The sequence below is a fragment of the Microvirga alba genome (assembly GCF_015694465.1).
In the GTDB taxonomy this organism is placed as follows: Bacteria; Pseudomonadota; Alphaproteobacteria; order Rhizobiales; family Beijerinckiaceae; genus Microvirga; species Microvirga alba.
Genome location: NZ_JADQDO010000011.1, coordinates 1 through 102213, shown reverse-complemented (window position 1 = coordinate 102213; position 102213 = coordinate 1). Strand labels below are relative to the sequence as shown.

The 102213-nt window shown below is 60.2% G+C and carries 82 protein-coding genes and 4 pseudogenes; 42 read left to right on the top strand and 44 right to left on the bottom strand.

What is annotated here, in order from left to right; genetic code table 11:
- Positions 1–142: 142 nt before the first annotated feature.
- The 6 genes from hutG to I2H38_RS18220 all read right to left on the bottom strand — a co-directional run bounded on the left by hutG (position 143) and on the right by I2H38_RS18220 (position 6623).
- Positions 143–976, bottom strand: a complete 834-nt coding sequence (hutG, locus tag I2H38_RS18245; protein ID WP_196273305.1) for an N-formylglutamate deformylase — start codon at positions 974–976, stop codon at positions 143–145.
- A gap of 47 nt (positions 977–1023) precedes the next feature.
- The gene (locus I2H38_RS18240; RefSeq protein WP_196273304.1) at positions 1024–2466 is read right to left on the bottom strand and encodes an aldehyde dehydrogenase family protein; all 1443 of its coding nucleotides are present in this window, start codon (positions 2464–2466) and stop codon (positions 1024–1026) included.
- Between the two features lie 58 nt (positions 2467–2524).
- Entirely contained in the window at positions 2525–3307 is a 783-nt protein-coding gene (locus I2H38_RS18235; protein ID WP_324617433.1) for an amino acid ABC transporter ATP-binding protein, read from the bottom strand.
- Complete coding sequence (locus I2H38_RS18230) at positions 3292–3960, bottom strand: amino acid ABC transporter permease (RefSeq protein ID WP_196273303.1); 669 nt, start codon at positions 3958–3960, stop codon at positions 3292–3294. Before I2H38_RS18230 ends, I2H38_RS18235 begins: the two co-directional genes overlap by 16 nt.
- A gap of 91 nt (positions 3961–4051) precedes the next feature.
- The gene (locus tag I2H38_RS18225) at positions 4052–4861 is read right to left on the bottom strand and encodes a transporter substrate-binding domain-containing protein (RefSeq protein WP_196273302.1); all 810 of its coding nucleotides are present in this window, start codon (positions 4859–4861) and stop codon (positions 4052–4054) included.
- Between the two features lie 61 nt (positions 4862–4922).
- Positions 4923–6623, bottom strand: a complete 1701-nt coding sequence (locus I2H38_RS18220) for a thiamine pyrophosphate-binding protein (protein ID WP_196273301.1) — start codon at positions 6621–6623, stop codon at positions 4923–4925.
- A 110-nt stretch (positions 6624–6733) separates the two neighbouring features.
- Between I2H38_RS18220 and I2H38_RS18215 the strand changes: the two genes are divergently transcribed.
- Together I2H38_RS18215 and I2H38_RS18210 are read left to right on the top strand one after the other, a co-directional pair.
- The gene (locus I2H38_RS18215; RefSeq protein ID WP_196273300.1) at positions 6734–7486 is read left to right on the top strand and encodes an IclR family transcriptional regulator; all 753 of its coding nucleotides are present in this window, start codon (positions 6734–6736) and stop codon (positions 7484–7486) included.
- Between the two features lie 388 nt (positions 7487–7874).
- Complete coding sequence (locus I2H38_RS18210; RefSeq protein ID WP_196273299.1) at positions 7875–8699, top strand: MipA/OmpV family protein; 825 nt, start codon at positions 7875–7877, stop codon at positions 8697–8699.
- Between the two features lie 23 nt (positions 8700–8722).
- On the opposite strand, the gene I2H38_RS18205 is transcribed toward I2H38_RS18210, so the two are convergent.
- Complete coding sequence (locus I2H38_RS18205) at positions 8723–9751, bottom strand: lysylphosphatidylglycerol synthase domain-containing protein (protein WP_196273298.1); 1029 nt, start codon at positions 9749–9751, stop codon at positions 8723–8725.
- Positions 9748–10644 (bottom strand): hopanoid biosynthesis-associated protein HpnK, encoded by an 897-nt coding sequence (hpnK, locus tag I2H38_RS18200; RefSeq protein ID WP_196273297.1) that lies wholly within the window; start codon positions 10642–10644, stop codon positions 9748–9750. The genes I2H38_RS18205 and hpnK overlap by 4 nt, the downstream gene beginning before the upstream one ends.
- Before the next feature lie 578 nt (positions 10645–11222).
- Here hpnK and I2H38_RS18195 point away from each other — a divergent pair.
- The 8 genes and pseudogenes from I2H38_RS18195 to I2H38_RS18160 form a co-directional block, all read left to right on the top strand.
- Positions 11223–11638 (top strand): annotated as a pseudogene (locus I2H38_RS18195) (1-deoxy-D-xylulose-5-phosphate synthase N-terminal domain-containing protein); the annotation flags it as partial.
- Between the two features lie 304 nt (positions 11639–11942).
- Positions 11943–12968 (top strand): hopanoid-associated sugar epimerase, encoded by a 1026-nt coding sequence (hpnA, locus tag I2H38_RS18190; protein ID WP_196273296.1) that lies wholly within the window; start codon positions 11943–11945, stop codon positions 12966–12968.
- On the top strand, positions 12965–14155 hold the full coding sequence (locus tag I2H38_RS18185; RefSeq protein WP_196273295.1) for a glycosyltransferase: 1191 nt from the start codon (positions 12965–12967) through the stop codon (positions 14153–14155). The genes hpnA and I2H38_RS18185 overlap by 4 nt, the downstream gene beginning before the upstream one ends.
- Positions 14152–15045: a squalene synthase HpnC gene (gene hpnC / locus I2H38_RS18180; RefSeq protein ID WP_196273294.1), complete on the top strand. Its 894-nt coding sequence runs from the start codon at positions 14152–14154 to the stop codon at positions 15043–15045. Before I2H38_RS18185 ends, hpnC begins: the two co-directional genes overlap by 4 nt.
- 8 nt (positions 15046–15053) lie before the next feature.
- Positions 15054–15875 carry a presqualene diphosphate synthase HpnD gene (gene hpnD / locus I2H38_RS18175; RefSeq protein ID WP_229426784.1) on the top strand — a complete coding sequence of 274 codons (822 nt, stop codon included), beginning with the start codon at positions 15054–15056 and terminating at the stop codon, positions 15873–15875.
- On the top strand, positions 15872–17170 hold the full coding sequence (hpnE, locus tag I2H38_RS18170) for a hydroxysqualene dehydroxylase HpnE (RefSeq protein WP_196273292.1): 1299 nt from the start codon (positions 15872–15874) through the stop codon (positions 17168–17170). The genes hpnD and hpnE overlap by 4 nt, the downstream gene beginning before the upstream one ends.
- Positions 17167–19119: a squalene--hopene cyclase gene (gene shc / locus I2H38_RS18165; RefSeq protein WP_196273291.1), complete on the top strand. Its 1953-nt coding sequence runs from the start codon at positions 17167–17169 to the stop codon at positions 19117–19119. Before hpnE ends, shc begins: the two co-directional genes overlap by 4 nt.
- Entirely contained in the window at positions 19116–19832 is a 717-nt protein-coding gene (locus I2H38_RS18160) for a phosphorylase family protein (protein ID WP_324617432.1), read from the top strand. The genes shc and I2H38_RS18160 overlap by 4 nt, the downstream gene beginning before the upstream one ends.
- On the opposite strand, the gene hpnH is transcribed toward I2H38_RS18160, so the two are convergent.
- A complete protein-coding gene (gene hpnH, locus I2H38_RS18155; protein ID WP_196273289.1) occupies positions 19767–20903 on the bottom strand; it encodes an adenosyl-hopene transferase HpnH in 1137 nt (378 codons plus the stop codon). The genes I2H38_RS18160 and hpnH overlap by 66 nt on opposite strands.
- A 42-nt stretch (positions 20904–20945) precedes the next feature.
- Positions 20946–21875 carry a 4-hydroxy-3-methylbut-2-enyl diphosphate reductase gene (gene ispH, locus I2H38_RS18150; RefSeq protein WP_196273288.1) on the bottom strand — a complete coding sequence of 310 codons (930 nt, stop codon included), beginning with the start codon at positions 21873–21875 and terminating at the stop codon, positions 20946–20948.
- Between the two features lie 287 nt (positions 21876–22162).
- Here ispH and hpnN point away from each other — a divergent pair, with 287 nt between their 5' ends.
- Complete coding sequence (gene hpnN, locus I2H38_RS18145; RefSeq protein WP_196273287.1) at positions 22163–24763, top strand: hopanoid transporter HpnN; 2601 nt, start codon at positions 22163–22165, stop codon at positions 24761–24763.
- A gap of 15 nt (positions 24764–24778) precedes the next feature.
- Here hpnN and hpnJ read toward each other — a convergent pair whose 3' ends face one another.
- The 3 genes from hpnJ to I2H38_RS18125 all read right to left on the bottom strand — a co-directional run bounded on the left by hpnJ (position 24779) and on the right by I2H38_RS18125 (position 28081).
- Positions 24779–26206, bottom strand: coding sequence for a hopanoid biosynthesis associated radical SAM protein HpnJ (hpnJ, locus tag I2H38_RS18140; protein ID WP_196273310.1), 1428 nt, complete (start codon positions 26204–26206; stop codon positions 24779–24781).
- The gene (gene hpnI, locus I2H38_RS18135) at positions 26206–27354 is read right to left on the bottom strand and encodes a bacteriohopanetetrol glucosamine biosynthesis glycosyltransferase HpnI (RefSeq protein WP_196273286.1); all 1149 of its coding nucleotides are present in this window, start codon (positions 27352–27354) and stop codon (positions 26206–26208) included. The genes hpnJ and hpnI overlap by 1 nt, the downstream gene beginning before the upstream one ends.
- Before the next feature lie 481 nt (positions 27355–27835).
- Positions 27836–28081, bottom strand: coding sequence for a hypothetical protein (locus I2H38_RS18125; RefSeq protein ID WP_196273285.1), 246 nt, complete (start codon positions 28079–28081; stop codon positions 27836–27838).
- A gap of 302 nt (positions 28082–28383) precedes the next feature.
- Between I2H38_RS18125 and I2H38_RS21095 the strand changes: the two genes are divergently transcribed.
- Positions 28384–31026: a DNA translocase FtsK gene (locus I2H38_RS21095; protein WP_229426782.1), complete on the top strand. Its 2643-nt coding sequence runs from the start codon at positions 28384–28386 to the stop codon at positions 31024–31026.
- Here I2H38_RS21095 and I2H38_RS18115 read toward each other — a convergent pair.
- Together I2H38_RS18115 and I2H38_RS18110 are read right to left on the bottom strand one after the other, a co-directional pair.
- A complete protein-coding gene (locus I2H38_RS18115; RefSeq protein ID WP_196273284.1) occupies positions 31023–31217 on the bottom strand; it encodes a hypothetical protein in 195 nt (64 codons plus the stop codon). The two genes, I2H38_RS21095 and I2H38_RS18115, sit on opposite strands and share 4 nt — an antisense overlap.
- A gap of 170 nt (positions 31218–31387) precedes the next feature.
- On the bottom strand, positions 31388–31825 hold the full coding sequence (locus tag I2H38_RS18110) for an RrF2 family transcriptional regulator (RefSeq protein WP_196273283.1): 438 nt from the start codon (positions 31823–31825) through the stop codon (positions 31388–31390).
- A gap of 149 nt (positions 31826–31974) precedes the next feature.
- On the opposite strand from I2H38_RS18110, the gene I2H38_RS18105 reads away from it, so the two are divergent.
- Complete coding sequence (locus tag I2H38_RS18105) at positions 31975–32358, top strand: group III truncated hemoglobin (protein ID WP_407664106.1); 384 nt, start codon at positions 31975–31977, stop codon at positions 32356–32358.
- A gap of 165 nt (positions 32359–32523) precedes the next feature.
- A complete protein-coding gene (locus I2H38_RS18100) occupies positions 32524–33969 on the top strand; it encodes a sensor histidine kinase (protein ID WP_267875975.1) in 1446 nt (481 codons plus the stop codon).
- Positions 33970–34176: 207 nt separating this feature from the next.
- On the opposite strand, the gene I2H38_RS18095 is transcribed toward I2H38_RS18100, so the two are convergent.
- The 3 genes from I2H38_RS18095 to I2H38_RS18085 all read right to left on the bottom strand — a co-directional run bounded on the left by I2H38_RS18095 (position 34177) and on the right by I2H38_RS18085 (position 37465).
- A complete protein-coding gene (locus I2H38_RS18095) occupies positions 34177–35238 on the bottom strand; it encodes an amino acid ABC transporter permease (protein WP_196273280.1) in 1062 nt (353 codons plus the stop codon).
- A gap of 2 nt (positions 35239–35240) precedes the next feature.
- Entirely contained in the window at positions 35241–36371 is a 1131-nt protein-coding gene (locus tag I2H38_RS18090) for an amino acid ABC transporter permease (protein WP_324617431.1), read from the bottom strand.
- 95 nt (positions 36372–36466) lie between these two features.
- Positions 36467–37465, bottom strand: a complete 999-nt coding sequence (locus tag I2H38_RS18085; protein ID WP_196273309.1) for an amino acid ABC transporter substrate-binding protein — start codon at positions 37463–37465, stop codon at positions 36467–36469.
- Positions 37466–38174: 709 nt separating this feature from the next.
- Between I2H38_RS18085 and I2H38_RS18080 the strand changes: the two genes are divergently transcribed.
- On the top strand, positions 38175–39215 hold the full coding sequence (locus tag I2H38_RS18080) for an amidohydrolase family protein (protein WP_196273278.1): 1041 nt from the start codon (positions 38175–38177) through the stop codon (positions 39213–39215).
- A gap of 56 nt (positions 39216–39271) precedes the next feature.
- Here I2H38_RS18080 and I2H38_RS18075 read toward each other — a convergent pair whose 3' ends face one another.
- The 5 genes from I2H38_RS18075 to I2H38_RS18055 are packed head-to-tail and all read right to left on the bottom strand — an operon-like array spanning position 39272 to position 46761.
- Positions 39272–40588 carry an MmgE/PrpD family protein gene (locus I2H38_RS18075; protein WP_196273277.1) on the bottom strand — a complete coding sequence of 439 codons (1317 nt, stop codon included), beginning with the start codon at positions 40586–40588 and terminating at the stop codon, positions 39272–39274.
- A 26-nt stretch (positions 40589–40614) separates the two neighbouring features.
- Positions 40615–41724 carry an aminopeptidase P family N-terminal domain-containing protein gene (locus tag I2H38_RS18070; protein ID WP_196273276.1) on the bottom strand — a complete coding sequence of 370 codons (1110 nt, stop codon included), beginning with the start codon at positions 41722–41724 and terminating at the stop codon, positions 40615–40617.
- A 14-nt stretch (positions 41725–41738) separates the two neighbouring features.
- Positions 41739–42905, bottom strand: a complete 1167-nt coding sequence (locus tag I2H38_RS18065; RefSeq protein ID WP_196273275.1) for a M24 family metallopeptidase — start codon at positions 42903–42905, stop codon at positions 41739–41741.
- Positions 42905–44686, bottom strand: coding sequence for a hydantoinase B/oxoprolinase family protein (locus I2H38_RS18060; protein WP_196273274.1), 1782 nt, complete (start codon positions 44684–44686; stop codon positions 42905–42907). The genes I2H38_RS18065 and I2H38_RS18060 overlap by 1 nt, the downstream gene beginning before the upstream one ends.
- Positions 44683–46761 (bottom strand): hydantoinase/oxoprolinase family protein, encoded by a 2079-nt coding sequence (locus I2H38_RS18055; protein ID WP_196273273.1) that lies wholly within the window; start codon positions 46759–46761, stop codon positions 44683–44685. The genes I2H38_RS18060 and I2H38_RS18055 overlap by 4 nt, the downstream gene beginning before the upstream one ends.
- A gap of 551 nt (positions 46762–47312) precedes the next feature.
- Between I2H38_RS18055 and I2H38_RS18050 the strand changes: the two genes are divergently transcribed.
- Positions 47313–48272: a LysR family transcriptional regulator gene (locus tag I2H38_RS18050; RefSeq protein ID WP_210324861.1), complete on the top strand. Its 960-nt coding sequence runs from the start codon at positions 47313–47315 to the stop codon at positions 48270–48272.
- A gap of 503 nt (positions 48273–48775) precedes the next feature.
- The gene (locus tag I2H38_RS18045) at positions 48776–49360 is read left to right on the top strand and encodes an acyloxyacyl hydrolase (protein WP_196273271.1); all 585 of its coding nucleotides are present in this window, start codon (positions 48776–48778) and stop codon (positions 49358–49360) included.
- Between the two features lie 715 nt (positions 49361–50075).
- Here the strand turns inward: I2H38_RS18045 and I2H38_RS18040 are convergent.
- Complete coding sequence (locus I2H38_RS18040; RefSeq protein ID WP_407664105.1) at positions 50076–51401, bottom strand: class I SAM-dependent methyltransferase; 1326 nt, start codon at positions 51399–51401, stop codon at positions 50076–50078.
- Positions 51402–51724: 323 nt separating this feature from the next.
- On the opposite strand from I2H38_RS18040, the gene I2H38_RS18035 reads away from it, so the two are divergent.
- The 15 genes and pseudogenes from I2H38_RS18035 to I2H38_RS17965 all read left to right on the top strand — a co-directional run.
- Entirely contained in the window at positions 51725–52438 is a 714-nt protein-coding gene (locus tag I2H38_RS18035; protein ID WP_196273269.1) for an MtnX-like HAD-IB family phosphatase, read from the top strand.
- Complete coding sequence (locus I2H38_RS18030; protein ID WP_196273268.1) at positions 52428–53855, top strand: aspartate aminotransferase family protein; 1428 nt, start codon at positions 52428–52430, stop codon at positions 53853–53855. Before I2H38_RS18035 ends, I2H38_RS18030 begins: the two co-directional genes overlap by 11 nt.
- A 5-nt stretch (positions 53856–53860) precedes the next feature.
- Positions 53861–54778, top strand: coding sequence for an arginase family protein (locus tag I2H38_RS18025; RefSeq protein WP_196273267.1), 918 nt, complete (start codon positions 53861–53863; stop codon positions 54776–54778).
- Positions 54779–54831: 53 nt separating this feature from the next.
- Entirely contained in the window at positions 54832–55722 is an 891-nt protein-coding gene (locus I2H38_RS18020) for an alpha/beta hydrolase (RefSeq protein ID WP_324617430.1), read from the top strand.
- A gap of 19 nt (positions 55723–55741) precedes the next feature.
- Entirely contained in the window at positions 55742–56875 is a 1134-nt protein-coding gene (locus I2H38_RS18015) for a GNAT family N-acetyltransferase (RefSeq protein ID WP_210324860.1), read from the top strand.
- Complete coding sequence (locus tag I2H38_RS18010; protein ID WP_196273265.1) at positions 56875–57408, top strand: DUF2147 domain-containing protein; 534 nt, start codon at positions 56875–56877, stop codon at positions 57406–57408. The genes I2H38_RS18015 and I2H38_RS18010 overlap by 1 nt, the downstream gene beginning before the upstream one ends.
- Positions 57409–57418: 10 nt before the next feature.
- Positions 57419–59179: a sensor histidine kinase gene (locus tag I2H38_RS18005; protein ID WP_196273264.1), complete on the top strand. Its 1761-nt coding sequence runs from the start codon at positions 57419–57421 to the stop codon at positions 59177–59179.
- Positions 59154–60530 carry a sigma-54-dependent transcriptional regulator gene (locus I2H38_RS18000; protein ID WP_196273263.1) on the top strand — a complete coding sequence of 459 codons (1377 nt, stop codon included), beginning with the start codon at positions 59154–59156 and terminating at the stop codon, positions 60528–60530. Before I2H38_RS18005 ends, I2H38_RS18000 begins: the two co-directional genes overlap by 26 nt.
- Positions 60531–60539: 9 nt before the next feature.
- Positions 60540–61412, top strand: coding sequence for a MipA/OmpV family protein (locus I2H38_RS17995; RefSeq protein ID WP_196273262.1), 873 nt, complete (start codon positions 60540–60542; stop codon positions 61410–61412).
- 106 nt (positions 61413–61518) lie between these two features.
- Positions 61519–61881 carry a hypothetical protein gene (locus I2H38_RS17990; protein WP_196273261.1) on the top strand — a complete coding sequence of 121 codons (363 nt, stop codon included), beginning with the start codon at positions 61519–61521 and terminating at the stop codon, positions 61879–61881.
- On the top strand, positions 61878–62261 hold the full coding sequence (locus tag I2H38_RS17985; RefSeq protein WP_196273260.1) for an EamA family transporter: 384 nt from the start codon (positions 61878–61880) through the stop codon (positions 62259–62261). The genes I2H38_RS17990 and I2H38_RS17985 overlap by 4 nt, the downstream gene beginning before the upstream one ends.
- Positions 62195–63463 (top strand): DegT/DnrJ/EryC1/StrS family aminotransferase, encoded by a 1269-nt coding sequence (locus I2H38_RS17980; RefSeq protein WP_324617429.1) that lies wholly within the window; start codon positions 62195–62197, stop codon positions 63461–63463. Before I2H38_RS17985 ends, I2H38_RS17980 begins: the two co-directional genes overlap by 67 nt.
- Before the next feature lie 1054 nt (positions 63464–64517).
- Positions 64518–64973, top strand: a complete 456-nt coding sequence (locus I2H38_RS17975) for a (2Fe-2S)-binding protein (RefSeq protein ID WP_324617428.1) — start codon at positions 64518–64520, stop codon at positions 64971–64973.
- A gap of 3 nt (positions 64974–64976) precedes the next feature.
- On the top strand, positions 64977–67196 hold the full coding sequence (locus tag I2H38_RS17970; protein ID WP_196273257.1) for a xanthine dehydrogenase family protein molybdopterin-binding subunit: 2220 nt from the start codon (positions 64977–64979) through the stop codon (positions 67194–67196).
- A gap of 195 nt (positions 67197–67391) precedes the next feature.
- A pseudogene (locus I2H38_RS17965) lies at positions 67392–67759 on the top strand (IS6 family transposase); the annotation flags it as partial.
- Positions 67760–67862: 103 nt separating this feature from the next.
- Here I2H38_RS17965 and I2H38_RS17960 read toward each other — a convergent pair.
- The 7 genes from I2H38_RS17960 to I2H38_RS17930 all read right to left on the bottom strand — a co-directional run bounded on the left by I2H38_RS17960 (position 67863) and on the right by I2H38_RS17930 (position 74549).
- On the bottom strand, positions 67863–68624 hold the full coding sequence (locus I2H38_RS17960; RefSeq protein WP_196273256.1) for a tyrosine-protein phosphatase: 762 nt from the start codon (positions 68622–68624) through the stop codon (positions 67863–67865).
- Complete coding sequence (locus I2H38_RS17955; RefSeq protein WP_229426780.1) at positions 68624–69496, bottom strand: carbohydrate ABC transporter permease; 873 nt, start codon at positions 69494–69496, stop codon at positions 68624–68626. Before I2H38_RS17955 ends, I2H38_RS17960 begins: the two co-directional genes overlap by 1 nt.
- Before the next feature lies 1 nt (position 69497).
- A complete protein-coding gene (locus I2H38_RS17950; protein ID WP_196273254.1) occupies positions 69498–70436 on the bottom strand; it encodes a carbohydrate ABC transporter permease in 939 nt (312 codons plus the stop codon).
- 59 nt (positions 70437–70495) lie between these two features.
- A complete protein-coding gene (locus I2H38_RS17945) occupies positions 70496–71794 on the bottom strand; it encodes an ABC transporter substrate-binding protein (protein ID WP_196273253.1) in 1299 nt (432 codons plus the stop codon).
- Between the two features lie 36 nt (positions 71795–71830).
- Positions 71831–72685 (bottom strand): metallophosphoesterase, encoded by an 855-nt coding sequence (locus tag I2H38_RS17940; protein WP_196273252.1) that lies wholly within the window; start codon positions 72683–72685, stop codon positions 71831–71833.
- Positions 72686–72707: 22 nt separating this feature from the next.
- Positions 72708–73799: an ABC transporter ATP-binding protein gene (locus I2H38_RS17935; RefSeq protein WP_196273251.1), complete on the bottom strand. Its 1092-nt coding sequence runs from the start codon at positions 73797–73799 to the stop codon at positions 72708–72710.
- Positions 73800–73877: 78 nt separating this feature from the next.
- A complete protein-coding gene (locus tag I2H38_RS17930) occupies positions 73878–74549 on the bottom strand; it encodes a TetR/AcrR family transcriptional regulator (RefSeq protein ID WP_196273250.1) in 672 nt (223 codons plus the stop codon).
- A gap of 264 nt (positions 74550–74813) precedes the next feature.
- Between I2H38_RS17930 and I2H38_RS21535 the strand changes: the two are divergent.
- From I2H38_RS21535 to I2H38_RS17890, 8 genes and pseudogenes are all read left to right on the top strand, one after another.
- Positions 74814–74920: pseudogene (locus I2H38_RS21535) on the top strand (transposase); the annotation flags it as partial.
- Between the two features lie 588 nt (positions 74921–75508).
- Entirely contained in the window at positions 75509–76513 is a 1005-nt protein-coding gene (locus tag I2H38_RS17920) for a LacI family DNA-binding transcriptional regulator (RefSeq protein WP_196273248.1), read from the top strand.
- Between the two features lie 235 nt (positions 76514–76748).
- Positions 76749–78581 carry an ABC transporter permease gene (locus tag I2H38_RS17915; protein ID WP_196273247.1) on the top strand — a complete coding sequence of 611 codons (1833 nt, stop codon included), beginning with the start codon at positions 76749–76751 and terminating at the stop codon, positions 78579–78581.
- A gap of 49 nt (positions 78582–78630) precedes the next feature.
- The gene (locus I2H38_RS17910) at positions 78631–79869 is read left to right on the top strand and encodes an ABC transporter substrate-binding protein (protein WP_196273246.1); all 1239 of its coding nucleotides are present in this window, start codon (positions 78631–78633) and stop codon (positions 79867–79869) included.
- A gap of 36 nt (positions 79870–79905) precedes the next feature.
- A complete protein-coding gene (locus tag I2H38_RS17905; RefSeq protein ID WP_196273245.1) occupies positions 79906–81030 on the top strand; it encodes an ABC transporter ATP-binding protein in 1125 nt (374 codons plus the stop codon).
- 50 nt (positions 81031–81080) lie between these two features.
- Positions 81081–81701 (top strand): dual specificity protein phosphatase family protein, encoded by a 621-nt coding sequence (locus tag I2H38_RS17900; RefSeq protein WP_196273244.1) that lies wholly within the window; start codon positions 81081–81083, stop codon positions 81699–81701.
- 10 nt (positions 81702–81711) lie between these two features.
- Positions 81712–82542, top strand: a complete 831-nt coding sequence (locus I2H38_RS17895) for an inositol monophosphatase family protein (RefSeq protein WP_196273243.1) — start codon at positions 81712–81714, stop codon at positions 82540–82542.
- A gap of 63 nt (positions 82543–82605) precedes the next feature.
- Positions 82606–83433: an inositol monophosphatase family protein gene (locus I2H38_RS17890; RefSeq protein ID WP_196273242.1), complete on the top strand. Its 828-nt coding sequence runs from the start codon at positions 82606–82608 to the stop codon at positions 83431–83433.
- Between the two features lie 13 nt (positions 83434–83446).
- Here the strand turns inward: I2H38_RS17890 and I2H38_RS17885 are convergent, their stop codons facing one another.
- From I2H38_RS17885 to I2H38_RS17835, 11 genes and pseudogenes are all read right to left on the bottom strand, one after another.
- Positions 83447–85150, bottom strand: a complete 1704-nt coding sequence (locus I2H38_RS17885) for a metallophosphoesterase (RefSeq protein WP_196273241.1) — start codon at positions 85148–85150, stop codon at positions 83447–83449.
- A 454-nt stretch (positions 85151–85604) separates the two neighbouring features.
- Positions 85605–85885: pseudogene (locus I2H38_RS17880) on the bottom strand (methyl-accepting chemotaxis protein); the annotation flags it as partial.
- Between the two features lie 73 nt (positions 85886–85958).
- Positions 85959–87518 (bottom strand): hydantoinase/oxoprolinase N-terminal domain-containing protein, encoded by a 1560-nt coding sequence (locus I2H38_RS17875; protein WP_196273240.1) that lies wholly within the window; start codon positions 87516–87518, stop codon positions 85959–85961.
- Entirely contained in the window at positions 87518–88600 is a 1083-nt protein-coding gene (locus tag I2H38_RS17870; RefSeq protein WP_196273239.1) for a DUF917 domain-containing protein, read from the bottom strand. Before I2H38_RS17870 ends, I2H38_RS17875 begins: the two co-directional genes overlap by 1 nt.
- Before the next feature lie 77 nt (positions 88601–88677).
- Positions 88678–89508, bottom strand: a complete 831-nt coding sequence (locus I2H38_RS17865; RefSeq protein WP_196273238.1) for an ATP-binding cassette domain-containing protein — start codon at positions 89506–89508, stop codon at positions 88678–88680.
- Positions 89505–90533 carry an ABC transporter ATP-binding protein gene (locus I2H38_RS17860; RefSeq protein ID WP_196273237.1) on the bottom strand — a complete coding sequence of 343 codons (1029 nt, stop codon included), beginning with the start codon at positions 90531–90533 and terminating at the stop codon, positions 89505–89507. The genes I2H38_RS17865 and I2H38_RS17860 overlap by 4 nt, the downstream gene beginning before the upstream one ends.
- A 10-nt stretch (positions 90534–90543) precedes the next feature.
- Positions 90544–91440, bottom strand: coding sequence for an ABC transporter permease (locus I2H38_RS17855; protein ID WP_196273236.1), 897 nt, complete (start codon positions 91438–91440; stop codon positions 90544–90546).
- Positions 91437–92444, bottom strand: a complete 1008-nt coding sequence (locus I2H38_RS17850; RefSeq protein WP_196273235.1) for an ABC transporter permease — start codon at positions 92442–92444, stop codon at positions 91437–91439. The genes I2H38_RS17855 and I2H38_RS17850 overlap by 4 nt, the downstream gene beginning before the upstream one ends.
- 65 nt (positions 92445–92509) lie before the next feature.
- On the bottom strand, positions 92510–94069 hold the full coding sequence (locus tag I2H38_RS17845) for an ABC transporter substrate-binding protein (RefSeq protein ID WP_196273234.1): 1560 nt from the start codon (positions 94067–94069) through the stop codon (positions 92510–92512).
- Between the two features lie 52 nt (positions 94070–94121).
- Positions 94122–97985, bottom strand: coding sequence for a hydantoinase B/oxoprolinase family protein (locus tag I2H38_RS17840; protein ID WP_210324858.1), 3864 nt, complete (start codon positions 97983–97985; stop codon positions 94122–94124).
- Positions 97986–97996: 11 nt separating this feature from the next.
- A complete protein-coding gene (locus I2H38_RS17835; RefSeq protein WP_196273233.1) occupies positions 97997–98764 on the bottom strand; it encodes an IclR family transcriptional regulator in 768 nt (255 codons plus the stop codon).
- A 133-nt stretch (positions 98765–98897) separates the two neighbouring features.
- On the opposite strand from I2H38_RS17835, the gene I2H38_RS17830 reads away from it, so the two are divergent.
- Positions 98898–100058, top strand: a complete 1161-nt coding sequence (locus I2H38_RS17830; RefSeq protein ID WP_196273306.1) for a M20 family metallopeptidase — start codon at positions 98898–98900, stop codon at positions 100056–100058.
- 82 nt (positions 100059–100140) lie between these two features.
- Here the strand turns inward: I2H38_RS17830 and I2H38_RS21085 are convergent, their stop codons facing one another.
- Together I2H38_RS21085 and I2H38_RS17825 are read right to left on the bottom strand one after the other, a co-directional pair.
- Positions 100141–100407, bottom strand: a complete 267-nt coding sequence (locus I2H38_RS21085; RefSeq protein WP_229426785.1) for a hypothetical protein — start codon at positions 100405–100407, stop codon at positions 100141–100143.
- On the bottom strand, positions 100301–100648 hold the full coding sequence (locus tag I2H38_RS17825) for a hypothetical protein (protein WP_229426793.1): 348 nt from the start codon (positions 100646–100648) through the stop codon (positions 100301–100303). The genes I2H38_RS21085 and I2H38_RS17825 overlap by 107 nt, the downstream gene beginning before the upstream one ends.
- Positions 100649–101290: 642 nt before the next feature.
- Between I2H38_RS17825 and I2H38_RS17820 the strand changes: the two genes are divergently transcribed.
- The gene (locus tag I2H38_RS17820; protein WP_196273232.1) at positions 101291–101995 is read left to right on the top strand and encodes a CYTH domain-containing protein; all 705 of its coding nucleotides are present in this window, start codon (positions 101291–101293) and stop codon (positions 101993–101995) included.
- Positions 101996–102213: the final 218 nt, after the last annotated feature.

Genomic DNA, 102213 nt, shown 5'->3' with positions numbered 1-102213 from the left:
CCGGAGCAAACGCGCTGTCCGGAACGCCAAGGCGCTTGAGGAGGGCGCGCGCCTCGTCGGCAACGGAGGCGGCGGCGACGGATTTCAGGGCGGCTTGATCGCGTGCGGACAATGAAAGTCTCCTTTTGAGGAACGTTGGAAATCACGAGCGCTGGTTTCGGGCGAAGCTCAAACAGGTTTCGAGGATCCGCCGGAGCGTTTCCCGAATGGGAGCGGAAATCTGGTCGTCATATGCAGGCGGCCAATTGTCTTCCGAAACCTTCTCCGATGGTTCGGTTAGATAGCCGCGACAAGCGAGCTCCATCTGGACGGCGTTGATGCCACTTTTCGGGTCTCCGAAATGGCGGGTGATGTAGCCGCCCTTGAAGCGCCCGTTCACGACAAAGCTGAAACCAGATGCGGAGCAAACGTCCGCCACGGCGGTCGATAAAGCGGGATCGCAAGTTGTGCCGTTGTTGGTGCCGATGTTGAAATTCGGCAGCAATCCCTCGAACAGGCGCGGAATTCTGGAACGAATCGAATGGCAATCGTAGACGACGATTTTGGGATGCATTGCTCGTAGACGACGGGACTCATGAGCGATGGCCTCGTGATAAGGCTCCAGGAATCTGGCGCGCCGCTCGCCGATGCTCTCAGCTGTTGGCTCTGCGCCCGAGTGATATAATGGCTCGCCGTCGAAGGTTGTCGTCGGACAGAGATCCGTCGTCGGTTGGCCGGGATAGAGCGAGGCACCTGAGGGATCGCGGTTCACATCGATGACTGTGCGCGAGATCGCCGTATGAATGATCGTGGCGTCCAGCTCCGTCGCGAAGTCGTAGAGCAGATCGATCCACCAATCCGTGTCTCGGCGCGCCCGCCACGGCGAGACAAGCCCGCGCTCATAAGGAACCGGGATCTCAACACCGGTATGGGGGAGACTGATGATCAGGGGGGCATCGCCGCGTTTCACGGTGAGCCAGGATGAGTCGAGGGTCACGGGTGGTTCCTTGATTGGGCGGCGCGTCGTGTCAGCGTCCCTTCCCGCTATCCTGGGTAGGTGTAGGCTGTCTTGACCGTCGTGTAGAATTCCTGCGCGTATCGTCCTTGCTCGCGCGACCCATAGGACGAGCCTTTCCGCCCACCGAAGGGTGCGTGATAGTCGGTTCCGGCCGTCGGGAGGTTGACCATTACTGTGCCGGCTTCGGCGTTACGTTTGAAGTGACTCGCATATTTCAGGCTGGTGGTGCAGATGCCGGATGACAGGCCGAATTCGGTATCGTTGGCGGCCTCCAGAGCAGCCTCATAGTCTCGAACCCGAGTAACGGTCGCGACCGGGCCGAAGATCTCCTCTCGCGCAATCCGCATGGTGCTGTCGACCTCCGTGAAGAGAGTCGGCAGGAGATAAAATCCCGGTGTCTCGCGCGTGACACGTTCGCCGCCGGTGATGAGCTTGCCGCCTTCCTCCCGGCCGAGGCGGATGTATTTCAGATCTTGCTCGAGCTGGTTCTGATCCACGACGGGGCCGATATGAGTTCCAGCTTTGAGAGCGTTGTCGACCACAAGCCCCTTCATGCGCTCCGTCAGAGCCGTTACGAAGCGGTCATGGATCTGATCGGTGGCGATGAGGCGCGAGGAGGCCGTGCAGCGCTGTCCGGTTGCAAAGAACGCGCCGTTGACCGCGCATTCCACAGCGACGTTGAGGTCGGCATCGTCGAGGATCACGAGCGGATTCTTCCCGCCCATCTCCAGCTGCATCTTTTTCATGGGATCGGATTGGATACAAGCCTGCGCGACCTTGCGGCCTGTTGCGACCGACCCGGTAAACGAGATGGCTGATACCTTCCGGCTTCGCAACATCGCCTCGCCGACAATTGAGCCCGGTCCCATCACCAGGTTGAAAACGCCGGAAGGGATACCGGCCCGCACGATGATTTCCGCGAGCGCATGAGCGGATGCCGGAACCAGATCGGCCGGCTTGAAGACCACGCAGTTGCCGTAGGCGAGTGCTGGGGCGATCTTCCATGCTGGGATCGCAATCGGAAAATTCCAGGGCGTAATCAAGCCCACGACGCCGACCGGCTCGCGGGTGATGTCCACTTCGACACCCGGCCGCGCAGAATCCAGCCTGTCACCCGTGATCCGCAAACATTCGCCGGCGAAAAACTGAAAGATCTGGCCAGCGCGGGACACTTCGCCGATACCCTCCGACAAGGTCTTGCCCTCTTCGCGGGAAAGCAGGGTTCCGAGTTCCTCTTTCCGGGCGAGGATCTCATCGCCTATCGCCTTGAGAATGTCGTGGCGCAGCTGAATCGAAGAGCGCGACCATGCGGGGAAGGCATCATGGGCGGCAGCGATCGCACGTTCCGCCTCCGCAACGCCCGCGCGGGCGAAAATGCCGATAACGTCGCCAGTATCCGATGGGTTGATATTGGCGAGGACATCGCTCGCGACAAGCCACTCCCCTGCAATGTAGTTGGGGAAAATCATAGGGTCTACCTTCGGGGAGTATGTCGAGAACTATCGATGCTTGACGGCGGAGCGCGCCTCAATCGTTCATGATCGCGCGCAGGAATTTACGCGTCCGCTCTTCCACGGGGTGCTCGAAGAATTCGCGGGCTGGCGCTTCTTCAACGATCTGCCCCTTATCGAGGAGCATGGCGCGGCTTGCTACGCTTTTTGCGAAGCCGATCTCGTGGGTGACGACGATCATCGTCATATTATGCTCCTGATGGACGCGCCTTATTACGTGCAACACCTCTTCGCGCATCTCGGGATCCAGCGCCGAAGTCGGTTCGTCGAAGAGCATCAACGAAGGCTTCATGGCCAAAGCGCGCGCGATCGCCACGCGCTGCCGCTGTCCGCCGGAGAGCTCAAAGGGATAACTTTGCGCCTTGTCAGCCATGCCGACCTGCTCGAGCAGCCTGCGCGCCTCCTCATTTGCCTCCCGCTTTGACAAGCCCTTGATCTTCGTCGGAGCGATCGTGATGTTCTCGATCGTCGTCATGTGTGGGAACAGGTTGAAGTTCTGAAAGACGAAACCGGTCGAGAGACGGATCTGCTGCAACAGATCGGGCGTCGCGCCTTCCACCTGGCGGCCATCCACCGCAATGGAGCCACTGCGAATTGTCTCGAGCCCGTTGATGCATCGCAGCAGGGTGCTCTTGCCGCAACCGCTGGGACCGCACAGAACCAGCACTTCGCCTTTTGCGACGTCGATGCTGATCCCGTTCAACACATTGACGGCACCATAGGATTTGTGGACGTCCCGGATGCGAATGAGCACCGGGTCCGCATCGGCCTTTGCTACGGGCATCAGATTGGTTGCCATTTTTGAAGCCTTTCCAGCGTCCGCATGATCAAAGCGTAGCCCCAGATGAGGCCGACATAGAGGAAGGCCGCGCCCGTGTAGAACTCCAGAGGCCGGAAGAATTGAACGGTCAGCTCTTGCGCCCTGAACATTACCTCCGGAACGGCGATCAGAACTGTTACCGTCACGTTCTTGATGACGGTGATATGGACATTGGTGAGAGAGGGGAGGGTGGCGAAGAACGCTTGCGGCAGAGTGATATAGCGCATGACCTGCCAGCGAGAGAACCCAAGCGATTGGGCAGCCTGAGCCTGCGTCGATGGAATAGCTTCAAGGCCGCCGCGGAACGCCTCGCAGGCAAGCGCCGCGCCATTCAGCGACAGAGCGATCACTGAACTCACGGTGGGCGAAAAGGAAAAGCCGGTGAGAATCGGCATGACGTAGTGGATCCAAATCAGGAGGACCACAACGGGCAAGGTTCGGAACAGGTCCACGAAAACAACGGAGACGCCACGTAGCAGCCACCGCTGCGACATGCTCATGGCGGCGAGCAGAACGCCGAGGATCGTGGTGAAAATGATGCTGGGAAAGCTTGTCCACCATGCGTACCACAGGCCGCCTGCAAGGTACGGGCCGTAGTCAGCGAGAACGCCGAACTGGAACGTATAGTTCATGAATTCACTCGAAGAATATATCCGGAGCAGGTCTCGATAAGCCGATAAGGGTTGCGGATCGAATCTCACGATCCGCAACCATTCTAATCAATTAATGCGGACCGGTGGCGAGTTCAGGCGGCAGGTTCCATTTGTCCGCGAGTGTCCGGTACCATCCTCGGAGCTTCATCGAACGGATATACGTGTCGAGGAATGTCAGGAGGTCGAGATCGCTGTAGCGGACAGCATGGTTCATGCTGGTCCACTCGGTTTCGTTGCTTGCGAACTTGACGTTGCGCAGCTCGGTGGGTCTCTCCTGGGCGCGAAGCTCATTGGAAACCGAGTCGCCTACGTAGGCCGTTGCGCGACCCTGCATGACTTCAAGTACCGCGGCGCCCGTGTCGGAGAGCGAGCTCACCTTCGCTTTCTTGAATGTGCGCTGGGCAAACTGGTGAGCTGCCGTCCCGGAGACCACGGAGACAGTATTACCGTCTTTGTCCAGGTCGGCGAGCGAGCGCACCGGGCTATCGGCGCGGACCATGGCCGTCGACGAGAGATATCCGAAGGCTTCACCGAATGCCACGGCGGTTGCGCGCTCCGGTGTTGCTCCCAGACCGCTCATGATAACGTCCCACTTCCCGGCCTGAAGCCCGGCCACAAGACCACTCCATGTGGTGTTGACGAGCTCAACCTTGATCCCGGTCATAGCCTCAAGATTCCGGATGTCGTCGACGATGAGACCTTCGTACTGATTCGTCTTCGGGTTCAGAAGAACGAACTTGTTCCAGGGCGCGACGCCGACGACCAGTTTCTTCTCCGACATAATGCGGTCGAGTGTGGGCCCCGCCCACGCGCTCGTCGAGAGAGCCACCACCGCGATGCTTGCGGTTGCGACCAATGCCTTCTTGAAGATTCCTAGCATGATAATCCCCTCTGCTTTTTGTGTCATAGTCACGGCTAGTTCAGGCAATCGGCTCAACTGTTCAGTGCACCATGTCACTTTCCAGTATGCGCTCGAAACCGACGATCGGCGCGGTCGCGTCCGGATCGATGACCACATCGATCACGTAAGGTCCGCCCGCTGACAAGCCGCGCTTGAGCGCAGCTCCGATGGCCTCTGGATCCGCAACGCGTTCGCCGCGGCATTTCAGAGCGCGGCCAACTTCCGCGTAATCGATGTCCAGGAAATCGCATTCCAGATAGCGACCCATAACTTTCTGCTCCCAGTGTCGTTGGAAGCCGAGCGTGCCATTGTTGAAGACGACAACGAGCACCTCGACGCCATAGCGAGCCGCGGTTTCCAGTTCGTTGAAGACGTAGCCGAACGCGCCATCACCGGTGAGGCAGATCACTTTGCGTGACGGGTCCGCCATCTTGGCACCGATGGCGGCTGGAAGACTCCAACCAATGCCGCCAGTTCCCCGAGGTGAGAGAATAAACCGTCCCGTCCCCGGCACGTCGATGTGACTCATCGCCCAGCCGGTGATGTAGCTCGCATCGGTCACGATTAGGGTCGAGTCATCTACCAAAGCTGAGATTTCAGAGAGCAGGCGTTCAGGTCGAATCGGGGTTTGCGCCGATTGCGCCATGGGCTCAAATTCGGCCTGCCAACGATCCTTCAATTCTGCCACGCGGGCTCGCGCCGCCGGATTCTTACTTGCGAGTCCTGAATCGATGCAGACGGCGATGAGGTCCCGCAATGTGTCCCGTACGTCGCCGACCATCGGCACTTCGGTTGCAAAGTTACGACCGATTTCGGTCGGATCGATGTCCAGATGAATGAGCGTTGTTTCGCGTTTAGGCAACGACCAGTCGCTGTAGCAAATCTGACCGGTGCGCGACCCGAGCACGAACACCACATCCGCTTCGCTGAAGAGGGCGTTTGAGATCTGCCCTCGGCCATAGCGCCCGCCTGTGGTCGACCCGAGTGGCCCGACTGCGAGTTCGTGATCATCCGGAATTGCTCCGCGCCCGGTCATCGTGGTTGCGACGGGAATGTCGAGCAATTCCGCGAGCGTTCTGAGCTCCCGCTCCGCTCCCGAGATGATGCAGCCACCGCCCGCAATGATCAGCGGCCGCTCGGCTGCTGTGAGATGATCGACCGCCGCTGCGATCGACTCCCGGCTGGCGCGCATGCGGTTGGCAGGAAAATGCACATAGGCCGGATCCGCCCACGGCTCCCCATCCGTTTCCGCTGCCATGACATCGCTGGGGCACAAGAGCACGACGGGACCAGGACGCCCCGTGGTGGCGATCCTGAACGCTTTGCGGACAGCGTCGGCCGCCTGCTCGGGCGCATCGATTCGAGTGACGTCTTTAACGTAAGGAGCAAGAGCGACCGCGTGGTCCAATTCGCTGCTCGCGTTCTTGTTCTTGAGGCGCAGCGGGTGGTCCTGAACGAGCGCGATAACCGGAACGGAGGAACGCTGTGCCTCCAGAAGTCCGGTAATCAGGTTGGTGGCGCCAGGGCCGAATGTCGAGGCGCAAACGCCGGGACGGCCGGTGGCCTGCGCGTAACCGTGCGCCATGATCGCAGCATGTTTCTCGTCGCGCGCCGTGACGATGCGGGTGAAACCGCGATCGACCGCATGAAACACGTGAATGGGGTCTTCCATCCCGAAGAGGCAGGTCACGCCGTAGCTTTTGAGAGTTTCGTACAGAATTTTACCAGCGGTCCCGCGCATCGTCTCTTTTTCCTCATTGTGTTGCATTAAAGTGTTGCTTATTATGCAACATGTTGTTTATTAGAGTAAGCTGCTAATTTCCCGTCCGTCAAGCGGGATCGAGAGGGTTTATGAAATCGATCGATAAGGCCGTAGAGGCACTGAAACTCATGGTGAGTTCCGGCGGGGAGATCCGGGTGGGAGATACGAGTCGCCACCTGAAGGTGACCCGCAGCAGCGCATCGCGACTGCTTGCGTCCCTGGCACGAGGCGGCCTCCTGGAGCAGGACCCAGTGACCCAACGCTATCGGGCGGGCATTCTTGCCGTGCAGCTGGCGGGCGGCTTCCACCGACATTTCGATATTGTCGAGCAGGCACAAAAAGATATCGAAGACCTCGCGAGGCAAACCGAACATACGGCCTGGCTGGGCGTGCTTTCTGGAAATGAGGTCGTGGTGCTAAAGACGGCGCGCGGCTCGCAGCCCATCCAGTTTTCGGTCGAGCCGGGCCACCGGCTGCCTGCGCATGCTGCGGCCATGGGGAAGGCGCTTCTCGCGTTGAAATCCGACGGTGAGGTGCGCGAGGCATTCGCGCCATCGCTCAATCCGGTGACGAAGCAGACAGTCGGCTCCATCGATGATTTGCTATCGGAGCTCTCCATCACGCGCCTTCGTCGCTACGCGGTCTCGAGTCAGGAGCTCTTCGAAGGCGTCAAGTCCGTGTCCGTCGCGTTCGAGGATGCGCAAGGAATGGCGGTCGCAATCAGCGTTTCGTATCCGCTGTTTGCGGTAAAGAGCACGAGCGACCAGCCAATCATCGACGCACTCCTGCTGTTCGCGCACGGTTTTGGGTCGCGTGTGGGGGATCGCCGCTGGATGAGCTGATGGCGGTTCGAGAACGTCCGGCCTCTCCCGCAGCCAGTTGCGATGCGGCGAGAGGCGGGGTACGCCCCTCGCTCGCGCGGCCGGACGAGATAGTAATTCCCAGCGCTATCCATGAAGAGATCCGGCGCTGGGACCAGCTCTCTGCGCCGAGCCTCCTCGATGATCGAGACGGTTCATATGATGCGCAGACGCCAGGCGAAATTTGCCTTTGATCCCAATTGGCAGAGCAATTCGAAATCCTCGCCGAATGAGCCCACGATACCAGGGGCCCGTTTGACCCAACGGAATTTTCCAACAGATCAGATATAATTCCTTATAGCCTGATACAATTCCGTAAAATGTGTTATCATTCTTGGCCCAATTCGTGGGCTGGCTAAGGGGGCCAATTATGCACTCTAAGGTGCGCCTGATCATTTGTTCTCTTGCAGCGGGCGTAGCTTCGCCGGCTTTCGCTGCGGACATCAAGACGGTCCCCGCTCAGAGCACCCCGGTCAACCCAACCGGCTGGATCATCACGCTCACAGGCTACGGCGAAGTCGGACCGAGATACCCTGGCTCAGATAAGTTCTCCGTGTTCGGATACCCGTCGATCGACTACCGTCGTGTCGGCGAGCCTGCCCGCTGGAGCGCCCCTGACGATGGCATCGATTTCGCTGTTCTGGACTGGCCTAATTTCCGCGCTGGCCCCGTGGTCAGGTTCGAAGGCGGCCGGTACTATGGGTCGGAGCGGCAGCTTTTCGGCCTGCGGAAAGTCAATTGGTCTATTGAACCGGGCCTGTTCGCTGAATATTGGCCCGCAAACTGGCTGCGGGCCCGTGCTGAGGTTCGCTACGGCGTCAATGGATACGATGGGTTCGTCGGAGATTTAGAAGTCGACCTCGTGCGGCGAGAGGGCCTTTATACCTTCTCTATTGGACCGCGCGTGTCGTTTGGAGATTCCAATTTCGCGCGGGCTTACTTCTCTGTAACCCCGTTTGAGGCGTCGCTGAACGGTCTCGTCACGCCTTTCAAGGCAAAAGGCGGTGTCACGTCCGCTGGCGTCCTTGCTTCGGCATCATATGCGTGGTCGGAGCAATGGACGACGACTGTCTATGCCGGCTATCGGCGTCTCATCGGTGATGCTGCCGACAGTCCTATCACCCGGCGTCTCGGTTCTGCCGATCAATTTCTCGTCGGTGCAAGCCTCTCATACTCGTTCGTGTTCGCCCCGTAGGAATTCAGGCAGATCACTCCGCTTCAGCGTCGCGATCGTTCTCCCCCCTGGTTGGCCAAACCCGGTTCACCAGCCTCAGTGGCAGGGACATGGAGGCGTGCACGCCTCCATTCCAATAGCCCCCATAGCAGGGCCGCCGGTCCGCCGAGAACCAAGTCCCGGACCCTGAAGATCAACGACATGGCAAGCGCGCTTGGGGCATCGAGGCCGACGGCCGCGCCAACCAGAATGAAGGCTCCCTCTTGGATACCTGTGCCCCATGGCACAAGGTAAAAAGCTCCCCGCGCCGCATGAACGAGGCTGTCGATCAGCAGCGCAGCTCCAAGACCTAGCGGCCGATCGAGTTCGTGCGCGATGACCCAGATCTGAAAAGCACTTGCAACCCATGCCATGAGATGGACGGCAACGGAGGCGCACATCGCCCAGCGCCGGCCATGAAGCTCCCGAAGCGCCGCCGCGAGACCCGCCGGAACAGCCACGCCACCAAGGCCAAGCAAGATCGCGAAACGGTCTCCAACCCAATAGACAAGTCGACGCGCACTGCGGTGGCGGACAGCCCAATATAGGATCAGAATCGGAACGATGCCCACGGCTGCCATGCCAGCCCAACGCACCATTTCGCCCCAACCGACATAGTATGACAGCAGAACCAGGCCGATGCTGATGTAAAGCGCCAAGGCCAGCGTCTCCGCCGCGATATCCAGAAGTATACTTGCTCCTGCCGCAAAGCCGTTCATGCCGAAGAGAATGAGAATGCGCGTGCCGACGGCCTCACCGAGGCCTGGCACGATACTGGCGAGGCTCGTGGTGCCGTCCCGCACGATCCGTGCGGCGAAACACGCGCCATAGCTCATTCGAACGGTCAACAACCACCATGCGGTGGCACAAAGGCCCATCGCAAGAGTCTGGAGCAGGCAAATCAAGGCGAAGCCGGGCCACCCGACTTGATCGAGCGCTCTCCAGATCTGACCCAGCCCTGCCCAAGCGATCAGGCACAGAAAAGCGATCGCGCCGAGGAGGGGGAATAGGATCGAGAGCCGGGACTTCCTCATGAGCCGGCTCCTTCGGACAAATCCTGGAAGCGAATGAGGTACGTGTCCATCCTGTCCCTAAAGGCCGCGACCACTTCGGAATCAGTCAAGGCCGCAAGTTCATCGCCAGGGCGCCAGAATGCAGGCGGGGCAAACGGAGACACCGGCGATCCGCTGACCGCTGGATGCATTCCAATCTCGGTCACCCCAGACGGAAGATTGGTCGCGATGCCCAAAAGGCACGACCGGTCCATCGCGCCTGCGTCATAGAGGCCAAAGAACCAGTCATTGAATGCGAGATTGGATTGTCGCAGGTGCCGCTTCATGTGCTTGGTGAGCCCGCGATGGGCGGCAGCTCTCAGCAGTCTCTCCCCGAAACGGCGCCGCCCGGCCGCGCGCCACGATGACAAAACCGGTTCATGAGGGACCCGGATGGGGACCCGCGCCGACGCTACCGCCATTTCTTGGGTGAGGATGTGGAGAATCGAAGGGTGCTGATGGAAGTGCCAGTGCCCATCAACGTGGTCGAGGACGAGCCCCGATTTCCGGAACAGATCAAGTTGCGCACTGATCTCAGCACGCACTTGCCCTTGAACACGACGCGAAAAAGCGATCCGGGTGCCAACCCGCCAGGGGGCACTATGCAGGACCTGTCGCGCACGCGGGGCTAGCAGATCGGGGATATCGGAGCGACCAAGCGCGGACGGGCCACCAATCAATGTCAGATGCAAACCCACTCCGAGCCCCGGCATCCGCCGAGCCCTTCTGACCGCATCGTCGGCCGCGTCCCCCGTCACCATGAGACTTGCGCATGTGAGAATACCGTTTCGATGCGCCAACTCGACGGCCTCGTTGACCGCGAGCGACATTCCGAAATCGTCCGCGGTGACGATAACTCTGCTCGCACCGGACATCAGTGCGCACCCGCCGTGCGCAGGGAGACGACCGCCGCAACAGAGACCAAGATACCAACGACAAAGCTGATCCCGGTTGATCTTTCGTACAAGGCCTTTGCCTTCCCATCGGTGGGCTTGCTGCCGTGCTTGACCGGCCTTGACAGGCTAAGGCTGCCAATCCCCAAATCTGTCGTATGTTTGAGTCTAGGTCGGATCGATCAGCTGTCCATGCGAAGCGAGAAATCGCCGCTCATCTGAACCGAAAGCGATCCATCGCGCTGATGGGGCAGCATCAGCGCCGAGCCTCTCTTCATCGCGGGACCTTCAAGCTAGACAGTCAGCGGTGTTCCCGCTGAGCCTGTGGTCGTCCCACCCCATTCACGCGACCCACATTTCCTTCTGCAAGCTATGGCGGAAGGCAAAGCCCTGACTGGCATTCTCCACCGAAACCAACGGGCGGGCATCAATGCCGCCTCCCAAAGCTAAAGTGACCTCTCCATAAGAACCACACCTCGTAATGGGCAGGTGCCGTATCGTTTTAGAGCGATGAGGTATAATATCATCCTTTGTGTCGGTTGTGAGTGGAAGCCGAATGCATGGCGAAATCCCTCCTCAAAATTCTGCACACGACAGCGGATCTTCACCAGCTTCCCGAAACCCAGCTGCGGCAGGTGGCGGATGAGTTGCGGACCGAGATCATCAGCGCCGTTTCCGTGACCGGCGGGCATCTCCGTGCGGGATTTGGGGTCGTGGAGCTGACGGTCGCCCTGCATTATGTGTTCGACACGCCGCGCGACCGGTTGATCTGGGATGTCGGGCATCAGGCCTATCCGCACAAGATCCTCACCGGCCGCCGCGACCGCATCCGCACTTTGCGGCAGGCGGGCGGGCTGTCCGGCTTCTCAACGACAACGACATGTCGATTGCGCCGCCGACCGGTGCCATGTCGTCCTACCTCGCCCGGCTCGTCTCCGGCGGCACCGATCGGGGCTTCCGTGCTGCAGCTTCTCGCGGACAAGGGCGCGCTCGATCGCGGCACGGTGAAGGTCCGCGCCATGGTCCTGCCGGACACGTTCCTCGACCACGACAAGCCGGAACGCATGTACGCAACCGCCGGTCTCGACGCAGCCGGGATTATCGCCAAGGTGTTCGAGGCGCTCGGCCGGGAAGGCAGATTGCATAAACGGTTGAAGGCTTGAGCCGGAGCGGAGGAGCCCACGTGCTGCTCAGAATGGGAAATCACCCCCGATCTTCACCTGGAGACACACTCGCCAGAGTTTTTCCTGTTTCCTATCTGCTTGTTCGTGCCGGACGTCATGGGTGACGATTTCGGCCCCCCTCCATCCGTCGTCGGCCCGATCCTGATCACGGGTGCGAGCGGCTTCCTTGGCTCGGCGCTGGTCGAAGCCTTCTATATGGCGGGCTATCCGGTTCGCGCGCTTGTACGCGCTTCAAGCCCACGCGCGAACTTGCCGAAGGACGGAATCGCCATAGTACAAGGGGATATTTGCGATCGCGCCTCTATCGCAGCGGTCATGCACGGCGTGAGCTACGTCGTTCATGCGGCGGCGGACTACCGACTCTGGGCCCGTCGCCCGGACGACATCATCCGCACCAATGTGGAGGGCACGAGGATCGTCATGGAGGAAGCGATGCGCGCCGGGGTGGAGCGTGTCGTGTACACCAGCAGTGTCGCCACCCTCGCGATCAACCGAGACGGCACACCCGCCGACGAAAGCCGGCCCTTGTCGGAATCGGCCGCTGTTGGCGCCTATAAGCGGAGCAAGGTGATGGCCGAGCGCCTTGTTCAGGACATGATCGATCGCGACGGATTGCCTGCGGTCATTGTCAATCCATCGACTCCCATCGGGCCCCGGGACGTGAAACCCACCCCAACCGGTCGGATCATTGTCGAAGCAGCCTCGGGGCGGATGCCGGGCTTCGTCGATACGGGCCTCAACCTCGTTCACGTGGATGACGTCGCAGCAGGCCACCTCGCCGCCATGCACAACGGGCAGATCGGCCAGCGCTATATCCTCGGCGGCGAAAATGTCCTCCTCTCGGCGATGCTGGCGGATATTGCCGCCCTGGTCGACCGCTCTCCGCCCGTCCTCAAGCTGCCCCGCGGCTTGATCTACCCTTTAGCCCTGGGTGCGGAAGCCATGGCGCACCTCACAGGCCGCACTCCCTTTGTCACCCTTGATGGCCTCCGCATGGCGCGCCATCGCATGTTCTTCACGGACACGAAGGCGCGAAACGAACTCGGATACACGACAAGGCCCTATCGGGAAGGTCTCGCCGATGCCATCGCGTGGTTCCGTAGCTCCGGTTACCTGCGATGAACGCCGCCGCAATCCTGGTGAGTGCCGCGTCGCTTGCAGCGTGGCTCTACCTTCTGTGTGGTCGGGGTCATTTCTGGCGTTCGGTCGACCGAGACGACGCTTTGATCCCATCCCAGGGGAGGGTGCTCATGGATGGGTGGCCCAGCGTGGTTGCGGTGGTCCCGGCCCGCGACGAGGCCGGTCTCATCGCCACCAGTGTTGGCTCCCTGTTGCAACAGGACTATCCGGCTCGCTTCGATGTCGTTCTCGTGGATGACCGGAGCACCGACGGCACGGCTGCCGTCGCCAGTGAGACAGCCGTGCGGATGGGTGCAGCAGAACGCCTGACCATCATTCAGGGCGCCGATCCGCCACCTTCCTGGACAGGCAAGCTCTGGGCAATGGAGCAAGGGTTCGCGTATCTTGAAGCGCAGTCCGAGCCACCCGACTTCGTGCTCTTCAGCGATGCCGACATCGCCTATGATGCGAGCGTAGTCAGGCAGTTGGTCGAGGGGGCCTGCGCACGTCAGACCGTCCTGACCTCGCTGATGGTGAAACTGCGCTGTGAGAGCTTCGCCGAGCGCATGATCATTCCGGCCTTCATTTTTTTCTTCCAGAAACTCTATCCCTTTGCCTGGGTTAACAACCCAACTTACCGAACGGCCGCAGCGGCGGGGGGCTGCATGCTTGTGCATTGCGATGCGCTGCGACGCGCCGGGGGATTTCGGGCGATCCGAGGCGCGCTGATCGACGACTGCGCGCTCGGCGCCTTGCTGAAGGGGCAGGGGCCGATCTGGCTCAGCCTGACGGAGAACGCCGATAGCCTCCGGGCGGCGCCAACCTTAGGCGATATGCGCCGCATGGTGGCCCGTTCGGCCTACGCCCAGCTTCGCTACTCACCGTTGGCGCTCTTCGGCGCAGTGCTTGCGATGGCGGTGGTCTATATAGCACCACCATTGCTCGCGGTCCTCGCAGGAGGAATGGCCCGTGGATTCGGCCTCGCCGCGTGGGGGCTGATGACCTGGGCGTTTGTACCGACACTCCGATTTTACAAGGTAAATCCAGTGCGGGCTCTGGCCCTCCCTGTGATCGCCTCCATGTATATTTTGTTCACCCTGGACTCGGCACTCCAGCACTGGCGGGGAAGGGGTGGCGCATGGAAGGGGCGCTTTCAGGCGGCCGCATCGAGAGGCATGACCGAACGATGATCAGGGTATCGGGAGTTTGCTCGGGCAAGTCGCATCCGGGAAAATTGCATCGCGAAGAGAATTTTCCTGTCGCATCGCGCCTCATTCATCCGAGAAATCGTGGTCCCATCCTGGCCTTCTATCGCTTCGTTCGTGCGGCGGACGACATCGCGGACGATCCTAACCTCGCAAGGGACAAGAAGCTTAGGCTCCTGGACTCGCTGGAGCGAGGGCTGACCGGATCCCGGCCCGCCAGTCCCGAGGCGGAGCCTTTGCGAATTTCGCTCGCGGAGCGCGGCCTTTCGCCTCGTCACGCCCTGGACTTGATCGAGGCGTTTCGCATCGACGTTTGTAAGACCAGGTACAGAGATTGGTCCGAACTCATGGGCTATTGCACGCTTTCCGCAATGCCCGTCGGCCGTTTCGTCCTCGACGTGCACGGTGAGGCGCGAGACACGTGGCCGGCATCCGACGCGCTCTGCGCGGCGCTGCAGATCATCGATCACCTTCAGGATTGCGCAAAGGACTACCGAACTCTCGATCGCGTCTACTTGCCGGTCAACGCGCTTAGCGCTTTCGGCGTTGGCGTGGAGGCGCTCGGCGCCCCACGCGCTAGCCCGGAACTACGCGCTTGCTTGACCGATCTCGGGCATCGTACCGCACTGCTTGTGCAGGACAGTGCAAACCTGACGACTCTTGTTGCGGATGCGCGTCTTAGCCTTGAGGTAGCCGCAATACGAAGACTTGCCCTAACCCTTCTGGATAGGTTGAAGCGACGCGACCCCTTGAGCGAGTCTGTGCATCTCGGCAAGGCTGGTTTCGCGCTTACAGCCGCGGCCGGGGTGGCGCAGGGCCTCTTTGCCCGTGCGGTCGCCGGAAATCCGGCGCGGCTCTTGAGGGACGGACGATGATAACCGTGATGGCAAACGGTAATGGGACCGGTCCAGCCGCTGGCAGCTCGTTTTGCACGGCCATGAGAATTCTGCCGCGGATCCGTCGTGAGGCAATGTATGCGGTGTACGCGTTCTGTCGCGCCGTCGACGACGTCGCGGACAGCGACGAGCCCTTCGTCGACCGCATTCGTGAACTCGAGAGCTGGCAAGCAGGGGTCGATGCTCTATTCAATGGCAACGCGCCGGAGCGGCTCTCGGCTCTCGTCGCGCCTGTTCGCACCTTCGAACTTCAGCGCCGCGATTTTGATGCCATCATCGACGGAATGATGATGGATGCGAGCGGCAATCTCAGGGCGCCGGACTGGGCGCTCCTCGATCTCTACTGTGATCGCGTGGCGAGTGCGGTCGGGCGGCTTTCGGTGAGGATATTCGGGCTCGACAACACTCATGGTGATGCACTCGCACACCATCTTGGACGAGCGTTGCAGCTGACCAACATTCTGCGAGATCTTGACGAAGACGCAGCCCTCAGCCGCCTGTACCTGCCAAAGGAAGCCCTCGTCGAAGCGGGCATCGGCCATTTCGAACCGAAATCCGTTTTGAGCAACCCAAAGCTCGGAGAAGCGTGCGCCCGTGTAGCCGAACGCGCGACCATCTATTTCTCCGAAGCAGATCGGATCATGGCCGATTGCCCTCGTGCTTTGGTACGCGCGCCCCGCATGATGGCGGCAGCGTATTTGTCCATTCTCGACAAACTCCTCGCGCGCGGATGGAGCCCGCCGCGTGAGCCTGTCCACGCGGATCGCGTGCGCCTGGTTGGAGCGCTCCTACGCTACGGCCTCATATGACGGACGGGGTCGTCCACATTATCGGGGCAGGTCTTGCGGGTCTGAGCGCAGCAATACGTTTGGTCGAAGCTGGATACCCGGTCGCGGTCTACGAGGCGGCCAAGATCGCGGGTGGCCGATGTCGTTCCTACTTCGATCCGGCTCTCGGGTGCACGATCGACAACGGAAACCACCTTGTCCTATCCGGCAACTGGGCAGCGCTTGATTTTCTGGCCCGCATTGGCGCGCATCCCGGACTCAGTGGGCCGCCGGAAGCCGCTTTCGCGTTCGTCGATCTCGCGAATAATGAACGCTGGACACTGCGGCCGAACAACGGCCGGCTACCCTGGTGGATTTTCGATGCGAAGCGCCGGGTGCCGGCCAGCCGGGCCTGGGATTATCTGACCTCCGTAAAGCTCCTATATGCGCCACCGTCGGCGTTCGTCAGCGAGGCCGCGGCGTGCTCCGGATTATTATTTGAGCGTCTGTGGCGACCGGTGCTTTTAGCGGCCCTCAACACCGAGCCGAGCGAAGCCGACGCGGGGCTCGCAGCGCAGATCCTGCGCGAAACGCTGGCAGCGGGCGGGCAGGCTTGCCGGCCGCTGATCGCTACGGCTGGTCTTTCTGCGACCTTCATCGACCCGACACTTCGATGTTTAGCCAGAAAGCAGGTGTCTGTATTTTTCGGACAGCGTCTGCGCCAAATCGACCTGACAGGAGGACGTCCCCGGCGGCTTGTTTTCGGAGAGGTAGAAATTGAGCTCGGATCTCGCGATACCGTTATCCTCGCAGTCCCGTCTTGGGCGGCAGCAGGGCTTATTCCCGAACTGCACGTGCCCAGCGGCTCCCGTGCAATCGTCAATGCTCATTTCCGGATAGAGCCACCTCCGACTCTTCCGCCGATCCACGGCATCATCAATGGGTTGGCGGAATGGCTCTTTGCTTATCCTGGCCGCCTCTCTGTCACGATCAGCAGCGCGGATGGCCTGTTGAATCATCCCCGAGAGGATCTCGCGGAAGCGATCTGGCGTGATGTCTCGACTCTGACCGGGCTTCCTCCCGATCTTCCGCCCTGGCAAATCGTGAAGGAGCGCCGCGCGACCTTCGCGGCAACTCCAGCCGAGGTCGCTCGCCGTCCATCCGCGCGAACGCGCATTCCTGGCCTTGTCCTTGCCGGCGATTGGACCGCGACGGGGCTGCCGGCGACCATCGAAGGCGCCATCCGGTCAGGCTATATGGCCGCCTCGGTCGTCGCGGGCACATCTGCGGTGAAAAATCTTCATGCCGCCACATCAACACGCCAGCATCACGCATGACCGAAACCTCGCTCCTCCCCCTCGAATGGTCGGCGGATGAGATCGAACTGCAGATTGCGGTGGCGACCCAGGCACTCGTCGCCTGTGCCCGGGCCGACGGCCACTGGTGTTTCGAACTTGAGGCGGATGCGACCATTCCGGCCGAGTACATTCTTCTGAAGCATTACCTCGGCGAAACGATGGATTCCGCGCTGGAAGCCAAGATGGCTTCCTATCTCCGCGGCACTCAGACTCGCGAGGGAGGCTGGCCTCTATTCCACGGCGGCCCATTCGACATGAGCGCCAGCGTGAAGGCATATTTCGCACTCAAAATGGTTGGGGATGCGCCAAACAGTGCGCATATGCTTCGGGCGCGCGAGACGATTCTCGCTCATGGGGGAGCCGCGAAGAGCAATGTCTTCACGCGGGCTTTTCTGGCGCTCTACGGCGAGATCCCTTGGCGGGCCGTTCCGGTCATGCCCATCGAAATCATGCTTCTGCCGAGCTGGTTTCCTTTCCATCTTTCAAAGATCTCATACTGGGCTCGCACCGTTCTCGTCCCCCTCATGGTTTTGCAGGCGTTGAAGCCGAGGGCGCGCAATCCGCGCGGTATCGGCATAGGCGAACTTTTTATCGTGCCACCAAGCAAGGTGCGTGACTGGCCAAAGGGAGCGCATCAGACATCACCCTGGACCCGGTTTTTCCAAGGGATCGATGCCACTCTCCGCCGCGCCGAGCGCTTCTTTCCGAAAGGCCTTCGCCAGCGAGCCATTCAATCCGCCGTCGTTTTTGTCGAGCAGCGGCTGAATGGCAGCAATGGGCTCGGCGCCATTTTTCCGGCCATGGCCAATGCCGCGATGATGTTCGATGCCCTCGGCTATCCGGCCGACCAGCCGCATGTCGTGACTGCGCGCAAAGCGCTCGAAGGTTTGGTCGTCGTGAGGGAACAGGAAGCCTTTTGTCAACCATGCCTGTCACCGGTTTGGGACACGGCGCTTGCATGCCACGCCCTGCTTGAGGTCGGGGGCAAGGAAGCGGAAGCGAAAGCGCTTCAAGGTCTAGGCTGGTTGAAAGAAAGACAAATTCTCGACGTGGCGGGAGATTGGGCTGTGACTCGTCCTCAGGTACGGCCAGGTGGTTGGGCCTTTCAATACGCCAACCCTCACTATCCCGATGTCGATGACACGGCGGTGGTTGTGATGGCAATGCACCGCGGAGACCCAGCTGCCTTCGAGGAGTCGATCACCCATGGTCGCGAGTGGGTCTCGGGCCTGCAGAGCCGCAACGGCGGCTGGGGTGCCTTCGATGTCGATAACACCTACGAGTACCTCAACCACATCCCCTTTGCCGATCATGGAGCGCTCCTCGATCCGCCGACCGCCGACGTGACCGCACGCTGCGTGTCGATGCTCGCTCAACTCGGTGAGACATCGGAAACCAGTCCGACGCTCGCGCGCGGTATCATGTACCTCTTCGCGACGCAGGAGACGGACGGGAGTTGGTTCGGCCGCTGGGGCATGAACTACATTTATGGGACCTGGTCGGCTCTCTGCGCCCTTCGCGCGGCAAAGATCCACACGCATTCAGGGGCGGTGCGCCGCGCGGTGAAATGGCTTGTCGAGATTCAGAACCCCGACGGGGGGTGGGGCGAGGACGGTGATAGTTACCACCTCGATTATCGAGGTCATCAACCCGCACCAAGCACGGCATCACAGAGCGCATGGGCACTCTTGGCCCTTATGGCTGCGGGCGAGGTCAAGCACCCAGCTGTCTCTCGGGGCATTGAATATCTGAGACGCACACAAGGGCCGGATGGATTCTGGCATGAGGAGCGCTTCACAGCGACAGGCTTCCCGCGAGTCTTCTACCTGCGTTACCACGGATACCCGAAGTTCTTCCCTCTATGGGCGCTTGCGCGCTACCGCAATTTGACGCGCGGGGGCGACGACACCATGGGGTTTGGGATGTGACCTCTGATCTCCCGCTGCCGATTCTCGTCGTGACCGGACTGCGCCGCGAGGCGCGGCTTGTCGCCGGCCCCAACATCACCATCATTGCCTCAGGCGGTTCCCCGGGACGGCTGAGGATAGCTCTCGATGAGCTTAAGCCTGCCTACCGGGCAGTCATCAGCTTTGGGATTGCCGGCGGTCTGGATCCGACTCTCGTAGCAGGCGACGCGGTTGTCTCTAGCGGCGTTGTTGCGGTGGGCGCAAGGTGGGCCGCGCACCCCGGAATAGTTCAGGACTGGGCTCGATGTTTGTCGAGGAGTCGCCGGCGTGTGATCCTCGCTGAAATTGCCGGTGTTGATGCCCCGGCTCTGACACCCACAGACAAGGCTACCTTGCGCTCCGCAACCGGAGCTGCTGCTGTCGATATGGAATCCCATATTGCGGCTGCCTTCGCGGCCGCTCACGGAATTCCATTTGCCGCCATCCGGACCATCTGCGACCCAGCCGATCGCGCGCTTCCTTTATTTGTGGGAGAGGCGCTGCACCCGAGCGGGAGCATCAACCTGAAGGCTATTCTGACGGAGGCCGTAAGAAGCCCCATGCAGCTGGCTACGCTGCCGCGCCTGGCGTGGGATGCGTCCGTCGCCCTCTCGAGCTTAGAGCGCTGTCTAATGCTTCTGGGGCCGGGTCTTAGACTCACCGGCCTCAGCAAGCCTTTCCGCGACATTCCGTGAGAATACGAACTGCGCTGGACGCTGCTCGCCCAGAGGGATTTCAGGCGCCATCGGCCTTTCCGTGCCAACCCCTCGCAGAGCCGTCCAAGCCGCCTTCCAGGGCCGTTGGACCGTGTCCAGGACGGCCGATGCCTCATAACCCGAATGGACCATGCAATCGGCACACTTTTCGTAATGACCCGTGCCGTAAGCGTCCCAATCGGTTTCTTCCATGAGTTCCCGATAGGTCGCGGCGTAGCCCTCGCCCAGGAGGTAGCAAGGGCGCTGCCATCCGAACACCGTTCGGGTGGGGTTGCCCCACGGCGTACAGTGATAGGTCTGATTACCCGCCAGAAAGTCGAGGAAAAGCGCGGACTGATTGAATGCCCACCTCTTGCCGCCTCGTCCGCGGCGGAAGATATCGCGGAACAGCTCCTTGGTGACCTTCCGATTCAGGAAATGCTGCTGGTCGGGCGCTCGCTCGTAGGCATATCCCGGCGAGACGGTAATTCCGTCAATTCCGAGCCCCATAACACTATCGAAGAAGGCTGCAACCCGCTCCGGGTCAGCTCCCTTGAAAAAGGTGCAGTTGATGGTGACACGAAAGCCTTTGGCCCGGGCCAGCCGGAGCGCAGCGACAGCGCGATTGTACACGCCTTCCTGACACACCGAGCGGTCATGCATCTCCTCATCGCCATCGAGGTGAATGGACCACGTGAAATACGGGCTTGGCCGGTACTGGTCGATCTTCTTCTCGAGCAGCAACGCATTGGTACAGACGACGACGAATTTGCGGCGCGCGATTGCGCCCGCCACGATCTGAGGCAGACCCTTGTGTAAGAGGGGCTCGCCACCCGCCAGAACGACCACCGGCGCGCCACACTCGTCCACGGCCGCGAGACAATCCTCGACCGATAGGCGCTTGTTTAGGATCGCGTCGGGATAGTCTATCTTACCGCAGCCTGCGCAGGCGAGATTGCATCGGAAAAGCGGCTCGAGCATGAGCACAAGAGGGTAGCGCTTTCGGCCTGCGAGGTGCTGGCGGAGGATGTAGCTTCCGATCGAGACCACTTGTCGGACGGGTATCCCCACGGGCGACTCCTTGTTGAGCAGTGTTGCTACGGCAATTGCGTCTCAAACCGCCATGAGCTCCGCCGGCAGGCGAAAATTGACGGTTTCCTCAACCCCCGGGAGGATCGAAACCTCCACATGTCCGACAGCGCAGCGGAGCGCTTCGATAACATTCTCCACGAGGACTTCAGGTGCCGAGGCTCCGGCGGTCACCCCGACCACCTCAACGTGATCGAGCCAGCTTGGATTGATGTCCGAACCGTCGGCTACGAGGTAGCTCGGAATCCCCGCCTCTACCCCAATCTCAAGCAGGCGATTGGAATTAGAGCTATTACGCGCGCCGACAACGAGAATGAGATCGGCGATACGGCAGAGCTGCCGCAGAGCAACTTGACGGTTTTGCGTGGCGTAACAAATGTCTTTCGTGTCGGGACCGACCACATCAGAAAATCGATGCCTGAGCGCGGTGATGATCGAGCGCGTGTCGTCGACGCTGAGGGTCGTCTGGGTCACGTATGCTATGGGCGTGTCAGGCGGAAGGCCGAGCGACTCCACGTCGGCCAGATTCTGCACAAGATGGACGACACCTTCGACCTGCCCGAGCGTGCCTTCCACCTCAGGGTGCCCCGCATGACCGATCAGCACCAGCGTGCGCCGTTGCTCGACATAGCGCCGGCCCTGATTATGGACCTTGGTCACCAGCGGGCATGTCGCATCCAGAGCTGGTAATTGCCTCGCTTGCGCCTCCGCCATGACGGCACGAGGCACGCCATGGGCGCTGAAAATCACGACCGCCCCGTCCGGAACTTCGCTGAGATCATCGACGAAGCAGGCGCCCTTCCGCTCCAGGCTCTCGACAACGTAGCGGTTGTGAACGATCTCGTGACGGACGTAGACGGGAGCACCATACTTGATGAGTGCGCGTTCCACGATCTCGATCGCACGAACAACGCCAGCGCAAAAACCACGGGGCTGAGCGAGGATGATTTTCATATCCTATACTCTTATGCTCAAGGTTGAGCTCTGGTCACCGCCAAGATATCCAAGGTATCTGCTGTCGATCCTTGATCTTCAGACCTTCCACTTCAATTCGCGACCGAATAATCCAATTTACTTTGTAGGCAGGCCACCAACCGTGCCGCAACATATCGTAAGGATTATTGCGGAAGTGGCAGTGAATGTTGTCTGATCGTCGATGATACCACCCCAGTCACTATAGGGCGCTATAGTACTGAGGGAAGGCGCTTCACTTCTCATCGGGAGGGCATATCCAGATCCTGATGCCAAAATCCTTGATCGAGCGCGTCGTAGCACTGTGCATCCGTGGCCCGTGGCTGGTCATCGCTGTCGCGAGCGTCCTCACCCTGCTCAGCCTTTCCGTTGCGGTGAAGCGCTTCACGATCAACACCGATACGGCGCGGTTGATTTCACCATACGTGGCCTGGCGCCAGGACGAGATCGCCATCGACACGGCATTCCCGCAGCGTACGAATCCCATTGTCGCCGTCGTTGATGGAGAGACGCCCGAACTGGCCGATGAGGCGGCCGAGAGGCTCACCGCCGCGCTCATGCAGCATGGCGGCACCTTCCGCAGGGTGCGGCAACCGGCCAGCAATCCTTTCTTCGCCAAGAACGGCCTTCTGTTTTTGCCGATAGAGGAGCTCACCCGCACGACAGAAGCGCTTATTGCGCAGCAGGGCCTTCTCGAACACCTCGCCGTCGATCCAAGCCTGCGCGGCTTCTTGCAGACCCTGTCGTTCGGGTTACAGGGCGTTCAGGCAGGCCAGATGAAGCTTGACGAGCTAACCGGACCGATGACGGCCCTGTCTAACGTACTTGAGCGCGTGCTCGCAGGTCAGCCCGCCCGGCTCTCCTGGCGGACTTTGCTATCCGGCGGAAAAATCGGGGTAGGTGAGTTGAGGCGCTTTGTCCTGATCGACCCCATTCTCGATCACAGCGCGTTGCAGCCCGGCGCGGAGGCAACCGATCTCATACGGCGAACCGTGGGCGGCCTTGGACTGACGCCCGACCGCGGCGTACGCGTGCGTCTGACAGGCTCTGTTCCGATCGCAGACGATGAGTTCGGGACATTGGCGGAAAACGTCGTGCTCAACACGACTCTGACCCTCGCGGCCATTGGCCTCATCCTTTATTTCGCCCTCCGTTATGGACGGATCATCTTTGCCGTTCTGGCAACGCTTCTTGTGGGCATCATCGTGACAACCGGCATCGGTCTGCTGCTGGTCGGTGAATTCAACCTCATCTCGGTCGCGTTCGCTGCCCTGTTCGTGGGGCTCGGCATCGATTTCGGGATCCAGTTCACCATGCGTTACCGCGCCGAGCGCCATGCGCTGGACGATCTGCCAACAGCTCTTGTTGCTGCGGCGAGAGGCGTCGGCGGGTCGCTTACCTTGGCGGCGATCTCGCTTCTCGCGGGCTTCTTTTCTTTCTTGCCCACGGAGTTCCGAGGGGTGTCCGAGCTGGGGCTGATCGCCGGCATCGGCATGGTGATTGCCTATGTTGCAAACCTGACGCTGCTTCCGGCGCTCATCACCGTCCTTCGGCCACCGGCCGAACCAAGGTCCATCGAGACAACATCGCTGGCCACACTCGACCACTGGATTCATGACCATCGTCGCCTCGTGATCATGGCGACGTTTCTTGCGGTCACGGTCGGATCGCCGCTGCTGATCAACATCCCATTCGACTCCAACCCGATGAATCTGCGCGACAAGCATGTGGAATCTGTCGCGACATTCCTGGACTTGGCGAAGAGCCCCGAGACCACCCCGAACACCATCGATGTCTTGGCGCCATCCCTGCAGGATTCCGAGACGCTTGCCGCCAAGCTTCGGGCACTACCGGAAGTCTCGCGTACCATGACGCTTGCGAGCTTCATTCCGGACGATCAGGATCAGAAGCTCAGCGATATCCGCGAGGCGACTCTCAAACTCGCCCCGGCACTACACCCGACTGAAGTGATGACACCTCCAACGGATGCCGAAAATATCGCGACCCTGAGCCAGACCGCGACGATGCTGCGCGATGCTGCAGGGGCACGGGCCGGTCTGGCCGAGGATCAGGCCCGGCGTCTCGCGACTGTTCTCGATCAACTTGCCGCGGCTTCCCCTTCGAAGCGGAACGCCGCTGAAGCGGCGGTGTTCATCGATTGGCGCCGGTTTCTCGATCGGCTTCGCTTGCTCCTGAGTGCCGAGCCGATCACGCGCGAAAATCTCCCCCGTGATCTCGTGGCTGACTGGATCGCTGCAGATGGGCGCGCGAGGATCGAGGTTTTTCCGAAAGGAGAGGCCAACGACGATGTGGCGCTTGCCAAGTTCGCGAATGCGGTCCACGCGGTCGCACCTCATGCCACGGGAACCCCCATCGTGATCGTGGAATCCGGTCGCACGGTCGTCCGCGCGTTCATCGAGGCGGCGCTGTTTTCCCTGGTCGCGATTTTCTTGATCCTATGGGTCACGCTCCGAAGCCTGCGCGATGTCTCCCATGCTCTTGGCCCCCTCGTGTTGGCCACGATCCTGACGCTGGAGACGGCGTCTCTTCTCGGCCTTTCCCTCAATTTCGCGAACATCATCGCCTTGCCGCTCATGCTCGCCGTTGGGGTCGCCTTCCATATCTACTACATCATCGCCTGGCGGGCGGGGGTGTCCGACATGCTGGCTTCCAGCTTGACGCGGGCAATCTTCTTCAGCGCGCTCACCACTGGTATCGCGTTCGGCAGCCTCTGCTTCTCGAGCCATCCTGGAACAGCAAGCATGGGTTTACTTTTGGCTTTGTCGCTGTTCTTCACACTCCTTTCAGCCTTCATCGTGGTGCCGGCCTTCCTTGGCCCACCGCATGAAGCCAGCGATGCCGTGACATGACCGAGAAAGCGCGGGTCAGGTTGAGGTTTCGCCCCGATCCCGGAGAAAACGGAAGAACTCGACTCCCTCACGCAGGCGACGCCTCATCATCTCGGGACTTCGGACCATCTCTCCCACGATCGAAGCAATCTTGGGCGCACGGAAATAGAACCGTCGGTAGAATTGCTCCACCGACTCAAAAATCTCAGTGTGGCTGAGATGCGGGTAACTCAGGGCTGCAATTTGCGTCCCGTGGTCGGTCAGGAGTTCGGCATCGGTGTCATGAAGCCACCCGGTGTCCTGGGCCTGCCGGTAAAGGAAGGTGCCGGGGTAGGGTGCTGCCAATGAGACCTGTATCGTGTGCGGGTTGATCTCATTCGCGAAACGGATCGTCTCCTCGATTGTCTCCTTCGACTCGCCGGGTAAGCCAAGAATGAAGGTGCCGTGGATGACGATGCCGAGTTCATGGCAGTCCTTGGTAAAGCGACGGGCCACATCGACCCTCATCCCCTTTTTAATGTTGTGCAGGATCTGCTGGTTACCGGACTCATAGCCGACCAGCAGGAGACGCAGGCCGTTATCCTTCATGACCTTTAGTGTGCTACGCGGCACGTTCGCTTTTGCGTTGCAGGACCAGGTAAGTCCAAGCCTGCCGATTTCTCGGGCCAGCGCTTCAACGCGCGGAATGTTGTCAGTCAGCGTGTCGTCGTCGAAGAAGAATTCTTTGACTTGAGGGAAAGCCGCCTTCGCCCACGTGAGTTCTTCCATCACATGCCCGATGCTGCGGGTGCGGTAATGATGACCTCCGACGGTCTGAGGCCAGAGGCAGAACGTGCAACGGGACTTACAACCTCGCCCCGTATAAAACGAAATGTAGGGATGTTTGAGGTACCCGCCGAAATAGTTCTCGATCACAAGATCGCGTTTATAGACGGGCGTCACGAAGGGCAGGGTGTCCATGTTCTCGAGGATCGCGCGGTCGGGGTTGTGAACGATCACTCCTTCGTCATTGCGATAGGAGAGCCCATCGATGCGGTTCCAATCGCGGCCCTCGGCCACCTCCTTGATCGTGAAGTCGAACTCGTTGCGCGCGACGAAGTCGATGGCATGACACGCCTTCAGGCTTTCCTCCGGCTCAACCGCAACCTTGGCGCCGATGAGCCCGACCTTCAGGTCCGGATTCAGCTCCTTCAGTGCCTGCGCTGTCCTCACATCCGAGTTGAAGGACGGCGTCGAGGTATGCAGGACAAGAAGTTCGTATGTGCGCGCATAAGGGGCAATGTCCGCGAATGTGAGGCGGTGCGGCGGCGCATCGATCAGCTTACTACCATCGACCATTGCGGCGGGTTGGGCGAGCCACGTCGGATACCAAAACGAGCGGACCTCGCGCCGCATCTGGTAGCGAGCACCGGCGCCACCGTCGAAACCGTCGAAGGACGGCGCCTGAAGAAAAAGCGTCCGCATCATGGCGAGGCTGACCTCCGTTTAGGAACGAGGTTGGCTTTGGCTTCCATGCGGTAGCTGTGTCCCTTCCAGGTCACGCTCCGCCCGATGAAGCTCGCAATAAACACTGTGAAGGAAAGTAGGTCGCGGAACGGCAGGAGCCAGTACGGGTGGGGCACAAGGCCGAAAGCCCGCTCGATCCGCATGCAAAGCAAGATCCGAGAGGTGACCACAAGAAACACAGCCGCCGTGGCGGCTAAGCCACCGCCGAGGAGAACGGCCATCAGCGCCCACGGCAATCCGTGAGTGATGATCGAGGCTGCATGGCCGACAGGGTCGATGCTCCTGATGGTACGCGCCCACCGCAGCTCGTGCCCCCAGAGTTCCCCCCAGGAGCACTCGCCACAAACATGGCCTATGAGGAATGATGGAACTGCGACTTCGCCACCCTCTGAGCGAAGCGCTTCCCCCAGCACATAATCGTCCGCCATGTCGTTGGCGAAGACCTCCATACCTCCGATCCGGTTCAGGGTCTCTCGCCTGAGAGCGATCGTTGAGCCGAGGCACGGGCGCGCGAGTCGCAGAGCGAGACCGACGATTACATTCGGTAGAAAATGCGTATCGATGCCGAGAGCGGAGAGGCGGGACCAAATGCTTTGAGAGCCGAGGCCGTGATAGAGGCAAGTCACGCCGTTCACGCCGGAGCGTTCCAGTTCTGCGATGAGGCCCGCGACGTAGCCAGGTCCGACCCTTATGTCGCTGTCAGCGAGGATCACGACCTCATGCCGAATACAAGCGGCCATGTTGACGAGGTTTGAGACTTTGCGGTTCACCCCGTGCAGACGGGAATCCACGACAAGCTCGAGAGTATGTCCCGGGAATTTCGTCAATAGTCCCTTCACGGTGTCGATCGCCGGATCGCCAGGATCCTGGGTGCCGAAGATGATTTGTATCGCTCCGGAATAGTCCTGCGCGCAAAATGACGCCAGGTTCTCCATGAGCCCAGGCTCATCGCCGCAGAGTGGCTTCAGGATTGTCACCGAAGGGCTTTCAATCCGGGCCGGCGCCTTCCGTCGCGCGAAGCGCCCGACGAAAAGGGCCGCCGCTCCCGTGTGAAGGGAGCTCAGCCCTACTGCAATCAGGCAGACGATAATCGGCCAGGACCACATGCTAAAGTCACCGCCTCGTTTCGCCGCTGAATTCATCCGCGCGCTGTCGCAGACGGGTGCACCCGCCGGTTTTAAACGCGGCAGCGAACCCGGGGCGGTCGGTAGCAAGCCCTAAAACGCCTTGGCTGCGACCTGCGATGGACGACTGCCAGACGCGAGGGCCGTTGGGCTCGCGACCTTTGCATGATCTGTGCCGTGGCTCGACCGAGCGTAGGCGGTAGCCTGTTCGGGGCCGCCCCCGCTATTATTGATTGTAAATCGCGATGTCGGGAAGACAAGGCATCGAGGCGGGACCGTTCAGTCGGCTTTGTTGCCCGGATCACCTGAGGCATACATTGAGTTCACGCCCAACGTCCAAGCTCAAGCGACCGTGCGCAGGCTCAAGCGAAAGCGGAAGTACAACCAAACGGTATAGCTGATCCTTTCGGCCGGGAAGGGGTGGCGCGTGTAGCGAGAATGACAGGTCGGGCTCATTCGCAATCTATACCGTGCGGTCGCCCTTGGCGGCCTCCCAACGGAAGATCCGCCGACCCGGAGCGGATGACAATGTCCGCAAAGGAGCCGGGTATTCATTTTCAATCGCCCGGATTTTTTCCTCGACCAAGTCCGCTAAGATACTTTGAGGGTTTGAGGAGCGTAATTCTCTCGCCGCGAGTTTGATCTGCGTGAGATCCGAAGGCGAAAGCTTCGCTGTTTTTTGATCCCCAACTTTCTGGGCAGAACTCATGATTGATCCTCCGCTTTCGCCGACAGAGCGGCGAGAGGGTTCGAGGATGATCGTAGGCTTGGCTGACTGCCTTCTGCATTGCGGCCGGGTTACGATTCCGTAATGGGGCAGGGTCGATCTGCTCAAAACCCCTGCAACGTACGGGTTTCGCCAGGCTTTGCGGATTTTTGCTCGGGGCGGATGACGAGCGTCATCTCGAACAATCACTCGGGCAATAACTCTGTCTTTACCGGCATCCGCCAGAGTTCCCGAGCCGCAACGACGGACCCATGCTTCCAGCATCGACGGATTTGTAAGTACCCATGCGTAACTCATTCCAGCTTAACGATTTTCTTCCCGCTACAGTTCAGTCCGAAGCCAAGGCTTTCGAGACCTCTCGGGAGGTCCAGAATCGGGGCGATTCGGATGGGAGACGCGGCATTGAATTTGCATGGGAAACACCGTGGTCCTCCGCTGGAGAGACGGAGCCCGGATGGTGGCGGGCTTTCGCGCTGGACAAGGGCGTGAGAGCGACGCGGACCCCAGACCGTTTCATCAAGAGGCAGCCCGAAACCAACGTCGTCGCCCTGGCCGCGGGCGAGGCGACGGACGCCGCGCGGCTTGCCCGGGCCGCCGACAGGTCGTGTGAGGATGCTATCCGCAAGCGTCTTGAGAGGCTGCGGGCTGCGGTGGAATCCCGAGCCACACCATTTGAGTCGAGGGCCGAGCCTTCTCCTGTGGCGACGCCCGCGTCAGTGATCCTCAGGGAAGGGGAAGTGGAAGAGCCCAACTTGCCTCCCGGCGTGACAGAGAACGCCAAGGCCGGGATTGCGTCGCCTCCTGAGGAAGTCACGGTGGTGGACGAAATCTCCGAGACACCAGACATGGAAGCTGCGCATGACGGAATTGCCGCGCCCGACGCGGAGATCCCTCCGGCGATCGAGGAGGTCGCTTGCGAGATTCCCGCCGAATTGATGCTGCCCGCTCCCGCGATGCCGGCATTCTCGGCATTCGCATTCCATTCGAGTCTGTATCGCTTCGCAGTCTCCCTGAAGCCCGAGCCGATGCTCGACGTGCCCGAAGACAGGCCCCCTGCCGAAGAGCCAACGAAGGCAGGAGCAGAAGCAGAGCCAGAGGCCGGGTTCGGTCAGCCTGAAGCGATCGCAGGGGATACGCCCGATTGGGTTGAGCCGGAAGAAGCAATCGCATCTGGAGAAATGGTCTCCGAGGCGGACACGGCGGAGGGCTTCGACGCGGGATACCTCGCTCTGTTCGGCGAGGAAATCGCGCCCTTCCGAACGTCGCTGAAAGATGCAGCAGCGGCACAACCCTCAATCCTGCCGCGCGCATCCGTTGATTGCGTCCTGCTGGAGACACCTGCTCTGGTTGGACATATCCCAACGGCGCGCGTCACCGACTTCCCTCTACCGGAGCAGGCAAGAGGCGTTGGATACGAGCTTCCGGCTATCGAGCTCCTTGCCGAGCCGCCGGAGCGCGAGGGGCTGATTCTGACCGAGGAAATCCTCGAGGAGAGGGCTGGCAAGGTTGAGAAGGTCATCCGCGACTTTGGTGTGAAGGGTGAAGTCATTCACGTCCATCCGGGTCCGGTGGTCACGCTCTACGAGCTGGAGCCAGCACCCGGCACCAAGTCCTCGCGCGTCATCGCCCTCTCGGAGGACATCGCCCGCTCGATGAGCGCCACGTCCGCCCGCGTGGCTGTGATCCCCGGCCGCAACGCCATTGGCATCGAGTTGCCGAATGAAACACGGGAGACCGTCTACCTGCGCGAGCTGCTCGAGACCGAGGACTTCAAGGCGTCGACACAGAAGCTCCCGATCTGTCTTGGCAAGACCATCGGCGGCGAGCCCGTCATCGCCGATCTCGCCCGCATGCCTCACCTTTTGGTCGCTGGCACGACCGGCTCCGGTAAATCGGTCGCCATCAACACCATGATCCTTTCGCTCCTTTATCGGTTCACGCCCGAGCGGTGCCGCCTGATCATGGTCGATCCCAAAATGCTCGAGCTGTCGGTCTATGACGGGATTCCTCACCTGCTTACTCCAGTGGTCACCGACCCCAAGAAGGCGATCATCGCCTTGCGTTGGGCCGTGCGCGAGATGGAGGACCGCTACCGCAAGATGTCCAAGCTCGGCGTACGCAACATTGACGGTTTCAACGCGCGCGTGAGCGAAGCCAAGTCCCGCGGCGAGGTGATCACCCGCACGGTCCAGACCGGCTTCGACAAGACGAGCGGCGAGGCGGTCTACGAGGATGAGGTGATGGATCTCAATCCGTTGCCGTTCATCGTGGTGATCGTCGACGAGATGGCGGACCTGATGATGGTGGCCGGCAAGGAAATCGAGGGTGCGATCCAGCGCTTGGCCCAAATGGCGCGCGCCGCCGGCATTCACGTGATCCTGGCGACGCAGCGGCCTTCCGTGGACGTGATCACCGGCACGATCAAGGCGAACTTCCCGACCCGGATCTCGTTCCAGGTCACGTCCAAGATCGACAGCCGCACAATCCTAGGCGAGATGGGCGCCGAGCAGTTGCTGGGCCAGGGCGATATGCTGTACATGGCCGGCGGCGGCCGGATCACACGCGTGCACGGTCCCTTCTGCTCGGACGAGGAGGTGGAGAAGGTGGTCAACCACCTCAAGCGCCAAGGCGAGCCCGTTTACCTCGAAGCCGTGACGGCCGACGACGAGGAACCGGAGGAGATGGAGATGTCCGATCTTCCAGCGGAGGATGACGATCTCGGTCTCGCATCCACTGACCTCTATGAGCAGGCCGTCAGCATCGTCCTCAGGCACAGGAAGGCGTCGACCTCTTACATTCAGCGACGGCTGCAGATCGGCTACAACCGAGCGGCCTCTATGATGGAGCGTATGGAAAAAGAGGGCGTCGTCGGCCCTTCAAACCACGCTGGCAAGCGGGAGATCCTCCGCGGGGAGTTCGAGGACTAGGCGTTCAGGGTGGTCTGTCGCAAATTCACACTGAAGACGAAATGCGTTTGGACATCCCACGGGTCTTCATGCGGCCAGCATCCTGAATTGCTCGCCGCATGAACATTGTCGCCGGGATCAAGGCTCTTCAACGTGGTTGCAACAGTGAAAGAGACGAAGAAGGCAGGCGATCTGAAGGTGCCGACCATCATCCGTATCCACGATACGCGGCGACGTCTCGACCTGGTGGAACGGCGACCGGCCGCGCAGCGTCCATTCCAGCGTCGTCGGTCCTCCGCCCAGGCTTCGCTCCCGGAAATCGATCGTCTTCGGACGCTGGCTCGTCGATCCACTTGATCGAGATACGTCACCATAACCTACTTCATGCCGCGAACGGCACCGGAGGCGATCCGTCTCTTGCCGGATATGCACATTCGGCAAGGGTGGTCCCATCCAGTTCCCGCAAGAACGCCTCGCGCGCAACGCGCAAACGGCTCCTGAGGCGGCATCGGGGCGTCAGCGCGCAGGCACCGCCATCGGATCGAAAGCACTCGACCAAGGCTTGGCGGGCCTCGAGGGCCCGGACAATCTCACCGATGGAAATGTCGTGCGGCGACCGGGCAAGGCGAAAGCCGCCGCCCGCGCCCCGGTGAGTGGCGATGATGCCGGCGGCTGCGAGTTGACGGATGACCTTGGTCAGGTGGTTGCGGGAGATTTCGAATTCTCGCGCGATTTCGTCGGTGGTGAAGATACGCTCCGGTTCACCGGCGAGCCTCATAAGAGCGCGCAATCCGAAATCTGTGAAGGAAGTCAGGCGCATCCACGCATCCAGAAATGACATTAGCAATTTAAATTATCGCATGTTAAATAGATATTTGAAATACCTATTCGAGGGGTATCATGACACACGCTGAACGACGGGCGGCGAAAACAGCGGAGATCATCGCACGCACCGGTATCGACGATCCGATGATCGAGCGTCTGGTATGGACGTTCTACGGCAAGGTGCGCGGCGACGCCTTTTTGGGACCCGTTTTCGAAGATCAGATCGCGGACTGGGAGCTTCACCTGAGGCGCATGTGCACTTTCTGGTCGTCAGTCGCGCTGCTCAACGGCCGCTATCATGGCCAGCCGATGGAAAAGCATCTTCCCCTTCCGGTCGACGCCCGGCACTTCGACCACTGGCTCGCGCTGTTCGAGGAAACCGCTCGGGAAGTCTGTCCACCCATAGCGGCGGAACATTTCATCGAGCGCGCACAACGCATTGCGGAGAGCCTGGAACTTGGCATCGCCAGACAGAAGGGCGTCCTCCTGATGAAAGGGCAACGGCTGAGAGAGTCGATGTCGCCTTAACCTGCGGAGGTCGCGCTGCAGTCATTTGCGGGGTGCTTTCCTCAAAGGTTCTTTCACTCCACAATGCAGCAGGACTAGGGAGGACGAACTGATCCCCTTCGGCAGAGAAAAGCGAAAGCTTCCCTGTGATCGAAGCTCCGCCACGACGCATTGGTCCCGCTGACCATGAGGGACGTTGCGGAGCACAGACCGGGGGAGGGCCCTCTTTGCAGGAGCGAAGCGCGCCTCCACGAGTTGATTGAGGCACTGCCGGGGGCCCTTTATACGACAGATGCCGCTGGCCGGATCACCTCCTATAATCCGGCAGCCGCCGAGCTCTGGGGGCGGCTGCCGAAATTGGGCGCTGAGCAATGGTGCGGCTCCAACCGCCTATACAAGCCTGATGGCACGCCAATGCCGCATGACGAGAGCCCCATGGCACTCGCCCTGAAAGAGCATCGGCCGATCCAGGGAGCGGAAGCGATAGCAGAGCGGCCCGATGGTGGTCGTGTGCCCTTTCTCGCTTATGTAACGCTGCTGCGCGATCCCTCGGGCGTCATCACTGGCGCGGTGAACATGCTGGTGGACATCACCGAACGCAAGCGTGCCGAGGAACTCGCGCTACGCCTTGCCGCGATCGTCGAGACTTCAGATGATTCGATAATAGGCGTTGACCTCAATGGTATCATCACCAGTTGGAATCAGGGTGCCGAGCGGCTCCTCACTTACACGGCAGAGGAGGCAGTCGGGACGCCTGTCTCGATGCTGATCCCCCCGGACCGCCGCGACGAGGAACGGAGCATCGTTAGGCGCGTTCAGAATGGCGAGCATGTCGATCATGTTGAAACTGTCCGGTTGCGCAAGGATGGAAGTCCGGTCTGGGTGTCATTGACGGTATCGCCGCTCAAGGATCCCCAAGGTAATGTTATCGGAGCATCGAGGATCGGACGGGACATCACCGAACGTCGGCGCGGGGAGGAGCATCGAAGAATCCTGATCGGCGAGCTCAATCATCGGGTCAAGAATACGCTCGCCAAGGTGCAGGCCATCGCGTCCCAGACGCTTCGCAACGCGGCCTCGGTTGAGGAGGCCCGGATGTCGTTTGAGACGCGGCTGATCGCGCTGGCCAAGGCGCATGATCTGCTGACACGTGAGAGCTGGGAGAGCGCCGATCTGACCGACATCGTCAGGGACGCGCTCGAGCTGTATGCCGGCGCAAACCGCTTCCGGATCGATGGTCCGGTCGTGCGTCTCGGGCCGGAGCCGGCGCTGGCGATTGCAATGGCCTTGCACGAACTGTCCACCAATGCCGCGAAATACGGCGCGCTCTCGCGTGATGACGGTTGCATCGACATTGTGTGGCGTCTCAAAGGCGACGCCGACGGTCGCCGGCTGAGTTTGCGTTGGGCGGAGCGCGGCGGCCCACCAGTGGTCCCGCCGCAGCGCAAGGGTTTTGGCTCGCGCCTGCTTGAGCGGGCGCTGGCGCAGGAACTCGGCGGCGAGGTTCGCGTCGTCTACGAACCCACCGGCGTTATCTGCATGATCGAAGCATTTCTGCTGGCCGACGAGACAAAGCAGCAGAATGCGGCGATCGGTGAGATTCGCAATGTGCCTTCCGATCGTCAAGGATAGTGCGGGAGCCGAGGCCAGGCTCAAGCGCTGGACGTGGATCCGGCGTAGCGGATCAACGCCACACAGACGCGAGATAGGCAACCGCTGGCGGAGCGCGCGGGATCGAGTCGGAGACGGCAAGTTAGCTGAGGCTAAGCGTTGCTTCGTGGTTCCGCCGCGGCGCCGAGTGGTTGAGGGGGCCGACGCTGGGACGGCTGCTTCTGCACGTCATTTGTTGCCCTGGGGGCTGAGCTTGCGCTCGATATAGACGCTGTAACGGGATAGGCTGAAACAGATCACAAAAAAGACGAGTCCGGCGAAGAAATAGGCCGTCTGTCGAATCTGATCGCCGATGAGCCAGTCTGGATCGATCAGTGACCCCTGGAGAACGCCAAGAAAATCGAACATCCCCGCCATGAGGATGATGGTCGTTTCCTTCATAATCGAAATACTGACGTTAACGATACCGGGCAAAGCAGCGCGGATCGCCTGAGGAATGACGCTGAGCGCCATCGCCTGCCAATGGCTGAGGCCGAGCGATATTGCCGCCTCGTACTGCCCCTTCGGCACCGACTGTATGCCGCCGCGGATAACCTCCGCCATAATGGCCGCATTGAAAAGACTGAAGGCGATAAGTGTCCGCACTAGCGCATTAACCTCAACGCCGGGCGGCACGAACAGCGGAAACAGAACGATGGCGAGGAAGAGGAGACCGACCAGCGGAAGTCCTCTCATGACATCGATGTAGAATATAGCAAGATTTGCCACGACCGGCATTTTTGAGCGCCGCGCGAGGGCCAGCCCCAATCCGAACGGCAGTGCCGACGCGATCGTCCACAGGGCGACGACCAACGTCAGCATAAGGCCTCCCCATTGCGCCGTTGCGACGGGAGCCAGGCCGAACACGCCGCCGCGCAGCAGAATGCCCGCGAAGACAGGAAAAACAATGGTCAGGGCAAGGCTCGCGAACACCTTGTTGCGGACCACCGGCGATGACAGCGTAATCAGCGCGACAAGACCTGTCGCACCGCAAAGCATAATGCGCCAGTGTTCCGTCGCCGGATAGCCGCCATAAAGAATCTGCTGGAAACGAAGTCTGATAAAGAGCCAACAGGCGGCATCGACATTTGCGCAGTCGCGCGAGGATTGCCCGTTCCAGACCGCCTTGAAAACTGCCCAATCAAAGAATGGAGGCACCGTCGTCAGTAGCCAGAACAAGATGACGAGAGTGATCAGGGCATTCAGCGGCGACGAGATGCATTTCCGCAGAAAGGCTATAGGTCTTGTCATGGCTACCGCTCGACCAGCTGCATGCGGCGATTGATGACATTGCCAATTCCGGCCGTAATCAGACAGAGCAGCAGATAGCTCGCCATTGTCATAGCCATGACTTCCAGAGGCTGCCCAGTCTGGTTGAGAGCTGTGCCGGCAAAGATAAGCATGAGATCGGGATAGCCGATTGCGGACGCCAACGAGGAGTTCTTAAGCAGCGTGATGTATTGCCCCGCCAAGGGTGGAACGATCGTTCGCAATGCTTGGGGAATGACGATCTTGCTGTAGATCTTTGACCGGGAAAGACCGAGCGCCAAACCCGCTTCCGTCTGGCCGTGACTTACGCTTGCGAAGCCGCCCCTGATGAGCTCAGCGATGAATGCGGAGCCGTACACGCTCATTCCTATCGCCATGGCGACGAATTCCGGAATGATGGTCGTGCCGCCGCTGAGGTTGAAGCCGTTGAGCCGCGGCACGTCCCAAGTGACGGGAGTACCCGCGACGATGGTCATCAGGCCGGGCGCACATAGAAACACGAATCCGGCAACCCATCGGTTGCGAGACGTCTGCCCGGTTTTAACACGATAACGGCGTGCCGATGTGAAGAAGACAATCGCGACAGTCAGGAAAAGCGCGGTGCACGTTATGAAAACAGGAAAGCTCGGTTCCGCCACCGGTGTCGGGACAGACAGTCCGCGCTTGTTGAGGAAGACAAGACCGAAGGCGGTAAGGCTTTGCCGCGGAAGTGGAAGCGGCCCCAGGACAGCGAAATACCAGAAGAACAATTGCAGAAGGAGCGGAACATTACGGATGGTCTCAATATAAAACTGAGCCAATAGTGCCAGCAGCGGATTGGTCGAAAGGCGTGCCAACGCCACAATGAAGCCGAGGACGGTGGAAAGGAGGATTGATACGACCGCGATGAGGATGGTGTTGATGAGGGCGACCAGGAATGCCCTGAAATAGGTCGCTCCCTCAGGATAGGCGATCGGCGTTTGCGCGATCTCGAAACCCGCAGGACGCGCGAGGAAGTTGAATCCCACATGCAGATTGAGGCGCGCGATGTTGCCGACGAGGTTCGTCGCCAGAAAGACGACGAACCCCGCCAAAGCGAGCAGGAGGATTGTTTGCACAGCAACCGCGCGCGGCACGCATCCCCTCAGCTTTGCAAACAAGTCAGCCCGGATCGGGGGCCTTGGTGCGCTGATGTTTTTCGTCATGCGAAGCGATTACTAAGTACCAGGGCTCAGCGGAACGGCGGAGAGAACAGAAGGCCGCCGTTAGTCCAAAGGGCGTTCAGACCACGCGAGAGGTTGAGCGGTGAATTCGCCCCAAGATTTCGATCAAAGATCTCGCCATAGTTTCCTACCAACTTGATGATGCTGCGAGCCCAGGTGGGCTGTAACCCGAGTTTCTGTCCTAGGTCATCGCTAACGCCCAAGAGGCGCTTCACTTCCGGGTTGGTCGATGTCTTTGCGTGCTCATCAACGTTTGCGGAGGACAGCCCCAATTCCTCAGCCGCGACGGTCGCGAATCCAACCGAGCGCACGAGATGGGCCCATTGCGTGTCGCTGTCACGTACCACCGGGCCGACAGGCTCCTTTGAGATGGTCTCCGGGAGGATCGCGTGCTGGCTCGGATCCTTCAGGGCTTGGCCGCGGGAGGCCAGCGAGCCACGATCGTTCGTCCACGCGTCGCAGCGGCCCTCGTCATATGCAAGGCGGGTTGCATCCGTGCCATTGAAGGTGACGATCTTATAAGTGAGGTTATGTTGCCGGAAATAATCAGCGACGTTCAGTTCCGTGGTCGTGCCTTGGGCGGCGCAGATCGTGGCGCCGTTCAGATCCTTCACGCTCTTCAAGCCCAGGGACTTGCGGACCATGAAGGCCTGTCCATCATAGAAGAGAGCTTGCGTGAATTCGGCGCCGCCGCCGTTGTCGCGGTTGAAGGTCCATGTGAAACGATGGGTCAGAACGTCGACGCCGCCTGTCGTCAGAACCGTGAAGGCGTCGCGCGGCTCGACGACGTGAAACTCGCTCTTATTCGGGTCGCCGAAGATAGCCGCGGCGATCGCACGGCAAAAGTCGATATCGAAGCCGCGCTGGTTGCCTTGATTGTCCCTAAACGCGAAGCCCGGATTGTTCGGGCCGATACCACAGCGGACAACACCGCGGGCCTTGACGTCCGCAAGTGTGCCGGCGTGGGCGGCAACACCACCCGCGAGCAGCATTGAGGCCGAAAGCATACAAATAGACTTGAAGTGCACGTTTCCCTCCTGTTTCTCGGCCAGTCCCAAATTGAGACCTCGCCGCTTTTTCAGTGATCGTTCGGCAAGTTGCAGATTCAGTCACGCGATAACGTCTGCCGGCGCGCAAAAAGTGGCGCAGGTCGGTTCCCGGCAGAAAGCTGCCTTCAAATCGCTTGGCGTCCTCCTGTTATTCGCCTGCCCCTTTTCGAGGTCTATTGGCGTCGCCCCTTTAGAGCAAAGATTTGTATCGCGGGGCAATCCTCAAAAGCCCCTGATGTCTCTTCGTCCGCTAAGACACGACACGAAACATTGAATGGCCTAGGTGGCCTGATCAGCGGGGAAATAGCAATCGGCTAAGATGGCTTTAAAGTGATAGCCATTTGCCTTTCATAGCGAGTGACTATCCGATGAGCAGATGCTTGGGGCATCCGCGAGAGTAGCGTCGCAAATTTGGAGCAAGGGCGAGATGAGGCTCGAGACTTCGCTCGGCGGAGCAGCGCGAGATTTCTTGCCGCCTGAGCCCATTGCCCTTCTGGAGCTTCTTTAACCAGATGGAAAATTGCAACAAAGCCGACACTATCATTTGAGGCGAGTGCTTAATTGCAATCGCCGCCAGTTTGGCATCATCATTAAAGTTATAGCGGAATCACTTCTCAAAGTTCGTATTCTGGCCTAAAGAGCGTGGGAATTCATGAGGAGACCTCCCATGCGCATATTGGACTCCCATTTTCACTGGTGGCCGCGGACTTTTTTCGAACAGCTCTGCGCGCGTAAGGATTTTCCCAAGGCCAGGCGAAACGCGAATGGGGGCTATGACTACTGGCGCAAGGAAGGCAGCACCGGGCTCCTGAACCTGGAGCCGGAATGGTTCGACCTCGAAACCCAATTCGCGTATATGGACCGCCTGGGGCATCAGGTTGACGTCGTGTGTTCGATCGGTCCCCTTTCGATCCATTTTTCTGACATTCCAGCTGAGGAAGGCCGCGACGCTGCCATGCAGTGGAATGAGGAGATGGCCGGAGCGCAGCGCAAATATTCTGGCCGCCTGTGGGCGAGCGCAGCAGTGCCGCTGGTTGATACCGGGATCGCTCTCGAGGTGCTCGACCACGCTATCTGCAAGTTAGGTCTCATGGGCGTCAATCTCCCTGGCAGCGTCGGCAACGATCCCCGGATCGACGCGGAACGGCTTGAGCCGTTCTATTCCCGCGTAGCGGAACTTGGCATCCCGATGTTCCTCCATCCTACGGATGCCGTATTCCAGGATGTCCTTGAGGGATATGACGGGGCACTGCATCTGACCATGGGACGCGTGATGGAAGTGAGCGTCGCGGCTTCGCGGCTGATCTTCTCCGGCATCATGGAGCGCCACCCGAATCTGAAGATCGTGATGTCGCACACCGGCGGTGCGTTGCCCTACCAGTCCGGCCGCATGGACAAGAACGGCGCTCGGGTGAGGCTTCCGCATCCTCCGAGCACGTATATGAAGCGGATGTTCACCGACACAGTGTCGCCGCACAGTCTCGGCATGAAATTTGCCATCGAATACTATGGTATTGATAATGTCATGTACGGCACCGATTATCCCTGTTGGGATCCCGCAGCTGCGCTGAAATTGCTCGATGAGCTGGACCTGTCCGACACGGACAAGGAAAAGCTCTTCTACGGCAATGCTAAGCGCATCCTCGGCTTGCGCGCGCCCGCCGAAGCCTGTGTGGATCAAGCACGGTCCGAGCCAGCCCACATCTGACCATCTTCCCGGAAGAACCGTTCAGCGTGGGTGTTCATATCCGGCGAAGCGTGCCGTCATGCGCATTCCCGCATCGCTTCCAGCATACCTTGCCAGAGAACTGCCCGCTGTGATTGGCGCAGGTTGTCATCGACATCGCTCAGGAGCTGCGCGCAGAGATCCTGGTACGCGCTCGGAACCATGCGTACGAGTTTGCCACGGATGACGATCTCGACGTCGCCGCAGCCCGGATCACCCGCTATCGTCGCGCAGGTTTCCTCGAACTGTTGCCCCTCCGCGAACACACGCACTCGCGCTGCCCAAGCATGCGGAAGGTACACTTCGAGCGTTGCATCCGGAATGATGGTGATGCGATTCCCGAAGGCGCTGAGATCGGCAGCCGGCTGCCCCACGCGCTCGAGGTCATAGAGCAGGTCCGGGTGAAGGGCGGCGGCGGCGATCTGCATATGCATGTTCGCAATCGTGCTCAGCCGATCATGGGCAGAGGCCGCGCGGGCCACCATGGCTGCATTGATGGGGGGGACGCCGATCTCGATATGTTGGATAGTCTGGGGAGCGATACCGCGCTGTAAGATCGTCTGGAAAGCGACAATCGCATTGGCAGTTTGGCGCGCTGCGACGAAGGGCTTAAAACCGACGGCTTCGATCCCCTCCCTCGATTTCAATGCCTCCGGCCGAATGTGCTTCGAGCCGGCAATCGCTGCGAGCCAGTCCGCCGAGATAAGCCCGGGATCGCCGCGGAAGCCGTCCGCCGCAGCGAGGGCAGCCCGGCACCCTTTCCCGACAGCCTCGCCGATGGCGAGCCATCGGCCCGACGGATGTCCCGACGGGCGCCCAACACGCCCACCAGCGCCCGCAGCAGCGATACCCAGTGCGGACGCTATACGGTTTGCGTCGTGCCCCAGACAGACCGATGCCGTCGCCGCCGCCATCACAGGCGCGGCGAAATAGGTGGGCCAAATACCGCTCCCGAGAGCAGAGGCGCCACCAAGAGCAGACCCCAGGCGCAAGCCCACGACATAACCTGCCGCAACCGCGCGGTTGAATCGCTCAGTAGAAATTCCCGCTCTCGCAGCCATTGCGAGGGCGACCGGCACGACAATCGAGCCGGGGGTAATGCAAGAGGCGACGTGGATGTCGTCACATTCAGTGCGCCGTACCATGGCAGCCGCAGCAGCTGCTAGGTTTGCGCAGCTGGACGCAGCCGAAGCCTCGCCACAATAGAAGCGTGCCAGTGCCCGCGCCTCAGGAGACGCGCAGCCAGCAAAGAAGGCCACCGCCGTGTCAGCGACATGCCGATTGATATCCTCGCGGGTTCCCGCCCCGATGGCATCGGCGCCCGAAAATTCCTCGGCCCAGGCCTGTATGATCATGCCGACACCTTCCGCTTGATACTCGATTACCGGGCCAGCGGTTCGAGCGGTACCGCTCCATTCGGTGTAATCTGAACGAGCGCTGTAGCGAATGAAGGTTGCTCGCTTCCACGGGCGAATACGCGGAAGGAAAGAAGGGTGCCTTCCGTCAATCTCTCGTCGCTTTGCGGGCTGATCTTTGGAGACCCGTTTAGCGCGATTCCAATCCCGTGCCCCAGTCCATAGGCCAGAGCGGAGCGACGTGACTCGTCCGACAGCACGGCGAGACCGGCGTCCGCCACGGACTGTGCGGAGACACCGACATGTGCAGCAGCTGTCATTGCCGCGATTGCTGTCGCGGCCTCGCTATTCGGTCCACCGGCAGTGGCAACGACGCGATCAGCCCAGTAGCCCTGATACCGCGTAGCGACCCAGAGGAGCAGCGGCCCACGGCGATTGTCCGACGAGCGTTCGTAGGGGCGAAGATCGTCACTGTCGAGATTGGCGAGAGCTCGAAAATCCCAGGCTCCCTCGAGACGGGCGACCCGCTCCGCCTCGACGACGGCGGCTGCGTTCGACGCCCCTGTCGCGAAAGCCCGTTCGGCGGCAAGAGCCGCTTTCTCGGCCATTCCGAGTGCAATTCGCGAGGCGGCGACCTCGCGCGGGCGGATCTGGCCGCGTAGTTTATGAAGCGCCGCCGTGAAGTCCTGCAAGTCGTAACCGGCGAGGGCCTGCACGAGATCCTGATAGGGGCGGCTCGCCAGAACCTGAAGACCGACCGTGCCAATACGGCCTGAGGTTACCTTTCGGGCGTGAAGGGCGCTGCGTACGGCTGCACCGATCAGGGCGCCTTGGTATGATACGTCATTGATCCAGGTCAGTTCCGTCAGGAAGAAGCTCTCGCGACTACCACTGACCGTAAAGATAACCGGGTCATCATCGGCCGTGAGCACGAGGGTGCCATCGACATTGCCGCCAACGAGATAAATGAGGTCGGCATCCTCATACATGTTTCCGGACACGATCAGCGCATCAAGGCCTACGCGCCGCATCTCGGCGCGGACGAGGCGAATGCGTTCGTAAAATTCGTCGCGTGGCATCAGCGCGCGATCCCAGAAGGTCAGACCGCGTTTGATGGCCGGTTCCATGGACAGCATGTTGTCGTGCTCCCTCAGACTGCAATCACATCGAGCTGACCCATCCGGCTGGTCAGCGGCTGAGCACCTTCGTCCGTGATGAGCACGGGCTCACCGCACATCATGTAACCAGTCTCGGGAATGTACTGATTCGGATGCATAACGAAGACCATCCCCTTGACCATAATCTCGTCGCTGTTGAGGGCGATCTCAGGGTCCATGGAACCCAACGCCATGCTGTGGCCCCGCGTCCGCATGTATGGCGGTTTCGTGTAGGTTTCATAACCGGCGGCGACAATCGGTGCATTCATGATCGTGACGATATCACGGGCCGCAACGCCGGGTTTGGCGGCGCGCATCGCATCCCGCAGGGCGCGATCGAGCAGGGCGAAGGTTTCGCACTGGAGGTTTGTGGGTGTGCCGACCACGGCGGAGCGGCAGATCTGAACGTACTCGCCCTCGACGGCTGGCGTTATCTCGCCGAGAAGCACATCACCCACATTCAGAAGCCGCTCACTCGGGCGGTGGGCGGCGCGATTGTGCTGCGATGCGGCGAGGAGCTGGAAATTATCCTCCGCGCCGAGCCCGCGCATAAAGGCCTCCATCTCGGCAGCAAGCTTGTATTCGGGCATGCCGGGGCGGGCTATCTCCAGTCCATATTGATATCCGCGCTCGGCGATATCGACGGCCTTTCGCACACACGCCAGCGACCACGCATCGCGAACCCGTGCGATGTCGCTTACGAGCTTGTCTCCGGGCACCGGAGGCTGGTCCAGCATGGCGGACCATGCATCGCTCACCATACGGGGTTGGACGCCGCCCGCTACGGCGAGACGTTTCGTCCGCATGTTGCGACGTTCGATCTCGACGCGGATGGTGGCGAGAAAATCCTCCGGCTCGACCGCAACGATGTCGAACATGTCGACCTGTTCCTTGATGCGGCCGAGATCCCATGCTGGTGTCGTGACGACGACGGGATCTCCATCAACTGGCAGCAGGACCGCCATATGGGGCCCAAGCTGCCGGAATCCCGTCAGATACCAGGCGGGGTTCGAAGCCAGGAAGGAATGCCGCCCGTTGCCGTAGCATATGATTCCGTCGAGGCCCTGAGCCCGCAGGCTCGAACGCACGGCTTCGCGACGGCGATCAAGGCACTCTGCCCGCAGAGACAAATGGGCCAGCGGCTCGGCGTCGTCGCTCATCAGTGAGCTCCTTCCCGAGCAAGTTCGGCACGGCGCGCCAGTGTTGCGGGACTATCGACAGCCGTCCCATCGGCTCTCAGGACGACACCGTAATCGTCACGGGCCTTTTCAGCCGAAACGTAGCCTTCTCTGACATCGTGCAGGACCCGTTCCGGATCCCGCTCTAGAGGGCTTCCCCAGCCACCGCCGCCAGAAGTCCGGTACACCACCTCGGTCTCGGCCTGTCCGAAGACGCGGGGCGAAAGAGAGAGCTCGTGGGTGTCCTGTCCCGGCGCGCGGATCAGCGTATAACCAAGTACGCCGGCCTTACCGCCACGCAAGCCCCAAGGCGCGTAGCCGGACCGATGCCCGGGCGGACCGGCATTCCAGCGCCCATCCACCAGCGACTTGATCGTCGTTTGCACGCCGAGACCACCGCGAAACTTGCCCGCTCCACCGGAATCAGACCACAGGGCGCGCTCCAGCACGATCAGTGGTGTCTTCAGCTCCATCGTTTCGATTGGCGTATTGCGCACATCGCCTTGGCACACCGACATGGAGGCGTCCTCGCCGTCGCGATCGGGCCGTCCGCCCCAGCCACCGGCTTCGATGCTCTGGGCCACGAACCCGGCCTTGCGGGCCGGGTCATGGCCCGACAGTGCAAAAGGTGCGCCGAGCGAGCCGCTATGTGCGGCCGGAATAAGGTCTGGCAAGGCTTCAGCGAAGGCACGCCAGATCGTGTCAACAACGGTTGGCAATGCCGAGCCCCAACTCGCCATAAAGGCCGGGAAGCGCGCCATCATCATGTTGCCTTCGGGGATGACAACCTTCAACGCTCCGAAAGCGCCTTCATTCAGTGGCTCCAGCGGTGCGGTCAGCGCCTTGTAGGCGATGTAGGCGCCTGCGTAGGTTCGGCTGTTAAGACCTGCATTGTCTCGCTGGGACGAACAGCCCGACAAATCGATCTCCATCTCGCTGCCCGAGACTGTGACCTTGACCTTGATCTCGAAAGGCATCGTTCCGCGTGCGCCATCCACGAAGGCTTCCGCCTCATAGACACCGTCGGGGATGTCGGCCACGGCCGCGCGGCATTTGGCTTCGGTCTCGGCATAGATCGTGTTGATCACCTCGAGCACGGTGGCGCGACTATAGCGGTCGAGCAGTTCGCAAAACCGCCGCTCTCCGAGACGACAGGCGGCAAGCTGCGAGCGCAGATCACCCATCGCCGCATCGGGATAGCGAATGTTGTCGCGGATCATCTTAAGAATCTTCGCGTCCGGCTCGCCCTTCTCATAGATTTTGAGCTGATCGACTTGGAGTCCTTCGCTCCAGGGGTCGTATGCTCCCGTGCCGCCAAATCCTGTCGAGAGCCCGCCCACATCAGCCCAATGCGCGCGCACCACCGCAAAGGCGACAAGACAATTCTCATGATACACCGGCGTATAGATGACCACGTTGTTAAGGTGCTGGCCAGCCGTGGCCTGGTGGTTGTGCATTATCACGTCGCCGGGTGAGAACCCGTCGAGGCCGTAACGCGCAATGCCGTCGCGAATAACGACGCCGAGATCGGCGACGAAATGCGAGACGCCGCCAATGTTCTGCGAGATGAGCGCACCATTCGTATCGAGCAGAGCCGTGCAGTAATCACGGATCTCATAGATCATCATGTTATAGGATGTGCGCTGCAGGTCATAGCTCATCTCGTCAGAGATGGCCGGCAATGCGTTGCGCAGCACCTCAAGCGTAACGGGGTCCAATCCTGTGGGATTGAGTTTTGCTGCGGATTTCGATTCTGCTGTCATGACCGTGCTACTTCCACGATAATCTCCCCGGTATCGGCAATAGTGATCAGATCGCCCTCGAATAGAACCGTGGTCGAGCCGAACTCCTCGATCACGCAGGGACCGCGCAGCCGCATACCTGGACCGAGCAGCTCGCGGCGATAGACCGGGCATTCGACTGGCCGTGACGGATCGTCGAGATAGATCGGCCGCGAACCTGTCTGGGCCTGCGTGGCATTCGCAGCCAGCTTGGGAAAGTTGATCTTCGGCCGTCCTCCCCGTGCAGTCAGACGAAGATTGATGAGCTCCAGCGGCTCGTCAGGTGCGGCATGATCGAAACGATGTTCATGCACGTGGTTGAAACGCTCGCGGATTGCGACACTGTTTCCATGGAGGATTTCGTCGGCAGTGACGGGGATCTGCAGGTGGAATTCCTGGCCGACGTAGCGAAGGTCCATGAAATATTCGACCGATCGGGCTTCGAGTTCGACTCCTGCCTCATCGAGCGCGGCCCCGCCGGTCGCGGCGAGTTCGGCGAAGATGGCCTGGATTTCGGCATAGTCGAAATCGGCTAAGGGTCGATAATGTGTCCGCACGAAGTCGTGGCGTACGTCGCTCATGAGCATCCCGAGTGCGGAGAAATGCGCCGGCAGGTTCGGGATAATCACCTTGGGGATGTTCAGGTCGCGCGCGATGGCCAGCACATGGGGTGGACCGCCGCCGCCCATGGCCACCAGAGCGAAGTCACGCGGGTCGAAGCCGCGTTGGACCGATACGCCGCGTACCGCCAGCGCCATCTTGGCAATGGCTATCTTGAGGATGCCATGTGCGACTTCCGTAACGCTGAGCCCAAGCGAGGGACACAGGCGCTCGAGGATGCCCTTGCGAGCCGCCGCTTCATCGAGCGGCATCTCCCCGCCTAGAAAGCTCTTGGCACCAATGCGGCCGAGAACGACGTTGGCATCCGTAACTGTCGGCTGTGTGCCGCCACGGCAATAGGAGATCGGCCCCGGATCGGACCCCGCACTCTGCGGACCGAGCTTCAGGGCGCCGACCTGGTCGATCCAGGCAATGCTGCCGCCCCCGGCGCCGACCTCCACAATATCGACCACCGGGAACATCACCGGGTGGCCACTGGCATACCCGCCAATGTGATATCCCTGGGCAATCGAAACCGCGCTGCCCTGGATCAGGCTAGTCTTCGCGGTCGTGCCTCCCATATCGAACGCGATAACGTCCTTGATGCCAAGACGCCGACCGACCTCGGCAGCCGCGATGACGCCGCCGACGGGGCCTGACTCCATCATTGCCACCGGCAGAGTCTTTGCCTGTGCGGGGGACATGACGCCGCCGCTGGATTGCATGATCAGGAAACGGCCGCTGAACCCGTCCTCACCGAGTCGGTCCTGCATGCGGCCGACATATTCGCTCGTCTTCGGTCCGATGTAGGCATTCATCACCGTCGTCGATGTCCGCTCATATTCGCGGTATTCGCGGACGATCTCATGCGACAGTGAGACGTAAACGCCTGGCAGCATCCGACGTAGGATTTTCCCTGCCTCAATCTCGTGCGCGGGATCCACATACGAGTGCAGGAAACACACCGCCACTGCTTCGGCGCCGCTGTTGCGAATAGCACAAGCAATGTCCTCTACCTCACTCGTGCTGAGGGGCTTGAGCACTTCGCCGGAGGCCGAGAGCCGCTCGTCAACCTCGAAAGTATTCGCGCGGGAGGCGAGTGGCACAGGCCGTTTAAAGGAAAAATTATAAGCCTCAGGCCTGTTTTGACGCCCAATTTTATAGACATCGCGGGTGCCCTTCGTGACGACGAGCGCAGTCTTCGCACCCTTCTCCTCGATGGCGATATTGATGGCGACGGTCGAACCGTGAACGATATTCTCTGCATCGCCAAGCGCGATGCCAGCCTTTTTAAGGCAGTCCCAGACGCCTTGGGAAAGTTCGTTCGGGGTCGTCAAGGACTTCGCCTGGAAGACACGTCCCTTGCTTTCGTCGAAGGCGACAAGATCTGTGAACGTGCCTCCGATATCGACCGCAACGCTGAGGCCGCCCGCGGGAAGCTTTTTAGCAAGCATCATGTCTGTGTCCATGCTAATATATTAAATACTTCGGCAATACTTTGGCCTGCGAACAAAGAATATTCGCCTTCGCGCCGCCCATCATTTTGGCGAGCGCCGCATGAAGTATTGCGATGATTGTTGTGAGTGACCCGGGGCAATGTGCCGAGAAGAGCGGCGCTCTGCGCATTCGCCGCATCGCGCGGATCGTTTTTCCAAGTCAACTGGTCGCCTGGTTCCCGGCGTTTGTGACGTCCATTCGTCTCTCCCTATCGGTGAATCGCCAGCTTGTCCGCACCAGTCTGTTGGCAACAAAATCTTTCAAGACGGCTCGCAAATAGCAACGGGTGAAACGGCTTTAAAAGTGATAGCTATTTGCCTATGATGGGCGTCAACGGGAAGTTTTTGATTTGAAAGGAACGGTCCGTGGCTAACGTATCGCACACCTCATCGTCAGCCGCCGGAAGCCTCATCACCGCGTGGACGGATGAGAGTGTACGCTTCGCGTATACTGGCCTTGGTTCAACGCCCTCTCTTATGTCGGCCCGCAGACGGTCGGCAGGTCTCTAGCGATGCAGAAACCTCCAAGGATCACTCTCAGACGGTTGGAAGTTTTTATTGCCATCGCGGAAGGTGGCGGGTTTCGCGCCGCCGCTGAAAAGCTCGGGATGGCTCAGCCCTCGGTTAGTAGCCATGTACAGGCTCTGGAAAACCAGGTGGGAGGCGCACTTTTCCGGCGGCGGCGCGGCAGCGGCGTGGACCTCACTGATCTCGGCAAGACCTTTCTGACCCATGCGCGCCAGCTCCTCGTTGAAGCGGATAACATGGCCGTCGACCTCTATCGCACCCGGATTGAGGCGGAGCGTCGGATCATTTTTGCCTGCCAGCGTTCGCTTTCAGACTTCATGCCGCCTCTTCTGGCTGAATTCGCCGGGCAGCACCGCGACCTTGAGCTCGTGACCAGAGTCGGACGCCAAGAGGAGGTCGTGGATCTCATCCGAAGCGACAAGGCAAACTTAGGCTTGTACCTGAGCAACCAGAACCTTCCTGGTCTTAGATCAGTGGTTATCGGGCAACAGGAGCTCGTTATCGTCGCATCGCCAAACCACCCCCTGGCACATCGCAAAGACATTGCGCCGGTCGAGCTCAACAATTTCAGCTTCGTCGGCCCGCCCGAAGGCTCGCTGTTTGGTCAGGGCATGACGCAAATGCTTGCGGAAATCGGTGCGGAGAACATTTCCATTGTCTCCAAGGCCACGGAGTTCGAGTTTCTGCGGGCCCTCGTCATCGCGGAGGTGGGTTTATACTGCTGCCTTCTGAAGCGGGTCCAAGTGGATCTCGACAGAGGCGACCTCGTGCGGCTTTCCATAGCCACGCCGCCCCTCACGATGGATGTGCGCCAGATATTCTCCGTCAAGACGCCAGTCTCGCCGTCGGTCGCGCTCTTCGCTGAGTTCCTGCGCAGGCGCCATCAAAGCTACTCCAACACCACGGGCAAGGCCCTCCTTACTTTGGCGCCGACGAAAAACTGAAGAGGATTTATCGCAAGTTCCTCCGTAGTTCGATCCAACATATGCCTTCGGACTTCTTGGGAGGCGTATGAGGTCGACCATGCTACGATCCGGTGTCGGCCCGTGCGCTACGCGCTTGAATTGCTTGTGCGGCTCAACCTCGGCAAGCGCCTCATCAGCAGCAGAAGACAATCGACGGAACCTATGTAGCTCGCCGGGGGGGCTTGCGCGATCAGAACGCGGCAGATTGGACCGCCTCATTCTTCTGGTCCCATCTTGGGAGAGCCCCAGGGCAGATCCTGAAGGAAGCAAGGACTGACATCAAACTTTGGGAACGTGGAGGGCCGAAAAGCGCTTGACCTAAATCCGCCGAATAGAGAAGATCTCTAAGGGTTTGCTTTGTTGAGCTATTCACATGGCTTGCGGCTCAAACACCTCGAGGCAGATTTTCCAGTCCGCAGTAGTAATGCGAAGCGCCGGCCTTCGAGCATGGCCACCTTGAGCGGCGGATTATAGAGGTCCTTATGCGTAGAATACTTACCGGAATTCTTGCAACATGGGCTGCGGTGGCAGAAGCACATGCCGCTGACGTTGATCAAACCGGCGTTTCTCCTCGAGCTGCTCAGACAACGCGGTCATCGGCGTTTTTGTCAGAGATGCGACTTGGTGCAACGGCTCAGGATCCTGGCGGACCAGAAAGCGGATCAGCCAATTTGACCGCTGAAGTGCTGTCATTGCGACCGTTGACGGCGGTAGATCCTGTGCTCAATCTCCTTATCCCGCGCGTGCACCTGGGCGGCAGCCTCAATCTAAATGGTCAAACAAGTTTCGCCTATGTGGGTCTGACGTGGACGTTTGATGTGACTTCAAACGTGTTTGTGGAGGGAAGCTTCGGCGGGGCTGTCCACAATGGAAAGACCGATCCAGCGGTGCTGCATCGGAGCGCACTCGGCTGCACGGCCCTGTTTCGCGAGTCGGGAACACTGGGTGTCCGACTGACCCAAGACTGGAGCGTAATGGCGACAGTCGAACACCTCTCCAATGCAGGTCTGTGCTCAAACAATCGCGGTCTCACCAACGTCGGCGTGCGCGTGGGATACACCTTCTAGATCGTGCTAAACGGCCCATGACTGAGGGAAAGCCCTCAGGCGATGTTGCCAGCTCGGTTGCGACGCAGCGGCTCCGCCGGCGTCTCAAGGCTTTGATGCCGAGGCAAACACCCCTACACTCGTGCGCTTCGGCGATATCGCTACCCGGGAGGTGCAGCCGCAGCGGGTCGTCGTCGATACGGTTGCGCAGGCGAAGACGCCGTTCCATCGGTCACGAATACTGCGGAACATCCCTCGTGGCTTCATGCAACCGGCATCCTGAATGATCGGCCGGAGAGGGCTGCTGCGTGGCGGCCGCTACAAAGCTCAGGCTTGCCACGCGGTCGCTGTCCGAAAGCCTCGACATGCGGATGAAGACCATTTCCAACAATGCCACGGCCGAGTACCATCAGACATCGAGCCGTCATATGGTCGTTGCAGGCGTCGGCATCGCGCTCGGTCTAACGTTCGCTTTCCTGGTTGGACAGTTCGGTATCGCAAGGCCGATCCGTTCGGCGGTCGCCATCTTGCAGCGTCTCGCCAATGGCGATTTTTCGGGCCAGATCAGGGGCACGAATCGCCAAAGCCAGGAGCGGCTAATGAAGGAGCCGCTTCTGTTGCGCCGCATCGTCTCCGCCGGATCACTCCGGCCGCTGCTCCCGCACGCGATGGGCGGGCCGCGCAAGAGCCCAGTCGCAATTTTTCGTTTCCCAAATGTCTGCTACCGCGGTCGAGTTCAGGGGGAGCGCTCATGCGTCAATGCGTTTGAACGTAACAATGCTGCTTGGTCTCGCGCGCCCATCTCCGCGGGAACGACGGTATCAGCACATTCTCTTTCCCGGAGTGCTGCTTCGATGCGCGCGATGTAATCGCGAGTAAGCGGGACATTTTCTTGGCGCGGAGCCAGCTGAATTTGGAAGATTGCGATGTCCTGAAAGCGGAACGCCGCCTCAGAGAAAGCCAAATAAAACTCCCACATGCGGCAGAAGCGCTCGTCATAGATACGCAAAGCCTCTTCGCGGCGAGCCATGAAACGCTCTCTCCAAGCGCGAAGTGTACGAGCGTAATGGAGCCTCAATATTTCAATGTCGGTGACGACCAAACCCGACCGCTCGATGGAGGGCATAACTTCCGACAATGATGGGATGTGGCCGCCGGGGAAAATATATCGCTCAATCCAGGGGTTGGTGAAGTCAGGAACGTCTGAATTCCCAATGAAATGCAGCAGCATGACTCCGTCGTCTTTGATCAGTTTGCGGCATGTTCCAAAAAATGTGTCATAAAAATCGATGCCAACGTGCTCGAACATTCCGACCGAAACAATTTTGTCGAATTGGCCTTTTGCTGCTCGGTAATCCATAAGCTCGAAGGACACCCGGTCTGAAAGACCACGCACATCCGCCCTTTTCTGTGCGAGACCGAGCTGTTCCTCGGAGAGTGTGATCCCCGTAACGTGCTCTGCACCGGCTATATCGGCAAGATAGCATGCCAATCCTCCCCAGCCGCAACCGATATCGAGAATGCGATGCTGCGGCTCGATCAGGAGCTTGGCGGCGATGTGCCGCTTTTTCGCGAGCTGTGCTTGAGCAAGGTCGGTCTGCTCATCTTCGAAATAGGCGCAGGAATATTGCCAGTCTGGATCGAGGAAGAGCGAGTAGAGATCCGCGTTGAGGTTGTAATGATGAGCTACGTTCGTGCGAGCTCGCGTGAGGCCATTGCGCTGGGCAAACCGCCGCAGGGCGAAACGAACACGATCCAGTGCCTGAACGGTAAGCGACGGGCGCGTCTCCTTCGCGTCTTGCAGAACGACTTGGAGAAAGTCGAAAATTGTCCCTTCCTCCACAATAAGCCTTCCGTCCATGAAGAGCTCGCCGAGTTGCAGATCAGGGTCGGTCATCAAACCCAGGACGCTTCTCTGATCGGCGAGCCGTATCGCGACCTTCGGTTGGGAACCGTCGCCGAAACAGACCCGTTCTCCCGACGGTAGGGCCATGCAAAGCGTCCCGCGCCGAACCAGCCGGGACAACGATTTGCAAAGAAGGGTTTCAGGAAGAGAACGCACGTTCGCAGATCCGGATTAAGATGAGGTTTGCCGTCGGGGGAGCCCTTGGCGGCAGATGGGGGCCCTTCGGCTCAGCAAAAATCATGCCTAATCTCTCAGGCGCTGCGCGACCCCTTGTGCGACCGCGTTCGACGCTATGCTTCAGGCACACCAACGACGTTCTTTTAGATCATTTCCATCCGATTGAACCCCCGCACGATGGAGGAAGCTCCATTTTATGTTGCTCCGACCCAGGTTACGAAATGACGTAAAAGCTTGAGTTTTTGGGCTTCCGGCGTTTGGCGCGCATTTTGCTTGTAGCGAGCCGTCAACACGGTTTCGCAATGTATCTGTCTCCTCACGTCTATATCGATTTCGACGGCACGATCTCTCTCACCGATACGACAGACCTCCTGCTGCAGCACTTTGCAGCGCCGGAATGGCAGGAGATCGAGGCCGCTTGGGAGAGGGGTGAAATCGGCTCGCAGGAATGCATGATCCGGCAGATTAGCCTGCTGAACGTTTCTCCTAATGAGCTCGATTGTTGGCTCGAAACGATACCACTTGATCCGGCCTTCTCTTCGTTCGTGCGCTTTTGCGAGCAGCTCGGGTTTCCCGTTACGATTGTGTCTGATGGGCTCGATCGTACGATTAAGACCGCCCTTCGCCGCCTCGGTCTGACGCTTCCTGTCGTGGCAAATCATCTCGAGTGGCTGGGTGAGACGAAGTGGAAGCTCGGTTTCCCCTTTGCCCGCGAAGGCTGCCGGTCTCTCGCCGGCCACTGTAAATGCTCCAGCATGGCGGAGACCCATGGTCGGCGTGTTTTGATCGGCGATGGCCGCTCGGATTTTTGCGCGGCCGAACGGGCCGACATCGTCTTCGCGAAAGGGAAGCTTCTGGCGCACTGCCGTGCGACAGGCCTGCAGCATCTGCCCTACGCAACCTTCTCCGACTTGCAACCGACTTTCATGCGCTGGATCGCGGACCTGGAAGCCACGCAACTACGGTCGCAACTCTCTCTCACCCAAAAAGACAAGGATCATCATCATGCCGACTAGTGCAGCCGCTCGCCTTGCAAACGCGCAATTAGGCGCAGCCACGACGGATGAGGAGGACTTGCTCGCACTCGAAGCCCAGTATTGTTCCCATGGAGATACGGTTCACTACACGGATGTGCCGAAGATCTTCGATCGCTGCGACGGCTCGTTCATGTATGACATGGAAGGCAAACAGTACCTCGATCTTCAGATGTGGTACTCTGCGGTGAACTTCGGTTACGCCAATCGCCGTCTCAATAACACCTTGAAGAGCCAGCTGGATCGCCTGCCGCAGGTTGCAAGTCAGTATCTGCATCGAGAGAAGATTGAGCTTGCCACGTTGATCGCGCGTGATGCCGAGGAAAAGTTTGGCCGCAAAGGGCGCGTCCATTTCAATGTTGGCGGTGCGCAGGCCGTCGAGGACTCTCTTAAGCTTGTGCGGAATGCCACGGGCGGCAAGAGCTTGATGTTCGCCTTCGAGGGCGGCTATCACGGGCGGACACTCGGTGCGTCGGCGATCACATCATCCTATCGCTATCGCCGTCGTTTCGGACACTTTGGCGAGAGAGCGCAATTCATCCCGTTCCCCTATCATTTCCGTGGCCCGCGCGGGATGAGCAAGGAGGAGTACGGGCTTCACTGCGTCAAGCAATTCGAGCGCCTGTTTGAAAGCGAATATAACGGCGTCTGGGATCCCAAGGCTCAGCAAGCGGAATTCGCCGCGTTCTACGTTGAGCCGATTCAGGGAACAGGTGGATACGTCATTCCGCCGAAGAATTTTTTTGTTGAGCTCAAGAAAGTTTTGGACCGTTACGGGATTTTGCTCGTTGTAGACGAGATTCAGATGGGCCTCTATCGCACGGGTAAGCTCTGGTCGATCGAGCATTTCGGAGTTCAGCCTGACGTCATCGTGTTCGGCAAGGCGATCACGAACGGGCTCAACCCTCTCTCGGGCATTTGGGCGCGCGAGGAGCTGATCAATCCGACGATCTTCCCCGCAGGCTCGACGCACTCGACCTTCAATGCCAACCCGCTTGGCACCGCCGTCGCGCTCGAGACGATGCGCATGGCTCAGGAGGAGGACTTCGAAACGACCACGATGCAGAAGGGCGCTTACTTCCTGCAAGGTCTCGAGGATCTGAAGCGTCGACACAAGATCGTCGGCGATGTGGATGGTCTCGGCCTGGCGCTCCGGATCGAGATTTGTGAGCCGCACGACTCCTATACCCCATCGAAGGCCCTTGTGGACCGTATGGTCGACGAGGCTCTGAAGGGAGATCTTATCCACAATGGCAAGACGTATGGCCTCGTGCTTGATATCGGTGGATACTACAAGAACGTGATCACGCTGGCGCCATCCTTGACGATTTCATACGAAGAAATCGATTTGGCGATCGCTCTCTTGGATCAGCTGTTCACCCGCGTTTCGCGGAGCTGACCCTCGTGCGGGTGTGCATCCTCGACTGCGATGGATCCGTCACGGCCCAACCCTTTGCGATCGAACTCGTCGCTTCCGGTGAGGCGACGGTTGTGGATGCGCGCGACCTCGCCCCTAAGCTTAGGATCGTGGCGAACCGCAATTCTCTCAGGGAGCTGCAGGGTCGATTAGATGCGATCGGGCTGGGCTCCGGCGACATCACATTCCTCGGGTCGGGTGACTTTCATCACCTGACCTTCTCGCTGCTGCAGCGAGTCCGCGAGGAAGTCACCGTCATTCACTTCGACAATCATCCCGATTGGGTGCGTTTTCCTGCTACCGTAAACTGCGGCTCGTGGATCAATCATGCACTAAAGCTTCGTCACGTCACCCGCATCGTGACGATCGGGCCTTGTGGCAAGGACTTGTCGCTGCCCGAATTCAAGATGGCCAACTTGGACGCCATTCGGGAGGGAGCGCTTGAGGTTTATGCGTGGGATGCAGACTCGACGCGTCTCTTCGGGAGACCCGTCAATGGTCCAAGTGTTCAAACTCAAGGCCGATATTTGAAATGGCGCAAGCTGTCTGATGAACCATGGAGTGATTTTGTCGCCGAACTCTCTCAGCGGCTGCCTCCGACGCCGATTTGGATCACTCTCGATAAGGATGTGCTCGACTCACACGAGGCTATAACCAATTGGGATCAAGGGAGAATGGACCTCGATCAGGTGCTTGAGGCGATAGAGCGCCTCTCCGTCGGCCGCGGGATTCTTGGAGTTGATGTATGCGGCGACTACTCTCCGCCACGCTTTCGCGATCCTTTTCGAGCCTTTCTATCCGCAACCGACAGGCCATCCAAGACGCCGTGTTTGAAGGAAGCTAACGTCACTAACGATGCTGCAAACCGGCGTGTCCTGAAACGGCTGCGGGCCATCCTGCACTGACACGCGATGTCGCGGGACACTTCACTGCTGCGACTGGCCGGCTTTGGAGCGCGATGGCAACAATATATTTCAAGATATTTCAAGGAGATTGTATCATGATAAGAGATCGTTCCCTCCTCTTCGAGGGAGGGGAGATGGGCGTTCTGCTTATTCACGGCCTCGGAGGGACGCCCACCGAAATGAAATCGACTGGCCGACGGCTCTCGGAAACCGGCGCCACGGTCCTTTGCTGCCAACTTGCGGGACATTGCGGGACTGAGGCGGACTTGGCCAGCACTCGCTGGACAGATTGGTATGTAAGCGCTGAGGCGGCTCTCTCTCAATTGGAGGCTCGGTGCAGCACGATCATTGTCGGCGGCTTGTCCATGGGAGCCGTCCTTGCCGCGAGGCTTGCGGCTCAGCATTCTCAGAGCGTGCACGGCCTTGTCATGCTTGCGCCGACACTCTGGTATGACGGTTGGTCGACGCCGTGGTACCGGTTCCTCCTCCAGTTGTTCATCCAAACGCCGATCGGGCGCCGCTGGCGGTTCATGGAGCAGGAGCCGTATGGCATCAAGGATGAGCGAACACGCACCATCATTGCGAACGCGATGTTCGGCGACGATAGCAGTGAGGCGGGTCTTCCAGCTACGCCGGGCAGTTCAGTGCTTGAACTGTCGCGTCTGATCAAAACTGTGAAGAAGGATCTTCATCGGATCCGGCAGCGCACCTTGATCGTTCATGCGCGTGAGGACGATATGGCCGATCTTTCGAACGCATTCTACCTTCAGCGGCATCTTGGTGGCCTTGTCGAGGCGCTTGTGCTCGATGACAGCTATCACCTCGTCACGATTGATCGACAACGTAAATTGGTGACTGAGCGGTGCGCCGGGTTCGTTGAAACTTTCATCGGCGACGATGCGAGGCGGCAGGACTACCAAATGGGTCGCCGTTATGTCGCCTGATCCATTCGCGGGTCTTACGTTGCGGATCGTCGACGGTGTCAGTACACTTCCTGAGAACGAGTGGACGGGCTGCTTTCCAAATGAGGTCGAGGGCTGGCGCTATTACCGTGCGTGCGAGCATGCGCCATCGGAGAGGAATCCCATCTCCGCAGCTGAAGTCCGTGATGAAAAGGGACTGTTGATCGCGGCCCCACTTTTCACGATCTCATATCGACTGGATACGCCTTTCCAAGGACTCCTCGGGCGCTTCGGGGCAAGGTTGGCGGCAAAATTTCCAAAGCTTCTCGAATGGCGTCTGCTTGGCATCGGATCGCCCTATGCGGATCGCTGCCACATCGCTATACGGCCGGGACTGACGCGCGAAGAACAGGCGCGGGCCATCAATGCGCTGATATCTCTCGTTGAGAGCGAAGCCCGACGGCTTGGAGCAGCCCTGATTGCGTACAAAGACTTGGCTGGACCAGACCGGGATCTTTTGAATCGGCCACTCTCGCAGCGGCAGTACGGGGAGATCCGCAGCCTTCCGGTTGCCGCCCTGAATATCCCAGAATCATGGGACGCCTATTTGAGCCGACTGTCCGCTCACATGCGTAAAGATGTTCGTCGTAAGCTGAAGAAGAGTAAAGCTATAACTGTCGAGCGGCGCACCGACATTGATGGCGTGGCCAGCGAAATAGAGGCGCTCTACCAGTCGACACGTGCCAACAGCTCGGTACGATACGGCGATTTCGAAGAGCTGCCCGAGAACTATTTCGCGGCGATAGCCGAGCAACTGGGCGACCGGGCCCTGTTCATTCTCTACAGGATCGATGGGCAACTTGCGGCATTTAACCTCCTACTCCTCGAGGAGGATCGTGTTATCGACAAGTTTCTTGGCATGGCCTACCCCTTGGCACGGGAAAATAATCTCTACATCGTCAGCTGGATGGAGAACGTCCGCTTCTGCCTGGAAACGGGGAGGGCAGTTTTACAATCCGGGCAAACGGCCTATGGATCCAAGGTCAGACTTGGAAGCCAGCTCGTTCCGTCCTGGAATCTCGTGAAACATCGGAACCCCCTCATCAATCGTGTGATCAGACTGGCGGCACCTCTGCTCGCATTCGACCGTTGGGACCCCGATCTCAAGCATATAAAAGCCTTCGGGAGACTTTAATGATCGAAGATGGACCGATCGCATCGTACGCGAATGAGAATACAGAGAATGCGAGGAGGTGGTCCGGCCTCTGGGGGATCCTTGTCAGCGCCATTGTGGTCGTGAACCTATCCGGACCAAGTCTTGCGGCCGAACTGGCCGATATCAGAGGCGTCTGGCTGGTCGACGATGGTGAAAGCGCTGTTGAAATCACCGCATGTGGGGCTGCGCGGTGCGGGCGAGTCATCTGGTTGAAGGACGGTAACGATGAGGACGGCAGACCGCTTCTTGACCGGCACAACCCAGACGCGAATCTGCGCTCTCATCCGGTATGCGGATTGCAGATCATTGGTGGCCTCAAGCCCCAGTTGGACGGCAGCTGGGACCAAGGCCGCATCTATGACCCTGAGGAAGGAAAGACCTACGATTTAGAGATACGATCTGCTGGCCCCGACGTTTTGAAGGTCACCGGCTACCTGACTATTAAATCATTCGGTGAGACCCTCACATGGCGCCGTCCTGCACAAGCACTCAATCGTTGCAGCGGGCGCTGACTGTGCCGCAATGACAAGCATCCGCCTCCTGTCGCTGCGTTGGCGCCTCATCCTAGCATTCCTGCTTGTGAGCGCGCCTCCCGTTTTGGTCGCAAGCTATATCGCGGCAGAAGCAATTTCAGTAGCGTTCGAGCGCAATGTTGAGCGTTGGCTGGAAGAGACGGCGCGTTTTCTCGCAGGCGACGCCGATGAGACCAAAATCGAAGCTGATAAATCCGCAGCCATCATCGCGGCAGCGCTCTCCAATCGCAATGGTATCGATCCGGGGCGGTTTGAGCACTTTGTCCACCCTTTCGCCGATCTCCTCGCGTCTGTCGGCTATGACTATGTTCAGATTTACCGCGAGGACGGCGTAAGAGAATACACCTTTGGCCAAATTGATTTTGTCGATGCGCCCCCGCAGGATTCTCGTAAGTCGCTGTATCGTGTTCGGGTGAACGGCCGTGACGCCTTGATCGGAGGAGCTGCGCGGGCCGTTGACATCGCTGGAAAGCAGTACTTCGTCTTTGTCGCCAACTTGATCGACGAGGCTTTCTTTAACTCATCGCAAGCGAGCAAATCACTCGACATCAAGATCTTTCAAGTCGGCCCAAATGGCCCTGCCATCATGCGAAAGAACGGGGTCAAAGATCAGGTGAGTGTTCCGGAGAGTGTCTATCGTGCTCTCATGCGTGGCGCGCCCAGCGCAATCTCATCCAGTAATGCTCAGGATCGGCTTGCAACAGCTTTTGCTGCCTTGCGAGACGATCAGGGGCGCCTGGTTGGCATCGTCGCTTGCCGGGTGGCGGGTATGACGGCGGTGTTTGAGAACCTTTCCGAGTGGCAATATTTCCTGGCTCTCGCGGGAGTTGCTGGCTTCTTCTCTGTTCTCGTAGGGGCCCTGATTGCACAGCGGATCTCTCAACCCGTGCAAGCCCTGACGCTCGGCCTCAGAGCGGTCGCCACAGGTGATTATCTTGGTCGTGTTCGGGAAGAAGGCGGGCGCGAACTCGCTGAACTTGCCGCTGGCTTCAATCTCATGAGTGAGCAACTTGAACGGCTTCGCAACATGGAAGGAGAGATGAGGAGACGGGAGCAGCTCGCTGCGCTCGGCGAGGCGGCTGCGGTTATCGCTCACGAGATCCGCAACCCGCTTGGCATTATCAAGACGTCAAGTCAGGTCGTCCGAATGAAGTCCGCCTTGAAGCCTTCCGAAGATCGCCTGATCGGGTTTGTGCTTGACGAGGTGTCGCGCATTGATCGCCTGGTTCAGGAAATTCTCGATTTCGTGCGGCCGAAAGAGCTTCATAAGCGTCGTATCGAACTCATGAAGGAAGTCGTCGAGCGGGTTGTGGAGTTTACCGCTCCTGAGCTGGCGAAACGTGGCCTGACTTGCGCGGTTCTTGGCCGCAACACGGGAGCGGTGGTTCTCGGAGATCCGGATCGACTTTATCAAGCGCTTCTCAACCTCATTCTGAATGCGATGGATGCGACCTCGAAAGGTGGGCACCTCACCGTCATCATGAGTCTCCAGCCTGAATGCCTTGAATTGCGGGTCGAGGATGACGGGATCGGAATGCCGGAAGACGTGGTAAGGCGCGTATTCGATCCATTCTTCACGACGAAAGCCAGAGGAACCGGGCTTGGCCTTGCTCAGGCCAAGGCTGTCATCGAGGATCACGCCGGCACGATCAGCTGTGTCAGCGAGCCCGGGCACGGTACGACTTTCGTCGTTTGTCTCCCGTACCTTATCATGGAGAACCTCGATGAAGCCGTCTGTTCTGGTCGTTGATGACGAGATCCGCCTTGCGGAAGTGCTCTCCGTCGCTCTCGACGAGCGGGGCTTCGACACCCAGGCGGTAGGCTCCGTTCAAGCGGCTCAGGAGGCATTGGGCTCGTCCCACGTGGATATAGTTCTTGCAGATCTACGCATGCCTGACCTTGGTGGCCGCGACTTACTCCACCAAATTCAGGAGACGAGGCCTGACATCCCCGTCATTGTCATGACGGCCTACGCGTCAGTGCGCGACGCCGTCGATCTCGTTAAAGAGGGCGCATTCGACTATATTTCGAAGCCCTTTGAGATCGACGATGTAGTTGCGACAATTGCTCGGGCGCTCAAGCTCGGCGAGATGCTCAAAGAGAATCGCCGACTACGTGACGAACTCGAGGAAAAGTACAAATTTGAGAACCTGTCAGGTCAAAGCGCGGTCTTCAGGATCGTCCTGCAACAGATCACGGAAGTTTGTGGAAGCCGCGCAACGGTTCTCCTTGAAGGCGAGAGTGGAACCGGAAAGGAACTTGTGGCCCGCGCAATCCACTACAACAGCCCGCGTCATCTCAAGCCGTTCGTTGCGGTCAATTGCGCCGCGATACCTGAGGCACTGCTCGAAAGCGAGCTCTTCGGCCATACCAAGGGTGCGTTCACTGGAGCGGTGAGCGCGCGGGAGGGGCGATTTGCGCTCGCAGACGGTGGAACCCTCTTTCTGGACGAGATCGGCGACATGCCGATCTCGATCCAGGCGAAGCTCTTACGTGCCATCCAGGAGCAGACTTTCGAGCCTATCGGGGCAAGTAAGTCTGTTAGCGTCGATGTGCGGATCATCGCAGCGACGCACAAGAACTTGCGGAAGATGATCAAGGCGCAGGAATTTCGAGAAGATCTCTACTATCGCCTCAACATTTTCCCGATGGCGATCCCTCCCTTGCGGGACCGCGCCGAAGATATACCGCTCCTCGCCAGCCAATTTCTTCGATCGTTCGCTCAAGATATGGCAAAGCGCCTCGTCGGCTTCACCCCAGCCGCCGAAGCCGCAATGGTCGCATATCCTTGGCCGGGTAATGTTCGCGAGCTTCAGAACTGCGTCCAGCGCGCGGTGATTGTCGCGCGAGGCGCCAGTATCGACGTTCCTGATCTTCCCCGCTATGTCTTGGAAGGTCAGCCCAAAGCGAATTCTCCCTCCAAGCTGCCAGATGATCTCGATGCAGAGCTCGCGCAGATTGAACGGAGCTTTATTCTTAAGGCTTTGCGCGAAACGAACGGCGTTCAGGTCAGGGCTGCGGAGCGCCTGGGCGTGACGGAGCGAAGCTTGTGGCATCGCATCAAGAAGCTTGGAATCCGCGCCGATCATAGTTTCGATTGAGAAGAAGTTATGGCTAAATTTCGATGGGTAGGGTCTGGGCAATACGCGCGACGCGCGATAACAGGTCCCGTTGCATTTCTCGCTGTCATCGCCCAGGTGATGCCCGCGCTTGAGGCGAGGGCTCAGGGTGTCGAGGGTGGGGCGCCTGACGCCGAGACTTCCTCTGGTTGGATTGTTACCATCGGAGCAACAAGCCTGTTCAGTCCGCAATACGAAGGATCTGCGAAATACGGATTGTCGGGACTTCCATCGGTCAGTTTTAGGCAACCAAATGAGCCTGAGGATTTTGGGGCCCCGGACGATAGCCTCGACTACACGCTCTTCAGTACCTCAAATTTCAAGGTCGGCCCTGTCGTCAATCTCAGATCCGGCCGGTCCACGAGCGATGATATTCGCCTCGCTGGTTTGAACAATTATCCCTGGACGATCGAGCCCGGGGTCTTTGCGGAATTCTGGCCGGTTCCGGAGATGCTTCGGACCCGTGTGGAAGTCAGGCATGGAGTCCGTGGACAGGACGGCTTTGTCGCCGATCTCTCCATGGATCTCGTTCAGCAGTTTGGGGCCTTCACCCTCTCTTGTGGTCCGCGCCTCTCACTCGCCGATAATCGGACCATGCAGCAGGAATTCGGGGTTTCTCCGCTCGCGTCCTTTCGGAACGGTCTCGTGCCGCCCTTCAATGCTCGTGGAGGCGTGAAGTCGATCGGCTACGGCATAGGGCTCAGCTACGATTGGTCGGAGCAGTGGAGAACAACTGTATTCCACCGGTATGACCGCCTCGTTGGCGATGCCGGCGCAAGCCCGATCACCACACGTTTTGGATCGAGGGATCAACTCACATTCGGATTAGGTCTTAGTTACGCCTTCAGACTCAACGCAATTTAGGTGTTCAGATGCCCGTACTGCTCGCACGAACGTACAATGCGCGGAAGTCCTTTGAGCCAAGCGAGGATGGCTTTCCATTGGCATGCCATCAACTATGGATCGGCTGATGAGCCCTCTCGCGACACTCCTTTGGCTTGGAAATTTGGTGTGCGACACCGTGGGGCAACTTGCCTTCAAGGCCGCGTCGCTTGAAGCGGGCGAAAGCTCCGGCGTTGCGAGATGGCGTCGAATGCTTGGAAGCTGGCTACTTTGGCTTGGGATCGGAGCGTTCGTTTTCGAAGCACTGTTGTGGCTCTCGTTCCTCTCCCTCGTTCCGCTGTCGCAAGGCGTTATGGTCGGCAGCGTCAACATCATCGGCGTGCTGATCGGGGGCCATTTGTTGTTCAAGGAATACATTTCTCGTAAGCGCGCAGTCGCCGTTTCGCTCATCGCGTTTGGCGTTGCTCTGGTGGGGTGGGGCGGGGCGTGAAACGTACACATTTCCTGATCGGCTTCTTGGCTTTGCTGGCCCTCGATACACTCGGTCAAATTGGCTTCAAGATAACAGGCGAAAACGTTGCACCTATCCAGATTGGCCTCGACTTCGCGTCGCGGCTGCTGTCCGAGCCATGGGCCCTCACGATCGCACTCGCTTATGGCGGTGCGTTCATTGTCTATATGACTCTCATTCGGGACGCCCCTGTTGGCCTTCTGTTCGCGGCCTCACATTTGGAAATCGTCACAGTCACTGCGGCATCGATGGTCCTGTTTGGGGACCGGCTGAACCTCATCCAACTTTTCGGATGCGCGGCGATCCTGGGTGGTGTTCTCCTCCTGGCGAAAACCGAGACGGATGCGACGCACATATGATCCTGCGAGAGGCTCCTCCGACTTCTGGTCTCAGACCCAAATGGAGCGATCTCATAGGGGCGTTTAGAGGGCCCTCGAATCTGGAAGAGCGGATTGCGGAGTTCCTCGACGTTCCGGAGGTTCAGCTTGAGTGCTCCGGAACAGCATCTCTCGTCATCGCATTCGAGTATCTAAAGACCCTGTCGCGACGCCGAAAGGTCGTGATAGCCGGATACACGTGCCCACTCGTCGTTTTGGCCGCAGAACAGGCGGGGTTGAGGATTGCCGTGTGTGACACGGTTCGGGGCGGCTTTGATCTCGACTTGACCCATTTGGGCAAACAGCTTGACGACGAAACACTCTGCGTTGTTCCAACGCATTACGGTGGCGCATTGACCGATGTGGATCGCGTGAGGTGCTTCATTCAGGCAGCCTCGCGGGAGATCTTCGTGATCGAAGACGCTGCGCAAAGTTTTGGTGCCAAATACAACGGACGGCCTGTTGGGACCGCTGGCCATATCGGAATTTTCAGTTTTGCCGCCGGGAAGGGGTTCACGCTTTACGAAGGCGGCTGTCTCTATGGTGAAACGCCGGAAATTCGGCGGGGTCTTCGTGAAACCTCGACGCGATTGAGAAATCATAAGCGCTTGCTGGAGCTGCGCAGGAGCCTTGAGCTGCTGGCCTACCACTTTCTCTATAATCCTTTGTGCCTCAGTTTTGTTTACGGAGGCCCTCGGCGCTACTGGCTGAAGCGAAACGACCCGATCAGGGCCATCGGAGATTACTTCACTGGCCCCATTCCGCTTCATAAGGTCGGCTCTTGGAGACGAAAAGTCGGTTGTCAGGCGCTATCCCGATTGAGGGATCATCTCGACCGAACCCGGGACAGGTTCGACGCATTGTCCGATCAACTCGAACGGGCTTGCCCGGAAATTAGCACCCATTCGCCCGCAGAGGGCTATCAGCCGACCGGGTCCTTCGTGTTCGTGACTTTCACCTCCGGCAAAGCGTGTGACGAGGCACTTCGCGTTCTTTGGTCACTCGGGTCGGGGGTTTCTCGCTTGTTTGCATGTGCCATTGATGAGTACCCCTATCTCTCGGGCAGGATCACGTCGACGACGACGAACGCGTCTGATCTGGCGCGGCGAACGCTTATCATCTCAACAAGCGAAATGATGGAGGAGCGTCAGTTGGGGGCGATTTATCGAGCGATCCGAAGTTGAGGGGCGCAATACGGCACTGCCGCTAATCCTACGGCAACTCGGGTCCGGATATGCATCCGATATCCATGGAGGTGTGCGATGTTCAATGGCCGCAATTTTGGGGTTCTCAAATCTTTCTTTCCTATCGGTCGGCTATGACCAACGCCTCGGCGGATAAAGCAGCATGTTCAAAACAATTCGATCTGTGAGCGATCCTGTGCGCCCTCATGATCGCAGCACAGGTGCGACCTGACCGTACCGACGGCCGCCACATTTCGCCGTTCACTGAGCCAGAAATCTATGGTATCGTCGTTGCTGCCGATGGCACGGTAGAGATATTTACACTGGCTCTGATTTTAGAAGTGCTTCAAATCAGCAGGTCAGGCTCCCCATTTTTCTCGGTCAAACTGAGATGGCGAACCTCTTCCGCCGTCCTGCCAACTCCGACGTCACTGATCATCACGGGTATAGAGCCCACGCTTCAGAGTCTGGGCCGAGGTGACTGGTATGGTTGCTGGTTTCCGATCTGACGATCTTTGAGGGGCGGACCCGTTTCAACCCGTTAAGTTGCACTCTCGACCGCGGCGCCTATTTGGCTGATTGATATTGATACACCGTAGCAACACCATGCGTTGGTGAGATCCTGGCGTGTAGTGCGACCGTCTAATAACGCTGCCTCTTTGAGAGGAGTTCGAGGGCTTTTGCTGCCTAGAGCGTGGGCCGATCTGCGTTTGCCATCCGCGATTGCCATGGTCGCCAGGCTGCAACAAGGATTGACGTTGCGATATGAAGTTTCATCATCAGATCCTTGCTCGGATGATACAAGCAATCTGGCCCGACCGAGGTAATAAAGCGTTTCCGGCGTATGGGGGCGGGACTTGGATATGCAGTTCTTGCATGCAAATCTAGTTTCGTTAAGCTGTACGAATGCTTTGCACCCCTGCCGGCGCGAGCCCCCGACCTTACGCTAAAAATACTCGATCGCTTGGTGAAAGTTTCGACTTTACAAGAGTGCGCCGCACAAGAGTTCTAATGCGGGTGTGAAATACAAATGAACTCGATGGGAGACAGTAACGTGGTTGCTTTCCGCTTGAATGGAAAGGACGTTAACGTAGAAGCGCCTGGGAACGCGCCGCTACTGTACGTCCTTGTGAACGACCTTCGGATCAACGGGACAAAGTTCGGCTGTGGCAAGTCACAATGTGGGGCCTGCACGGTACTGATCGATGGCGAGCCTGTCAGATCCTGTCAAACAATGATGTCAGCCGCCATAGGGCGGTCCGTGACAACGCTCGAAGGGTTGCGTGAAGGCGACAAGCCGAGCAAGCTGCAGCAAGCATTCATCGACGAGCAGGCAGCTCAGTGCGGCTATTGCCTGTCCGGCATGATCCTGCAGGCGCAAGCTCTTCTCGATCGCAACCCGAACCCAAGCGATGGCGAAGTCCGCTCCGCTTTGAATGCCAATCTCTGCCGTTGCGGTTCGCAGAACCGGATTGTTCGTGCGGTATTGCGTGCGGCGAAGGAGGCCTAAGAGATGAACAAGCCGTTTACTCTCAACCGCCGCGGCTTCCTGCAGACCATCGGGAGCCTGACTCTGGCGTTTACAGTTCCTCTCGATATCGGCATTGCGGCCGAAACGACAGGGAAACTAGCCGGCGACCTGAAGGAGACGCCCCTGCTGAGCGCTTGGCTCAGGATCAATGCCGAAGGGACCGTCACTTTGATGATCGGCAAGGTCGAACTCGGTCAGGGCATTCTGACTGCGGTTACGCAGATCTGCGCCGACGAGCTCGATGTGAATCTTGAACGAGTCAAGCTGATCTCCGGAGACACTGCCGTCGTCCCCAACGAAGGTACGACCGCCGGTTCCCAATCCATGCCGGGCTGCGCTCCCGCAGTTCAGCAGGCTTCGGCAGAAGTTCGCCGCATCCTCATCGAGATGGCAGCGGGAAAACTGGGGCAGCCGATCGAGTCGCTGAAGGTTTCCGACGGCATTGTCACCGGTCCCGGAGGCGCGAAGGCAACCTATTGGGAGTTGGTGACCGGCAAGGAATTGGAACGGCAGGCAACCGGCAATGTCCCGCTGAAGCCCGTTTCCGAACACCGCTATATCGGCAAGTCGGTCACACGCGTCGATATTCCGGCGAAGATGACGGGCGAAGCGATCTTCCTTCAAGAATACCGCCCTGAGGGCATGGTGCACGGTCGGATCGTACGGCCCCCGACCTATTCGGCGAAGCTGACGCAGGTAGACACAGGTCCGATCGAAAAGATGCCCGGCGTCCTCAAGATCGTGCGCAATGGCAGCTTCCTTGGCATCATCGCTGAACGCGAGGAGCAGGCGATCGCGGCCGCTGCGGAGCTGACCAATGCTGCAAAATGGGAAGTCCAGAACGTCCTCCCCGGCCACGAAGGGATTTACGATTGGTTGCTCGCGGCAAAGACAGCTGACAAGGAGATTCACAAAAAGGAGCGCCCGGCAGGAGGCGAGCCGGCCAAGGTGGTCGAGGCGACCTATCGGCGGCCCTATCACATGCACGCCTCGATCGGGACGTCGGCAGCGATTGGCACCCTGGGCGGTGATGGCACTCTCACCATTCAGACCCATAGCCAGAGCGTTTTCGAGACTGCCGAGGCGATCGCAAAAATGCTCGGCATGGAGGTTGGCAAGGTCCGCTGCCAGCATATGCAGGGCTCGGGCTGCTACGGTCACAACATGGCCGACGATGCGGCCGCCGATGCGGCCCTGCTCGCGACAGCGCTGCCCGGCCGACCCGTTCGGCTCGTCTACAGCCGTGAGCAGGAGCACAAGTGGGAGCCCTATGGCTCAGCCATGGTAGTCAAGACCCGGGCGGCAGTGGACGCACAGGGCAACATACTCGACTGGAACCTCGATCTGTGGTCGACGCCCCATGGGACACGGCCCGGGGGGGAGCCTGGTAATCTGCTCTCAGCCCGCTATCTCGAAAAGCCGTTTCAGCAGCCCGTTCCGCGCAATGGCGGTCCTCCGAATTATGCGGCCGACCGCAACGCAATCGCACTCTACGACTTCCCCGGACAGCGGGTGGTGACCCACTTCATTACCGAGATGCCGCTCCGGGTCTCTTCGACCCGTGGGCTTGGTGCCTATGCCAATGTTTTCGCAATCGAGTCATTCATCGACGAGCTTGCCAAAGGGGCAGGGGCGGACCCGCTCGAGTATCGTCTGCGGTTCCTGAAGGATCAGCGCGCCCGTGACGTGCTCGTGAAGGCCGCAGAGTCCTTCGGCTGGGACAAGTTCGAGAAGAAAGCAGGTCGCGGTCGCGGCATCGCCTTTGCTCGATACAAGAACTACGCAGGCTTCTGCGCCGTTGCGATGGAGGTGGAGGTGAACCGGCGCAACGGCCGCGTCCGCGTCGTCAGAGTTGCGACAGCTGCCGATAGCGGGCACGTCGTCAGCCCTGACGGCATCGCCAACCAGATCGAGGGTGGCGTGATCCAGTCGCTGTCCTGGAGCCTCAAGGAAGAGGTGAAGTTCGACAACTCCAAGGTTCTCTCCGAGGACTGGGCAAGCTATCCGATCCTGACCTTCTCGGAGGTGCCACCCGTCGAAGTCACCGTAATCAATCGCCCGGGCGAGGCCTATCTCGGCACCGGCGAAGCATCCCAGGGCCCGACCTCCGCTGCCCTGGCCAATGCTATCTTCGATGCGACTGATGTTCGGTTCCGCCAACTTCCGTTTACACCCGACCGCATCAAGGCAGGGCTGACCTAAGATTTCGTGGGAGCATTGGTTTTTCTGGCAGGCGCCCCTCTTCGGAGCGGCGCCTGTTCTTGTTAGGGAGTTTTATTTTCCGACTAAGTGGATCGGATCCATCGCAAACTGTTCAGTAACTCAGTTCGGTCTACGCATCCGGCAAAACTCCGGAGATTCACATGTTCAAAGGGCCGCGATTTCGATAGCTCGGTCATCCTGCCGTGCGTCCGGTGGTATCTCGCTTATAGCCTCAGCCTGCTGGATCTCGAGGAGATGATAGCTGAGCGCGGCATCTCCGTTGACCACGCCACAATCCACCGCTGGACCGTTCACTATGCTCCGCTTCTGCTGGAGCAGTCCATCGGCGCAAGCGTCCGGTCACCCGCAGATGGCACATCGATGAAACGCGGCCGTCCCGAGAGAATCGTGATCGATGGCAGCCAGACCAATCGTGAGGCAATCCTGTTGTGTGATGCCGAGAGCACCCTGCAGGATCGTTCAAGGCGTCTGCTCAAACTGATCCGGATCCGGCAGAGCCGCTACTTGAATAATCGGATTAGCAGGATCATCGGGCGATGCAGCTCAATAGGAATGATCGCGACGAGCGTGGAGCATGCTGCGAGTCGCATTTAATGCGTGCACGATCCGATCCGTTGAGCAACGCCTGCAACACGCCGCAGGGTATCAGCTCATCGAATCGACGGTCAGTCTCCGCTCGAGACGCGCTAGGATGGCGTCGTTGATCTCGAGTTGCGAAAGATACGCGCGAACCCCGCCATATGCTCGATTCAGGTGGTCGAACGTCCGGCGCATCAGTGCGGGCTCGCAGGCCAGATATCCGTCAGCGAGATCCGGAGCCGTCCCACGCGCCAAGGCTTCCGCCCGCAGCCGCGCGATCAGCGGCGACGCAACGGTTTCCGTAAGCGCGTAATCGTCGATGACGACATCCTCCGAAGCCCCAACAGCGGACAGGAGCAGAGCCGCGATGATCCCCGTCCGGTCCTTGCCCGCGCTGCAATGGAACAGTACGCCTCCGTCTTCCGCCGCAGCGATCGTCACGATGACCTTCGAAATAGCGGGCTGGCAGAGATCGATCGCATCACAGTAGCGGACGGACATGTCGAAAGGCCCTCTACTCGGGTCGTGGGACATGTGTATCGGCGCAAGGGCGCTGAATAGCGGGATATTGTGGTAAACGACGTCTGGATGCGTGCGAAACGGGTTCGGCGCCGCGGACAGCTCGGCGGCGTTGCGCAGATCGATGACGGTCCGAAGACCGTTCCGAACCAGTTCGGCCTGCGCGTCCTCCATCAGATTGTGCAATCCGTCAGCGCGCAGGATCGAGCGCCAGCGCGTCTGTCCGCCACCTCGCAACGCATAGCCGCCAAGGTCGCGAATATTGTGTGCGCCCGCCAGGGCGATCAGGCGGCCGGGAGAATTTGTCATCAGCGCAGTCCGGATTTCATGAAGGATTCGATGACCTGCCGTTGCAGGAGAAGATAAATGGCCAGAATGGGTAAGCTCGCGAGGGTCGACGCCGCCATTAGCGGTCCCCAGAGATTCCCCTCCTGCGTCATGAACATCTGCAGCCCGATCTGGACGACCGAATTCTCGATGCTGCGCGAGAGGAGGAGCGGCCAGAAATACTCGTTCCAGGCCGATATGAACGCGAGGATCCCAAGAGACGCGAGGGACGCGCGCAGGTTCGGCGTGATGATCTCCCAAAGGATGCGCCAATGCTTCGCGCCATCCATCCGGGCTGCTTCGATGATCTCCGTCGGAAAGGACTTCATGGCGTGATACAGCATCAACACCGCGAAGGCCGCTGCCGCGTGCGGAACGATGAGACCGGCGAGCGTGTCCAGAAGGCCGAGCCGCGAAGCGAGCACGTAATTGGGGATCATGGTCACCTGGAACGGAACAAGCCAGGACAGTGCGATCAGGCCATATACAAAACCGGAGAAGCGGAACCGCCAGCGGACCAGTGCATAGGCCGCGAACAAGCCTGTCAGCACGTGCAGGGCCGCCGTCACGCCCGCGACGACAGTCGTGTTCGCCAGCATCCGCAGCATGGGAATTTGCGACAGGACAAAGCCGTAGTTGTCGAGCGACGGCGCAGATGGCCAGAGTCCGGTCGAGAAGATCTCGTTCTCCGCCTTCAGAGAGGACACAACCATCCAGTAGACCGGGAAGATCGCGATGAAGGCGAGGAGGATCATCGTCGCGTGGATGGTGAGCGCACCCGGGCGAATGCGCGGCCGGGCTTTCCGCGAAACCTCCGGCTCAACTGCGGCGCCGGACGACAAGACCCTGTTCATGCTAGTTGTCATAGACGGAGCACCTTTTCATGAGCCGTAGGCAGAAGAACGCGATCATCGTGAACCCAGCGAAGGCGATCATCCCCGCCGCGGAACTCCAGCCGACCGACAAGCTGCCGAACCCGTAATCCCAGAGCAGATAGAAGATATTCGTGGTCGATTTCAGCGGTCCGCCGCCGGTGAGGACATTGATATAGGTGAAGCTCCATTGCGCCCCGAAAAGAACCGTCATCATAGACAGGAGCAAGATCGTCGGTGACAGCAGAGGCAGACGGATGTCGCGAATGATCTGGCAGCGGGACGCCCCATCCATGCGCGCCGCCTCGACATAGCTCGGGTTGATGCTGGCGTTTGCGGCGGAAAAGAGAAGGGTCGAGAACCCGATCAGCTTCCAGCCGGTGATCCAGATCAGCGTCGCGAGTGCGAAGTTCGGATCCTGCAGGAACCCGATCCGATGCAGGCCGAGAGTATCCAGCGCGACATTGACGAGCCCGTGATCCTCGTTGAGAAGCCAGCGCCACACGATGGCGGCGACGACCGGAGCGATGATCATGGGAACGAAGATGAGCGTGCGGTAGACGTTCCGCATCGGCCCCTTCAGGTCCTGCGTGAAAATCGCCACCGCGAGCGGGATGATCACTGACATCGGAAACAGGCCGAGGATGTAGATCGCCGTGTTCGCCAGCGCCGCGTGCATCTCCGGCAGGGTCAGCAGGTGTGCGTAGTTGGCGAGGCCGACGAACCTCTTCGGCGATGTCGGGAGCATATTCCACTGATAGAACGAGAGTTGGAAAGCCTCGATCAGCGGCAGATAGGTCCACACAACGATAGTGATCAGCGCCGGCGCGAGATAGAGCCACGGCGCTAGATTGAGGCGCGGCAGCGCGGGTAGGGCTCGAATCCCACCGGTTGGCAACTTCACTGCTCTGGTCTCGCTCATGGTTCCTGCTCTCTTTTGCGGGGCGGGCACTTTCGTCCGCCCCGATTGCCGTCTGCCGATTAGCGCGGCATCAGCCGCTGGGCATCTTGCTGCGCCGCCTTCAGGACAGCGGCCGCATCGCCCTTGCCGAAGACCGCCTCGCGGACGCCGTCCATCATCATCTTCTCGACCTGACGATAGTTTGGCCCTGGGAATGCGACGTTGGGTGTGAGCCGCGAAAGCTGCTCGAGATTGGGACGGATCATCGGATTTTCTGCGACCCAGCCCGCGAGGTATTTCGGGTCGTCGACGATATCGAGGCGCAGCGGCAGATAGCCGATCTTCGTGGTGATGACCGTATAGGCCTGCTTGCTCGTGAGGAACTTCAACAGTTCATAGGCGGCGCGGCGTTTCGCCGGATCCTTGCTGAAGACGAACAGCGCGCTTCCTGAATTGGTTGGGCGCGTCGGCTTCTCGCCGAAGCCCGGCATGGCCGCGACCCGCAAATCGAATTTCCCCTTCGCGGATTTCAGGAGGCTGCTCTGCACCGCGCTCGTATACAGGAACATGCCGAGGTTGCCGCTCGCCATCGTGTCCTGGTGGCTGCCAACGTCGATGCGCGCATGCGCGCCACTGTCGACCATGCTGCGCAGCATCTGCACGGCCTCCAGTCCCTCCGCATCCGCGAAGGTGAGCTTGTTGCCGTCGCGGACGTTGCCGCCGTTCGACATCGCGATCGCCTGATAGACGAAGGTTCCATCGACGGGACCATAAGCGCCGGGGAAGAATCCGTGCTTGCCAGTCGCCTTGTTGATCGCCTCCCCATAGGCCTTCACCTCAGACCAGGTCCGCGGCGGCTTGTCGGGATCAAGACCAGCCTTGCGGAAAAGATCGGCATTGTAATAAAGGATCGGCGTCGAGAACGTATAGGCGAGGCCGTAGGTTTTGTTGTCGACCTTGCCGAGGTCGATTCCCTGCGGGATCATGCCTTCGAACTGCTTCGCCAGCTCGAATGGCGGAACCATGACCTCGAGCGCGTTCGCGCCGAGATCGTTGGCGATATAGATGAGGTCGCGGAAGACAAGCTGGGCGACGTCAGGTTGCTGGCCGGCGACGATATCCGCCTGCACGCGGCTGAGAATCTCGTTTGAAGGAACGGGAACGCCCTTTACCGTGATGTTCGGGTTGGCTTCCATGAATTCGCGAAGAAGATCGCGGGTCGCGTCCGCACCCGCGCTCGCGGAAGCGAGGTTGTAATTGTAGAAGGTGATGGTCACGGGCTTGTCGATCGAAGCGGCCATCTGCGCCTGAGCGAACCCACTGGAGAGGGCGAAGGCCGAGCCGGCCAGCATCAGCTTGAGACAATGGCGTCTGAACATGAGAGTAGCGTCCTTATCGATTGCGGAATTTCGAGATCACTCGGCGGCGGCGATCTCCGCCATTGCGTTGCGCTGGCGGAGCATTTCGAGCGGGTAGCGGTTGAGTTCGGCACGGTCCGACGGCAAAGGCACGAAGGCGACGGTCAGCCCTGAGCGGCGGATCGTTCCGATGCCGAAGGATGCGCCGCGGACCATGCGGAGCACGTCCGTCTGCAGGATGTCGGTTGCCGCGTGCTGGCCGGTTCCGACGACGACTGGGACGCCGTGCCACAAGGAGACGCGGTCGTGATGGATATGACCGCTGAGGATACCAATGACGTTGCGGCCCTTCAGGACTTGCGCGAGCCTTTGGGAATCCGGAAAGACGATGGAACGCCAATGGGCGAGATCAGGCTCCTCGCCCAAGGCGGGCGGATGGTGGGAGACGATGAGCTTCGGCAGCTCCGCGTGCGTATCCAGCGCCTGCTCCAGCCATGCGAACTGTTCGGGCTCGATCGTTCCGCCGATCTGGCCGGGCGTGCTGGAATCGAGCGTGATCACGTGTATCCCGTCGATCACCTGATCGTGGAAATACGGGGCTTCGAGCGCATCGTTCCTGTCCAGCATGCCTTGATAAAAGCCGGAGCGCGTATCGTGGTTGCCAAGGGCGTAGATCACCGGAAGGTCGATCCCGGTCATGATGCGCTTAAGGTGATGGAAGCTCGGGACGTCGCCCTTGTTGGTCAGGTCGCCGCTGGCGACGAGGAAGCTCGGCTTTGGGTCGATCGTCGCAACCATTTCCAGAATGGTCGAGAGCGTCGCGGCCGTATCGGTAAACAGGTGAGGGTCAGCGACATCCGGCACGCCGACATGAAGGTCCGTCAAATGGATAAACGTCGTCTCACGAGACATGATGTTTGCTTTCTGTCTGGCTTCAATGGATCCGGGAGACCGACCTAGGGTCGATGCGTGCGCCGTCGCGTTCGCGAAAGAGATGGACTGCGGATTCGGGAATGAGGACTGCGAAGGGGTGATCCGGAACCGCCTCGCCCGTAGCGAGTACTGCCGTCATGCGCAGGCCGGTAGTGGTGCCGTGGAGATGGTTTTCTGTTCCCAAATCCTCGACCATCTCGACCTCGAACGGCAGCGCGCCGCGTGCGCTGCGGCCGACGATTTGAAGATCGCCGGGACGCACACCGATTCTGACCTCGGCGCCGGGCTCAAGGTCCCAGATCAGATCCGGGCAGGGGCGGAGTCCATCCGCGCAGACCGCCTTGCCTTCGTCATCGATCACGGCCGGGATGAAGTTCATCGGCGGCGATCCGAGAAAGTCGGCGACAAACAGACTCGCGGGACGACGATAGATTTCCTGCGGCGTTCCGACCTGTTCGATCTTCCCGCCATTCATCACCACGAGCCGGTCTGCCAGCGTCATGGCTTCGAGTTGATCGTGAGTGACAAAAATGCTCGTTGAGCCAAGCTCCCGGTGCAGGCGCTTAATTTCAAGCCGCATCTGCAGCCGCAGCTTAGCATCGAGGTTGGAAAGAGGTTCGTCGAACAGGAAGACCCGGGGCGAACGGATCATTGCTCTGCCCATCGCGACACGTTGCCGCTGGCCGCCCGAGAGTTGCGCCGGTCGTCGGTCGAGAAACGTATCGAGCCCGAGCAGGGTTGCGACGCGGCGAATCTTCTCGTCGCGTTCCGCTCGTGCGACACCCGCGACTTTCAGCGAATAGCCGATATTCTCGCTCACGCTCATGTGCGGATAGAGCGCGTAATTCTGGAATACCATCGCGCATCCGCGATCGCCCGGTTCCAGGTCATTCACGATGACGTCGTCGATGGCGACTACGCCCGAAGTGATGTCCTCCAAGCCAGCGATCATGCGCAGGAGCGTGGATTTCCCGCACCCCGACGGACCAAGGATAACGACGAACTCTCCTGTGCCGATCGAAAGATCGACGCCGCGGACCGCCGGCGTTTTTCCATACACCTTATGAAGCGAAGAGATTCGTATACTGGCCATTGCTCAGGCTCCCTTCATACGCAATGCAGCGCGCGGGAGCTTCGATAGAGAAGGTCTGTTTCCCCTTCATGACGGTTTTCAAACGGCGTTCGAAATCGCATCCGTCGTTCTTGGCAGGCCCTGCCGGAACATCGGGGTAATTACCTCGACCATGTGCGCGATGACGATCTCCGCGTCGGTGAGATCGATGGCATTTCCGGTCAAAATGCCGGTACGCAATCGGTGGCGAATGACCTGCGAACGGATTCCCAGCGCGCAGCTGATGCGCCACCCGATTCCTGCGTCGTCGAGCCAGGGCGAGATCCGTCGCAGGTAGGGGAAGAAGGCTCGATGGTGTTCCACGTCCTCGACGATGGAGCGGTAGAGGTCGGGATCACGACTGCGCTTCGCCATGTCTGTTAAGTGGCGGAGAACCGGGTAACGGGAACGAGGATCGAGGCTCCATCGCACCGAAGGGCCGACCAGCGCGGCAATCACCTCCTCTAAGTCAGGAGGATCGGGCGCGCGGCGCGCGGTCGCGTTATGGAGTAACGTCAACCGTTCGACGTTGAGTTGGCGGTAGACCCGCTGCGCGACGGCGATGATGAGCTTTTCTTGCGACCCGAAATAGTAGCTGATCGCTGAGACGTTGACATCGGCCTCCCCGGCGATACGCCGGACAGTCACCTCGTCGAGCGAGCCCACCTCGCGCAGCACGTGCTCGCAAGCATCAATGAGTTTCTGCGAAGTGTGGTTTACGGCGTTCGACATGGCCCAAGTCTATCCGTCCGTTTTCGGGGGTGTCGCAAACGCGAGACGGTACTGTCAACGTGATACCAAGTAGGCAAGGCTGGCGTGTGCAACGGTCAGGTCAGCCCAGGTCAGACGGTGGGGGCAGCACCGGCCGGGGCTCCGTCGCAAAACAGCAGGATGACCGAGCGATCGAAATGACGGCCTCTGAACATTTTGCGCCTCCAGAGCTTCTGGAGACATAGGCCGAACTGAATTACCGATAGGTTTGCGACAGTTCCCAGTCGGGAGTATGCAGCCTATCTCGGCCTCGTGCCCCGGCAGCATTCAACGGGCGGCAAGAGGTGGCTCCACCTCCAAGATGGGCGACCGGCACCTCCGCAAGCTGCTTGTCGTGGAAACGCACGTCAAGCTCTACAGCATGAAGTCCGGTAAAACCAAGACGGCACTGGCTGATTGGGCCCGATCGCTGCTGGTGAAGGAGCCGCCCAAGGTGGTGGCCGTCGCCTTGGCCAACAAGATGGCCCGGATTGCCCGGGCGGTCATGGCCAGGAGCACGGCTTGCGAATCTGGGAGCAATCAGCTGCCGCGCCGGCGGCATCATAGACGGCAAGCTAAGACTATTCGCCCCTCAGGGCATCCCAGTTGGCACGGTGACGATGAGATGATGTGAAGACCGCCGGATCTGGAAAACCCGTGGCACTGTCTTACGTCGGTCAAGCGCGATAACTTGAGAGGGGGCAGCTCCAGCGTAAAACATTAGCGGTCAAGGACCGCGCTCAAAGGCCGGAGACATGATTGCCCCCGCCCCGCCAAGCCCAAACATCATCAACAATCACCTTGCAAAACGGGCGCCATCCAGGCGTGACAAGCCCGTGCGCAGGCTCATGTCTTGCGGTTGTCCGTAGAATGGTGGAAAAGCTACACGATATCGCCCCAAGCAGAGAAACGGCGCTTCCGAGTGAGAGACACTGACTGTCATGACGCAAGACAAGGGTCCGCGGGGGTTCGTTAAGGCAGAGGATGTCGCTCGTCTGGCCGGTGTATCTCGTTCCGCCGTTTCGCGAACTTTCACGCCTGGCGCCAGCGTCTCTCCCGCCGTGCGCCAGCGGGTGCAAGATGCAGCCAAGGCACTCGGATATCGGGTCAATCGCCTGGCGAGCAGCCTGATCAGCGAGAAATCCCATCTTGTCGGCGTCGTCGGGGCCAACCTCGGGACCCCCTTCATCTCCCGCCAGCTCGACCAATTGAGCCGTGGCCTGCTCTCGCGCGGGATGCAATGTCTTCTTCTCAATGCGGCGGACGCGGACCAGGGCATTGCGCCGCTGATCGAACTGATCCTGGAATTCCGCGTGCGGGCTATCGTCATCATGTCAGGCTCGCCGCCCTCATCGATCATCGACGAATGCCGCGCCAACGGCGTCCGTGTGATCCTGATGCATCGGGAATCGGATGACACGGCGACGGATGTCATCATGAGCGATGATGTCGGTGGCGCGAAACTTGCAGCCGACCGCTTGCTGCAGGCCCGCTGCAAACGCCCTGCTGTCGTCAGCAACGGTCGCGGGACGCAAAGCCAGATGCGCCGGCGCGACGCGTTCGTCGCGCGCATGCGGGAGTTCGGCCTCGACACCGAAATCTGGGCGTCCGGTACGACCTCGTATGAGACAGGGGCGCAGGCGGCGCGAGACTTGTTGTCCGATGACCGTCTGGACGGCGTGTTTTGCGTGACGGACCTGCTCGCCTTGGGCTTCCTGGACACAGCGCGCGAGATGGGGCGGTCCGTTCCGGGGCAGCTCTCCCTCGTCGGCTTCGACGATATCCCTCAATCGAGCTGGCTTCCCTATCACCTGACGACCATTCGCCAGTCGACCTCCGGCATCGTGGCCTCCGTTCTTGCCGCCATCGAGCGGGATGCGCGTCCGGGCGAGGCCCCCATCCATCATATCCTGCCCGTCGAACTGGTCGAACGCTCGACCTGCTAAGGTTTCTGCCGGTCTTGCCACTCCGCTGCGGAAAGGCGCTTGCTATTGAATGCACACGTGTGCAATCATCCCTTCATAAGCCGCAGCAGCGACTCCTGAAGGGGCTCGCGCGTCAAGCGGCGACATGAATGCGGACCAGCGGGGGCTTCGATCAGCGGAGCCCGGAAAAACAGCTGGCCGTGGGTGGAAATGCTTTTTCCGGCGCGCGTTCGCTCGCCGCGAGAAGGACGTCAGCATGAGCGGAACAACCGCGCCGGCCGGTTCCTATCGTCTTCCCTTCGGCGGACGAGCGAGCCGACGCCTCTGGACCTTCCTGTCGCAGCCGGAGCGGATCCTTGGGATCGTTCTGGCACTGATCCTCGGAGGGCTCGTCCTCGTGCCGCTCTTCGAGCTGGTGCGGGAAACGGTGACCGTCCAGCCCTATGACCGGGCCTATCTCCCCAAGGCGCAGGTCGGCGACTTTACCCTTTTCCACTATGAGCGCGTTTTCGCCGGACGTCTGTCCTGGGCGATTTTCTACAAGCCGTTCTTCAACTCGCTGGTGACGGCGCTCGGCGCCACAATCATCTGCCTGACGATCGGTTGCAGCCTGGCATGGCTAGTCGTGCGGACGAACATTCCGTTCCGCAACACGCTCCATACGCTCGTGATGATCCCCTACATGCTCCCCTCATGGGTACTCGCGCTCGCCTGGATCACGTTCTTCAAGAACGACCGGATCGGCGGCGCGATGGGCGCGTTCGCTTACTTCTTCGGCACCCAGCCGCCCGACTGGATCGCCTATGGCCCGATCCCGATCGTGATCTGCCTGTCGCTGCACTATTATGTCTATTCGTACCTCTCGGTCTCAAGCTCGCTCGTCAGCGTCGACAGCCAACTCGAAGAGGCGGGAGCAATGTCGGGCCTCTCGCGGCTCAAGCAGATCCTGCTGATTACCGCGCCGCTTCTGCTGCCGGCGATCGGGTCGGCGGTGGTCATGACCTTCATTCGTGTCATCGGGTCTTTCGGCACTCCGGCCGTGCTCGGAATGCCTGTGCGGTACTACGTGCTCCCGACGCAGATTTATGCGGCCATGGGCACGCGAAACGCCGGAGATGGATTCCTGCTGGCGCTCGTTCTCGTGCTGCTCGCCTGCCTGTTCATCTACGTCAACCAGCGCATGATCGGCGTGCGAAAGAGCTTCGTGACCCTGTCCGGAAAAGGCTTCCGCAATAAGGAGATCGACCTCGGATTCTGGCGTTGGCCGATCTTCGCGCTGCTCATGGTTCTCATGGTGGCGGCCGTGGCGTTTCCGCTCGTGCTGCTGGTGTTGCAATCATTGATCAAGACTGCCGGCAATTACAGCCTGAGCAACCTGACCCTGCATTATTGGATCGGTGGAGGCGGTGAGGGCGTCGATCAACTGCAACCGGCGCTCGTCAACAATGGGAATGTCCTCGACGCGACGTGGAACAGCCTCAAGCTGTCGTTCATGACCGCGATGACCACCGGCATCTTCGGTTTCCTCATCGGCTACGTGGTGGTTCGGACCCGGGGAACGCTGACGTCGAAGTCGCTCGAGATGGTGGCGTTCCTGCCCTATATCTTCCCCGCTCTGGCATTCGGCGCGATCTATATCGGGATGTTTTCGCATCCCGTCGGCCCGTTCCCGGCTTTGTACGGAACCTTCGCGCTCCTGGTGCTCATCTGCTCGGTGAAGACGCTTCCCTTCACGGCACGCACGGGCATCGCGGCCCTTCTCCAGATCGACAAGTCGCTCGAAGAAGCGGCAAGGATCCAAGGGATCGGTTGGTTCCGCCGCATGGTGAAGATCATCGTTCCGATCGCCGCCGGTGGATTGCTCTCCGGCATGCTGCTCAGTCTGATCAGTATCATGCGCGAGCTATCCCTGATCGTGCTGCTCGTCACGCCGTCGAACAACGTTCTGGCTGGCGTGATCTACAACTACCAGAGCCAGGACATGCCGCAGCTCGTCGGCGTCGCCACGACGCTTCTGGTCGCACTCGTCATCGGAATCAACATCGTCATCCGGGTGCTCACCCGGAATGTGAAGGTCGCAGCGGCCTGAGCCCACGAGGCCGCGTCGATAATCAACAAAGAACGGGAGGAAAACGGCAATGAAATCAGCACTCCGCCATTCCAGGACTTGGCTCGCCGCCAGCGCGCTCTGTCTCGCTTTCGCGGCCCCGGCGCTCGCGCAGAAAGCCGATCCGAAATTCAACGCTTGGATGCAGAAAAACCAGTTCGGTCCTTACCAGAAGGACGAGAAGTGGGAGGATGTGGTCGCCAACGCGAAGAAAGAGGGCGAAGTCGTCGTCTATTCCTCGACCGGGACCATGAACAAGGTCGCGGAGGATTTCGCGAAGGCCTATCCTGAAATCAAGGTGAAGGCCTACGATCTCGGCTCCGAGAAGACCATCGAGAAGGTGGTCCGCGAACAGCAAGCGAGCGTGTTCGCCGCCGACGTGGTCTATACCGGCGGCACCGAGCAGATGGTGTTCGATCTTCTGCCGAACAACCGTATCGTGAACTACGTGCCGTCCTATCTCAACGACCGGATCCCCAAGGAACACCGGGACCCGTTGCTGACCCACGTCATTGAAGCTTACGGCGTCTTCTACAATTCGGAAGCCAATCCGCAGCCACCGATCAAGAACATCTGGGAATTGACCGAGCCGCAATGGAAGGGCCGGTTCTCGATGAAGTCGCCGGCGGGTTCGCTGACGACACTTATGATGCTGGCCGCCATCGTCGAGCACTCCGATGATATGGAAAAGGCCTACGAGAAGCATGCCGGCAAGAAGCTGAAGCTCTCGCCCGATATCGAAAATGCCGGATACGAGTTCTTGCACCGTCTGATCGCCAACGACATCGTCATCTCGGACAACAGCTCGAAAATCGCGACGGCTGTCGGCCTGCGCGGTCAAGCCAAGCCGCCGATGGCGTTCTCGGTCATTCACTATCTGACCAAGAACCAGAGCGACAACTACGCGAACGCCATTCCGTGGGATCTGCAGCCGGCCGCGCTCTTCGCCTATCCGACCTATGTCGCGGTCGCCGGCCAAGCGCCCCATCCGAATGCGGCGAAGCTCTACGTGGCTTTCCTTATGGGCAGTAAGGATCTCAACGAGAAGTCCGAGTTGAAGCAGCCGTTCCGCTCAGGCGCTTCCGCCGACTTGCTGCAAGGCATGGCGGCCTTCTACCAGATCGGCACCTTCTCACCCCGCACCGACGTGCCGCCGCCGCCGAATAGCGAGATGTGGCCGAAGGCGCGCAAGCTGAGCGCATCGCCGGAATTCGTGAAGGACAACATCGCGAAGATCAGCGACTTCTGGACTGCCGAGACCAGCCGCTAATCGTCAAGAACAGGCTTCCGAACGGAAGGGTGACCCATGTCTGAAATCATCCTCAGCAACATCACGAAATCGTACGGAAGCCACTTGGCGATTCCGGGGCTCGATCTCGAAATCCCGAAGGGCAGCTTCGTGACGCTCCTCGGCCCGTCCGGTTGCGGCAAGACCACGACCTTGCGCATGATCGCCGGGCTCGAACACCCGGCCAGCGGTGAAATCCGTCTGGCCGGAAAGTCGGTCTATTCCGGCGATACGGGAAGCTTCGTGCCGCCGGAAAAGCGCGGCCTGGGTTTCATCTTCCAGAGCTACGCGCTGTGGCCGAACATGAAAGTCGACCGCAACATCACGCTCGCCTTGTCCGAGGCCAAAATCCCCACACAAACGGTCAAGACGCGTCTGGCGGAAGCGCTTTCGAAGGTGCAATTGACGGGGCTCGAAGGGCGCTATCCATCCGAACTCTCGGGCGGCCAGCAACAGCGTGTGGCGGTGGCTCGCCTCATCGCCGCGCGCAACTCCATCCTGCTCATGGACGAACCGCTCTCCAACCTCGATGCCAAGCTTCGCACCGAGATGCGCACCGAGCTGAAGCGCCTGCATCGTGAGCTCGATGCAACGACGGTCTATGTCACGCACGATCAGGTCGAGGCCCTGACCATGTCCGACATCATCGTCGTGATGCGCGACGGTCTGATCCAGCAGCAGGGCAGTCCGTACGAGATTTATCACAACCCGGCCAATCTCTTCGTTGCCGAGTTCATCGGCGATCCCAAGATCAACCTCTTCCAGGGCGAGGTGACGAAATCCGGTGCCGATTTCGCCGTTTCCATCCATGGATTGAACGTGCCCTCGCGGCGCGGATTTGAAGCTCCACAAGGACCGGTGACGGTCGGCGTCAGGCCTGAGGATATCGAGATCCATCACGAGCCGGTGGCGCATGCGCTCGCCGCCGAGGTCGATTTCGTTCAGCCCACGGGATCGCAGACCCTGATCTCCTTGATCGTGAAGGGCCAAAGGGTCACCGCGCTCATCCCGCGTTTCGAGATGAGCCTTCCGACAAAGAATGTTTGGATCACGCTTCCCGTCGATCGTCTCACCCTGTTCGATGCCTCAGGCAACCGCATCGCGCCGTCTTGCGGCGAGCAGAGCGCGTCTCACGCTGCATAGGCCCGGCGGGTACGCCGTAAAGATCTCTACTCCATTTTTGAAACATGACAATGAAACCTGTTCCCCATTTCCCGCGTCCCCCTTTGAGCCTGATCGTTGATGATCTCCCGCCGTTCGGCGTGAAACTGTTCGTCGGCGATGCCGAGGCGGCGGCGGACAAGGGATTGCTCGAGAAGAACGATATCGCGATCGTCGTAAACTGCGCGGTCAATCTCGATATCAACTACGCGTCGGAGGCGGGCGTCGCCGATCAGACGCCGAACGGCCCGTTCCGGAACTACAAGCTCGGCCTGATCGATGACGATGGGAATCCGGCGACGATGGTGCTCGCGGGATACTATCTGCTCGACGGCGCGCTTCGTCAGCGTCTCCCCAATCGACCGACATATCCTCATCGCCGCAAAGGCAATGTGCTGCTTCACTGCCGCGGCGGACGCAGCCGATCCGTGATCCTGGCGGCGCTCTATCTGCACATTCAGATGGCCGACCGTTTCCCGACCCTGGATTCCGCCATCGGGCATATTCGGAAAGCGCGGGCTCTGCATCCGGATGAGTGGTTCGAGACGCCCAAGCCCATGTTGATCGAGGCTGCCCGCTTTGCTGCCCGATGGATCAGGCGTATCGAGGACGAGAAAGAGCAATCCGCTCATCCGGCTGCGGCGAGCGCTTGAGGATAGACGAATGACACTTCGGGCAGAAATCCTGGAGGACGCAGCATCCCGCGCGCCTGACGCGGTTGGTCTGCGCTTCTCCGTCGCCTGTGCCGTGGTCCGGGAGGCCGGGGCGCTCGCGAAACGGAAGTTCAATGGCCGCCCCGGCTTGTCCATGCTGAACTTCAAAGGCCATCAGGACTATCTGTCGGCGACGGATGCCGAGGTCGAACAACTGATCAGGGCCCGGCTTTTGGAGCACTTCCCTTCGGATTCCTTTTTCGGCGAGGAAGGCGGCGGCTCCTTCAACGACAATGTCTGGGTGGTCGATCCGGTCGACGGCACCGCCAACTTCGTTCGCGGCATCGCGCAGTTCTGCATCTCCATCGCCTATGTGCAGGATGGCGAGGTCGCGATTGGCCTCATCTACGATCCGATGTCGGACGAGCTTTTCGCCGCACGGCGCGATGGCGGCGCGACACTGAATGGCGAGCCGATCCGCGTCAGCGGCATGAACGATCTGCGCTCCGCATCGGTGGAATTCGGGTGGTCGACCCGTCGGCCCTTGAGCCATTACATCAAGGGGGTCGACAATCTGATGGTCGCAGGTGCCGTGGTCCGGCGCGGCGGCTCCGGCGCTCTGGCGCTTGCCTATGTCGCCTGCGGGCGGACCGATGGCTATTGCGAACTCCACATGAATTCCTGGGATGCGTTGGCCGGCCTTCTGCTCATCCGGGAGGCGGGGGGATGGACGAACGATTTCCTGGCCAACGACGGATTGCGCGAGGGCAACTTCATCCTCGGATGCACGCCGGAGCTGCAGGATGACCTCGTGCGCCTGACAAGTGTCCACGAGGTCTGATTTCGCTTTCGTTCCAGCGGAACCGAGGCTACGTCAGAAGTCTGCATTCGCTGGAGTCGATTGGTGACACCCTTCCGTTCCGAACACGTCGTAAATCTCGCCGAAATCCTGAAATCGGCGGCCGAGGCCGAGATTCTGCCGCGCTTCCGCAATCTCACCGATGGCGCGATCCGTCAGAAGACATCCGCGCATGACTTGGTCACGGACGCGGATGTCGCGGCCGAAGTGCGGATCGAGGCCGGGATCCGGCATCTGTTTCCGAGTGCGGTCGTGGTTGGTGAAGAGGCGACCTCTCAGGACCCTTCGCTTCTCGGAAAATTCCACGAGGCCGAACTCGCGTTCCTGGTCGATCCTGTCGACGGAACGAAGAACTTCGCCTCGGGCCTGACCTTGTTCGGCAGCATGATCGCGGTGACGGTGCGGGGCGAAACCGTCGCGGGGGTCATCCACGACCCGATCTGCGGTGACACCGTCATCGCCGTAAAGGGCGAGGGCGCTTGGCGGCGGAGCAAGGAGGGGGCCGAAAGCCGGCTTCGCGTCGCCGCACCTCAATCCGTCGGCGGTATGGAGGGATGCGTTTCCTGGCATCATCTCCCTGCGCCGCTCCGCGAAAGAGTTCCGGCTCGGTTCCCGAAAATCGGCATCGTGTCGAGCTATCGATGCGCTGCGCACGAATATCGCTTGGCCGCTTCAGGCGCTTGCGACTTCCTGCTCTATGCAAAGCTGATGCCGTGGGACCACGCCGCCGGGTGTCTTTTGCATCAAGAGGCAGGCGGTTACTCGGCGCGGTTCGATGGCACCGCCTATCGTCCCACCGAATTCAGCGGCGGCCTTCTCTGCGCTGCCGATCGCGAATGCTGGCAAGCGCTGCGCGCGACACTCCTCGATTAATTTAGCGTCGCCGTCATAGCGGGATCCTTAGGGCCTCGGATGACGGCGCACGCAGATAGCCGCGCATGATCGCCGTGAAGGTCGCGATCTTCGATTGGAGGCTGTTGGGAGAGAAGGGGCCGCGAGCGGCAAACGCCTCGAACAGAACCTCGTAGCAGCGTTCTGCCACAGGGCGAAGATCGCGACGCGCCAGACTTCCGGCGTTGCGCAGGCGGTACCAGTCGATCACCATCTCCTTCAGGGATACGGCAGCGAAATCCTCGACCGTCAATCTAGCCTGGGCGGCGAGATCCGTGGCAACTGCCAATGCATCGCCAGTTTGGGACGCAGATAGGATCGCTGCCACCGCCGATCCGACCTCCGTATCGGGCATGCTCGTCAAGACCAGGAGATCGAGGCAGCTGAGAGTTTCGATCAAAGCCCTCAGGTCTTCCGGCCACTCGGCAGGCAAATGACGATGCAGGACAAGCTGCGTCAGGTGTTCCAGAAGGAATTCACGATAGGACGTGGTCTCCAGGATCTTGCCGTAGGAGACCGGCTCGCGCCGGTAGTGTTCGAACAATTCGTCAAAGCGTGGGACGTCGTCGAGATGGATCGTCTCCACCGCCATGGCGTGGCCGTCGAATGACACGACTTTGTAGGCCGCCGGATAGGCGGCGATCGATGGGACTGCGATGTTCATCACCTTGCGCTCGCCGTCCGTGTGAACACCGATCGCGTCGATGTGGAGGTGCCCGCTGAAGTGTACGGCAAGACCGCTATCGAGGGCGGCGATGGAGGCCGTTTGCGTTGGATTGCGCTTGATAAAGCTTTGCTCGCCGAACAGTGCGATCTGCTCCGCGACCGTGCCGTTGGTATAGTCGACAGCCGGATAATGGGAGAAGACGAGGAGTTTCTTTCCCTCATTCTTGGCGCGCTGCGTGACATCCCGAACCCAGTCGAGAAGCTGCGTCTTGTGCGTCGCCACCACGTTCCAGCCGGAATCCGTCGAGCCGGCAAAGCCCTCACTGTTGGTTTTGGGAAGAAAGACATTCGTATCGAGAGACAGAACCCACAACCCTGCGAAGGGTTCGACGAGATAGGACGCGTCGGGAACCATTGCCTTGCGGCTGCCATCGGCAGAGGCAATCTCGAACATCCGCTCATCGAGACTGGGATTCCTGCCGAAAGGCGTCTCCCAGTGAAGATGGTCCGGATGAGGCGCGAAACCTGCACGACCAAGCTGCTGCAGGTTCTCCGCGTAGCCGAGACCCCACATCTTGTCGGTGATCACGACGTCACATGACGTGTCGCTTCCGGCTTTCGACGGATCGCTCGTCACGACCGCGAAGGAGCCATCCTCCCTCAGGAAGCGCTTCGTGTGATGTCCGCCGAAGGGACGCGTCGTGTCGTGGTTTCCGGTGGCTGCATAGAACGAAACGCCATGCTTCTCCGAATAATGCTCCAGAATACGAACGACTCCGTCCACCGTCGCGCGCTGTCCATCGTCGGAATAGTCGCCGGCAAGGATGATATGCCGGATTCCCTGGGCGACGATATCGTCGAGCGCCGCGAGAAAAGCGAAATAGCTTTCGTTGAAGATCCGCGTGGACTCGACCGTGTCTTTCAGCGTTCTTACTGTAGCGCAACGGCCGGTGCGGGAATTTATGACGCCTTCGAAATCGTAGTCGCCATAGAGGTCATGGAAATGCACGTCGGCGAGGATAGCAAGCTTCATCGATCGAGATTCTCGAATAGCGCGACGCCGACAGGTGGTTCGCTGATGTGAGGGAGTGACGGCGTATTCGTTTGCCGGCTCTCAATAACGAACAAAATCCGTCCGAACAAGGGAATCCTCACCGGGCATCCGCGTTATGAAGCCACTATGCCCTCCATTCAGCGCACGCGCGCGGATTGAGCGAGGCCGATCGGGACTGTTGCATGACCTCGGCCGCGTACTCTTCCAATCATAACGGAACAATCACATCGCACGCTAAAGTTAATCACTTGGTTCGAGAGGTAATTAAGACGCTGCGAGAGTGTGTCTGCCGGAGCGCCAAGGAAATTGATGAGCTCGCCGCATCGGCCAATTTGGGCTTGGCGGGACGGGTGCAGTTATGTCTCCGGCCTTTGCTTGCAGTCCTTCATGACCGCGAGCCCTGATGTTTTACGCTGGAAACTGGCCCCTCTCTCGATTCCTCGGCTGCCCGCGTCACGCCGCTGATGTTCGACGACACCTCGGCTGTACCCTGCGAAGCCTGCTGAACATTGCAGGCGATCTCTGCGTGGCGGCTCCCTGTTCCTCGGCCGTCGCTGCAATCGCTGCCGAGGTCTGATGGATCGTGCGGATCACGTTCGTGATCTCCTGAGTCGCATTGGCGGTTTGCTCCGCCAGAATCTTCACCTCCTGCGCTACGACGGCGAAGCCCTTGCCCACCTCACCGGCGTGCGCGGCCTCGATGGTCGCGGATACGCCCTCTTCCGTCTTCATCAAAAATTCGCGACAGAATCGAGCCTCCGGCCGGTTCACTCAGGAAGATCGCCTCTCAAGCGCCATTGCTGGTGCGTTCCCCGGTCACCACATCGCCGACGCAACGAACCCTGACGCGGCGAGCATTGCCAGGCAGGTATGCAATTGGGATGTCTTCGGTATCGATCACCACAAGTGTCGATCGGTCGGCGCCCGCCGCTTCGGCGCGTCCGGCTGCCAGGTGCTCCGCTGTCGCAATCGCGTCCTCGCGGGTCATGTCCCGGAAGACCTGATCGATTTCGCCGGAGACCTGGGCAATGGCCGCGCCAACCGCGTTGGCGCAATCTCCGTGAGGGACGCGGATGACCTGGGACACGCCTTCCAGGTCATCCGGGATGAGGAAGGCCCCACCTCCGACAGCAAGAAGAACGACGTCGCCGGCCTCCGTCTTCATTCGGTCGATGCTCTCCTCGACCATGGACTGGATATGATCAAGAACGCGCCGGCAGGTGGGTTCATCGATATGGCTCACCTTTGCGCCGTCGCCAATCTCGAGAAGCCCGGCCGCAATGCCGATATCGCTGGCGGTGAGTTGGTCACCACCAAAGGCGACTGCGTCGGTGGTGAGACGATAACCGACGGAGAGGGGACCTACCGACAGCGGATTGAGCGAGACATGGCTGCCGCCGCCAAGGCCGACCGAAAGAAGATCGGGCATGCGAAAGAGCGTGCGGACACCCCCGACCTTCACGACAGCGTTGGCCTCGCGGGGAAATCCGTGCCTGATCTGGCCGACATCGGTCGTTGTCCCGCCGACGTCCGCGACAACGGCGTCCTTGATGCCGGAGAGATAGGCCGCGCCCCTCATCGAGTTCGTCGCCCCCGAGGCGAAGGAATAGACCGGAAGGCGCATCGCCTGCGCCGCCTCGACCACCGTTCCGTCGTTCTGGGTGATGTAGAGTGGTGCCGAGATCCCGGAACTCGCAATCGCCCTCTCGAAGGCGGTAATCGTCTCCCGTGCGAGATCGGCGAGGGCGGCATTCAGTAATGCGGCATTCTCCCGCTCAAGGAGTCCGATACGACCGAGATCTGACGAGCAGGTGATCGCCGCATCCGGGATTTCCTCTGCGACGATGACGGCGGCTTCGCGCTCGTGGCTGGGATCCAGCGGCGAGAAAATTGACGAGATCGCGACCGAGCGAATTCCTTGAGCACGCATCTCGCGCGCTGCTCCCCGGACGGCGCCGGTATCGAGAGGCATGAAGGCGCGTCCATCATATTCGTGGCCGCCTTCCACCATGGCAACCGTTCCCCGTACGACGTCCGCCAAGTCTTCCGGCCAGTCACAGAAGGGAGGCAAGGTTGCCGAGGCGGGAAGGCCGATCCGCAGGGCGCCGATCTTCGTCAGCCACCGCCGCTGCACCACAGCGTTGATGAAGTGGGTGGTGCCGATCATCACGGCATCGAGGGTTTTCCCCCCAAGCACGTCCGTTGCGGTCAGGCGGGCCAGCGCATCGAGAATGCCGCTCGTCACGTCCAAGGTCGTCGGTGCCTTCACGGCGCCGCGGACCTGTCCATCCTCAATCAGGACAGCATCCGTATTGGTGCCGCCAACGTCAATTCCAATGCGTCTCATCAGGCAAAAACCGATTTGTAGGGGAGGTTGTAACCAAAAGCGCGCGGGCCGACGTGTTCGAGCCCTTTCGGCGTGGTGAAGACAGCGGGAGGGGGCAGGGCGAGAATAGTGACTCTCTGCCCATAGCGGATCGTCTCGGTGCCGATCGCCTCGCCGGCGGTGCTGTCGAGGACACAAATGAGATCAGGCGATGTGGCCAATGCCTCGCCGTCCTGCCAGGCGACGATCCATTCGTTCTGGAAATCGAGCACGACCTGGGCACCACGGTCATTGTCCAAGCCCGAGATGGTCGCGCGCCCCCGGAGGAAGCCCTCGGTGGTGCGCCGCTCGACATCCGTCACCTTGCCGCGAAAGAGGACTTTGCCCGGCTCAACCGACAGAATGGCTTCAATCGGATCGTGGTGGCGGGCTTGCGCCTCGCGAACTGCACGGCCGATCGCGATCGCCTTCGAGGTCGTGAGAGGAATTCCCCAATCCTTCACCTCGCGACCCGTGCGCGGTGCTTTGCAGGTCGCCGCAATGGAGCCGTACTCGACGCAGATCTTCCGGCTGACGCGTTCCATCCATTTCCAGGTCGGCACCTTCTCGACGATCGCCTCAATGCCCCGGCAATCGACGATCGCGAGCGGGTCTGGCCGCAGGCCGCCCACCGCTGCCGACGTCATCTGGGCTTCCGGGTAGGCGCGACCCATCAGGTCCGCGTCGACCACCGGAATGTTGAGGTGCGCGGCCGCCATCAGTGGCTGAACGCCATTGCCGCCGCCGATCTCCAGGGCCATCACGGCTTTGAACGAAACGCCCCGATGCTCTTCCATGAGAGTAACGGCGCGCGGGATCAGGCGGCTGTCGGTCAAGCGTTCCTGCCCGACGAGGGGAGCCCCCATGTTCGAGACGACAGCAACCCAGTCGTCATCCTCCAAGGCCTCAGGGGGCATCAACCGGACGCGATGTCCCTCCGCGTAGAGACGGCGCATGTTCAAGAGCCCTAGATAGGAGCTGCCGCCACCACCGGTACCCAGAATCCAAGCGCCGACAGCCAAGGCTTCGATGTCGTCGAGGGACAGGACGGGAAAATCTTTCATGCGGGAGACCCACTAAAATCCGGCGCAGGCCGGGAAGGAGGAGAGGCGGAGCGCGCGAGTTGGTCCGATCGTCATTCCTACCCGGCTGATGCGGCCGGCGGCCTGAATGGCGAGCGGTCCGGATCGGGCTCGGGCATGGCGGAGAGGAGGAGGCGGGCGTAGTCGCTCTCCGGAGCCTCGAAGATACGCTCGGTCTCGCCCTGCTCGACGATCTCGCCGCGATAAATCAAGGCAACCCGGTCACAAACATACCGGATCACACCAAGGTCGTGGCTGATGAAAAAGTACGTCAGTCCCAGCTTGGCCTGCAGCTCGTGCAGCAGATTGAGCACCTGTGCCTGAACGGAGACATCAAGCGCTGATGTCGGTTCGTCGAGGATCAGGAACTCGGGGCGTACGGCCAGCGCGCGCGCGATGCCGATGCGCTGACGCTGTCCGCCCGAGAACTCGTGCGGGAAACGGAAAAGATGCTGCCCGCCGAGGCCGACGAGCTCGAGCAATTCCACGACGCGATCTGTCCGCTGGCGCGCATTGAGGCCCAGTGTATCCTGATGAATCTCCATCGGCTCGCTGATGATGTCGTGAACAGTCATCCGCGGATTGAGCGACGCGTAGGGGTCCTGGAAGACGATCTGGATGCGCGACCTTAGGTGACGGAGGTCGCGCGCTGACAGGCTTGCAAGGTCCGTGCCGTCGAACAGAATGCGCCCGGACGAAACCCGGTCGAGCTGCAGGATCAGTCGGGTGAGGGTCGTCTTGCCCGAACCGGATTCCCCCACGAGGCCGAAGCTCTCACCCTTGCCAACGGACAGACTGACGTCCTTTAGGGCCGTGAAATGGGTAGCGCGTGCGAGGGGGCCATGCGAGACCTTGAAGTCCTTTGTCACATTCTCAATGCGCAAAATCATGCGGCGGCGCTCGCGTGCGGTTCGGCCAGGACGCAGGCAACCTCGTGGTGTGCCGCGACGGCGACGGAGGGAGGGATGGCCGCCGTGCAGCGCGGCTGCACGGCTGCGCATCGCGGCGCGAACCGGCATCCCGGCGGCGGCGCGAGGAGGTTCGGCACAGAGCCCGGCAAGCCCTGCAATTCACCCCGTTTCATCTTCGCGGTCGGAACGGAGGCGAGGAGGCCGGTCGTGTAAGGATGGTTCGGGTTCTTGAACACCTCACGGACCGAACCGGACTCGATAATGTTGCCTGCATACATCACGGCCACATGAGTGCAGATTTGCGCCACCACGCCGAGATTGTGCGTGATGAGCAGGACGCCGAGCTGATGCTCCTGCACAAGATCGTAGAGCAGCCGGAGGATCTGCGCCTGAACCGAAACGTCGAGGGCTGTCGTGGGTTCGTCCGCGATCAAGAGATCGGGACGCCCGATCAGAGCCATGGCGATCAGGACCCTCTGGCGCATGCCACCGGAGAACTGATGCGGATAGTCGTCAATTCGTTCGCCCGCTTTCGGAATGCCGACCTTCGCGAGCATGTCGATGGCGAGATTGCGGGCGGCTTTCTTACGCTCGCTGCGTGATGCCTTTGCGCCGACGCCGAGGATGGAGGGATCGAGGCCCCCGGCGTGCAGCGCAACGTCGACGATTTGCTCCCCGACACGGAAGGCCGGATTGAGATTGGTCGTTGGGTCCTGAAAGATCATCCCGATCCGGCGACCGCGAAGCGACTGCATCTCGGGCTCGGACGCAGTCAGCAGGTTGCGCCCCTCGAGGCTGATCGAGCCTGTTATATAACGGCCCGGCGGAGTCGAGACGAGGCGCGAAATCGAGAGGCCCGTGAGGGACTTTCCGCAGCCCGTCTCTCCCACGATGCCCCAGATCTCGCCGCGTTCGACAGTTAGGTGAATCCCGTTCAGCACATGCGCTTCGCCTTCGAAGCTGCGCATGCCGAGATGGAGGTCGCGGATTTCTAGAAGTGCCATGAAACCTCCCTCAGCGCCGTGCTTTTGGATCGAACACGTCCCGCAGTCCGTCCCCGAGCAGATTGAAGCCGAACACAGCCAGGAATATCGCCGAACCTGGGAAAACCGCCGTCCACCAATAGTCGGGCATGTAGGTTCGGGCGATTGAGAGAAGTGATCCCCATTCGGGAGTTGGCGGCTTCACGCCGATCCCGATGAAGCCCAAGGAAGCAACCGTGAGGATCGCGAAGCCCATATCTAGTGACATTTTGATGATCACTGGCGTCAGGATGTTCGGCAGAATATGCCGGCGCAAGATGCGACCCGTACCGGCTCCCAGCGCCCGCGCCGCTTGGACGAACATCTCCTCTTTCTTGGCAATCACTTCGCCGCGCACGAGCCGTGCATAGCCTGGCCACCAGGAGATCGAGATTGCGATGACCATATTGAGGATGCCTGGTCCCAGCGCTGCGGCAACGGCCATTGCCAGGATCAGGGACGGAACCGTCAACTTGAGATCGGCAAGACGCATGAGAACCTCGTCGGTCCAGCCGCCGAAGTACCCTGCGACGGCGCCGACGAGCGTTCCCACCAAGGCTCCGACCGCCACAACCGCAAGTCCCGCCAGAAGTGAGATCTGAGACCCGGCGACGACGAGCGAGAAAACGTCCTGACCAAGCTCATTGGTGCCGAACCAGTGTAGAGCCGATGGTGGTTGGAAGCGGGTCGCGGTCGAGACGCTACCGGCCACGTGCTCGGGATAGGGCACGATAGAGGGGCCGATGACGGCGATAATGAACAGTACCAGCACGATCAGGAGGCCGGCGATGGACAGCCAGCTATTGCGGAATCTGTAGAAGCCTCGCCGTGCATTCTCCCAACGAGACGAGGTGGCGCTTGCCGGAACTTTCTCGGCTAAAGTCGTCATTCGTAACGGACCTTCGGGTTGAGGATGCCATAAAGGAGGTCGACGATCAGGTTAGAGATGATGAAGATCCCCCCGATGACGATCGTGACCCCGATCACCGGCATGAAATCCTGCGTAACGATCGCCTTCGTGGCGTAGAGGCCCAAGCCGGGCCAGTCGAAGACTGTTTCCACCAGCACTGTGCCACCGAGCAGCCAGCCGACATACAACCCAATCACCGTCAGCGTCGCCGACATGGCATTTCTCAGGACATACTTGAACAGAATGAGGCGGCTCGAAAGCCCGAGGGCGCGCTCCGTCAGCACATAATCCTGCTGCAGGATCTCGATGGTCGATGCGCGCATCATGCGGGTGATGGTCGCGAGCGGCGACAAACACATCGCAAAAGCCGGCAGCGCAAGATACTGAAGCGTGATGCCAAAGGCCCTCAGATCTCCCGAAATGAGCGAGTCGATTGTCAGGAAGCCCGTAACGAAGGCTGGGGGATCCTCAGTCAGCGGAAAGCGGCCTCCCAGGGGCAGCCAGCCAAGCCACATCGCGAATCCGATCTGGAGCAGCAAACCGAGAAAGAACCGCGGCATGGAGATGGCGCCTAGCGATACGACGCGGGACATGTAGTCCGGCCACCGGTTGCGGTAGACCGCCGCCGTGAGGCCCGCCGGAATGCCGATCAGGATCGCGAGGAACATGGCGGTGAAGACCAGCTCCAAGGTCGCCGGCAGATAGACTTTCAGATCCTCCGCCACGGCACGACGAGTGAAGATGGATTGACCCCAATCCCCCGTCACGAGACCTGTCACATAATTCCAGTACTGGACCGGAAGAGGTTTATCGAGACCGAATTCCCTCGCTAGGTCAGCGATCTCGGCGGGCGAAGCGTTCGGACCAGCCGCAAGCTGGATCGGATCGCCCGGCAGGAGACGCGCGATTGCGAATACAAGCAGGGACAATCCGATGAGAACCGGAATGATCAGAACGATGCGCCTCAGGATGTAGGTCAGCATTCCCGCCGTCTCTTTCCATCACAAGCGAGGTGAGTGCAGCGCCGGATGGCGCTGCACTCGTACAATCAACGAAGCGAGAGAGGGAACAACTCGATGGCGTTAGACGCTACCGGCGTAAAGCGGAAGTTTTGCACGTCGGAGCGAAGCGCAAGCTTGCGCTTCTCGATGACGCCGAAGATGTCTGGCGTGTCGTCAACCACGATCCGCTGGAATTCGCCGTAGAGCGCCTTACGCTTCTCCTCGTCGGTCTCGGCCCGGGCGCGCATGATCAGATCGTCCACTTTCGGATTCGCGTAGACGGGATTCTGCCAGTTGCCGTTCCGCGAGGAATGATAGGCCGCGAAGGCAATATTGTCCGGATCGCCGTAGTTCGCCGTCTGATAGACGCAGAAGAAATCGGGCATCGCCTCGGGAGAGCGCGTGAGGGCCACCATGTCTGGCCAGATCATCGGCTTCACATCGAGTTCGATGTTCAACTGTTTCAGGTTGTCGAGAAGCACGAGCGACCAGCGGCGCTGCTGCTCCAGACCGGACACGTGCGCGATCGAAAGCTTGATGCCGCCGTTGGGATATTTTGACTTCGCGAGATACTCCTTCGCCTTCGCCAAATCAGTGCGGTAGACCTGTAACGAAGGGTCGTGGCCGAAGATCCCGTCAGGGAGGGGGCCGGTCATGAGCTTGGCGTACCCGCCCGAGTCGAGCAAGGACTGGTAATTGAAGGCGTAGGCGATTGCCTTACGCAGATTCACGTCGGCGAGAGGCCCGTGCTTCGTGTTCAACTTGATACTGAAGGTACGGTATTCGGGCTCGATGACCGACACAACATTCGGACGGTCCTTGATCGCATCCATATCCTCGCTCGTCAGGTCGACGGCGATATGGGCCTCTCCACGCTGCAGCATGAGGCGCTGCGTCGCCGTCTCTCGTGTGATCTTCCAAATAGCACCGGTGAGATTGCCGCCGCCTTGCTTCCAGGCATTGGCGACACGCTCGAGTTCGTAGAGATTGCCGGGCTCTGCGCGGCGGACGCGGAAGGCGCCCGAGCCGGCCAGGTTGGAGCGCAGATAGGTCTGGCCGTTATCTGACCCTTTGTTGGCTTCCACGTCCTTCGGGTTCACGACCCAGACCCATGGGAGAACCTGAAGGAACGCCACGAACGGCTTAACCAGCTTAATCCGCACGGTCTGAGCGTCGACTGGTTGGACGCTCTTCTCGTCGACGATGCCCTGGATCATCCAGGCATTGCCCTGGTTGAGGCGAAGGAGCCGGTTGAACGAATATTGCACCGCCTCGGCGGTCACGGACGAGCCGTCGTGAAACTTTGCTGCAGGGTCGAGCTTAAACACATATTCGGTGCCGTCGGGCGATACAGTCCACGAGGTTGCGAGATGCGGAACCGGATTTGGCGGGTTGCCTTCGACGCGAACAAGCGAGTCGTAGGTGTTGCGGAGAAGCATGCTGGCCGAATAGCCCGTCGCGATGTGCGGGTCGAAATTAGGGATGTCCTGGCTGCTCGCGATGATAAGAATCTTCCGCGACTGCGCGTCGACTGGGCCGCCCAGCACCATGGATGCGAGTGATGCGGTTCCGGCCGCGATGGCACTTCGTCTCGTGAGATTGATCATGGGATGTCCTCTGGTTTCTCTGTTTTTTCCCTACCGCGACGTGGGCTCGATCCTAGGCGATCAGGTCCGCATCTTCCGGCGTCTTCTGCGCGACCGATGGCCGCGAGATTTCAGTATCGAATCCGTAGTCTCTGGCTGCTCCTTCTGGCGTCACGAGACCGAGCCGCAGATCCAGTTCGACCGCAGGCCGAGAACGCTCGCGCGGATCGCCGTATCCTGCGCCGCCGGCGAGGATGATTTCGACGACTTCATCAGTGCGGGTTATCTGAACGAGATCGCCGGTCCCGCAGTCGTGAACGACGCGACCCACCGGATCAACGACACGGCCGCGTGCTTCACTGCCGGCCTGCCCACCGAAGAGGCCGGGAGAAGGATTGCCGACCCCTTCGGGATAGACGGAGAAGAGTGTCGGAAGCCCGTCGTCATCGAGCTTACGTACGCGCACGCGCTGTCCGAGGCCGCCGCGGTGACGCCCGGCCCCTCCTGAATCGGGGATGTAGGCCTTCTCGATGACTAGAACCGGAACGCGCGCTTCGAACAGCTCGATCGAGGTGTTCGCGGCCGATGTCGGCCACAGCAGGCCCGACTTGCCGTCGCCATGCGCCGAAGCGCCCTGTCCGCCGCCCGTGAACAGAAGATCGGAATAGGTCTTCCCGGCCCGGTCCTGTCCATAGACGTTCGCGGCGATCGGCAGTCCCGTAAAGGCCTGGACCTTGTCCGGCGCAGCCTGGGCGAGGGCGCGGAAGATGTTCGGTGCCAGATACCAGCCGGTGCGCGTCCGCAGATTCACGGCAGCGGGGCGGCGGCAGTTCAGGATTGAGCCCTCAGGCGCTTTGACGGTGAAAGCGCGGTAGCATCCCGCATTGCCGCGGACATTGGGGGTCAGCATGCATTTGAGCGGATAGGTGGCGTGCGCCGCCGTGTAGTTCAGGGTCGAGTTCAAGCCGCCCTGCGCCAGTTGCGGTGGAGCGCCCTCGAAATCGAGCTCGATCTCGCTTCCGGAGACGGTCAGCTTGAGGGGGTAGCGCATCGGCTCGCCGAGTGGGTTGTTCCACACTTCGGCCGTGTAGACACCGTCGGGAATGGCGGAGATCGCGTCGCGCATGGCCTTCTCGGAGCGGCTCTGGACGACGGTGGCGAGCGCCCGCACGTCATGCATGCCGTAATCCGCCATGAAGGCCAGAAGCCGCTCTGCTCCAATGGCGTTCGCCGCCACGAAGGAATGCAGGTCGCCAAGCACCTGCTCGGCGTTGCGCACATTCTCCGCAAAGAGCCGGAACAACGTCTCGTTCGGCCGGCCCTCTTCGAACAGCTTCATCGGTGGGATCTGGAATCCTTCCTCGTAGATCTCACGGGCTCGAAGCGAGTCCCGGGTGCCGCCAATATCGGACACATGTCCAACGGTACCCATGAGCCCGACGACCTTGCCGTCCCGGAAGACCGGCGTCACGACCGCGATGTCGAACAGGTGCCCGGCGCAAAGCCATGGATCGTTCGTGATGAGCACGTCGCCGGGCTTGAGAGTCTCGGCCGGATAGCGGGCGAGCAGCGCTTTCACTGCCAGCGGCAAAGTGAGGTTGAAGACCGGCATCGCGCGCGGCGAGTGAGCGAGAGTCTCGCCATCCGGGTCGAGAAGCTCGCAGGCGAAGTCCTGTGATTCCGAGATCACCAGCGAGAAGGCGGTCCGACATACGGTCAGCCACATTTCCTCGACGACGTTGACGAGCCGGCTCCACATAATCTCCAGCGAGATCGGATCCGCCTCGATCCGGGCGACCGCCTCCTGGAGTGGCAGTTCGGCCGGGATCATGGCGCTGCTGGCGCTGACCTGACCGACAGCGATGCGGAGATTCAGGCTGTCGTCGACGGTCAGAGAGTCGGGGGGCGCGATCACCGTGGTCGCCTCGCGCTCCTCGATGATCGCCGGGCCCTGGATCGAATCCCCGCGTGACAGAGCGTAGCGGTCATAAACCGGCGTCTCGACATAACCGCCCTCGAACCAGGCGCGGCGGTGCCCCTTGATCAGCGTGTCGCGGTCACCACCTCCGGTGGCGCCTCTCAGAGAGAGCTTTGGCGCGGGAGCCACGCAGCGAACGCGGAAGTTGATAGCTTCGATGCGGGCACCCTCGTAGACCGAGGTGTAGCGGGCGGCATAGGCCTTGGCGAATGCCTTCTGGATCGCGTCGAGGCGGCCGCCGTCGATCTGTCCCGCCGGCAGCTCGACCGCGATGTCGTGCATCTGTCCCACGAGCCGCATATCGGCGATGCGCTCCACCGTGATGGCGGCCGGCGCCACGCCGGCTTCAGTCAGACGCTCGCGACCCTCGGCCTCGAGTTCCGCCAGGACGGCGTTCGTGGCTGTCGCATCGAAGCCTTGCGAGAACTCGACCGGATGGGATCGCACAAGCTCGAACGAGAGCGGAGCCGCCAGGAACCCGAGCGCGGAGGCGGCGCCGGAAGCCGGCGGAATGATGACTTCGCGCACACCGAGCGCGCGTGCCACATCGGTCGCATGCGCCGGGCCTGCGCCGCCGAAGCCCACCATCGCATAGTTGCGGGGATCCTTGCCCTTCTCGACCAGGTGGACGCGTGCCGCCGCCGCCATGCTTTCCACAACGACCTTGTGGATGCCCCAGGCAGCTTCCGCGACGGAGAGGCCGAGAGGCTTGGCCACTGTCGCGATGGCGCGCTCGGACGCCCCGACGTCGAGGGACATGCGGCCCCCGAGGAAAAAGCCTGGATCGTAGTACCCGAGGATGAGGTTCGCGTCGGTGACGGTCGGCTTGGTGCCTCCCATCGCGTAGCAGGCCGGACCCGGATCCGAGCCGGCCGAGTGCGGGCCGACCTTGAGAAGGCCGACCTCGTCGATGGCCGCGATCGAACCGCCGCCGGCGCCAATCTCGATCATGTCGATGACCGGCGCCTTGATCGGCAGGCCGGAGCCCTTGGTAAAGCGGTGAACCCGACCGGCCTCGAGCATTGGGGCGATCTCGGTTCGGCCGCCCTCGATCATGCAGGCCTTGGCTGTCGTGCCGCCCATGTCGAAGGAAATTACGTCCTCCTTGCCGGCAAGCGAGCCGAACAGGGCGGTGGCCAGGCCGCCGCCTGCCGGACCCGACTCGAGCAAGCGGATCGGGAAGGCCCGCGCCGTTTCCGGTGATACGAGACCCCCGGCCGAATGCATCAGTCGCAAGGCGCCCCGGAAGCCCCGGTTCGACAACTCGCGCTCGAGCCGCTTCAGATAACGGTCCATGAGGGGCTGGACATAGGCGTTAGCGCAGGTCGTGACGCAGCGCTGGTATTCCCAAAGTTCGGCAACGACCTCGGAAGACAGAGACACGGAGAGCTCGGGGAATTCGGACCGGGCGATTTCGCCGACGATGCGTTCATGTTCCGGGTTGCGATAGGCATTGAGGAGGCAGACGGCGACAGCCTCGACGCCGGTCTCCAGCAGGGCCTGGAGAGAGCGGCGCACACTGTCCCGGTCGAGGGCGGTTACGATCCGACCGTCGCGGTCAATGCGCTCCGGAATCTCGAGTCGCAGCTCACGAGAGACGAAGGGCTGCGGGTAACCGAGGAAGAGATCGTAGATGTCGTAGCGCTGCTCCGTGCCCATCTCGAGAATGTCGCGGAAGCCTTGCGTCGTCAGGAGGCCAAGCTTCGCTCCTTTGCGCTCAATGACGGCATTGGTCACGAGAGTCGTGCCATGCACGATCTCATGAATCTCGGCGAGGCCGATCCCGGCCATGTCGACGAGTTCCGCGAGCCCTGCAAGCGCGGCGATGGAGGGATCGTGCGGCGTGGTCAGCTGTTTGTGGAGACGGACCGACTCTTCGGCGCCGTCGTACAGGATGAAGTCGGTGAAGGTGCCTCCAATGTCGAAGCCGATTCGCCAGCGGGTTCCGGGTTGCATCATCGCCGTATCTTTCAATTGGTTTTGGTGTTGTGGTTGCGACCATCGCCGAGGATCGCCGAGATACGCTTGGCTCCAGCCAGGAGACCTTGAAGGATCGCGTTGCGCTCGCCCGGGGTGATCGTTGCTGCAGGGAAGGTGACGCAGAGGCTGACCGCCTCGCGGGTCTCTGGATCGCCAACCGCCACCGCGATCGCGGCAACGCCGCGGTTGGCTTCATCATTCGATTCGGCGAACCCCTCTCGCCGGACCTGCGACAGTCGCACCAGAAGCTCCTCGACGGTCTGAGGTGCATTCGGAGATGGCGGCGTGGGGAGGGTTGGATAGAGGCGCCGCACCTCCTCGTCACTGAGCCGGGCGAGGAGCGTGCGCCCGGTCGCGCTCGCGAAGGCAGCGAGGCGCCGCCCGATCGGCGTCGCAACGCGTAGGACGTGTGAACCTGCGTGGTACGTCAGTCCGACGACATCGAGTCCGTCGCGGACGCTGACATACCCCGAATGCCCGACCTGGGCTGAGACAGCCTTCACGACCTCGTCGGCCCGTTCAACCAAGGTGGACGCATGCCGATAGATGTGCCCCGCTTCGAACAGCATGACGCCGGGACGATAGCGCTTCGTCTCTCCGACGCTTTCGATGAAACCGGTGTCGCGCATGGCGCGCAGCAGACGTGAAACGGTGCTCTTCGGGGCCGGGAGAAGGGCCGCCACATCCGTAACCGTCAGTTCGGTGCGTTCTTCGGAAAAACACCGAAGTACCGCTGCTACGCTTGCTAATGTTGTCACATTATTGGTCCAAAAGTTCCATAATTTGCAACTCGTGTTCCATTAGGTGGCAATATGACTAGTCTTCCCCTGGGGAATATGCAAGCCTCGAAGGTGTGCAATCGGGGCCACGAAGTGAGGATTCATGAGCAGCATGACCGCGGGGGAAAGCAGAATCGTCGAATGGCTCTCGGAGCAGGAAGAGGCGATGGTTTCGCTTCTCGGCGAGCTCGTGAACACGGACTCGGGAACCTACGACAAGGCGGGCGTGGACGCAGCCGGGGAGCCGCTCCGGCGGTTTTTCGAAGCCGCGGGACTCCAGGTCGAGATCCTGCCTCATCCCACTTTCGGCGACGCCATCCGGGCGATGCTGCCGCACGAAACGGCCAATGACCAGCGACCGATCGTGCTGATGGGGCACCGCGACACGGTCTTTCCGATGGGCGAGGCAGGCCGGCGGCCGTTCAGGGTCGAAAACGGGCGCGCCTACGGTCCCGGTGTGGCGGACATGAAGTCGGGTCTCGTGATGAACGCCTTCGTCATCGCCGCACTCGCGCGCTTTGGTGGCCACTCGGCGCCTGTGGTGGCGCTCGTGACCAGCGACGAAGAAATCGCCTCGCCATCCTCCCGACCGGTTATCGAAGAGCAAGCCCGTAGGTCCCGGGCCGTCTTCAATGCCGAACCAAGCCGCGCGCCGAATGTCATTGTGCGGGGCCGCAAGGGCGGCGTGTTCATGAGCTTCGAGGTGTTCGGAAAGGCTGCCCATTCCGGCGCGCATTACGAGCGTGGCGTCTCGGCCATCGAGGAGTTGTCGCGGAAAGTGCCCGCCCTTCACCGGCTGACCGATCTCGACCGCGGGATTACCGTGAATGTCGGGCTGATCAGTGGCGGCCAGACCGTCAACACTATCGCGCCATACGCCCGCGGTGAGATCGATCTTCGCTACGTGCGTAGCGAAGATCGCGCAGCGATGATCGAAGCTATCCGCGCCATTGTCGCGACTTGCTCGCTGCCGGGCACGACGGCTCAGCTAACGATCAAGGGCGAGTTTTTGCCGTTGGAGGAGACGGCCGAAAGCCAAGCGCTGTTTGAGACCTATCGAAAGGCGGCGCGGGACCTTGGATTTGACGTCGAAGCCGAGTTCACGGGCGGCTGTGCCGACTCGGGTTATACTGCGGCGCAAGGTTGCCCCACTCTTTGCAGCATCGGGCCCGTCGGCGATGGTGGGCACACGCCGGACGAATATGTCCTTGTTGACAGCATGGTCCCATGCGCTCAGGCCTTGGCTCTTTCAGTCATGCGCCTGCGCGCCTGACCGCCTGTAATAGGGTGCTTCCAAGCAGCTGTGTTCTCTTATTCCGGGGATTTGGGTCGAGCCCTTTGATCGGCCTGTTCCATCAGTCCTGGTGATGTTCTCTCCGCTGTCGGCGAACGCGGCCGCAGATGGGGTCGGAAACCTCAGCCTCGCCACGCGCCACTGCTATAGTGGCTTTCCTGCCGCCAACCTTCTTGGCCAGCCGGATGCCCCAGGCCTTGCGGACCAGCGCGAGACCCGGTTCAGTAGATCCCGGCCGCTTCGAACAGATACGTGGGCAGCAATCGCCGCACTGGGTGATTCGACCGCTCCGGTCTATTCTGCCCGACTGATATCGCCTTGGGGTCAGACCAAGGTAAGTCCCCACGCTGGAGGGATGCTGTGGGAAACCGTTCCGGTGCATCGATGATGCTAACGAAAGCTAACGCGACCAAGACACCGACACTGGGAGCCGTCATCGAGCGGCGTACCGCATGATCTTGGCGCGCCAGCACCATGAGACGACGCGTGAGAACGATCTGCCGGCTGATCTCCTGGTTTGAGGTCAGTCTCTCGATTTCGCCGTGCAGTTCGGCGTGTTTCTCTTTCAAGTCTTCCTCAATCCGTGTCGCCCCCCTCCATCAAATGGAGCCGGAAGCTAAGGGACAGATCGCGCCAGATCTGGTGATTTTTGCTCCTAATGCCGGTTGAGAAGTAACCTACAACCCCACAGCCGGACTCAAGGAGACCATCACGCGACTTTGCGTGCGCGTTTGCGCGGTAGCGGCTCCGTTGACGACTCGAGATTCTGCTGCCGCTGCCGAAACTCCGCCAGTTCCTGCTGGAGGTTATCATACAGAGGGCCATAAGCCGGCCCGTGCTGCTTCACGATCTCGGCGAGCACGTTGACAGCACGCACTAGGCGCTCCTCGCTGATCGATCTGTGCTCGTATCCTCGACACACTGTCATCGCGCTTTCTCCCTATCGAGCAAGTGCGGAGATTGGCGCGAAGATCTTGCCGATCGGTTAAGGACCAGTCGCGACGATAGGCGAGGTGGGACGTTTCTGGCTCCACTGGTCGAGATCACGTAGCTTCGTCAAATCAACTAGTTGTGGGCACCGCCGGGCGCGGTTAACCGTCCCGGCAAGATGTCGGAATCCAGCCTTTTACAGCTTTAACCGCGCGGGTATCTGTGGCCTCCCCCAGCCAGAGGGCTGGCCGGATCACCGTCATCGCATGAGACCCCGTCGCATGAGCACCAGCCGTCACTTTCTCCTCGCGCAGTCACTGGCGCGCCTGATCCAGAAGGAGAGGGGAGGAGAGCGCATCTGTGAAGGCTATTTCTCGAGCCATTCGGGCCGCACAGCCTACGTGGAGCTCGACGGACGTGGAGGCAGGCTCATCTTGATCACCGATGGAACCGACGGCCCGATTGAGGACAGGGCCGAGGTGCCCTTGGCGCATGCTGCGGCTCTGCTCGATGTCACCGCCGCAGCGGTGGAGTATTTCCGCATCGAGATCGTGAGCGGCGCTTGTCAGATTCAGATCAAGCGGATGTTCAACCCTGGACCTCTCGACCTGATCGCCGTCGCGTTCGAGGATGTAGAAGAGGCTCACGCGTTCGAGCCGCCGCTGTGGTTCGGGCCGGAAGTGACCTCCGTGCCGAACTACTGGACTCAGACCGTCGCTCTGACTGGCGTGCCCAATCCCGTCGAGGTGCCGCTCTCGGATGCGGCGCTCATGAGCCTGCTCGATGCGCTCGAGAACCGAGCGCCTGCGGCCAAATCACCGGGGCGCTTCAGCGGGATAACGAAAGTGGCATCGCGGCCACCAGCACATCCCCCTGGGACTGAGCCGGCGCTGTTTGCTCCGGTTAGACACGAGACGACGATCAAGGATGTCGAGGAGAGTCTGATCCGTGAATTGGCTCGGTCGCTGCATCCTCAACGTCCCTGAGGTGGTTCCTCGCTAGGAATCTGGGTCCGCTTCACCCGTTGATGTTCCATAATGTTTCCGTCAAAACATTAAGAATATTTCTTTATTTACAAAGTAATAAGCGCAGTCAAATTCCATAATGTTTGTTATGCGAAATGTTATTGTCGGCGCAAAGTTAAAATGTCCCACGGTGGCAAACTAGGAATGTCACACTCCCCTGGACGGACGTGCGTTGGGGG

Excerpts from the sequence above, each read along its gene's own strand:
- I2H38_RS18240 (WP_196273304.1), bottom strand. The coding sequence starts at position 2,466 with ATGATTTTCCCCAACTACATTGCAGGGGAGTGGCTTGTCGCGAGCGAT.
- I2H38_RS18235 (WP_324617433.1), bottom strand. The coding sequence starts at position 3,307 with ATGGCAACCAATCTGATGCCCGTAGCAAAGGCCGATGCGGACCCGGTG.
- I2H38_RS18230 (WP_196273303.1), bottom strand. The coding sequence starts at position 3,960 with ATGAACTATACGTTCCAGTTCGGCGTTCTCGCTGACTACGGCCCGTAC.
- I2H38_RS18225 (WP_196273302.1), bottom strand. The coding sequence starts at position 4,861 with ATGCTAGGAATCTTCAAGAAGGCATTGGTCGCAACCGCAAGCATCGCG.
- I2H38_RS18220 (WP_196273301.1), bottom strand. The coding sequence starts at position 6,623 with ATGCGCGGGACCGCTGGTAAAATTCTGTACGAAACTCTCAAAAGCTAC.
- I2H38_RS18215 (WP_196273300.1), top strand. The coding sequence starts at position 6,734 with ATGAAATCGATCGATAAGGCCGTAGAGGCACTGAAACTCATGGTGAGT.
- I2H38_RS18210 (WP_196273299.1), top strand. The coding sequence starts at position 7,875 with ATGCACTCTAAGGTGCGCCTGATCATTTGTTCTCTTGCAGCGGGCGTA.
- I2H38_RS18205 (WP_196273298.1), bottom strand. The coding sequence starts at position 9,751 with ATGAGGAAGTCCCGGCTCTCGATCCTATTCCCCCTCCTCGGCGCGATC.
- hpnK (WP_196273297.1), bottom strand. The coding sequence starts at position 10,644 with ATGTCCGGTGCGAGCAGAGTTATCGTCACCGCGGACGATTTCGGAATG.
- hpnA (WP_196273296.1), top strand. The coding sequence starts at position 11,943 with ATGGGTGACGATTTCGGCCCCCCTCCATCCGTCGTCGGCCCGATCCTG.
- I2H38_RS18185 (WP_196273295.1), top strand. The coding sequence starts at position 12,965 with ATGAACGCCGCCGCAATCCTGGTGAGTGCCGCGTCGCTTGCAGCGTGG.
- hpnC (WP_196273294.1), top strand. The coding sequence starts at position 14,152 with ATGATCAGGGTATCGGGAGTTTGCTCGGGCAAGTCGCATCCGGGAAAA.
- hpnD (WP_229426784.1), top strand. The coding sequence starts at position 15,054 with ATGGCAAACGGTAATGGGACCGGTCCAGCCGCTGGCAGCTCGTTTTGC.
- hpnE (WP_196273292.1), top strand. The coding sequence starts at position 15,872 with ATGACGGACGGGGTCGTCCACATTATCGGGGCAGGTCTTGCGGGTCTG.
- shc (WP_196273291.1), top strand. The coding sequence starts at position 17,167 with ATGACCGAAACCTCGCTCCTCCCCCTCGAATGGTCGGCGGATGAGATC.
- ispH (WP_196273288.1), bottom strand. The coding sequence starts at position 21,875 with ATGAAAATCATCCTCGCTCAGCCCCGTGGTTTTTGCGCTGGCGTTGTT.
- hpnN (WP_196273287.1), top strand. The coding sequence starts at position 22,163 with ATGCCAAAATCCTTGATCGAGCGCGTCGTAGCACTGTGCATCCGTGGC.
- hpnJ (WP_196273310.1), bottom strand. The coding sequence starts at position 26,206 with ATGCGGACGCTTTTTCTTCAGGCGCCGTCCTTCGACGGTTTCGACGGT.
- hpnI (WP_196273286.1), bottom strand. The coding sequence starts at position 27,354 with ATGTGGTCCTGGCCGATTATCGTCTGCCTGATTGCAGTAGGGCTGAGC.
- I2H38_RS18125 (WP_196273285.1), bottom strand. The coding sequence starts at position 28,081 with ATGAGTTCTGCCCAGAAAGTTGGGGATCAAAAAACAGCGAAGCTTTCG.
- I2H38_RS21095 (WP_229426782.1), top strand. The coding sequence starts at position 28,384 with ATGCGTAACTCATTCCAGCTTAACGATTTTCTTCCCGCTACAGTTCAG.
- I2H38_RS18115 (WP_196273284.1), bottom strand. The coding sequence starts at position 31,217 with ATGATGGTCGGCACCTTCAGATCGCCTGCCTTCTTCGTCTCTTTCACT.
- I2H38_RS18110 (WP_196273283.1), bottom strand. The coding sequence starts at position 31,825 with ATGCGCCTGACTTCCTTCACAGATTTCGGATTGCGCGCTCTTATGAGG.
- I2H38_RS18105 (WP_407664106.1), top strand. The coding sequence starts at position 31,975 with ATGATCGAGCGTCTGGTATGGACGTTCTACGGCAAGGTGCGCGGCGAC.
- I2H38_RS18100 (WP_267875975.1), top strand. The coding sequence starts at position 32,524 with ATGAGGGACGTTGCGGAGCACAGACCGGGGGAGGGCCCTCTTTGCAGG.
- I2H38_RS18095 (WP_196273280.1), bottom strand. The coding sequence starts at position 35,238 with ATGACAAGACCTATAGCCTTTCTGCGGAAATGCATCTCGTCGCCGCTG.
- I2H38_RS18085 (WP_196273309.1), bottom strand. The coding sequence starts at position 37,465 with ATGCTTTCGGCCTCAATGCTGCTCGCGGGTGGTGTTGCCGCCCACGCC.
- I2H38_RS18080 (WP_196273278.1), top strand. The coding sequence starts at position 38,175 with ATGCGCATATTGGACTCCCATTTTCACTGGTGGCCGCGGACTTTTTTC.
- I2H38_RS18075 (WP_196273277.1), bottom strand. The coding sequence starts at position 40,588 with ATGATCATACAGGCCTGGGCCGAGGAATTTTCGGGCGCCGATGCCATC.
- I2H38_RS18070 (WP_196273276.1), bottom strand. The coding sequence starts at position 41,724 with ATGCTGTCCATGGAACCGGCCATCAAACGCGGTCTGACCTTCTGGGAT.
- I2H38_RS18065 (WP_196273275.1), bottom strand. The coding sequence starts at position 42,905 with ATGAGCGACGACGCCGAGCCGCTGGCCCATTTGTCTCTGCGGGCAGAG.
- I2H38_RS18060 (WP_196273274.1), bottom strand. The coding sequence starts at position 44,686 with ATGACAGCAGAATCGAAATCCGCAGCAAAACTCAATCCCACAGGATTG.
- I2H38_RS18055 (WP_196273273.1), bottom strand. The coding sequence starts at position 46,761 with ATGATGCTTGCTAAAAAGCTTCCCGCGGGCGGCCTCAGCGTTGCGGTC.
- I2H38_RS18050 (WP_210324861.1), top strand. The coding sequence starts at position 47,313 with ATGCAGAAACCTCCAAGGATCACTCTCAGACGGTTGGAAGTTTTTATT.
- I2H38_RS18045 (WP_196273271.1), top strand. The coding sequence starts at position 48,776 with ATGCGTAGAATACTTACCGGAATTCTTGCAACATGGGCTGCGGTGGCA.
- I2H38_RS18035 (WP_196273269.1), top strand. The coding sequence starts at position 51,725 with ATGTATCTGTCTCCTCACGTCTATATCGATTTCGACGGCACGATCTCT.
- I2H38_RS18030 (WP_196273268.1), top strand. The coding sequence starts at position 52,428 with ATGCCGACTAGTGCAGCCGCTCGCCTTGCAAACGCGCAATTAGGCGCA.
- I2H38_RS18020 (WP_324617430.1), top strand. The coding sequence starts at position 54,832 with ATGGCAACAATATATTTCAAGATATTTCAAGGAGATTGTATCATGATA.
- I2H38_RS18010 (WP_196273265.1), top strand. The coding sequence starts at position 56,875 with ATGATCGAAGATGGACCGATCGCATCGTACGCGAATGAGAATACAGAG.
- I2H38_RS18005 (WP_196273264.1), top strand. The coding sequence starts at position 57,419 with ATGACAAGCATCCGCCTCCTGTCGCTGCGTTGGCGCCTCATCCTAGCA.
- I2H38_RS18000 (WP_196273263.1), top strand. The coding sequence starts at position 59,154 with ATGAAGCCGTCTGTTCTGGTCGTTGATGACGAGATCCGCCTTGCGGAA.
- I2H38_RS17995 (WP_196273262.1), top strand. The coding sequence starts at position 60,540 with ATGGCTAAATTTCGATGGGTAGGGTCTGGGCAATACGCGCGACGCGCG.
- I2H38_RS17990 (WP_196273261.1), top strand. The coding sequence starts at position 61,519 with ATGAGCCCTCTCGCGACACTCCTTTGGCTTGGAAATTTGGTGTGCGAC.
- I2H38_RS17980 (WP_324617429.1), top strand. The coding sequence starts at position 62,195 with ATGCGCGGCGATCCTGGGTGGTGTTCTCCTCCTGGCGAAAACCGAGAC.
- I2H38_RS17970 (WP_196273257.1), top strand. The coding sequence starts at position 64,977 with ATGAACAAGCCGTTTACTCTCAACCGCCGCGGCTTCCTGCAGACCATC.
- I2H38_RS17960 (WP_196273256.1), bottom strand. The coding sequence starts at position 68,624 with ATGACAAATTCTCCCGGCCGCCTGATCGCCCTGGCGGGCGCACACAAT.
- I2H38_RS17955 (WP_229426780.1), bottom strand. The coding sequence starts at position 69,496 with ATGAACAGGGTCTTGTCGTCCGGCGCCGCAGTTGAGCCGGAGGTTTCG.
- I2H38_RS17950 (WP_196273254.1), bottom strand. The coding sequence starts at position 70,436 with ATGAGCGAGACCAGAGCAGTGAAGTTGCCAACCGGTGGGATTCGAGCC.
- I2H38_RS17945 (WP_196273253.1), bottom strand. The coding sequence starts at position 71,794 with ATGTTCAGACGCCATTGTCTCAAGCTGATGCTGGCCGGCTCGGCCTTC.
- I2H38_RS17940 (WP_196273252.1), bottom strand. The coding sequence starts at position 72,685 with ATGTCTCGTGAGACGACGTTTATCCATTTGACGGACCTTCATGTCGGC.
- I2H38_RS17935 (WP_196273251.1), bottom strand. The coding sequence starts at position 73,799 with ATGGCCAGTATACGAATCTCTTCGCTTCATAAGGTGTATGGAAAAACG.
- I2H38_RS17930 (WP_196273250.1), bottom strand. The coding sequence starts at position 74,549 with ATGTCGAACGCCGTAAACCACACTTCGCAGAAACTCATTGATGCTTGC.
- I2H38_RS17920 (WP_196273248.1), top strand. The coding sequence starts at position 75,509 with ATGACGCAAGACAAGGGTCCGCGGGGGTTCGTTAAGGCAGAGGATGTC.
- I2H38_RS17915 (WP_196273247.1), top strand. The coding sequence starts at position 76,749 with ATGAGCGGAACAACCGCGCCGGCCGGTTCCTATCGTCTTCCCTTCGGC.
- I2H38_RS17910 (WP_196273246.1), top strand. The coding sequence starts at position 78,631 with ATGAAATCAGCACTCCGCCATTCCAGGACTTGGCTCGCCGCCAGCGCG.
- I2H38_RS17905 (WP_196273245.1), top strand. The coding sequence starts at position 79,906 with ATGTCTGAAATCATCCTCAGCAACATCACGAAATCGTACGGAAGCCAC.
- I2H38_RS17900 (WP_196273244.1), top strand. The coding sequence starts at position 81,081 with ATGAAACCTGTTCCCCATTTCCCGCGTCCCCCTTTGAGCCTGATCGTT.
- I2H38_RS17895 (WP_196273243.1), top strand. The coding sequence starts at position 81,712 with ATGACACTTCGGGCAGAAATCCTGGAGGACGCAGCATCCCGCGCGCCT.
- I2H38_RS17885 (WP_196273241.1), bottom strand. The coding sequence starts at position 85,150 with ATGAAGCTTGCTATCCTCGCCGACGTGCATTTCCATGACCTCTATGGC.
- I2H38_RS17875 (WP_196273240.1), bottom strand. The coding sequence starts at position 87,518 with ATGAGACGCATTGGAATTGACGTTGGCGGCACCAATACGGATGCTGTC.
- I2H38_RS17870 (WP_196273239.1), bottom strand. The coding sequence starts at position 88,600 with ATGAAAGATTTTCCCGTCCTGTCCCTCGACGACATCGAAGCCTTGGCT.
- I2H38_RS17865 (WP_196273238.1), bottom strand. The coding sequence starts at position 89,508 with ATGATTTTGCGCATTGAGAATGTGACAAAGGACTTCAAGGTCTCGCAT.
- I2H38_RS17860 (WP_196273237.1), bottom strand. The coding sequence starts at position 90,533 with ATGGCACTTCTAGAAATCCGCGACCTCCATCTCGGCATGCGCAGCTTC.
- I2H38_RS17855 (WP_196273236.1), bottom strand. The coding sequence starts at position 91,440 with ATGACGACTTTAGCCGAGAAAGTTCCGGCAAGCGCCACCTCGTCTCGT.
- I2H38_RS17850 (WP_196273235.1), bottom strand. The coding sequence starts at position 92,444 with ATGCTGACCTACATCCTGAGGCGCATCGTTCTGATCATTCCGGTTCTC.
- I2H38_RS17845 (WP_196273234.1), bottom strand. The coding sequence starts at position 94,069 with ATGATCAATCTCACGAGACGAAGTGCCATCGCGGCCGGAACCGCATCA.
- I2H38_RS17840 (WP_210324858.1), bottom strand. The coding sequence starts at position 97,985 with ATGATGCAACCCGGAACCCGCTGGCGAATCGGCTTCGACATTGGAGGC.
- I2H38_RS17830 (WP_196273306.1), top strand. The coding sequence starts at position 98,898 with ATGACCGCGGGGGAAAGCAGAATCGTCGAATGGCTCTCGGAGCAGGAA.
- I2H38_RS17820 (WP_196273232.1), top strand. The coding sequence starts at position 101,291 with ATGAGCACCAGCCGTCACTTTCTCCTCGCGCAGTCACTGGCGCGCCTG.